This window comes from Jezberella montanilacus (genome assembly GCF_003003055.1).
Classification (GTDB): domain Bacteria; phylum Pseudomonadota; class Gammaproteobacteria; order Burkholderiales; family Burkholderiaceae_B; genus Zwartia; species Zwartia montanilacus.
In genome coordinates, this window is the sequence record NZ_PVTV01000015.1 from 115,344 (window position 1) to 230,686 (window position 115,343).

The window sequence follows — 115,343 nt, forward strand, 5'->3', positions numbered from 1 at the left end:
ATCACCAATACTTTGCAGCGCGGTGTCTTCGACAACATCTGTTCGCAACGACGCCGCGCGTGCGTATAACGCAGGTGTATTGGCCAGTTTAGATACCCCCCAACAGGCGTATTGCAAAGGTCGATGGTCATTTGTGCAATCTTGCGCAATCTGATCAAACGCTGTCCCCGAATTAGCCGGACGACTGGTTCTCAAATCAAAATGCGCATCAAGGTTCAAAACCAGTAAACGACGATTCGGCTGATCGGTTTGCTGTGCGACAAGCCAAGTCTTCAAACCAAGATAGGTACCCCAGGCAACTTCATGCCCCCCACCGAGCACGACCGGGTGGACACCTTGCCGCATGACACCGGCTACTTTGACACCTAAGGCGAGCTGGGCCGACTCAAGATCACCGTTCTCGCAGATTACGTCGCCGCAGTCCCAAATCTCGCTGAAATGATGAGCAGGCAGACCAGCCATTCTTTTTTTAATGGCGAAGGGCCCTTGAGCAGCACCAACTCTTCCCTTGTTACGCTCAACCCCTGCATCAGACGCGAAACCGATCAATGCAGCGGCTCGTTCTGGTAGGCCTTGGGCACCTATTTTGACGATCTGAAAGAGTCGTCTGACATCGCCAGACTCTGCACTGTCATCACGGCCGGACCAGATGCTTAGATCAATTTTCAAATCCGTCATGTTCTTTGTAGTTTTTTTTCGTAGGCTGCCAAAACTGCCGCAGTAGCCGAAGTCAGGGCTAAATAGATCAATGCCACGACGAGATAAACCTCGAGTGATCGGTAACTGACACTGATAATTTTTTGTCCTTCGTGCATCAAATCGTGGATGGTAAGAAGCGAAACCAGCGCAGAGTTCTTTATTAAGGCGATGAACTCGTTACCCAGAGGAGGAATCATCCTGACGAGCGCTTGAGGCAAAATCACTTTACGCATGCTTTGCCAGGGAGAGAGGCCAAGCGCAATAGCGGCCTCGTGCTGGCCGTGATGGATGGAGCTGATGGCACCACGAACGATCTCGGACACGTAGGCGCCGGCATACAGGCCCAGCCCTAAGACGCCGCAGACCATGGCTGGTAACAGCAGCCCAAACTGTGGCAAACCAAAAAACCAAATGAACAATTGCACCAGCAATGGCGTACCCCGGATAAAGGTTACGTAAACGGTACACAAGCCGTATACCAAACGACGATCACGATTCAATCGACCGAGACCAACCAATAATCCAATGAAACAGCCCAATAGCAAAGCCATTGCGGTGACTTCGACGGTAACCAGCGCGCCGTTTAGTAAGGATCTCCAGTCCGCCCAGACTGGTGAGAAATCAAGATTCAATTATTTTGCCTGCGATTCAAACCATTTTTTTACGAGTTGATCGTAAGTACCTTCGGCTTTGACCTTTACAAGCGCAGCGTTAATCGCTTTGGTTGTTTCAGGCTGATTTTGTGGAATCGCCATCCCATAATCTTCGACTGTAATTTGCTCGGGCAACACGATCATATCGGGGTGCGTCTGGGCATACAGTTTTGCCGCTGGTTTGCCAGTCACCGCAGCGTCGGCTCTGCCAATCTGAGCCAAATTGAACATTTCTTGATTTTTCTCAACTTCGACCCGTTCGACTTTAGGGAAGTTGTCTTTTAAAAAATTGACTGATTTGGTGCCAACTTGAACGGCCACCTTCTTGCCATCCATATCTTTAAGTGTCTTGATTGCACCGTCTTTTTTTGTGAGTACCACCAAGCCACCCGCGTAGTAAGCATCACTGAAGTCGACAACCTTGCGCCTCTCATCAGTAATATAAATCGCGGATACAGCCATATCTGCTCGACCTGATTGCAACGCAGGAATCAAACCTTTGAAATCGATATCAATCCATTCTATTTTCCGACCCATCGCCCGACCAAGTGCTTCAACTAGATCGATGTCGAATCCAGTGCGCTGCCCGTCTTTGACGAACTCCATCGGAGGGAAAGTGGCATCAGTGACCACACGAAGCGTGGCGTTGTCGGCATAAGCCAACGACCCCAGTAACGAGCTAGTCAAAAGCACACAGGCAGCGAAAAAACGGCGACGGATTAGCATGACAAGTCCTTTAAAGGTTTAATAATCGAATTCTTATAATGCTCAAAGCTTAACGCAAACGCGATAGAGATACTCAACGCATGCTACCGTAACAGCAAGTAGCGCTGAAAAAAGCAGAAGGATCAGGCATTGATGATAGAAAAATTGGGCCCTATTTTTGCAACTGCGGTTTTTCGGACGGTCGCCGCTTTACCGTTGCCGATTGCGCAGCAAATTGGCCGCTTTGTTGGCTGGTTGCTTTGGTGCTTGCCCGGCAGCTATAAAACACGGGCGGCAGAGAACTTGTCCCGCGCTATCCCTGGGACCACCAGAGCGTCGATCCGCAAAGCCATCATTCCTGTTGGACAGTTGTTTTTTGAAATGCCTTATTGGTGGGTAAGACGTGACGAACAGTCAGTTAACCGTTATGTCGATTGTGACAACTGGACTCAATTCCAAGAGGCCTTGGCGCTTGGCAAAGGGGTGATTCTGTTATCGCCGCATGCGGGCTGCTTTGAGCTACTCGGTCCAGTCTACAGCAGTCGATTTCAATCTACCGTGCTATTTCGGCCGCCACGATTACCGTGGCTGCAAGCCTGGATAGTGAAGATGCGCAGCCGCGAGAAACTGACGATGGCGCCGGCCAATCAATCTGGTGTGAGAACCTTGGTGAAGACGCTCAAGCGGGGCAATACCGTGGGTATCCTGCCCGACCAAGTACCCGTTCTAGGCGAAGGCGTTTGGGCACCCTTCTTTGGTCGACCGGCCTATACGATGACCTTAGTCGAGCGTCTGCAAAGTCTGACAGGAGCAACCATTTTTATTCTTGGGGCCAAACGTCATACAAAAGGCTGCGGCTTCACGATTCTGCACAAACGCATGGACGAGCCACTTTCGAGCGATCCAGTCGAGGCCGCGACACAAATGAATGCCGAAATGGAGGCCATGATCCGTCAAATGCCTGACCAGTATCTGTGGGGATATAACCGGTTTCGTCAGCCCCGGGCCAAGGATGACCGCTAAGCAATCACTCAATCCGTTTGCCAGTTACTGCCCCGAAATGATGGCTATAACCCTCGCGTGGTTTGACTTTGAGGGTCGATCCAAGCGCTGGGTTCAGGTGATCGTCATAGGAACGCAAAATAAGTTGATTCGCGCCCAAGGAGCAATAAATCAAGCGCTCAGCCCCAAGCATTTCAACCGCTTCGACGCTGACGGACCAGCCATCAACGTCGATGTCCAAGTGTTCAGGCCGAATCCCTAAAACTTGTCCCGACGGCACGCCTGCAATGTTCTTAAGCAAGTTCATTGGCGGAGACCCCATGAAACTTGCCACGAAAACAGACGCTGGCCTCTGGTAGACCTCTTTAGGTGTGCCAAACTGCTCAACGACACCAGCGTTGAGCACAATCATCCTTTGTGCGAGCGTCATCGCTTCGACTTGATCATGCGTAACGAATAAAGAGGTAATCCCCAAGTCGCGATGCAGCTTTTGAATTTCTAGCCGTGTGTGTGCCCTGAGCTTCGCATCGAGATTGGACAAAGGCTCATCAAAGAGAAATACCTTTGGCTGTCGGACAATGGCACGCCCCATTGCAACTCGTTGACGTTGTCCTCCCGACAGGGCGCGAGGCTTACGATCCAAGTAAGGGGCTAGCTCGAGAATAGCTGCTACTTTATCAACACGGGCGCGGATTTCAGTTTCTGGCATTTTTGCGATTTTTAATCCATAGGCCATGTTGTCAAACACAGACATATGCGGATAGAGCGCGTAGTTTTGAAACACCATGGCAATATCCCGCTCAGCCGGCTCAAGCCCATTAACGATTTTGTCGCCGATCGCAATCGTCCCATCAGAAATCTCTTCCAGACCCGCCACCATCCTCAATAAAGTCGACTTACCACAACCTGAGGGACCGACGATCACAACAAATTCACCATCTTCAACTTGAGCAGTCAAATCATGAATGACCTGAACACCGGCCCGGGCATTACCGTACTGCTTTTTAACGTGCGTAAAGGTGATGGATGCCATAGGATTATTTCTCTGAGTCGACCAGGCCCTTAACGAACCATTTTTGCATCAACATAATGATGATCATGGGTGGGATCATTGCCAACACGACGTTAGCCATGACGATATTCCAGTCGGGAGTGGATTCTGTCGAAATCAAACGACGAATGCCCATTACCACAGGATACATGTCCTCACTCGTCGTCACTAGCAAGGGCCATAAATACTGATTCCAGCCATAGATAAACTGAATCACAAAAAGTGCGGCGATACTTGTTTTTGACAGCGGAAGCAACACATCCCAAAAAAACCGCATCGGCCCCGCACCATCCATTCTTGCAGCTTCGGTGAGCTCGTCGGGCACGGTAAGAAAAAACTGTCGAAACAAAAACGTTGCCGTAGCCGAGGCGATCAAAGGGATCGTTAGCCCTGCGTAGCTATTAAGAAGGCCCAGTGTTGCGACCACATCATAAGTGGGACCTATCCTTACTTCTACCGGCAACATCAAGGTCACAAAGACCATCCAAAAAACCAGGCCACGCAGCGGAAACCTGAAATAAACAATTGCAAAAGCCGATAAAAGCGAGATGGCGATCTTCCCAATCGAAATAATGAGCGCACTGATCAAGCTGACTTTCATCATCGGCCAGGCGGGTACGATCACACCGCCCTGAAACGATGGCCCCCCAAACAATGCCAGTCGATAAGTGTCCATAAAATGACTACTAGGCATCAACGAAATCGGTGATGCGCGGGCGATTTCTTCGGCTGACTGTGTTGAAGCGATCACCGTGATATAGAGCGGTAAGGCGACCGTCAACACGCCCAGGAGCAGCACGAGGTGCGATAGCCAAGTTAAACCGGATTTGCGCTCAACCATTCAGTGTGCTCACGAATATTGGACTTGACGCTCAACGAAGCGAAACTGAACCACTGTCAGCACGATAACCAGGATCATTAGAATCACAGACTGCGCAGCGGATCCGCCCATATCCATCGCTTTGAAACCATCGTAGTACACCCGATAAACGAGGGTGGAAGTAGCGGTACCCGGACCACCGTGGGTCGTCGCATCAATAATAGAGAAGGTCTCAAAGAAAGCATAAACAACATTAATGACCAACAAAAAAAACGTAGTTGGCGATAACAGTGGGAACGCGATCGTCCAGAACCTACGCCAGGGTGACGCACCATCAATGGCCGCAGCTTCGATTAAAGACTTGGGGATGGATTGCAATCCCGCAAGAAAAAACAAAAAATTGTAGGAAATCTGCTTCCAGACTGCCGCGATAACGATCAGCGTCATGGCGTTGCCCGTGTTTAGCAATTGATTCCAGTTAATACCGATGCTTTTGAGTGCAAAGGCGACAACGCCCATGGGTGACGCGAACATAAACAACCAAAGCACCCCCGCCACTGCTGGAGCGATCGCGTAGGGGCCAATCAGTAGCGTACGATAAAAACCGGTCCCGACAACAATGCTGTTGGCCATTACCGCCAGAAGCAAGGCAAGTGACAAACCAATCGACGCAACCAGAATGGCGAATATCGCAGTGGTGTAAAACGATTCGAGATAGGTCGAATCACTAAAAAGCCGTTCGAAATTCTCAGCACCGACAAACTCCACTGAGGTCCCGAAGGCATCCTGCGACAAGACGCTTTGATAAAGCGCCTGAGCCGCCGGCCAGAAAAAAAAGATCAGTATCACGATCATTTGCGGCGCAATCAGCACCCACGGTAACCATCGTGATTTAAACCGGACTTTTTTTTCCATTGACTTAATTATTTGCTATTGGCTTTTTCGAAACGCTCCAACTGCTCATTACCGCGCTTCACCGCGGTGTCGAGTGCTTCTTTGCTGCTCTTCTTGCCTGACCAGACCTGCTCGAGCTCTTCGTCGATAATGGTTCTAATCTGAACAAAGTTACCCAAACGGATCCCGCGCGACTTGTCGGTAGTCTTGCGAATCATTTGAGTGACCGCAACGTCAGTACCTGGGTTTTCCTTGTAAAAGCCAGACTTGTCAGTCAGCTCATAAGCAGCAATCGTGACGGGCAGATAACCGGTACGCTGGTGGCTTGCAGCAGCAACTTCTGGCTTTGACAAATAAGCGAAGAACTGGGCAACGCCTTTGTAATGATCGGCTGGCTTGCCGGCCATTGTCCATAAGCTCGCACCGCCAATCACAGTATTTTGCGGGGCGCCTTTGACGTCTTGGTAGTAAGGCAATGTGGAAATACCAAAGGCAAATTTGCCGCTGCGCTTGACATCGGCATACGTCGCTGATGACCCTGTGATCATGGCGCAGTCGCCTGACACAAAGCTATTGGTCGCAGCACTCGCGCGACCGTTATATTTGAACAGACCTTCTTTCGACCACTTTTCGAGATTACCAATGTGGCGCTGTTGCAGCGGGGCATTGAAAGCCAGGCGAGTATTGAGCCCTTTCATACCGTTACCCAAGGTGGCGAATTCAGTGTCATGCCAGGCACTGAAACTTTCAAGCTGCACCCAGCTCATCCAACTCGTCGTGTAAGGGCATGTGCTACCTGACGCCTTGAGCTTGGTCATCACGTTTTCCATGTCTGCCCAGGTAACGGGGGGCTTCTCGGGATCCAGTCCTGACGCTTTGAAAGCATCTTTGTTGTAATACAGCACAGTTGTTGAGCTGTTAAAAGGAAAGCTCAATACTTCGCCGTTAGGTGCCGTGTAATAGCCAATCACTGCAGGCACATAGTCGGTGGGCTTGAACGTAATACCAGCCTTTTTCATGACTTCCGTCACGGGCATGATGGTGTTTTTACTTGCCATCATCGTGGCTGTGCCGACTTCAAACACCTGCAAAATGTCAGGCTGGTTGCCCGCACGAAACGCCGCGGCCGCCGCTGTCATGGCTTCGTCGTAGCTGCCTTTAAGCACTGGCACGACTTTATACTCAGTTTGGCTTTCATTGAAGTTTTTGGCGAGATCGTTAACCCAGCCTTCAAGCGCTCCCGACATGGCATGCCACCAGATGATTTCGGTAGCGGCCTGCGAAGTTGTTGGTGCGGCGACAGCTGCGACAGTAAGGCAGGCACTTGCAGCGAAGCGAGAAATATTCAGTTTCATGGTGTCCCCAATGAAGGCAATGTAAAGAAGTGACTTTACCGTTGGTATGTGACATATTTACTTCAATTGTGTCACAAACATGTCACGAATTAATCCCGAATCCGGGTAAACCCGAGAACGACTTCCACAGTAGATTTTGATCAGTGGTAGGTGCTGCTGGATTCATGGGTCGTCGGGAAGTCATCCCCAGAGGGGGCCTCCACCGGATTGACCGAAACAGTGATGGTAATGAACCACTGGGCATGCCCCGCCACTGCGTTAAGAAGGGAGTGCAACCCCAAACCGAGATCCCGAGCGAGCGTCACATTGAACGATTCACGCCCGGTCGGTAAGAAAGTCAAAGTAATTGTTTCCAGGGAGTGCTCACAAGAAGCCTCGTTAACAAGCACTGGGGGAACATCCACCCCTAGCAAATTACCGTCTTGTGACCGCTCTTGGAAGGGCATACCCTGAGTAGCGACCGATGATAACTTTGGCGGTGGCGGAGGATTAACCGAGATTTTGACCCCATCGCCTTGTTCAACTGATGTGTCACCCATCTCGACGGACGATTGATTGCTCGTATTGACGATATGATCATTTGCGGATTCGGGAGGCGGGATTCGGCCAATCGGGCCCTCAATCTTCAGAAAAAGAGAGAGATGTTCAAGCACGAAGCGACAAACGCGCCGTGTTAAAACAAGGCTCAAATGCTTATCTGCGCCCAAATTCATGCGCATCAGCATCCTATCTTCCTGATCAAGGTACATCACCTGAATTTGCGAGATTTCCATTACATCTATTGATTCTGGCACTTGAGTAATGATACTACTCGTTGAATGCTGTCGCAGCTATCAGCTAAAGTGATTATGTTTTTTAATAGTAGCCAAAGCTTAGCCCGCTCAATTTGCTCGTGAGTTTGGAAGTAAGATAGTTGAATAATTGACGAACAAGTAGTGTAGAGGATGATAATGATAAAAAGCCTTATTTGCTCCGCAACCCTGATCTTGACGGCTTTTCTGGCAACCAACGCCATTTCGGCTAGTTCAGACGCGTATCCCTCCCGTCCAATAAAATTGGTGGTGGCGTATCCGCCAGGCGGAACGACTGATGTGTTAGCCCGTCTCATTGCGGCGAACTTGTCTGAAAAACTCGGTCAGCAGGTGATTGTCGAAAACAAACCTGGTGGCGGCAACAATATTGGCACGGAGTATGTGGTCAATTCTCCGGCAGATGGCTACACCATGCTACTGGTTAATCCTGCTAATGGCATTAACACGACGCTCTACCCCAAACTGCATTTCAATTTCGTCAAAGATATCGTGGGCGTCGCTGGCATTGTTCGCACGCCTAACGTAATGGCAATCACGACAGTTAACCTGCCGGTCAACAATGTGGCCGAGTTCATTGCATATTGCAAAGCCAATCCGGGTAAGATCAATATGGCCTCATCGGGGAGCGGCACGTCGGTTCACTTGTCGGGCGAGCTTTTCAAATCGATGTCTGGCTGTGAGATGACACACGTGCCATACAAGGGCGCAGGTCCAGCACTCACCGATCTGATCGCCGGCCAAGTCCAAGTCATATTTGACAATTTACCTTCGTCCGCTCCGCATATTAATAGTGGACGTTTGAAAGCAATTGGCATGACCTCTGCTCAACGCGAACCATCAATGCCCGCTGTGCCCTCAATTGGCGAGACAATCACTGGCTATGAAGCCACTGCTTGGTTTGGCCTTGGCATGCCGAAAGGATCACCGCGTGAAGCGATTGATCGGATCAATGCAGAGGTTAACAAAGCACTGGCCGAGCCCAAGATGAAAGAGCGCCTGTTTGAACTAGGCGGCCTCCCCATCCCTGGCACGCCAGAAGACTTTGGTAAAACAATTGCCGACGAAACGAAGAAGTGGGCAAAGGTAGTGAAAGACTCTGGCGCTACCGCAGATTAAGGCCCGATTAGGGGTCTGCATCGCTCGTTCAAATCATTTGGTGGCGGCAATTAAACCGCCATCGACCACGATATCCTGAGCAGTCACGTAGCGGCTCTCGTCGCTCGCCAAGAACAGGACCGCGTTAGCCACGTCCCAGGCGTCCCCCATGTGACCTGCGGGCACTTGATTATGACGATGCTCGACGAAAGCCTCAAACTGCCCACCCGCGTACTTATCAGCGAGACGCTTAACCAAAGGGGTAAAAACCAGACCGGGGACGACGCAGTTCAACCGTATCCCCTTGTTGGCATATAAAACAGCTGTGGTCTTGGTGAGCTGCATCAAAGCCGCTTTGGCTGCTGCGTAGGCTACCTGAGGTTTGCCAACGTATCGCAATCCAGCCACGGAAGAGATGCTAATGACGGAGCCGCTTCCTTGTTTTTCCATGATCGGCAAGACCGACTTCATCGTCAGAAAAGCAGTTTTGACGTTTAAATCCATTTGCCCATCCCAGGTTGCTTCGCTCATTTCAACAGGACCACCCGGTTCTGACTGACCCACGTTGTTGACCAGAATATCGATACGACCGTACTGATCTAAACACGCTTGCACCATCTTATTGACGTCGTCTGCGCTGGTTACGTCTGCCGTCATGACTACTGCTCTACCACCTTCGTTGTCGATGAGCTGCTTGGTGACTTCGGCTGCACCCAAGTCTCGGTCCACACCAAAGATCGAGGCACCTTGTCGAGCCAGCAAAACGGTAATCGCTTTGCCGTTGCCCCAGCCTTCACCGCGGGTACCGCAACCAGTGACCAAGGCCACTTTGCCCTCTAATCTAAACATGACGTCTCCCTTTGAGCGATGAAGCATTTTTTTATTTCGTCCATCATAAATCAAGGCTGACCTTACCCGTTAGTGCGACAAGCAGGTAATATCGACTCGATTTACCTCAAAAAATTAAAAAAAATGGCTTGTTCATGACGACAAAACCTAAGCTGTTCAATAAAAACCTCGTGATGATGATCATCTGTCAAGGATTATTTCTAACGAACAACGTGACCTTCGCCGCTATTAACGGCCTGGTTGGCTTCTCGCTGACCCCTATTCCCTGGCTGGCCACGCTGCCGCTGATGGGCTATGTCGTGGGTGGCGCGCTGTCCACCAGTCTCGTGGCCAAAACTCAACGTCGATACGGGCGAAAAAAATCATTTCAATTCGGGATTATTGTTGCTGTCTTGTCTGCTTTATTGTGTGCTTTAGCCGTTAGTTTGCACAGCTTTGCACTCCTGATTACAGGCACTGTTGTTGCCGGCTATTACAACGCAAACGGTCAAATTTATCGCTTCGCGGCGCCTGAGCTGACTCATCCCAGCATGCGAGAAAAAGCGGTTTCATGGGTATTAGCGGGCGGCTTGATAGGGGGTGTGTTCGGCCCAGGCATGACCATCCTCACAAAGGACGCACTAAGCGTGCCCTTTATGGGCCCCTACTTAGCGCTATCAGTAATCGGCGTGGTGGCTTATTTGCTGATGCATCAGATTCACTTCCCGGACGACTCAAGAACAGAAGCACCTAAGAAGAGTGGTCGACCGCTTGCTGAGATAATCAGACAACCATTATTTATCGTCAGCGCACTCGGTGCATCCATGGGTTACGGGATCATGAATCTATTGATGGCGGCTACCCCACTAGCGATGGATGTTTGTGGCTTTCCGTTTTCAGATGCAGCGCTGGTCTTGCAGTGGCATGTCATTGGTATGTTTGCACCAGGATTTTTTACAGGATCATTGATCAAAAAATTCGGGGCAATCAAAATCATGACCGTCGGCTTAGGGCTCAACCTCCTCTGCATTGCTATTGCCCTCAGTGGGGTCGAGTTACATCACTTTTTAGCTGCTCTCTTCATGTTGGGGGTTGGTTGGAACTTCCTCTTCATTGGCAGCACGACACTTGTACTCAATGCCTACAAACCAGAAGAAAAAGACAAAGCTCAAGGTGCGATCAATTTTTGTGTCTTCGCCGTCATGGCGGTGACATCAATTAGCTCGGGCGCCCTGCTCACGACCAAGGGCTGGGATTGGATGAACTATGGATCGCTGATCCCTGTTGCACTGATTGGTCTTGGACTTGTCTGGCTTATTAGTCAATCTCGCAGCAACACCAAGTCTGTTTAAACAAATCTTATTCAATTTAAAGAGGTTAAATCATGTTGTCGCACTGGATGCACACCCGCGAAGGGAAAACCACGTTAGAGATGCGTACTGTTGACATCCCAAAACCTGGCCCCAAACAAGTACTCGTGCAACTGAAAGCGGCAAGCTTGAATCGTGGTGAATTTGTGGTCGGACATGGTCTGCACAAAGGCGATCAAGCCACTCAGATAGGGATGGAGGGTGCTGGGGTCATTGCCGCGCTGGGCGAAGACGTGCCGGACTTTGCTATTGGAGATAAAGTAATGGGCCGTTGCCGCGGGGCATTTGCGGAGTTTGCGTGCATGGACGCAAGAGAAGCCATGATCATCCCTGGTCAACTTTCTTTCGAAGAAGCCGCAAGCGCACCGCTGGCATTTTTAGTAGTACACGACATGGTCACGCTTCAGGGTGAACTGAAAGCGGGCGAGTGGCTACTCATCAATGGCGTGTCTTCAGGTGTTGGGGTTTGTGCTCTGCAATATGCAAAAGCGATAGGCGCCAAAGTCATCGGTACTTCGGGATCCCCAGAAAAATTAGCCCGTTTGCGCGATTATGGTTTGGATGTAGCCATCTGCACACGTCAACCGGATTTTGCTCAAGAAGTGATGACAGCAACGAACGGCCACGGAGCTGACCTCGTGATCAATACTGTCGGTGGCACTGTCTTTGCAGAAAGCGTTAGTTGTATGGCGTTTGAAGGACGTCTGGCCATGGTGGGTTATGTCGACAATACACTGACGGCGGCAATTGACCTTCAGGCACTGCATGCCAAGCGCCTGAAATTGTTTGGCGTATCGAACAAATTACGCACCCCCGATCAGAGAGCCCAGTTTCTGCCAGAGTTCAAGCGTGACATTATTCCGTTATTGGGCGATGGTCGGATTAAACCTTTGATCGATGCGGTCTTCCCGTTTGAAGAACTCGAGCACGCCAAACAGATGATGGAGACCAATGTGCACGTTGGAAAAATCATTATTCAAATGCCAAATAGCAATAAATAGTGAATAGAGTAATGATAAAAAAATACCTCATTACTGCGACAGCCCTGGCTTTGTTCAGCATCCAGTTATCAAGTAACGCTGAATCCTTGGTGACGATGTACGGCATTATTGATTCAGGTTTGGTTTACCAGAATCTGACCGGCAACGATACCTACAATGGCACAAGAGCTGGTCTGTCTAGCGGCACTCAAACCACTTCACGCTGGGGCATGAGAGGGACAGAAGATCTCGGTGATGGCTATTCACTTAATTTCGTGCTCGAGAGCAGTTTCGAGACCAATGATGGGGCGCTGCTGTCTGGTGGAAGAATGTTTGGTCTGCAGTCCTGGTTCGGGTTTGGGAAGCAAGACTTGGGGTATCTCAGATTTGGTCGCCAAAGTAGCTTCGCTCTCGAAAACTTTTTACCTATTGATCCGTTTCGAGGCGGATTTGGGCAAGCTCGGATGGCGATGGCCTTTGGATCATCGAACTCGAATACCAAGTACAGTAACTTGCTAAAAGCCATGATTGAGCCGGTCACTGGTTTGAAGTTAGGGGCGGGATATTCTTTCGCACCACAAATGAACACGACTTACTACAACGGGAGCGGGGTAACCTCAGCAACCGCTGCGGATTACAATTTCGACACCATGCACAACACGCGTCTGATCACGCTGGGCGCGAATTACACCAGTGGGCCACTAGTGTTGGCGGCCAGCTACGATCAAGTTATGCCGGATCCGAGCGCACCCGTGCCCGACGCACTCTCGCGGCCACCCAACATAAGAGAATGGATTCTCGGGGGTAAATACGATTTTGACTGGATCGCGTTATCGATCGCTTATGGACAAAACGCGGGCGGCACGATTAACAATCAAGCCGTGTCGGTCACCAGTAATGGCAAGGCCAGTCTCGATTCAGTTTCTTGGGGAGGTGGTCAAGCAACGATGATGTTTGACCCAAACATGAGCTACAACTCCTCTATGTTTGGTGCGACGATTCCGATCAATCAAAGATCCAAAGTTTTTACCTCTTGGACTCAAGCGCATAACACCGGCACCAGTAATGCTGCTGCGGGTGTTACGAGCCAAAACATTTTCAGCTTGGGCTACCAATACGACCTGTCCGCAAGAACTGATCTGTACGCAGCGACCTCATACGCAACCAATGCGGGCTTCGTTAATGGCGTCAACAGTTATATTTTGGTCAGTGGCATTCGCCATCGTTTCTAACTTAGGTTTGTGAGATCCCCGCGGCCCAGGTTGACGTGTTTTTGCCAAACCCACTGCCTGCGCGTTTTTCCAGCCAATAGGAGTAATTCGCCGGAATTGTTTTAAAGGCAGACTCATCGCCGAGTTTGTTTGCTGCATCAAAGGCCCAATGCGGATTGTTTAGCATCTCGCGCCCAATCGCTACCATATCCGCCTGCCCTTGCCGCAAAATCTTCTCTGCTTGATCGGCATGAATAATCAGACCCACCGCTTGTGTCATGATGCCCGCCTCTGCACGGATTTGCTGGGCGTAGGGAACCTGATAACCAAAACCTGGGCGGCTCGCACTTGCCATGACAGAGCCTTCTGACATTCCCCCGCTACTGCAATCAATCATATCGACGCCTTTTAACTTTAGCTCTCGGCAAAGCTTGACGCTGTCCTCAATCGACCAGCCTTGTTCATCCACCGCCGAAATACGATAAAACAGTGGTTTACCTTGTGGCCAAAGGAATCTGACGTGCTCAATCAGCTCCAGCGCAAAGCGCATTCGATTATTGAAAGACCCGCCATAGGCATCGGTTCTTTGATTCGCGTGTTCAGAACAGAACTGATGAACCAGATAGCCGTGCGCCCCGTGCACTTCAACAATATCAAGACCTGCTTTCTCAGCTCTGAGCACCGCCTGACCGAAGGTTTCGATCAACTCGTGAATCTCAGTCACTGACAACTCATGCGGCACTTGTGATTTGACCCCTGCTGCAATTGCGCTCGGCGCGATCAGCTCCCATTCTTCGCCGTGATCAACTCCTTTTTGTTCAGGTCCAAGTGGCAGGCGACCTTCCCATGGGACAGAGTTTCTTGCTTTGCGACCAGAATGTCCGAGCTGAATCCCGACAGTGGCACCTTGCGATTTGGCGAACTGGGCGATCTTGGCGATTGCTGGAATGAAATCATCCTTCCACAAGCCAGGGTCACGCGGCGTGGTGCAACCTCTGGGGTCAGCTTTGGTGGACTCAATCATGATGAGCCCCGCGCCGCCCAAGGCAAATTTTGCATAATGCGCAAAGTGCCAGTCAGACATGAAACCATGCTCAGCGGCATACGTGAGCATTGGGGACAACCCTATCCTGTTCTTAATTGTGACGTCTCTGATTGCTAGAGGAGAGAATAATTTTGTTTTCACTTTGTTTTGCCTCGCACCGATATTTTTTAGGATTCGTCCCATGCTTGAGTATCACAAATGGCGATGATCAAGGCAAGAAAGGTTTGCCAACGAGCCAACTAAGCTGGTTCGCAGATTGAAAAAGCAATAAAAAAACTAGCAGACAACCAGCAGGTTAGTCGTATATATTCGAAACAGGCGGAGCATCTCTAGCAATTAAATACTTAAAAAGCCCCCCAGGAGACGAACATGAGCAACTCATTCAAGCAAGATAACTCTTCTTTCATTGTTAACCGGCGTGACATTTTGCGCGCTGCTAGCGGGATGGCAGGCATACTTGCCTTCAGGCAAGCACCCGTTTTCGCACAAGCGCAGGCGCAGAAAATGGTGATTGCACACATGAATCCGTTACCTGAATCGGGTTCGGTATCGATGGATTTTCTCGCCAAAACATTAACCGAGCGATCCAAAGGTGAACTCGCAGTCGAGTTTCAAGGCGGCACGCTCTTGACCAAAGAAATTGATGTTATGAACGCGGTTAAAGCGGGCAATGTTGCAATCGGATCGCCTGCCGGCGGCGCTGCTACTTTGTTCCCAGAGATGGAGGCTTTCATGGTCTCCTATCTGATCAGCAATTACCAACAAGCCTACTCGATCCTGAACGGCAAAGTCGGTGAGCGTCTGGACAAGCTGTTTCAAGAGAAATACGGCGTCAAAGTCCTTTACTTCTACGACTATGGTTTCAGACACTTTTGGCTGAACAAAATGGCCATCACCCAACCGAAAGATCTTCGTGGGATCAAATTGCGGGTGCAACCGTCAAAGGTTTTTGCGGATTGCGTCAATAGTCTTGGTGCTGTTGCTGTCCCAATGCAGTGGAATGAAGTCATCACAGCTTCTCAACAGGGTGTGATTGACGGGGCCGACTTGCCTGTGGTGAATATGGTTCCGCTTAAAGCGTATGAGGTGTCGAAATACTTTTCGATGACTTACCATAACTACGGTGCGACCTTGGTTGGTATGAATGCTGGCTTATGGAACAAACTTCGCCCTGAGCAGCAAACCATGTTCATGGATGCCTCACGTGAAGCACAAGCGATGGTGAGAAAAAACACTGAAAGTGTAGACACCCTAGAGGCAGCGAAAAGAATACTGGAACCGCACGGCATGAAGGTCAACGCACCTGATCTGGGTCCTTTTAAAGCGGTGGCCCAACAAAAGCTGTGGCCCATGTATCAACAGAAATACGGCGCGCTGTGGGACGAAATCGTCGCCAGCAGTAAGTGATCATGGTCCGCTCAATTGCACTGATCCCCAAGTTCATCTTGGGGTTTCTGGTTCTGTCGGCCATATTCGTCATGCTGTGTGGTGTTTTTTTACGATACATCATGCTCCCCCTCACCGACTGGATGGATGTGGATCCCGTGAATTTCTTCTGGGTCGAAGAAGTCGGTGAACTGGCATTGACTTGGTTAGTCATGATCGGTGCAGCGCTTGGGGTTCGTGAAAATAGTCATTTTTATCTGTCTGTCTTCGTCCACACATTGCCGCCCCGTGTGCAAAAGGGCATGGCTATCTTTAATAACCTTCTGATTGCGGCCTTTGGCGGCTTAATTGCCTGGATCTGTTTTGGCTTAGCCATGATCAACAAAGATCTAGCCTCGCCGGCACTGGAAATGAGCCTGGGCCTTTTTTATATTTCGGCGACGGTGGGTGGAATGCTAATGGCGCTTCAAGCAGGGAGTTGCATCAAAGACGAGCTGTCTTCTGATCACGGCAAAGCAACAACCAACTTAACGCAGGGGCATTGATATGGTTTTGATTGTTATGGGGTTGGTTTTTGTAGCGGCGCTAGTTATTTCTCTGCCGATTGTCTTTTCGCTTGGCGCGTCAGCCATTGTGGGTTTGGTAATGGGCGGATATCCTCTTCAACAGCTTGGTTCAACTATTGTCAGCGCCTCGCAAAGCTGGGTATTGCTGGCCATACCGTCCTTTATTTTTGCTGGCAGCGTGATGGAAAGATGTGGCATGTCAAGTGCCCTGGTCGAGCTCGCCCGGGCGATGGTGGGTTGGTTGAGGGGCGGTCTTGGCATGTCGGTCATTGTGGTGTCTTATTTTTTCTCTGATATCTGCGGCTCAAAAATGGCAGAGGTATCTGCACTCAGCAGCGCCTTAGTTGAGCCGCTTAAAAAATCCGGTTACAGAGCGGAAGATGCGGCATCTCTGATAGCAGCAGGGACTGCAATGGGGATGCTGGTGCCGCCGGCAATCTTCATGATTGTGATCTCTGCAGTGACCAATCAGTCTGCGGTCACCTTGTTCCTGGCTGGATTCATCCCGGCGGCAACGATTGGCCTTTGCTTGTGCATTCTTGTGTTCATTCAAGCACATTTGTTAGGTTGGCCAAAGGATTCAAGGCCAAGTTTCAGCAGGTTATGGGCTTCGTTTAAAAAGGCTGCGGTACCTTTGGTGATCCCGATTGTGATTCTCGGTGGCTTTTACATCGGGGCCTTTACCGCGACCGAGGCAGGGGCAATTGTGGCGCTGTATTCCTTGCTGGCAGCAAAATTTTATTACCGCAACATCACCTGGAAAGAGATCGGTGTCATTGCCTACCAGAGCGGCATCATGACAGCGAGCGTGATCTTTCTTCTCGCAGTTGCCACAGTGTTTCAGTACATTCTCGGCGTGTCTGGGGTGCCTTTATTGTTTGCCAAAATTCTGGCACCGCTGGAGGCCTATCACTGGACTTTTCTCTTGGGCGTTGCTCTGATCACCATGGTCTTTGGGATGGTACTCGAAGGTTTACCCGCTGCTGTTGTATTGATCCCGGTTGTCTACCCCATTGCGGTCAAACTCGGTATCAATCCGATCCACTTTGACATTGTGCAGACTGCTGCCGTGGGTATTGGTCTATTTCTACCACCGATGGGAGTAGGTCTCTTGATGGCGTTGAAATTTGCGAATGTGGGAGTCGGCCAGCATTTCAAATACTACTGGCCTTACCTGCTCGCACTGTTCGCTGGCTTAATGTTGATCATTTGTATCCCTGAATTGACATTGGCGTTACCGAGGAGCGCTGGCTTTATCAAATAGCCTGTGTTTAATCAACAGTTAAGGCGCCGCGTCGGACTTGATCCCTTTCCATTGAGTCGAACAGCGCTTTAAAGTTACCTTCACCAAAGCCTTCATCTTTTTTGCGCTGAATAAATTCGAAGAACACCGGACCCAACAAGGTCTCGGAGAATATCTGCAACAGCAACCTGGGATCACCCTGTTCTGTTGAACCATCCAGCAAAATCCCGCGCGCCTGCAAGGCATCGACGGGTTCGCCATGACCAGGCAAACGCTCAGCCAGCATATCGTAATAGGTTTGCGAAGGTGCCGTCATCAGCGGGATTCCCGCCCGACGTAAGGCATCGACACTTTCAATCAGGTTGTCACAACGCAAGGCAATGTGTTGAATGCCTTCGCCATTAAATTTCATCAAAAACTCTTCGATCTGGCCGCCACCGCCTTTGCTTGATTCTTCGTTGAGCGGGATTCGGATCAGACCGTCGGGTGCGGTCATCGCTTTACTCGTCAACCCGGTGTACTCGCCCTTAATATCAAAATAGCGAATCTCTCTGAAGTTAAAGATTTTTTCATAGAAACCAGCCCAGAAATTCATACGACCGCGATAAACATTGTGCGTCAGATGATCGATCACCTTGAATCCATGCCCTGGCGGATGTCTGTCGACCTCCGGCAAAAACTCAAAATCGATATCGTAAATACTTTTGCCGTCTTCAAAACGATCTATTAAATACAGCGGCGCGCCGCCTATCCCTTTAATTGCCGGAAGCCTGAGCTCCATGGGACCTGTTGGAATTTCAATTGGTTGAGCCCCCAGCTCAAGCGCCCTTGCGTAGGCTCGGTGAGAGTCCTTGACGCGAAACGCTAAGGCGCACGCAGAGCTACCGTGCTCTGCCGAAAAGTAACCAGCAATACTTTTGGGCTCACGGTTAACGATAAAATTGATATCCCCCTGGCGATATAGCACGACATCTTTCGATCTGTGTTTAGCCACAAGTGAGAAGCCCATCAACTCGAAGATCCGTTCAAGTTTGTCTGCTTCAGGGGATGCGAACTCAACGAATTCGAAGCCACACAGGCCCATTGGATTATCGAATAGATCAGTCATCATTATCCTTTCGTATTAAATAACTCTTGCGGGTAAGACTTGCGCGGTGCACTGCCCAAACCCAATCCGAGCAAACCCAGCTCGCTGACACCAACCACGCAGCGTGACAGCGTCACCGTCTTCGAGAAACGTTCGGGTTTCACCGTTTGGCAAGATCACTGGTTTCTTACCCCCTTCCGTTATTTCAATGAGCGCACCCGCTTCGTCCGCAGTTGGTCCGGATAGGGTGCCGGTTCCGAACAAATCACCACCTTGCAGGTTGCAGCCGTTAACGGTGTGCTGCGTCACGAGTTGGGCTGCTGTCCAGTAGGCGTGGCGGTAATTAGACTGCGCTAATTTTGACGGGGCAATGCTTGCGTCTCGCATTGCTTGCGTCTGAATCAGAATGTCCAGTTCTATGTCGAGCGCACCCTGAGAATTGTTGTCTTCCGAGCTCAAGTAAGGCAGTGGCTGAGGGTCAGTCACTGGACGGGGTAGCGCTGCCCGATACGGCGCCAAAGCTTCTAGCGTCACTACCCACGGTGACACAGAAGTACAAAAACTTTTCGCAAGAAAGGGGCCAAGCGGTTGCGACTCCCAAACCTGAATATCGCGCGCTGACCAATCATTGAGCAAGCAAATTCCGAAAATATGATTTTCAGCGTCTTCGAGGGAGATAGCTTGCCCCATCGCATTACCGGTTCCGATGAAAATGCCCAATTCAAGTTCGAGATCGAGACGTTTACAAACCGATAAACTCGGACTCGTTGACCCTGGGGGAGAGGTCTGGCCCACTGGTCGATGAAAATTTTTGCCCGACACCACCACACTGGAAGCACGGCCGTGATAGCCGATGGGCAACCACTTGTAATTGGGCAGAAGCGGATTGTCTGGCCGAAACAGCTTTCCAACATTCGTCGCGTGTTCAATCGAAGTATAAAAATCGGTGTAATCCCCGATCTTGGCTGCAACGGCGTATTCAACCCTTGCTTGTGGGATCAAACAGGCTGCGATGGGCTGCTGATTTGCATAGCTTTGGCGGAGCATTTCTGAAAGTGCGAGTCTAAGCGCGGACCAAGCCGGCCGTCCCAGCCCCATTAGGGAATTCAAACCCTCGTGGCTCGCGGCAAGTAGCGCCTCTTGCACGATACCTGAGCATAAATGAGCTTGGGCTAAGGCAGCGAGATCAACGATCTGATCACCAATCGCCACACCAAGCCTGAAGGATTCGTTGCTCTGCAACCGGCGGAAGTTTGCAAAAGGAAGATTTTGAATCGGGAAGTCAGTGCCAGGGATATTCGCGCTCTCAACCCAACTCTTTAAATCGGCGTGGTGCGTTTCATTGATCGTGTTCATGCGTCAAGTCCTGTATGTACCGTCGTGCATCCAGGAGGCGTGCACGGGCGCCTTTTTTGTTTCTGCCCACTCTTCGAGCATGGTCCATTTAACGTCGTCGAGTTTTTGGTACATCGCACTTGTACCGCAGTCAAAAGCAAGTTCTAGTCGGTGTCCGCTGGGATCAAAAAAATAAATACTTTTAAAAATCGTGTGATCAACTGGACCCAGAACTTTGACACCATCACCTTCCAGTCTCGCCTTAGCCTCAATCAGCGCTTCAAAGGAATCCACCTTAAAAGCGAGGTGCTGTACCCATTCAGGGGTGTTGCGATCGCGATCCATCGGCTTTTGGGTTGGCAATTCGAAAAACGCCAAGATGTTGCCGCCCCCAGCATCGAGAAATACATGCATATAAGGATCAGGGGCTTTTGTCGACGGCACCTGATTTTCAGCAATCGCCAGAACAAACTTCATGTGAAGATGCCGTTCGTACCACTCAACGGTCTGCTTTGCATCGTTACAGCGGTAAGCAACGTGATGAACACCTTGAGTCAACATATTGATGCCTCCCATCTATTCGTCTTCGGGTTTGAGTCCCTGTTCAATCTGCTAAGTTACACCAAGTGCATTGCCTAGCGTTGCTTTTATTATTTAGAAATCTCTGATCGGCTAAATTTAGAACCTTGGTTGCACCTGCAACTAATCATTTATTTTGATAGGTGCGCGCCAATAGCAGCAGCCGCTGTTCGGGTTTCAACACCAAGCTTATCGAAGATATGTTCAAGATGTTTATTCACTGTGCGTGGGCTCATGCCGAGAATATCGGCAATATCCCGATTAGTTTTGCCCTTAGCCAGCCAAGATAGCACTTCGCTTTCCCGTCGAGTCAGGGATGCATTTTGCAAACGAGTCATATCCCCTGAGGGTAAATCGTGTTTGGCTAACAACAGCATGCTCTCGCCCAGACCAACTAAACCAAGATTGCGAAACGATAAATCGGGATAACCAGGCAAACTGAGTTGCTCTGCGTTTGACGCGAGTATTGACAGCCACTGTTCTGATGTGAAATCACGGGTCAACCATTGTTTTGCTTGCGGAGATTGCCAGGCAACCCGGCCTTGAGAATCAATCACAACGACCCCAAAACCAGCAATATCCACCGCGTCGCGGGCAAGCCTCACCTCTTTTGCGTTACGGATATGCGTTTGTAGTCTTGCCAAAGCTTCTTCGACTTTAATGGGTTTGACGACGTAATCGACTCCACCACTTTCAAACGCTTGCACAATATGCTGAGTCTCAGACAGTCCGGTCATGAAGATGACAGGCAAATGAGCTAGTACCGGATTGGCTTTAATCTGAACACAAGTTTCAAACCCGGACAGACCCGGCATGACGGCATCAAGTAAGACTGCATCGACTGATACCAATTTAAGCCGGTCTAAAGCGGTTGCACCATCAAGCGCGACGACGACGCTGTAACCGGCTTGCTCAAGTGCTTCATACAGCATACCAAGACTGCGTGGATCATCATCAACAATCAAGACGACTGAGCGCGACGTTACATTACTCTCATTCATGGCTATCAGCCCTGGTCAATTCAATTAACTGCTGAAACTCAAATTGAGTCACTTTTGTTCTGAGTGTCTCGCAAAGCGCCCGGTGACTAGGATATTGTGTAGCAAATTGTTCTAACTCATCTAATAGCCCTTGCACATGGCCCATATGCAGTAACGAGGAGAGACGTCCGCGCAACGCTTGCGGGATATGTTCGGTGCCAAGTCCAGCGTCTGCCTGATCATGTGCGACAGGCGGGGCTATCCCGCTAAGACCGGCGCTGATCCATTTAATGTCGAGAAATTGTCCCAACACACTTAAGAGCTCAGATTCGAGAACAGGTTTCCCAACGAAGGCTTGACATTGAGCGCTTGCTATTTTGGCCGGTTGGTTATCAAACAAATTTGCGGAAACCAGGATGATCGGCAAATCCAGATAGCCCGCATCTCGGATTGCCCGAGCCGTTTCCCAGCCGTCCATTTCATCCATGGAGATATCCAACAGGACAGCGTTGGGCACCTCTACTTCCAGGCTGTCAAGGCACTCGCTACCACTGGCCGCTTCATTGACAGTAAAGCCTAACGGACGTAGCAAAGCCGCCAACATTTGTCTCTGATCAGGCTGATCGTCAACCGCCAGCAGCGTTAAGCGGCTACCTTCATAGCCAGTGACATGGCCAACCGTTTGCACGAGTGATCCGGGATCATCGACTTTCGGCAGGTAGAGTCGAACACAAAAGGAGCTGCCGAAATCTTGCTTGCTCTCCATGGATAACTCACCACCCATCATGGCAGTGAGTAAACCCGTAATCGTCAGGCCCAAACCAGTACCGGGCTCACCCCTTCTTCTAGCAGCTCCACCGCGCTCAAAAGGCAAAAAGATACGTTGCTGATCTTGAGGAGCCACACCCACGCCTGTATCAATGACATAAAACATCAATACTTCAGCATGTGCATCCACGCGCAGGGTCACGCTGCCTGTATCAGTGAATTTGATTGCGTTACCCAACAAATTGATCAGCACTTGCGTCAAGCGCTTGGCATCGCCTTTTACCCATTCGGGCAAAACGCCTATCACTTCATAATTAAACAGCAGACCTCTGGCAGTAGCCTGCGGCTCAATCATGTGAACAATTTCATCCAAAAGCGATCTCAGTGGCATAGGCGCTGTCTCCAGCCTAAGTCGGCCCGATTCGATATGGGCCAGATCCAGAAGATCGTCGACCAGAGAAGCCATATGCAACCCGCTGCGCTGGATAGTTTTAAGCGCATCCACCTGCTTACGGTCTTTGAGTTCGGTTTTCAAGAGAATCTGCAAATAGCCAAGGATGCTGTTGAGCGGGGTACGCAACTCATGCGTCATACCCGCGACGTATCTGGTTTTAGCTCGATTGGCGTTCTCTGCTGCTTCTTTGGCCACTTGCAAAGCGGCATCAATTCTTCTTAAGGCTTCAACCTCTCGTTGCAGCAAACGACTTTGCGCGTTTGACTCATCTTGAGCTAACTGACGACTTTCGTTAATCAAAACGACCCACCAACTGCATACCGCAATAACCAAAATCATCATCGCGAATATTTTCGTAAACGCGTCGATATGGTCGGCGTAAGGAATCGTGTCAGTACCGCCCTCTTGAGTCAGCGCAATGGCCATCACCGTCGCCAAGACAAACGCAAGTGACAAGAAGACAATTAAAAACCTGCCAGCCCTCGATTTAAAGCGCTCTGAAATGTAAGCTGGCAAGACGAGTGTCATCCAACCCGCAAACTGTTCGTCGATGCGAGAGTTTTCTTTGCACATATCGTGACAACGGGAGTCCAGCGTGCAACAGAGTGAACAAATGGGGGCGCCGTAAGCCGGACAATGTGTCATGTCCGGCGCTTCAAAGTGATTTTCGCAGACACTGCACTGCAGGATCTTTCCCGCGGTTGAAATATCAGAAGCCCGCCTTGCCAGATACCATTTGCCCTTGGTGAGCCAGGCAATCACAGGTGACAGTAAAAACGAGGCACATAAGGCGATAAACGGAGAGAAGGCACGGGCCACATCGCCGAAGAGGCCACCGTACGCAGCCAACGCCACCCCAGCAGAAATAATCGTTGCCCCGAGTCCGACCGGATTGATATCGTATAAATGCGCTCGCTTGAATTCGATCCCTTTGGGCGATAATCCGAGCGGCTTATTCACAACAAGATCAGCGACAATCGCGCCAATCCAGGCGATAGCAATATTGCTGTACAAGCCAAGCACTTGTTCAAGCGCTTTAAACACGCCCAAGGTCATCAGCAAAGTAGCGATCGTTACGTTAAATACTAGCCAAACCACCCTGCCTGGATGGCTGTGCGTGACTCGGGCAAAAAAGTTTGACCAAGCCAGCGAGCCTGCGTAGGCGTTGGTGACGTTAATCTTTACTTGAGACAAAATGACAAAGAGAGCGGTGATTGCAACGACCCAGGCAGGATCTCTAAAGACATAGGCAAAGCCGGCCAAGTACATGCGAGTGGGTTCGCTCGCATATTCGGTTGATAGTTGCTGTTGCAAAACAAGAAACGCCAAAAACCCGCCACCCAACATCTTTGCTGCACCGGGAACAATCCAGCCTGGTCCTGCCAGTGTTACGGCTGCCCACCACCGAAATCGATTTTCTTTGGTTTTTTCGGGCAAAAATCTGAGGTAATCGACCTGTTCGCCGATCTGCACGACTAAAGAACAGGCAACGGTAAAAGCAGAGCCGAACATCAACCAACCAAATTCGCTTGTTCCAGATAGCCGCCCACTCAGCCCCGTAAATTCGATAAATGCCCCGGGATCTTTAATCCCGATCGCCACATAGGGACAGACAAGCAACACCAGCCATAGCAGTTGAGTCCAAAGTTGTAAGCGAGAAATCAAAGTGATGCCTCGCAACACCAGTGGGATAATCACCAAAGCACTTAATACGTAACAAAGCGATATCGGCCAATCAAGATAAAGCTTGAGTGCGAGCGCCATAATCGCCGCCTCTAGCGCAAAGAAAATAAAAGTAAATGCCGCGTATATCAAAGACGTGATGGTGGAACCAACATAGCCAAAACCCGCACCTCGCGTCAGTAAATCGATATCTACGCCGAAACGTGCCGCAAAGTAGCTAATTGGAAAACCTGTAAAAAACGCAACCAGCGCCACGGCAAAAATAGCCCACATGGCGTTTGAAAAACCATAATTAAGCACCATCACGGCGCCAATCGCCTCGAGGGCGAGAAATGAAACGCCTCCCAGCGCTGTATTGGCAACCTTCCATTCGGACCATTTCCGAAAAGAAACCGGTGTGTAGCGCAAAGCAAAATCCTCTAGGGACTCGTCTGCCACCCAACTGTTGTAGTCACGTCTGATGCGAATGATTTTTTGATTCGCGCTAGTCATTGTTCAAACCTTAGTTAAGTCTCGGTATAGCTAAGCACAAAACATGCCAAGTCAATGGTTACGCCTGCATACGTCAATTGACGTATTGGGGTTCTCCCGAGTGTCACGCAGAATTCAGTCCAAGACGGTTATTCGTCTGTCAACCCCAGGAGCCCTCAAATGAAGAAGCATCCTTCAGATTTGTCTGATTTGCCTATCAGCAGTGATCGTCGTCAGGTATTACAAGGTATTGTTGGTTTGGCTTTGGCCGCAGCAACAATGCGTGCTGGCGCACAAAAATTGCCTACCTCGCAAGTAAACACCACAAAATTAGCAGTCACCGACACAGAAGTCATCGTCGGTCAGTTGCATTCAGCAACCGGCACGATGGCGATTTCTGAGACTGGCTCGATTCAAGCAGAACAGCTTGCCATCGACCAGATCAACGCCATGGGTGGCGTGTTGGGTCGTCAGATCAAAGTGATCAAAGAAGACGGCGCATCAGATTGGCCAACCTTCGCTGAAAAAGCCAAGAAATTACTGGTCAATGACCACGTTGCCTCAGTATTCGGTTGCTGGACTTCAGCATCACGTAAGGCTGTATTGCCAATTTTTGAAAAAGAAAATGGCATGCTTTATTACCCAACCTTCTATGAAGGCCTGGAGCAGAGCAAAAACGTTATTTATACCGGTCAAGAAGCGACTCAGCAGATTCTCTGGGGCCTCGATTGGGCGTCAAAAGATTTGGGTACCAAGACATACTTCCTGGTTGGTTCAGACTACATCTGGCCACGTACATCAATGAAGATTGCGCGCAAGCACATTGAGGGACATCTGAACCAGAAAGTCGTGGGCGAAGAGTATTACCCATTGGGCAATACCAACTTCAACTCGTTGATTAACAAGATCAAAGCTGCAAAACCTGATCTGATCTACGCAGCTGTGGTCGGTGGCAGTAACGTTGCCTTCTACAAACAGCTAAAAGCTGCTGGCATCACGTCAGCCAAGCAGAAACTGTTGACCATCTCGGTAACCGAAGACGAATTGCTCGGAATTGGTGGTGAGAACACAGAAGGCTTCTACTCATGCATGAAGTACTTCCAATCTCTGGATAACGAAAACAACAAGAAATTTGTTGCGGCGTTTAAAGAGAAATACGGTGCCAAGTCGGTGATCGGTGACGTGACCCAAGCTGGCTACCTCGGCCCATGGCTCTGGAAATACACCTGCGAAAAAGCAGGCAGCTTCGATGTGGACAAGATTGCAGCCGCTTCGACTGGCATCGAGTTCAAAGGGGCTCCAGAAGGCTATGTGCGCATTGATGACAACCATCATTTGTTCAGTAAAGCACGCATCGGTCAGATGCTGGCAGACGGACAATTCAAGGTGGTTGCAGAGTCGCCCGAGTTGATCAAACCTGATCCATTCCCTAAGGGTTATCAGTAAGCATGAAGTGCAGGGATTGGCTGACGATTGCCAATCCCTGTTCAGTTACAGCTAGTTAGTTATGCGATACAAGGAAGCACCATGGAACTCTCTGAAATTCTAAATATTGCCGTGATGCAGGGCTTCGCAGGTTTGAGCCTGTTTGCTGTTCTTCTCCTAATGGGGTTGGGACTTGCAATCATCTTTGGTCAGATGGGTGTGATCAACATGGCTCACGGTGAATTCATGGCTATTGGTGCCTACACCGTATTTCTGGGTTCGACTTTGACTGAGAAGTATGCGCCAGACTTAGCTCCGGTGTATTTCCCCTTCGCGATTTGTGCCGCTTTTGTTTTCGCCTTTGTCGGCGGTTGGCTTGCCGAGTGGGCCTTAATCCGGCATCTCTATAAACGACCTTTGGATACTTTGTTGGCGACGTGGGGACTTAGTCTCGCCTTGCAGCAAACGTTTCGCACCTTTATTAGCCCTAAAGAAGTGAGTCCTACCCTGCCCGACTGGTTAATGGGTTCGTGGGCACCTCAAGAAGGTTTGGATATTCCGATTAACGGTATGTTCGTGATGATGCTGACCTTATTGGTGACAGGCGGCGTCATGCTGGCCCTGTACCGAAGCCGCTGGGGTTTGCGAGTCCGCGCCACGGTGAGCAATCGTCCCATGGCAAATGCGGTAGGTATCAACACTAAAAAAACTGACCGGCTTACTTTTGCAATTGGTTGTGGCATTGCGGGCATTGCTGGCGCTGCGTTCACGACCATTGGTTCAACAGGCCCTACTTCTGGATCCCTTTATATCGTCGACTCCTTTTTAGTGGTTACCTTTGGCGGGGCAGCCAGTTTGTTAGGCACTGCCGCCTCCGCCTTCGGTATTGCACAGATTCAATCCATTACAGAATTCTTCATGACGGGTTCGATGGCGAAAGTGTTCACGTTGTCCTTCGTTGTAATCGTGTTGATGTTCCGCCCCCAGGGTTTGTTCGCGTCGAAGATTCGGCGTTAAGCCCGGTCGTTAAAGGAGATTTCAACTATGACTTCCATTAAAACTTTCCTGAAACAACCCGGTTTGACTGGGTTCATCATTCTTGCGGGCATTTTGCTCATTGTTTTTCCAGCGTGCTTCGACATCTTCCGTCTCAATTTAATCGGCAAGTACTTAACCTATGCTTTTGTCGCCATTGGCTTAGTCATGCTGTGGGGCTGGGGGGGCGTGCTCAGCTTGGGACAAGGTGTATTTTTTGGTTTGGGTGGCTATTGCATGGCTATGTTCCTGAAGCTCGAAGCTTCAGATCCCATTACGACCAAAATCCAGTCGACTCCCGGAATCCCGGATTTCATGGACTGGAACCAACTTACAGCCTTACCCATCTGGTGGGAGCCGTTCCATAGTCTGACTTTCACTTTCATCGCAGTGATCGGAGTGCCCGTCATTCTGGCCTTCATTGTCAGCTATGCAATGTTCAAACGGAGAGTCGGTGGCGTTTACTTTGCGATCATTACTCAGGCTGTGTCCCTGATTTTGATGACACTGATTATCGGTCTGCAAGGCTATACAGGCGGCGTGAACGGCATGACAGATCTGAAGACAATGGCAGGGTGGGACACGCGCACTGACTCAGCAAAAATAATCCTCTACTACGCCTGCGCTGGCACGCTGTTGCTGTGTGTCCTGATTGGTACCTGGATGCAACGCAGCAAATTTGGCACCTTACTGCTCGCCATGAAAGATAAAGAGGATCGCGTCCGCTTCTCGGGCTATGACGTCTCTATGTTCAAAGTCGCGGTGTTCTGTCTAGCTGCGGGCGTGTCTGGTATTGGCGGCGCCTTCTTTGCGCTACAAGTTGGTTTCATGTCGCCCTCTTTTGTTGGCATTGTGCCTTCAATCGAGCTGGTCATTTTGTGCGCGGTCGGTGGTCGTATGAGCTTAGTCGGCGCGGTCTACGGTTCACTCCTTGTTAATGCAGCCAAGACCTTATTTTCTGAAAGTTTTCCGGACTTATGGCTGTTCTTAATGGCAGCCCTTTTTATTGGTGTGACCATGGCTTTTCCACTGGGCTTGGCGGGCCTCTGGGATGAAAAAATCAAACCCTGGTGGAAGAAGCGGAACGAAGATCGCTTGGCACTTCGAAACCGTCTGAAAGAACTGGAGAATGAACCAGTTGACCCGTCAGCACACACCACGAGCACCGGTATTGAAAGGAGCCCAGTATGAGCAGCAACACTGACTTTGTCCTGGCTGTAGAAGACCTAACGGTTTCGTTTGACGGCTTTAAGGCAATCGACAATCTTAATCTTTACGTCGATCACAACGAACTGCGAGTCATCATCGGACCAAACGGTGCTGGAAAAACGACTTTGCTCGACATGATCTGTGGCAAAACCAAAGCAACGTCTGGCAGCATCAAGTTTCACAATGAGGAAATGACCGCGCTGCCGGAGTTCACCCGTGTTCGCAAGGGTATCGGTAGAAAATTTCAAACGCCTTCGATTTATGAAAACTTATCGGTTTTTCAAAATCTCGAAGTGTCCTTCCCGAAAGGCCGTTCTGTCTTGGGCGCCGTATTCTTCAAATGCACCGCTGAGGTTAAAGACCGGGTGCAAGCTATTGCTGAGGAGATTGGTCTGGCAGACACCCTCAATACGGAAGCTGGCCTGCTCTCTCACGGGCAGAAGCAATGGCTCGAAGTCGGCATGCTGTTAATGCAGGATCCTGAGCTATTGATGCTTGACGAACCGATCGCTGGCATGAGCGTGCGAGAGCGCGAAATCACCGCTGAACTGCTGAAGAAGATTTCTAACAATCGTTCGGTCATTGTCATTGAACACGACATGGAGTTTGTAAAGAAAATCGCGCAGAAAGTAACCGTGATGCATCAGGGAAAAATCCTGGCTGAAGGCTCGATGGACGACGTTCAGAACAACCCGCAAGTTATTGAAGTCTATCTGGGTCACTAGGAGAGCAACATGTTGAGTGTGAAAGATTTATTTGTTGCCTACGGCCAAAGTGAGGCCTTGCACGGTATTTCTCTTGAAGGCGACAAGGAAGAAACCATCGCCATCATGGGGCGAAATGGCATGGGTAAAACCACCTTATTCAAAAGTCTGATGGGGCTGCTACCCGCAAAAAGCGGCACGATTACGGTCAATGGCAATGACATCACAAAAGACGAAAGCTTCCAACGGGTAGCCAAGGGCATCGCCTACGTCCCACAAGGGCGGATGATCTTCCCTACCCTGACCGTTGAAGAAAACATTCAGACTGGCCTGGAGAACGCCAAAGTAAAAACAATTCCTGACGAAATCTACGCATTGTTTCCTGTGCTTTGGGATATGCGTCGGCGCAAAGGTGGCAATCTTTCTGGTGGTCAACAACAGCAGCTTGCCATTGCAAGGGCGTTAGTCACGAATCCGAAGGTGTTGCTGCTGGACGAGCCCACTGAAGGTATCCAACCATCAATTATCAAGGATATCGCCAAAGCCTTGAACGAAATCCGCAAAATGCGCGGCATCACCATCATCGTGTCTGAACAGGTGTTGAGCTTCGCATTGGATGTCGCTGACCGCCTGTTTGTGATCGAAGGTGGCCGGCTGGTCTACGAAACATCGCGCAACGATACCGATGTTGATCGTATCAAGCAGTACCTTTCCGTTTAACCCGATCTGAGGTGCACCATGCCCGAAACCCTAATCTCCGTTGATCTAAAACAATCACCCTACGACAACCCAAAGATTCACAATCGCTGGCACCCTGACATCCCGATGGCTTGTTGGGTCAAACCTGGCGATGACTTCGTCCTCGAGACGTTTGACTGGACCGGCGGTTTCATTAAAAACAATGACAGCGCCGATGATGTTCGTGATATCGATTTGTCAACTGTCCACTTCTTATCTGGCCCAGTCGGTGTCAAAGGTGCTGAGCCAGGTGACCTGCTGGTCGTGGACCTGCTCGATATCGGTGCCAAAGACGACAGCCTCTGGGGCTTTAACGGCTTTTTCAGCAAAAAGAACGGTGGTGGTTTTCTGACTGATCACTTCCCCTTAGCCCAGAAATCAATTTGGGATTTTCACGGCATGTTTACCAGCAGCCGTCACATCCCCAACGTCAAATTCGCTGGCCTCATCCACCCTGGTCTGATTGGTTGCTTGCCAGATCAGAAAATGCTCAATATGTGGAACGAGCGAGAAGTAGAGTTTATCGCGACTCAACCCGATCGTGTGCCACCCTTGGCTAATCCTCCTTTCGCTAAGACCACCCATGCTGGTGCCGCAACGGGCGACGTCAAGACAAAGATTGAGAATGAAGGTGCTCGCACGGTGCCCCCACGCGAACACGGCGGCAACTGTGACATCAAAGACTTGTCACGCGGCTCAAAGATTTATTTCCCCGTCTATGTTGATGGAGCTGGTCTGTCAGTCGGTGACTTGCACTTTAGCCAAGGCGATGGCGAAATTACGTTCTGCGGTGCGATTGAAATGGCTGGCTGGGTTCATATGAAAGTCGAACTCATCAAAGGCGGTATGGCCAAGTATGGCATCAAGAATCCAATTTTCAAGCCAAGCCCCATCACCCCTCAGTACAACGATTATCTGATCTTCGAAGGTATCTCGGTTGACGAGCAGGGCAAACAACATTATCTGGACGTCAATGTTGCGTATCGCCAAGCTTGTTTGAATGCGATCGAATACATGACGAAGTTCGGCTACTCACGTGCACAAGCCTACTCGATTCTTGGTACTGCACCCGTGCAGGGCCATATCAGTGGTGTGGTTGACATACCCAATGCGTGCGCAACCTTGTGGCTGCCTACGGGAATCTTTGACTTCGACATTAATCCGACCGCTGCTGGCCCACAAAAACTGGTGACGCCAGGCTTCGATATGCCGCTGTCGCAAGATCTTTAATGTTGTGATCATTTAGCAGTAAACAGGGAGACCCTTATGCCTACTTATGACTATTCATGCAAAACCTGCGGTAGTTTCGACTCTATCCGTCCGATGAGTCTTCGCAACGAGATGGCAGAGTGTCCTGAGTGCGGGGGTCTCTCTGAACGAATTTTCGCCTTTGGTTCAAACCTTGCCCGGTTGGACAGTGACACGCGGAAGGCTATTGAGGGTAATGAACGCGCTGCCAATTCGCCGATGATGTCACGTGACTATGACACCGGCTATAGCCGTATGCGGCACCCTTCTGGCTGCGGTTGCTGTAAGACTGGCAAGAAGGCCACCACACAGACTTATGCCAATGGCAATAAATCCTTCCTGGGCAAACGTCCCTGGATGATCAGCCATTAAATGACGACCTCAACGTCATACCTTTGAATAATCACCTCTTCAGTATTTATTTAGCACCAGCTAAGGGAGCATCAACATGAGACACGGGGATATCTCCAGCAGTAAAGATTGCGTCGGCGTCGCTGTCGTCAACTATAAAATGCCACGTCTGCACACGAAAGCCGAAGTGCTGGATAACGCCCGTAAGATCGGCGAGATGCTGGTGGGTATGAAGCAAGGCTTGCCAGGCATGGATCTGGTTATATTCCCCGAATACAGCACGCATGGGATTATGTATGACGCGAAAGAAATGTATGAAACAGCGTCGACCATCCCAGGTGACGAGACCGAAATTTTCGCAGCAGCGTGCCGCAAAGCAAATGTCTGGGGCGTATTTTCGTTAACGGGTGAGCGCCATGAGGATCATCCTAACAAAGCGCCTTACAACACGTTGATTTTGATGAACAACGAAGGTGAGATTGTTCAAAAATACCGCAAAATCATGCCTTGGACTCCGATCGAAGGTTGGTATCCGGGCGATTGCACTTATGTATCAGATGGCCCCAAAGGCATGAAGATCAGCTTGATCATTTGTGACGATGGCAATTACCCTGAAATCTGGCGCGATTGTGCCATGCGTGGTGCTGAGCTCATCGTGCGTTGCCAGGGCTATATGTACCCCGCAAAAGAGCAACAAGTGATGGTTGCCAAATGCATGGCCTGGATGAATAACACGTACGTTGCAGTGGCGAACGCAGCTGGCTTTGACGGTGTGTATTCATATTTCGGCCATTCGGCAATCGTTGGATTCGATGGGCGTACCCTAGGCGAATGTGGCGAAGAGGAAATGGGTATTAACTACGCTGAATTGTCACTGAGCTTGATTCGAGACTTCCGTAAAAATGGCCAGTCTCAAAATCATCTCTTCAAACTCGTGCACCGTGGCTACACAGGCAAAATCAATTCGGGCGAAGATGTCAATGGTGTTGCAGCCTGTCCTTATGAGTTTTATGGAAAATGGATCAACGACCCAGAGGGAACTCGAAAAATGGTTGAGTCGTTCACGAGGTCAACTGTTGGGACTGAGGAGTGCCCGATTCCAGGCATCCCTCACGAACCTGCTTCGCACCGATAATCAGGGTCAGAGATCATGGCGCCTGATCTGACAGCCTATCGGCTTATACAGGCGCCTTATTACTGTCCGACTGGACGCGAGATTGACTTATACGAACAAGCCTATGCGCGCAGGCTTCCAATCTTGCTAAAGGGTCCAACGGGATCCGGAAAAACTCGCTTTGTTGAGTACATGGCTTACAAGCTGGGACTGCCACTGATTACGCTAGCTTGTAACGAGGATATGACCGCGTCTGATCTGGTCGGTCGCTTTTTGTTGGATGACACCGGAACCGTCTGGCACGACGGGCCGTTAACGCAGGCCGTTCGATACGGCGCAATTTGCTATCTGGATGAAATAGTCGAAGCACGCCAGGATACGACCGTTGTCATTCACCCCCTTACGGATTCACGTCGAATTTTGCCTCTGGATAAAAAGGGGGAGCTCGTCCAGGCTCATCCCGACTTTCAGTTGGTTGTGTCCTACAACCCTGGCTACCAAAGTCATGCAAAAGACATGAAACCATCAACCAGGCAAAGGTTTGTCTCGCTCGACTTCAATTATCCCGGTGCTGCTATCGAAGCGCAGATTGTGGTCAACGAAGCAGGCACTTCAACAGCTTTGGCCGATAAGCTTGTCGATATTGCCCATCGCAGTCGCGCATTGAAGAGCCACGGTTTGGCTGAAGGCGCCTCGACACGTATGCTGATCTACGCCGCCATGTTGATCGAAGACGGTGTTGCACCAACTGATGCCTGTGAGATGGCACTGGTTCAACCGCTCACCGATGATCCAGACATGACTTCCGCCTTGTTAGCGGTCGTGTCCGCACATTTCTGATGCCCAGTGAAACGCATTCACCGTCCCTTAACGGGCTCGCACTGTTGTTTAGCGCTCTCAATGACAACACAGCTCAAGTCAGCTTGATGACGGCAGCTCAGGGCTTGCCGTTACGAGCCCGCATGATCTTGACCCCTACTCATTGCCTCTTGCCAGCGCACTTAATAGAGCCGTCGACTTCGAATGAATTGAAACTTGCGGCGATCGCGCATGCAGCCGGGCACATCCTGTTCTCAAAACCGGCCCGTCCAGCTACGGGGCTGAAGCCCATGGGCATTGCCGTGGTGTCCGCACTGGAAGACGCTCGGATCGAAGCCTTAATGACTAAGGTTTTCCCCGGGACTGCGCGGTGGTTTAAAAAATCATTGGCTTTCACTGCAGACGAATTGGGCATTAACTTTTCAACTCTGCTTCATCGACTGAGCAGAGCACTTGGAGATGAAGCGTATGAAGACGAGCACTTCTGGGTGCAGAAAGGGCGGCGCCTCTTCAGCGAAACAAGAAATTCGACAGGCCTAGCCGATTATCAAAGTTTTCGGCAAATTGCATCTATTCTTGCTAATGACCTGGGTCAGATGCGTGTTCAATTCAATGCACAGCAGTTCGTTGTACCAGAGCGTTATCGGGACGATCATTCATTCCTTTGGCAATTCGCAGAACAAGGTGCCGCGGCGGACGCTTCAGAAGGACTTACCCTGCCCGATACTCGCCGGCCCAGAGACGCAGCAGAGAGGACCCAAGCTGACAGCAACCAGCCCGTTGAGACAGTCAGACGCTTCGAGTACCCCGAGTGGGACTATCAGCGACATGTACTGAAAACAGACTGGTGTACCGTGCTTGAGACTGCCCCGCACCGCAATCTTGTTGGCAACAAGATCTTGCCAAAGAATCCCGATCTGCAACCAATGCGAGGACGGCCTGCAAAGCGGTTAAACCGGGATCGTCTCTTACGGGGGCAACGAGAAGGTGAACAAATCGATTTAAATGCAGCAGTCGAATTCATGGTGTCGCGTCAAGCAAGGCAGTTCGAAGAGCCCCGCTATTTTATGCGTCCACAGCTAAGCAGACGCACGGGCAGTATTCTATTAATGCTCGACTTGTCTGAATCATCCAATGACCTCCTTAAAAGCGATTCAATGCAGCGCAGTGTGCTGGATGTCGAGAAACAGGCAGCTCTGACCTTTGCAAAATCTGCTCTTGCGCAGGGGGATCGAATCGCCATTCATGGGTTTTCTAGCGATACTCGTCAGTCAACCCGTTACGTGCGAATAGTGGATTTTGGCGAAATACTCACGCCAGACAAAGCACAATTAGTCTTGGCTCAGCGAGCAAGACATTCAACGCGTTTGGGCACGGCAGTCAGACATGGCGTCAACCTTTTAAGCCTTGAGCATACCGACTATCGGGCCATGCTTGTGTTAAGTGATGGGATTCCTGCAGATATTGATGTTTTTGATCCAAAATATCTGGTGGAGGATGCCCGGCAAGCAATCCAATTCGCAAAACAAAATAGCGTTCACTGTTACGGTCTGACCCTCGAACCTCAAGCTGAAGCGTCATCCCGCAGAATCTTTGGTGCCGACAATTATCGTATTGTTGATTACCTCACTGCACTACCTCGTCATTTGGAAAACTGCTATCAAGTCTTGTCGCATCGTCATTCATAATCAATACTGTCAATGTATCCAAACAGGAGCCACTCATGCGCATTTTGACAATCTCAACAGGTAAGGTAGCTAAGATACTTGTCAGTGACGGCGGTCCTGTTCGCACCGTTCACTCTGCAATTAACAAAGCACCTGTCAGCGAGCTGAGTAAACCGCTCGGTGTATTTGCTGGTCACTTAGGACTCGAGCAAGACGAACAAGCCGACCACAATGTTCACGGTGGTCCCGGGATGGCGGTTTACGCCTACCCCGTCGAGCACTACCCTTTCTGGGAAAAGTTGCTCGAAACGCAAAATAGCGATCTTCGCGATCTGCCGCACGGATTTTTTGGCGAAAACCTGACGGTTGAAGGTTTTATTGAAAAGGACGTTTTTGAAGGCGACGTTTGGACGGTTGGTGAAGTTGAGTTCATGGTGGAAAAACTTCGCGAACCTTGCTTTAAATTCGACGCCAAAATCGGCTTTCCTGCTGGCCCTTCAATGATCTTGTCTGCGCGTAGCGGTTGGTACCTGCGTGTATTGACACCTGGCGTTATTCACGCAGGCGATGCGATTGAAGTCAGTCCGGGCGAGCGGCTCGTTAGCATCGCAGATCAAAATGCGGTGACAGCACAAAAACGCAGATTATCAACAGACTGAACACCCATCACTTTTAAAATGAGTGGTTAATGGGTAAAAAAACGAGTAAAACTAGGGGCCGAACCACAAATAAGAAAAAACATGAGACAAGCTAGTGCTGCAGGGTGGAGATCCGCGGGTTTATTCTGTGCGCTTTTGCTCGCGACCTGCTGCACTGCAATTGCCCAGACCTTCCCGGTACGACCAATTAGTATTGTGTGTCCATACGGGGCTGGCAGTGGCAACGATATGATTGCCAGAGAGCTTGCTCAGAAACTGACTGAAATTTTTAAAAGTACGGTCATTGTCGAAAACAAACCTGGTGCAACCGGCAACATCGCAACCGATTATGTGGCGCAGTCGAAGCCTGACGGCTACACCCTGTTTTTGAACAGCACCAGCGGCATCATCTATCAGGCCACCAACCCTGGACTGAAAACAGATATTGCGCGAGATTTGGCGGTGGTGGGCTTCGCAGCAGTGATGCCTTATGTCATCGCCGTGCCACCCAGTTTTGAAGCACACTCGATGAAAGAACTGATCGGGCTTGCTCAAGCAAATCCCGGAAAGATCAACTACAACGGGCCGCCTGGCAGTATGTCGGATTATTTAGCCAATACTTTGAAGACATTCGCGTCGCTTGACATGGTAATGATCCCATATAAAAGCACTTCAGATGCACAAGTCGATGTGCTGGCTAATCGGATTCAAGTCTGGATAACCACAGCAGCCTCTGCAGTCCCTTTTGCGAAGTCGGGAAAAGTCCGCGCCCTTGCTGTGACAGGTGAAAATCGTCTTGCGCTCATCCCAGACGTACCAACCATCGCGGAGGCAGGCATCCCGCAAATGCAAACTGAAGTCACTTTTTATTTAATGGCGCCCAAAGGGGTTTCGCCTGAAATCGTGCAAAAAATCAATGAAGCAGTCAATGACGCCTTGACTGACCCCGCCTTGATAGATCGGTTGGCGCTGATGACGGTACAGCCTAAAACTGGCACCTCAGACGAAGCGACCAAACATGTCAAACAAGAAATTACAAAATGGACCACTGAATTGCAAGGTGTAGTCGGCAAGTAAAAATAGAAAAATAGAAAATAGGGAGACAAAAATGAAGGGAGTCGTATTCGCAGGCGACAGGAAAATCGAGTTTATGAATTTTGCGGATCCCAGCCCAGGCCCTGGCGAAGTGGTTCTGGAAATCAAGGCATCAGGGATGTGTGGCAGTGATCTCAAATTTTATCGGTCGCCAGCCGGCGAGGCGGCGAAGTCCTTAGGCTTAGGTAGTTCGGCGCCAGTCATCAGCGGGCACGAGCCTTGTGGCATCGTGGTTGCCGTGGGTTCTGGCGTCAATCCTAAACAGGCCTACATTGGCCAACGCGCCATGGTTCATCACTACCGGGGTTGTGGTGCCTGCCCTCACTGCACGACAGGTTGGATGCAATTGTGTGACGAAGGGGTTAAAGAGGTCTATGGCGTGACAGGCCACGGCGCGCACGCAAAATATATGAAATGCCCCGCAGCGACAATTGTCGAACTGCCTGATGAATTATCTTTCTCGACTGGTGCTGCGATTGCCTGTGGCACGGGCACTGCTTGGGGGGCGTTAAAACGACTCGATTTGGCGGGCGATCAAACCATCGCCATCTTTGGCCAGGGTCCAGTTGGTTTATCCGCGACCCAACTGGCTAGTGCAATGGGTGCTCGCGTGATTGCTCTGGATATCAGCGACGAGCGTTTAAAGCGTGCCACCGAGCTTGGTGCTGACGCAGTGATCAATCCTTTACAGACGCCCGACATCGTCGGAGCCATCAAAAGTTTGACTCACGGCTTGGGCGCTCACGCGACACTTGACGCCTCTTCATCCGCAGAGGCGCGCAAGCAAGCGGTACAAAGCGTTCGCACTTGGGGCAAGGCCTGTTTTGTCGGTGAAGGCGGTAGCGTCTCTCTGGACGTCAGCCCGGATATGTTGAGAAGGCAGGTGACCGTAATTGGATCTTGGACTTTTTCAACGAAAGGCCAAGCCGAATGTGCTCGCTTCATTGCGGATCGCAACGTGCAAGTAGACGAGCTATTTACTCACAGATGGTCACTAGACGACGCAGATCAAGCGTACAAATTATTCGATCACCAAACCTCCGGGAAAGGTGTGTTTTTGATGTAAGTCAACTAAAACACACCCACAGTCAGCAATGCTATCGATTTCTATCCAAAAATTCGAGCAGCAACCGGCTGACTGCCTCGGGCTGTTCTTGCTGCACCCAGTGCCCTGCTCTATCGACTAAGTGGGTGCCTTGATAATTGGTCGTCAACTCGTTCTCGACGTATTGAAGGCCGCCTGGGGTTTGATAAACACCCCAGTCGCTTCTGCCGCCCATGAACATTGACGGCACGGTGATTTTTACACCTGCAAAGATCTGCAACTCCTGATCCACAGGACCAATGCGATAGCCTTGCAGTCCGCCTTGAAAGCCGGTACGTCCATACTCGCCGCTATACACCTGCAGTTCAGCATCAGGCAACCACTCGCACCGAGCAATCGCCTCTGATGAAGGCATCTCGGGGCCAACTGACTCCGCCATCCCTTTGTCGAGATCCATCACGTAATAACGGGGCAGCTTCTCCCATTCACTGGCGATCAGCGAGCTAAGTGGGAACGGCTTGTTCTGCACCCAGTCTGCACTTTTCATGTGATAGTAAGCGCGCAAGAAATTGTGTAGTCCTTGTTTAGCGTGCCACATATTGTCGTTGGCAGGGGGCGTTGTGTAATAACGCATGTAGTACTTACGAGGCGGAGTGAGGTGAGTCAAGGCCTCATGGATATCGTCCGCGGCACTGCTGGCTGGTGCACTGGCGACAGGTTGATTGGCCGTGTTGAACGGGAACGCTCCGGGTGCCCCTCGAAAGGGAGAACTCATCAACACCACAGACTTGAACACGTCAGGTCTTGTCAGCGCACACCATCCCGCAATGGGTGAACCTTGGTCATGGCCGATCACCGCATCAACAGAGCGATAACCCAATGCGGCCACTAAAGCCAAATTATCGATGACCTTATTGCGGGTGCCGAAAGGACGTAAATCATCTTCGTGTTTAACATCTGAACCAGAGCTTCGGCCATACCCTCGGGCGTCGGGCGCAATCACATGGTAGCCAGCGCGAGCCAAAGGCAACATTACCTTACGCCAGCTATACGCCAGTTCGGGAAAACCATGCAACAACAGTACCGCTGGTCGACCAGGCGTTTCAAAGCCAGCCTCGAGTAGGTGAATGGTGATGTCGTTGACGTTGCGAATCAGTCGTGAACGAATCCCTACGGGTAGTACAGAAGCATCAAGTGGGGACATGGCGCCAGCCTAAATATGAATGAAAGGTCTAATTGATTTTTTGTGTATTTACTATACATTAGGGACTAGCACTATAAAAATGCGGACAAGAGACAACACCATGCCAAACACAATAGACAGCAAACAACTGCTCATGGGTCAAATGATGACTCAGCCGCTCATGATCTCTAGTTTATTGACCCATGCCAGCAACGCCTATGGGTCGACTGAGGTCGTTTCGCAGCGAGTGGAAGGTGACCGACATCGTTACACCTACTCCGATTGTGAGCGTCGCGCTAAAAAAGCTGCACAAATGCTGGCCAAACTGGCATTACAGCCTGGTGAACGTGTCGCCACCATCGCTTGGAACGGCTATCGCCATCTCGAGCTGTATTACGCAATTTCTGGTGGAGGTTTGGTTTGCCACACCATCAACCCACGCTTGTTCGAAGAGCAAATTCATTACATCATCAACCATGCAGAAGATGCAGCGATCTGTTTCGATTTGACTTTTCTGCCTCTTGTTGAAAAGCTTCAGCCCAGCTGCAGTTCGGTGCGTCACTGGATCTGCCTGATTGACGAAGACAAAATGCCGCAAAGCAGCATTCCAAATCTGCTCTGCTACGAGACGCTGATTGAAGCCGAAGACGGCGATTACGAATGGCCTAGCTTTGATGAGAATGCTGCTTCAGCCCTTTGCTATACGTCTGGCACGACCGGTCGTCCAAAAGGTGCTTTGTACACACACCGTTCGACGGTCTTGCACTCTTATGCCTCAGCGTTACCAGATTCACTCGATGCATCGACACGAGATGTCATCATGCCTGTCGTCCCTATGTTTCATGTAAATGCCTGGGGGCTCCCTTACACCTGCCCGATGGTTGGCGCAAAACTTGTTTTTCCGGGTGCGAAACTCGACGGTGCCTCGCTGTACGAGTTGATTGAAAGTGAGGGGGTGACTATGTCGGCAGGAGTTCCCACCATCTGGGCGGGCCTCTTGCAGCATTGCAAGGATCACAAGCTTGCGTTTACTAAATTCAAACGAACAATTATTGGTGGATCCGCGTGTCCGCCTGCGATGATGCAAACCTTTCAGTCCTTGGGTGTTCAAGTGATTCACGCCTGGGGCATGACAGAGCTTTCGCCTTTGGGCACTGTCGCTAAATTGAAAGCCACGGATCTGAATAAGCCCAAAGTAGAACAGGACGCCATTCTGCAAAAGCAAGGTCGAGTGATCTACGGCATCAGCATGAAGATCGTTAATGGCGAAGGTGACTCACTAGCTCACGACGGTAAAGCTTTTGGCGATCTGTTGGTCAAAGGCTCCTGGGTAGTAGATCGATATTTCCGTGGCGACGAGTCGCCACTGATAGATGGCTGGTTTCCAACGGGTGATGTTGCAACCATCGATCAAGATGGCAATATGCAAATAACCGATCGAAGCAAAGACGTGATCAAATCCGGCGGTGAATGGATCTCGTCGATTGACATCGAGAACGTAGCCGCAGCCCACCCCGATGTGCATCTTGCTGCATGCGTGGCCGTCGATCACCCAAAATGGGATGAACGACCTTTGTTAGTCGTTGTAAAAAAGCCCGACAGCACTCGAACTGACGAGGATCTGAAACAAGACCTACTGCAATCTTTCGAAGGTAAGGTTGCGAAATGGTGGATTCCCGACGACGTAGCTTTTATCGAAAAGATGCCGCTTACTGCGACGGGTAAATTACTTAAACTGGAATTGAGAAATCAGTTTCGCAGCAGAAATATGTTGGCACCACAGCAACGTTAGGCTTAACTCACTCAACTCAAGCACCGAATAAACAGGAGGAGCAATAAAAAATGATCATTGACGCGCAAGTTCATGCTTACGAGAAAGACCACCCAGGCCGCCCCTGGGCAGCTGTACTGGTTGGGCCCAGCGAAGTCACCGGTGCTCAGATGTGCGCCGCGATGGATAGTGTTGGCGTTGATGCCGCGATCCTGGTTTCAGTCTTCACCATGTATCGCTGGGACGATAGTTACGCACGTGAAGTCTACGCGGCCTACCCCAAGCGGTTTCGTTTAATCAAGCCAGTCAACCCAAATGATCCCAAGGTGACGGACACGATTGCAGCTTGGGCAAAAACGCCTGGCGCGATCGCAATTCGAATCATGATGAATGACGAGATCTCTAGTGACCCTGCCGACCCGGCCGTCAATCAGGTGCTGGCAACAGCGGCTAAACACAATCTGCCGGTCAACTTGTTTTGCTGGGGACGAATTGAGCAAGTCAAACAGCTTGCCCTGCGTAATCCCGATACCCAGATAGTCGTCGATCACGTTGGTTTGCAACAACCTTACGAGCCACCTTTACTCGACGACCCTTTTAAAAATTTACCGGCTGTCTTAGCCTTAGCGGCCTGCCCGAATGTCGCGATCAAGATCAGTGGTGCTGGCACGCTCTCAAAACTGCCCTATCCTTACCCTGACATTTGGGATCCGATCAAACGCATTTTGGATGCATACTCGCTTGATCGGTGCATGTGGGGCACTGACTGGACTCGCACCAGCAAGATACTCACTTACAAGCAAGGGGTTGACGCATTTACGCTGAACGATCGACTGAGCGACTCAGATCGCAAGAAACTGATGGGTGAAAGTCTGCTGAAAGTCTATCGTTGCGATTTCAACTAACCCGATCTAAGGTTAGTCATTTGCAACGCGATTAAAACGGCGACTGACTATCTGTTGCAATACCCAGGCGAATTGCCCGGTTGCCGTTCAGCCAGACCATATTTTCGGTCGGATTACCTTCATCTGTTTTAACGATCCAGGCAACCGCTGCGGCGGGCAACATCTCTTTTAAGTAAGGGATGATATTCTGCTCGTAAAACATGTCTTTGCTATCTCTTGCCCCATTCGCATTGGGCAAGTGATACCCGAGCCCTCGTCTCGAGCTGACATTTTTACCTGTCATTATGTTGTCAGCTCTTGAATAAACTCGTTTTAATCCGCCTGCGAAAACTCGATTGCACCCACTAGAGCAAACATCTTGTTTACCGTCAGTCCAGGTTGTTAATTTATTGGCTCGCAAATAGCGCCCCATTTTAATAGCGTCTAATCCCAAACCACCCATGTTGTTCAGTCGAAGGACTTTGTAAGGCTGTCCCTTGCCCTGCATAAATTGAATAAATTTATCGCTATCCCCTTCGCAGATTCCACCGGTCATATAGACGTATGAATCCTTGATCGCGAGTTTCATTGGCACTGTGCAAGCCGTGTCAGCCAAAACGGCTGTGTGACCGAGACTCAAGAGGAATGTATAGGCTAGCAAACGAGCCGCCACGAAAACGCGACGACTGGTCTTAACAAAAGTGAACATAAGCTAAATCTCAAACCCGCCAGACGCGATGGCTCTGAACGCCGGAACTATAGCACCTCATCCTTCCCAACAAAATTACCTCCTCCCTCTAAGGGTTTTCCTTGAGAAACGCCGTTGCCTTAAGCTTGCCTAAAAGCGATACTTGCACATTGAAATTAGGCAGCCAGGCTTTGACTGTCTGTTCTACACCTGAGTTGGAAACACGCTCGAAGGATCCTAAATGAATACGACAACGACTCGCCGTAAATTTATTTTAAGCACGGCCGCCCTTGCAACCACTTCTTTCATGAGTAGCTCAACGCGCGCCGCTGATGAGCCCTTGCTGATCCGTTGCTCGCTCGACACGGCTCCTTCACACGGAAGAAACAAGGCTTTCCAGGACTATTTGGCTAAGCTTGAAGCGCAATCAGGTGGCCGTATCAAGACAAAGCTTTATGAAAGCGGTCAACTTTTCAAAGATTTAGAAGTCGCCAAAGCCATGTTGCAAAATCAGGTCGAAATGGCCTGTCCTGGTAGTTGGGTGATAACGGGCATCGTGCCCGACGCTGATGCCTTCCAGCTGCCAGTCTTATATGGCCGCACGGCTGATGAAGTGCACAAAATATTTGATAACGAAGCTGGCAAACTGATTAACGCAAAGATCGCTGAAAAGTTACGTGGCCAAGTGCTAGGCCCCTGGATAGATTTGGGTTACGAGAACTGGTACAGCACGAAGACGCCACTGACGAGTCTTGATTCAGTCAAGGGACTAAAGGTTCGTAATTCAGGTGGTCCAGGCCAAGCCTGGCGCGCCAAATTTGTAGGCGCGATACCGAACACCACGGCTTGGCCTAGTGTCCCGCTTTCGCTGTCTCAAGGTGTGTTTGATACCTTGGTCAGCACCAATGAAAGCTTGGTCACCGCTCAATTATGGGATGCCGGCGTGAAATACGCCTACGAAGACCATCAGTTCTTTGCTATGTATATCCCCATGATCAGCACGACTTTCTGGTCTAAGCTGACACCGGATCTTCAAAAACTAGTCACTGGTATCTGGGCAGAAAATATTCCTACCTACCGCGCACACATGGCCGAAGCCCAGACAAAAGCAAGGACGACGCTCGAAGCTCACAACATCAAATTTGTCGATCCGAGCGCTGAGCAGCTGGCTGCTGATCGCAAACGTATGATGCCAGAGCAAGAGTCCCTCGCGAAAGAGCTCAAGCTATCGCCTGATGTCGTCAAACTCATTAACGCAGGTTTTCCAAGTGCTTAATCGTTCGAAGCTTCAATCGTTTATGAAATTTTGGGATTCCATTGAGCAAAAGCTCGTTGGATTCCTTGGAATCTTTGCACTCGCTGTTGCACTTTGGCAAGTGATTGGGCGCTATGCAACGCCCGACCATGCTATCAGCTTCGCTGAGGAAATTATCGTTTATCTGATGATCTGGGCAGTCATGATTGTGTCGAGTCAGCTGGTCAAACGAGATGGCCATGTACGCCCTGATTTGGTGCTACGAATACTGCCTATTCAAGTAGCGCGATGGGTAGAGGTCTTCAATTGTTTGGTTGCCATCATTTTTTGCGGGGGTATGGTGTGGTACGGCAGCAGCATCGTGGAAACTGCCATCATGATCGATGAGGTTAGCTCTAGCGATTTGCAGTTTCCCATGTGGATCTATTATCTAGCGCTGCCTGTCGGCACTGGCTTGATGACCGTTCGCTATATTGCAAAACTTATTGACTACATCGCGTTCTACGACGCTGGAACCATGAAGCCCGGACACGTTCTGCACGATAACGTCGACGGTCTTGAAACACCCAAACTGAATTAATCGACACATCATGGGCTATTTATTTTTTGCATTATTCTTTGGCTTGCTTGCTGCAGGCATGCCAATATTTTTGGTTTTGGGCACGTGTGCGGCGGCGTTATTTTTTGCCTCAGGGCACGAATTAGTCGGGGTTGCTCAGACGATTTGCAATGACATGAACTCCAGCACGCTGATGGCTTTGCCACTCTTTGTGATGGCGAGCGCTTTTATGCGATCTGGTGGGATTGCTACAGCATTGGTCAACTTGGCGGGTGTCTGGTTGGGCGGTGTCAGAGGATCGCTGGGACTGATCACTGTCGTATCCTGTACCTTGTTTGCGGCGATTTGCGGCTCGAGTGTCGCGACTGCATTAGCAATGGGGTCTATCCTGGTGCCAGCAATGATTGAGCGTGGCTATCCACGATCGTTTGCGCTGGGTGTCGTCGGTGCTTCAGGCACGATTGGCATCGTCGTCCCGCCTAGCCTGGCACTTTTGCTCTACGGGATCGTGACCGAGCAGTCGGTTCCTCGCTTATTTCTCGCAGGCATTTTGCCTGGTCTCTTGCAGGCAGTTGTCTTCTTCCTTTGGGTCATGTACTACGCACGCAAACATAACTTCCCGATCGAACCCAAACGTCCTGTGGCTGAACGAGTGCAAATGACAATACGTGGTCTGCCATCTTTGATCGTGCCGGTTGTGGTGCTGGTCGGCATTTACGGCGGCTTTGTGACAGTCACCGAGGCGGCAGCCTTGGCTGCGATTACTTCTCTGTTGGTCTCTTTGCTGTTTTATAAAGGCTTTCGGTGGACTAAAACCCTGGATGTCGTTGCTGACGGGATACGCAGTGCTGCGGCCATTATGTTGATTGTTGCGACGGCATTGGCATTAGGGCACTGGGTAACTGAATCAGGCATTCCCGAGAAACTTGTCCAGTTCACGGTTGATCACGAATTTAGTCGTTGGCAATTTTTGCTTGCAATCAACGTGTTACTGCTGGTGATTGGCTGCTTTTTGGAAGTGATTGCGACCTTGCTGTTGATCATGCCCTTGCTTGCGCCAGTGCTCAAACCACTGGGGATTGACCCAGTGCACTTCTCAATCATCTTTACGCACAACATGGAAATTGGTCTGATTCATCCACCGGTTGGTCTAAACCTGTTTGTACTGTCGACGATTGTGGCTGCGCCCATCAGCGAGGTAATCAAAGGCGTTTTCCCTTTCTTGGTATTACTGATCATTTGCCTGGGCATCATTACTTACGTCCCAGAACTAACCATGTGGCTGCCAAACTATGTGTTCGGACCAGCCACGCATTGATCAAAGTCAGGTCGGCGACATAATGTGGATAACACGGCTTGCGATGAACTCTTTCGTCTTCGCTGCGTAGGCTGCCATATGTGGTGCCGCACCGTGGGCCTTTAAAGCTTCAATGGTCTCCCACTTTTCAACTACAACAAAGGTATCCGGACCCCAGGGCGTTTGAATCGCCGGGGCACCTTCCGTATCAATGGCTGCCCCATATTCGATGCAACCTTGTTCAGCCCGAACAGCAGGGACATTGGCTCTAAAGTGCCCAAGTATCGTCTCGCGTTGACCTGGTTTTGCGGTAATCACTGCAATGACGTGAATCATATTTTTTTCCTTTTTCATTGAAGGGTCTGCCACCTATCGCACTAGCCATAGGCCTTGCGGCTTATACGGTAACATGAGTGCTTAAGTTTGCTGCACTGGCAGTCTCGATCATTTTCGCTAACCATGTCCACTCTCTTTATTTTTGTTTTTCTAGGTGCCTTTGCAGGTGGTTTGGTAAATGGCCTATCGGGTTTTGGCACGGGCTTAACCGCGCTCCCCTTCTGGTTAATCGTGTTGCCGCCTCAATTAGCATCGCCACTGGCGGTAGTCTGCTCAGTGGTCTCACAAGCAGGCACCTTGCCTCAAGTCTGGCGCATCATTGACTTTAAAAAAGTAAAACCTCTCGTTATCGGTGGTCTTCTCGGCGTACCAGTCGGGACATTTTTTTTACCGCTGGTTTCGTTGAATGTTTGTAAAGCTGGGGTTGGTATTTTGTTAGTTAGCTATTGCAGCTTTCAACTCATCAGTCGAACTCAGTTCCAGGTCACCTGGGGTGGACGAATCGCTGATGGTTTTGTTGGCCTGGCAGGTGGAGTGCTAGGGGGCTTAGTCGGATTATCCGGGCCCCTGCCCACGATCTGGGCCAATATCCGAGGATGGGGAAAAGATACTAAACGCGGAGTCTTTCAAGCCTACAACGGCAGTATTCTGCTCTTTGCCTTCATCTCCCAATGTGTCACAGGTATCATTACCGTTGAAAAAATGGGCCATCTGTTTCTGCTCGCTTTACCCGGCACCCTAATAGGGGTCTGGTGCGGTCGTCAGCTGTACTCCCGTCTGAGCGACCAGCGATTCGATCATATATTGATGGTCATGTTGTTGATTTCCGGCTGTTCCCTCCTTATCTCAGTCTTTGGTTAAAGGTGTTTCCTGATGACACGTCAAAGCATCAAATACTTGATCGTCGCGTTAGCTGCTTTGCTATCAGCAGGGGCGACAGCAAAAAACACGAAGGGCGAAATCAAAGGGCACGCGCTTCAACACACAGAGGCATCTCGAGTCTCGGTTGTTTCAGAGGCAAGCGTCTTTTTGCCAGCACAAGTCGTCGGCAAGGAAGTCTTCAACGGCAAGTTCAACACAATCCCCGCGCACATCATTTCAAAAAAAGTGCCAGTGATCATTTTTTTACACGGATCCTCGGGACTAGGGCTAAAAGCAATCTCTGAGTGGCAATCCTGGTTGGCCGATAATGGTCTCGCCAGCGTGGCGCCTGACTCGTTCGCTCTGCCTGATCGCGTTAGCTACACGTCTCCGATCGACAAAGATACTTATGAAAAAATTCACGCCTTAAGGCAATCAGAGATTGCCTTCGCGCTCACCGCATTGCGTCAAACTCAATGGGCAGACATGGATAAAATCATTTTGGCTGGTGCTAGTGAAGGGGGAGTGCCGGTCGCGCGCAACGATCAGAAATGGCTAGGACGAATGATCTTCAGCTGGAGCTGCGAGAACAATTATTTCGTTACGGATCATCAAACATACAACATAGAAGAGCCGGTCTTAAATGTAATCAGCTCGACCGACCCCTTCTTTTCGACCGAAAATCCCTGGTTAGGCAACCCCGCAGCCACTGGTAACTGCGCCAAAACCTTGAAACAGAACAAATCGACAACCGTCGTGCTAATCCCTGGCGCTCCTCACACGCTGTTAAACCTCAGCTCGGTTCGAGTGGTTACCAAGGCTTGGCTAACGAGTGTCTTAGGCTCGAAAGAGTGAGGCTAAACTGTTGAATTAGCCTCGTAAAGCTGTAGAATCGGTTTTAATAAACGAATAGATCGACACAAAATTTACATACTAACGGCAAGATAAGCCGGCAATTGTTTACAACAATACACACGGGAGACAAGTCGTGCATTTAACCCCTGAGCAACTAGAGCAATTCGACCGCGATGGATACCTTTTCTTTCCAGGCTTATTTACACCTGAAGAAACTCGCGGATTAAACGCTGCCGTACCAGAGCTTTACAGCCGTCGAGAAGCCTACAACATCCGCGAAAAAGATAGTGATGCTGTTCGTACGAACTTTGCTGCCCATATGTATAGCGATCCGTTCGCTCGTCTCGCCCGCCACCCCCGCATGATCAAGCCGGTAGAAGAGTTATTTGGCGAAGAAGTCTACATGCACCAATTTAAGATTAACGGCAAGATGGCCTTTGAAGGCGATGTCTGGCAATGGCATCAAGACTATGGAACATGGATGAACGATGACATGATGCCCACTGAGCGCGCCATGAACGTTGCCATCTTTCTGGACGACGTCAATCCTTATAACGGTCCGCTCATGTTTATCCCTGGAAGCCACAAAAAAGGGGTAATTGACGCTAAACACGATTTGACTACCACGAGCTATCCACTGTGGACGATAGACAATGATTTGATTAAACAGCTTGTTGAGCGCGCTGGCGACAAAGACGGTGGCATCGTTAGCCCGACTGGGCCAGCAGGCTCAATGATTCTGTTTCATAGTTGCTTGATTCATGCCTCGGCAAGCAACCTGTCGCCCTGGAATCGTGTCAGCGTCTACTTGAGTCTTTGCGCTGTGTCGAATCATATCCGTCGTCACAAACGTCCCGAGTTCATTACACACCGTGATTTCACACCCATAGAATGCCTACCTGATGACTGTTTGACGAAAAACTATCCTGTCGACACGCCCTGGAAACAGGGTATGCCAGCAAGTGCGTTACAAACTTCATTGGAAGAAATCTCGGTCAGCGTTTAAAGCACCGCTTGAACCTTGGCACTTAGCAGCGTGAATCGGTACTCGAATCACGCATCATTTAAGTGGCAGGCTGCCCAATGACCGTCCCCGAGATCGCGCAGCACCGGACTCTCTTGCTTGCACCGATCTTCTGCACGCGGGCAGCGCGTATGAAAATGGCAACCGCTAGGCCGGTTGACCGGGTTTGGGATATCACCCTTTAACACGATGCGTTTACGCTTTAACGTGGGTTCAGGGATTGGCACAGCCGATAGCAACGCTTCGGTATAAGGGTGTTTAGGATTGAGGTAAAGTTCACGCGACGGGGCGATCTCGACAACACGCCCAAGATACATGACAGCTACCCGATCGCTGATATGCTCAACGACTGAGAGATCATGCGCAATAAACAAATAGGTCAGACCGAGATCGCGCTGTAAATCTGACAGCAAATTGATGACCTGAGCCTGAATTGATACGTCCAGTGCTGAGACCGGTTCGTCACACACAATAATCTTGGGCGAGACTGCCAAGGCGCGAGCAATACCAACACGTTGCCTCTGTCCACCAGAAAACTCATGCGGAAAACGACGGAGATGGCCAGCATTTAAGCCTACTGTCTCAAGCAAATGGACGATACGGTCTTCATACTCTTGCGCTGTCTTAGTCAACCCGTGGATGATGAGCGGCTCGCCAATGATTTCACGCACCGACATACGAGGATTCAGAGAAGCAAACGGATCTTGAAAAATGATCTGCATATCACGTCGAGCTGCCTGGAGCGACTTGGCATCCATACGGGTTACGTCTTGACCATTAAAGCGAACCTCGCCGGCAGTCGGTTCGATCAAGCGCAACACACAACGACCGGTTGTCGATTTGCCACAACCCGACTCACCCACCATGCCAAGCGTTTCGCCGGCAGCGATATCGAAACTAATCCCGTCTACAGCATGCAGGGTTTCGGTGACGCGACCAAAGAAATCCCGTTTTACCGGAAACTGTTTAACCAGATTTTTTACTTCAAGAAGAGGAACAGGCTGTGTCATAACAATCACGCAATAAGGTGGCAGGCGACTCGATGCCCTGGTGCAGTTTCGCGCGAGACCGGATCGGCTTCTTTACACACCGGCATGGCATGTGGACAGCGTGGAGCAAACCGACAACCCGCGCCCAGACCAATCAACTTTGGTACCGAGCCCGTAATCGTAGACAAACGCGTTTTCTCCGACGCATCCAGATCGATACGAGGAATTGAGCGGATCAAACCTTGTGTGTAAGGATGCTGGGGGTTAGCAAACAGGTCTTGAACATTTGCCTCTTCGACGACTCGCCCGGCATACATGACGACTACGCGCTGAGTCGATTCTGCAACCACACCCATCGCGTGCGTAATCAACATGATGGCCATATTGAATTTGCTTTTGAGACTATCCAACAAATCCAAAATTTGTGCCTGAATCGTCACGTCCAAAGCAGTCGTTGGTTCGTCTGCAATCAACAGTTTAGGATTGCACGATAGCGCCATCGCAATCATGACGCGCTGCCGCATACCACCTGAGAACTGATGGGGATAATCATGAATCCTGGTTTCGGGACGAGGAATATTGACAAGGCTCAGCATCTCCATCGCTCGCTGATAAGCTTGTTTCCTGGTTAAACCCTCATGCAGGCGACAGGCTTCAGATACTTGATCACCAACCGTTAAGACGGGGTTGAGTGATGTCATGGGCTCTTGAAATACCATGCCGATCTCACGGCTACGGATTTTGCACATTTGTGCCTCATCCGTCTTCACCAAGTCACGACCCTCGAAATGGATAGAACCGCTCGCAATCCGACCTGGCGGCATAGCAAGGAGCTTCATGATGGACATGGCTGTGACACTTTTACCGCAACCCGATTCACCTACCACCCCAAGTGTTTCACCGCGATGGATAGAGAAGCTAACACCGTCAACAGATTGAACAGTGCCCTCATCCGTATCGAAATAGACCCTCAGGTCGCGAATATCCAGCAAGGGATCAGTCATGTTATTTTCGAACCCAGAGTGATCCATACGATGACACCTCAGATAACACGTCGCGGATCGTAGGCATCACGCAGCCCATCCCCAATGTAGTTGATGGTCAGGACGGTGATGAAAATCAGCAAGCCCGGCGCTAGCGCCCAATGAGGAGCCACATCCATTTGATCTTTAGCGTCATACAGAATCCGTCCCCAGGTGGGGACATCGGGCGGGAACCCCAGACCCAAAAAGGACAAAGTAGATTCAGCAATAATCGCCGCGGCCACATCGATCGTCGCGGCAACAATCACGGGGCCTATCGCATTGGGCAAAATGTGCTTGACCACTTGCCGCCAACGGCTGGCGCCCAAGGCTCGCGCTGCCTCGACAAACTCTTTCTCGCGCAAGGTCAAAAACTGAGCGCGTACCAAACGAGCGACCGGCATCCAGCGCAACCCTCCGATCACGGACACCACCAAGATGAAGATACCCATCTCAATGCCAACAAGCTTTTTCAAGGTGTCGTTAAAAAGATAAAAGATCAAGAGTAATAAGGGCAATTGAGGTAACGATAAAAACAGGTCAGTGAGCCACATCAGGCAAGTATCCAATAAACCCCTCGACATGCCAGCCAGCGCACCCACCAACACCCCAAACGTCATGGCGATCAACATGGCGACCAGGCCCACTGCCAGCGAGATACGGCCGCCATAAAGAATCCTGGCCAACAAGTCTTGCCCTAAATCATCGGTACCAAGCGGGTGCTTCAAGGACGGTGGGGACAGCGACGCACTGAAATCAATTTCATTGATAGGCACTCGCCACAACCAGGGGCCGAGTATGACCGCACCCACAATGATAGAGAGTACTCCCAGGCATATCAGGGCGAGCCTATGCTTTCTGAAACGACGCCAGGCCTCCTGGCCGGGGGTAACGGGTGCAGCTGGGGGCTTAGTTTTAAGCTCAGCTAAACGAGATGCGGGGGTCGAGCCAGCCATAAATCAAATCTGCTAAAAGGTTGCAAGCAATGACAAGCGCCGAAAAAACGAAGGTGACGGCCATAATGACTGGCGTATCGTTGGCAAGCATTGAACTGATTAATAAGGAACCAATACCCGGGATTCTGAAGATTTGCTCAGTGACGATCGCCCCACCAAAAATAGCCGGCATTTGCAAAGCAACGAGCGTCACCACTGGGATCAGAGCATTGCGAAGCACGTGCTTAGTCATCACAATTTTTTTAGGTAATCCCTTTGATCGTGCTGTCGTGACGTAGTCGAGTCTAATCACATCGAGCACGGCAGATCTGACGTAGCGAGTCCAGGACCCTGCCTGAAACAGTCCAAGGACTGCAACTGGCATGATCATCTGCTTGATTTGATCCCATACTAACTGCCACCCTGTTGACGTGAGATTTGCTTGATAAACGAAGGGCAACCAGTTTAGGTAAACGCTGAAGAACAAAATAAACAAAATGCCTGTAAAGAAAGTAGGCAAGGAAAAACCAATGAAAGCCAAGGTATTAGCTAATTGATCAAAAATTGAATAAGGCCGCGAGGCTGCAATGACACCAATCGGGATTGCAATCGCTAAAGCCAGTAACTGGGATGATCCGATCACAAGCAGCGACGTACCTACGCGCTGCCGGATCAAGACATCAACATCCATGCGACTGATGAAAGAAAAGCCCCAGTCGCCCTGCAACATTGCCAGCAACCAATGCCAATAACGCACCATAATGGGATCATTCAAACCGAACTTCTCACGCAAGGCCTCAGCGACCTCGCGTGGGATATTCGGATTGCTGGTCATTTCACTAAACGGATCCCCAGGCGCAAGCGCCAGGATAGTGAATAAGACCAAACTGATCCCAAGCAAGCTCGGGATCGCGATCAAAATACGGCGTAAGAGATACCGAGACATAGCTTTGCTGCTCTAAATAAAACCAAGCGGCGATTATGCCACGCGATACCAATCTTTCAGAATAGCCAGATCGTTATCCCAACCTGTTGGGGTCACGCGCAGGTTGGAGGCAATACCTGACACCATCGGGCGATGCAAGATAGGGATGATGCAATGTGAGTTACACACCATATCGTTCATCTGGATGTACAGCGCAGCGCGTTTGAAGGGATCCAGCTCATGCTGAGCCAGCGCATACAAACGATCGTACTCAGGATTGACGTAACGAACCGTATTGCGGCCTTGCCATTTATTGGCTTTAGAACCGGCATTCGTCGAGACATACTGATCCATAAAGCGCTCTGGATCAGGTTGCTGCTGAGTGGTCGTGTACATCTGCATATCGCAGTAAAACTTGATGTAAATGTCATCGTTACCAGGGTCGCTTGAGAAAAACACCGACGATGTGACCTGTTTGAGATCGATATCCACGCCAGCTTTCTGGCAAGCCCCTTTGATGATTTGCTGACACTTCTGACGCGGGCCGTTGATTGAAGTCTGAAATTGCAACTTGAGCGGCTTGCCGTCTTTCATGCGGATGCCGTCGGCACCGGGTTTCCAGCCTGCCTCGTCAAGCAGCTTTTTAGCTTTCTCGATATCGAACTCGGACTTGGTATTTTTCGATGCAAACTGAGCTGGGCCATTTTCGTAGTTGGAGGTCGCCCTCGCGGTTCGGCCGTAGATGAACTTCTGCATGCTGTCTTTGTCAACCAGCAGAGCAAGTGCGTCCCGGACTTTGGGATCGGTGAGGATTGGATGAGGCGCCTTGAGGCTTGACCTTTCGCCATCCACTTCTTTCAGCGGATCTGTCTGGTTGAGCTGAATGAACTCTAGATTGCCACCCCAGCTCAAATGCAGCGCGCCTTTACCGCCTTGTTCGAAGCGCTTAAGCACTTCGTCCTCGACTTGCAAATTCCAGGCGTAGTCGTACTCACCAGTTTGCAAGACTGCCCGAGCGGCTGATGGCGCATCGCCGCCGCCTTTCATCTCGATAGTGTCAAAATGCGGACGATTGTCTTCATGGTAATCCATGTTAATCGCGCCTTTCACCATATCGCCTGGTTTGAACTCGACAAATTTGTATGGACCTGTGCCAACTGGCGCGAGGTTGACCGGTGCTTCACGCGATTTTTCGCCTGCGAAGGCCTCAAACAAGTGCTTGGGAATAATGCAACCATAGATGCCGCAATAGGGATCGGCCCAGAATGGTGTTGGTTCAGGGAACTCAACCCGCACCGTGTAATCATCAACTTTGATGAATTTGCGATCTTTATAGCTGCCAATTGACACGGAGCTCGTGGCAGGATTGGCAGCATAGGCAGCAGTAAACACGACATCATCAGCACTGAAAGGCTTACCATCATGCCATTTCACGCCTTTTTTCAGCTTCCAAGTAACCGATTTACCATCAGCGGCAACGCCGCCATTGGCCACGCTTGGGATCTCAGCTGCCAAAATAGGCACTAAACCGCCGTCAGAGTCATACGCGGCAAGCGGTTCGTAGAAAATGCGCGAGCCTTCCATGTCTTTGGTACCCACGGCAAAGTGGGGATTCAACAGCGTAGCACCTTGCCACCAGAGCAATTTAAGCGCACCGCCGCCGCCGCGCTTAGTGGGCGCATAGTCAGGCTTACCAGCAGCCTGCGCAACGCCAGCATGGGTTAACAACTGAGACGCAATCGGTGCTGTGAGACCAACCCCAACCATCAGTCGAATAAAGTCCTTGCGGGACATTTTGTGGCTTTTTACACCGTCAATCAACTGACGAATATTGGATTCATTCATTTATTGCTCCAAATTTGAACCGGCAAACCGTAAACGTAATATAAAGTCACGATTAGGGCAATGCTATTTTGATTAATTTATAAGCACAATACGCTATTTACAAAAAGGCACTTTTGATATGGCTATCAAGAAACACGCGATCAAACTCCCCATGATGACCCCGGGAACCGAGCGAGAAATCGCTGTTTTTCGTTACGGCAAAAAGGGCGCACGGCCCAAGGTATACATCCAAGCGGCCATTCATGCCAACGAAATGCCAGGCACGATGGCCTTGCATTATTTGCTGCCGATGTTGACTGAAGCGGACAGCAAAGGTCTGATTCAAGGTGAAATCATTGTGGTGCCCACGGTCAATCCGATCGGGCAGGCGCAATTGGTAGGCAATGGCCATGCTGGTCGATATCACTTGCTCAGCTACGATAACTTCAATCGCAACTGGCTTGAGTTATCTACGGCTGTTGCAGACAAGGTTGGCAAAAAACTGGGTCAAGATGGCGACAAGAATATCGAGTTGATCCGCAAAGCTGCCCTCGACGCTTTGAACAAAATGAAGCCTGTCAACGAGTTGCAAACCTTGCGGGTCGAAATACAGAAGCTTTCGACTGACGCCGATTTTGTCTTGGACTTGCATTGCGACATCCAAGCAGCCATGCACATCTTTTCGGGCGCCCGTGACTGGGCTCACGAACCCATCAAGTCGCTGACCGCCGATTTAGGCGCCGTAGCCAGTGTTTATAACGAGCCTTACCCTCGCGTGCAGACCTTCTCTGGTGTCAATGGGGCCTTGTGGGCCCGTTTGGCAGAGAAGTTCCCAGAAGCGAATATCCCTCAGGCGTGTATGTCAGTCACCGTTGAAATGCGCAGCCAGCATGACGTTAGTCACGACATGGGTCAAGCAGATGCGGGCAACTTATACAACTGGTTAACTCGCCAAGGCGTATTGGCTGGCAAAGCTCCAACGCTGCCTCGTGCAAAAGCACCAGGCACCCCGATGAGCGGCGTCGATGTCGGTTATAGCCAGGGAACCGGATTTTTGGTTTATCACCTCAAGGCTGGCAGCAAAGTCAAAAAGGGCGACGCCATTTGTGATGTGATTAATCCCTCTGATCCCCGGGGCCCGAAAGCTCGCACCACTTATCACTGCCAAACAGATGGCGTTTTGTTCTCACGACGCCTTGACGGTTACTTGTCCTGGCCTGGCCAGGTGTTGTGGCGCATTGCTGGCGCTGAGCCACTGGCACATCGCATAGGCGCAACGGGCCTGGATGACTAATACGCTGGCCCCAGACAGCCACGAAGCCGCTGGTCAACGACTTTTCGCGTTGGTCGGCGTCTGGCAGTTTTTCAGAGTGGTTTCAGGGTCATCTGCTGCAACGGTCAGCGGCGAGGCGACACTCTCGTTGGCTGAGCCTGATCTCATGCGTTATGACGAAAAAGGATCAGTTCTCCTGGTAGATGGTCAATCCCTTGTTGCCACACAGTCGTATCTGTATCAGCCAACTCGACAGGGCATGATCGTGCATTTCGCCAGCGAACCAAGACGCGTGTTTCATGAAGTTTTACTGCAAGAACATACCGATTGTTTGCGGGCGAATGGCCATCATCTTTGCGGTCACGATAGCTACGCGACTGACTACGTTTTTGATGCAGCGATGCGCACTTTTCAAATCATTCATCAAGTGGCAGGTCCCCACAAAAACTACAAGAGCGATACAACCTACATCAGAAGCACCTGAGCCTGGTCGAACCAGATCGGCTGTAGCAATTCAGGATTAACGTTTGCCGTTCGCCAAACGGGAAGCCTCTGGCAAACAACGTAAGCGATACATGGCGACACAACCCAGCGCAGGCCCGATTGCCAGCATCGCAAAACCCATCCGCCAACCAGACCACGTCACTACTTCAGGCACCAAATGAATACTGATAAGCGTTAACAAAAATCCTGCACACGTTTGCACGGTGAGCATGGTCCCCGTAATCGATGGCTCGCTCAGTTCAGCGATACTGGCAGAGAACTGAGCAGAGTCGGCCACCACAGATATCCCCCAGATTAACGCCAACACAATTACCAACCAAGGCGTCAAACCAAACGAGAAAGCGATCAGCAGCGCGCACAGTGAACTCGTGGCCATCGCCAAGATCGTAAGCGTCGTGCGACCAATTCGATCCGCAAACCAACCGCCCGCAATCGCGCCAAGAGACCCTGCCGAGATCGCCGCAAAGGTAACCACGCTGGCGACGCGATTAGCATTCAACAGACCAGATGCTGTAAAACTGGCGGCCAAGAAGACGGCTAGCCAAGACCACATGGCATAGAGCTCCCACATATGACCCAGATAACCAAGATTGACTAATCGAAGCGAGCGATTACGCCAGGCTTGCATCATGAAACCAAGGTCGATGCGGCTGCTACGTGCCATGTTGGGACCAAGGCTGCAAAAAGAGATGCCCAAACCAGCCAAGAGTGCGCAAGAAGCCGCTAAGCCATAGATCAGTCGCCAATCAAGCGCATCAAAGGCAGCGAGCAGATGTGGGCTAGCGGATCCCAGGGTAAGCCCGCCAACTAACAACCCGATGAGTAAACCCATATCTCGCTGCGCCCAAGTAACCGCAAGACGCATCCCCACAGGATAGACGCCTGCCATGCACATACCTGTCAAAAAGCGCAGCGCAAAGACCGCCACGCCCACGGGTGGCAGCAAAGCCAGAGACCCAGTGGCAACGCCAGCCGTCAAGGCACTCAACATGAATAGCCGACGCGGATCATAGCGATCGGCGAGTGACAAGGCCGCACTGACAATCGTCCCAACGACAAAACCACATTGCACTGAGCTGGTTAGCAAGGCTTGGTCAAGCGGCAATATCTGATACGTTCGTTTGATCGTTGCGACGGCTGACGCAGACGAGAACCAAACCGCCATGGCGCCGATCTCGCATAAAAGCAAGAACAGCAGTGACCTGAACTTGCCCGGCAAGCCTATCTCGCCATTTGTGGCGGCGATCATTCAGTACGCCTCATTGTGTAGCAATCATTGCTTTTGGTTCAGCCTACCGAGTTCGCACGAAAACGATTGGCAGCATGGCTTGTTGGCAAGCGATCAGTGCCAAATAACTTGCTGCGCAGGGCACCGGAGCGATAAGCGGTTTTATACACGCCCCGCTCCTGCAAAATCGGGATCACATGTTCGATGATGTCATCAAAGCACTCGGGCACCACCGTACGGGATAAGTTGAAGCCGTCAACACCAGCCTCTTGCGTCCAGGCAATCAAAGCATCAGCAACCTGCTCGGCTGATCCAACCAAAGGTGGCTGACGACTGCCCAGAGTCATTTGTTCGAGCAATTTCCGTTTGGTCCATTGCGGACCAGCAGCGCGCTTCATTGCCTCGATATTGGAGACGATCGCTTGACTCTTTTCATCGACAATTGGCTCGTCGAGCTCGTATTTTTCAAAATCAATCCCCATTGAGGCAGCTGCATGAACGAGTGCCGCCTCTGAACTGACGTATTTTCTGTAGTCTTCAAACTTCTCCTTTGCGTCAGCCTCAGTTTTACCGGTCACGATCGTCGCGCCGAGAAATACCTTAATGTCGCTAGCAGCACGACCAAGACCCACTGCCTGCGCTCTGATATCGCTGACAATGGACTGCACCCCTTCTTTGCTCTGACCGTTAACAAAAACGCACTCCGCATGGGTAGCCGCAAAAAGACGTCCTCGGGTAGATGAACCCGCCTGATACAAAACAGGTGTTCGTTGAGGCGATGGCTCTGACAGGTGCATAGCATCCACCTGATATTGGTGACCATGATGATGGATGACATGAACCTTGGCTGGGTCAGCGTAAACGCCAGTGTCTTGATTCCTGTTTACGGCATCGTCCTCCCAACTGCCTTCCCATAGCTTGTAGACCAGCTCCATGTACTCTTCTGCGAGGTCATAACGATCGTCATGCGCCATTTGGCCTGACAATCCAATCGCGCGGGCTGCGCTGTCGAGATAACCGGTGACGATGTTCCAACCAATCCGTCCGCCCGTCAAATGATCAAGTGTCGACATCCTGCGTGCAAACTGAAAAGGCGATTCGTACACCAAGTTGCTGGTAACACCGAAACCCAAGTGTTGTGTCACAGCAGCCATTGCAGGGATCAATAGGGTTGGGTCGTTTACCGGCACCTGTACCGCGCCGCGCAAGGCTGCATCCGGACTGGCACCGTAGACATCGTAAACACCCAAGACATCTGCAAAGAAAATGCCATCAAAGAGCCCTTTCTCAAGCTTCCGAGCGTATTCAGTCCAGTATTGGATATTTTTGTATTCAGTAGAACGATCTCGGGGATGACGCCACAAACCCTGCTGGATATGGCCAACGCAATTCATGTCGAAGGCGTTGAAATGGATTTCTTTGGACATTGTTTCTCTATTTTAATTGTTGAGTCTTGACGGATTACACCAGCTCACCGGTCAGCGGCAGCCATTCATCAAGCATCGACCCTTATTATCTGATCATTGCGCTGAACGAAGTATAAACGTCGAGCCAACTGAACCGATCCTGACTAGTCTGCAAACATGCAAGTCAGGGAAAACACTTAAGCGCAAACCCACCTTCTTTAAGTTAAGTTGACCAGAGACAATTTAAGCCTTAAGGTCACGCCTACAAAACAAAAATCAAAATAAAAAAATTTAAAAAAAATGGAGCAAGCTTTTGTCGAATCAACCTGCATCAGCCTTACTCAGTGTCAGGGATATCACTGTTCGCTTCGGCGGAATTGTGGCGCTCGACTGCGTCAGTTTCGACGTTCCTCGCAATAAAGTTTGCGGGTTAATCGGGCCTAACGGCGCAGGAAAAACAACGCTTTTTAATTGTCTAAGCAGGCTCTACTCATACCAGTCCGGAGACCTGCAGTTTGATGGTCAATCGATCACCAACACGCCTGTGCATGAAATGCCCCGCATTGGCGTTGGTAGAACCTTCCAGAACTTGGCGATGTTTAAAACCATGACTGTGCGTCAAAATGTGATGGTCGGTGCGCACAGCTGTTCGAACAAAGGTTTTATTGGCAACATGTTGAAGACGCCCTCCTCGCGCTTAGAAGAAAAGCGCTTGACCGACGATGCCAACGCCCTGATGGATTACCTGAAGCTATCTGAATACGCTGACAACATCGTTGGTGATCTCCCTTTTGGTATTCAGAAACGTGTTGAGTTTGCGCGTGCGTTAGCCGCCAAGCCAAAAATGTTGTTACTGGATGAGCCTGCGGCGGGCCTAAACCATACTGAAATGAACGACTTGGGCACTTTTATCCGCTCAGTGAGAGACGACATGGGTATCACTGTCTTGCTTGTCGAACATCATATGAATCTGGTCATGGCTGTATCGGACTGGATTGTTGTTTTGAATTTTGGAAAAAAGATTGCCGAAGGAACGCCGGAAGAAATCCAGCAGCATCCGGAAGTGATCCGTGCCTATCTTGGAGACGGCGACCGTGAAGCTGCTTGATGCCGACAACCTAAATGCCGGGTATGGCCCGAACCAAGTTCTCTTTGATTTGACGTTCAACCTCGAAGTCGGAGGGATCACCACCATTCTGGGAGCCAATGGCGCAGGCAAAACCACCACGCTTCGCGCGGTATGCCAAACCGTCAAGACCTCGGGGAGCTTGACGTTTCTGGGTAATCGGATCGACGGTCGACCTACCGAAGAGATCGTCAAAGTGGGCATTGCCCATGTGCCGGATGGCAGGGGAACCTTCACTCAATTAACGGTAGAAGAGAACTTGCGTCTGGGTGCTTACACGCGCAAAGACAGAAATGAGGTCGCGGCCGATATCGAACAGATGTATCGGAGGTTTCCGCGGTTAAAAGAGCGATATCGACAACAGGCTGGCACGCTCTCTGGGGGCGAGCAGCAAATGCTGGCGATCAGTCGTGCCTTGATGTTGCGGCCACGTTTACTTTTGCTTGACGAGCCCTCGTTCGGCCTGGCACCACTGATCGTCCGTGAAATCTTCGACATCATGCGTCAGATCAATCAAGAAGACAAAGTGAGCATGCTACTGGTTGAGCAAAACGCGACGTTAGCGCTGAGCTTGGCTAATCATGCTTACCTACTTGAGACCGGCAAAATCGTCCTGTCAGGATCATCAGCGGACATCAAAGCGGACGAATCGATTCGTCGCATCTATTTAGGTTATTGATCCACTCGTTGGATTGCGGAGCACGCATGGATTCTCTACTACAACAAATATCTGCAGGCCTCGCAAATGGCGGCATCTATGCAGCGATCGGTCTGGCTCTGGTGATGATCCACCAATCGACCCATCACATCAATTTTGCACAGGGTGAAATGGCGACGTTTTCCACCTTTATCGCCTGGGCGTTGATTCAACACGGCGTGCCTTACTGGATCGCCTTTGTCATAACGGTGGTTGTCTCCTTTGTCATCGGTGTATTAATCCAGCGGATTTTTCTGAAACCAGTTGAAAAAGCACCCGTGCTAACCAATGTGATCGTGTTTATTGGACTACTCGTTATCCTTAACTCAGTTGCTGGCTGGATATTTGATTACACGATCAAATCCTTCCCGAGTCCTTTCCCGCTCGAAGGGATGTTTCTACCGAAGTATTTCTCAGGCCATCAGATCGGTTCGATCGCGGTCACACTGGTTGTCCTGTTAGCAGTTTTTTCGTTCTTTCGCTTTACGCCCTTAGGTCTGGCAATGAGAGCCGCAGCATTTAACCCAGAGTCTGCGCGTCTAGTCGGGATCAAAGTATCCTGGATGCTGGCACTCGGCTGGGGGATGGCCGCACTCATCGGCGCTGTCGCGGGCATGATGATTGCGCCTGTTGTGTTTCTGGATCCGAACATGATGGCGGGTATTTTGCTTTATGGCTTCGCCGCTGCGCTGCTGGGTGGCATCGACAATCCGTGGGGTGCGGTCTTGGGTGGCGTGATTTTGGGTGTGCTTGAAAACCTGCTAGGCGCGTACGTTATTGGCAGCGATCTGAAACTAACAATGGCACTCGTTCTGATCGTCACCATCCTGATATTTCGGCCCTATGGTTTGTTTGGCAAGCCGATTTTTTCACGAGTTTAAGAGAGCAGACATGCAAATCACATCTAAAAAGCTCGCTTATCCTTTTGGGTTACTTCTGCTGATCTTGCTGCCTTTTTTCGTTGAAGACTTTCGCGTCTCGCAGTTCAGCCAAGTATTGATTTATGCCATTGCAATCTTGGGCCTCAATATTCTGACAGGCTTTGGTGGGCAGATTTCTCTGGGCCACGGTGCGTTTTATGCTGTTGGTGCCTATACCAGCGCAATCCTGATCACGCAATTCGATATGTCGCCGTATCTAACCTTGCCGATTGCAGGCGTCGTCTGTCTGGTTATGGGGGTGCTGATGGGCTTCCCTGCCCTCAGGCTGGCAGGTCACTATCTCGCGCTGGCTACCTTTGCACTGGCGATTGCGACCCCGCAACTGCTCAAACACAAGGCCATCGAAAAATGGACAGGTGGCGTTCAGGGACTGATTCTTGACAAGCCACAATCACCCTTGAAATTCAGCGTTTTCGGTAACGAGTTCAGCGAAGACCGCTGGCTCTACTTTGTAATTTTGCTGATTGCAATTTTACTGTTTTGGCTAGCGAGCAATCTGTTAAACGGCCGTATTGGACGAGCGATAGTTGCTGTTCGTGATCAACCCGTTGCAGCCGCCGCACTTGGGGTGAACTTAACAGTTTTAAAAACTGCTACTTTTGGCGTCTCGGCCGCCTACACGGGTATCGCCGGTGCGCTCAGCGCACTCGCTGTCTCCTTTGTTGCACCTGATAGCTTCCCCTCATTCTTATCCATCAGCCTGCTTGTCGGGACTGTTGTAGGTGGTTTAGGTTCAATTTACGGCGCAATTTTTGGTGCACTGTTTATTCAGTTTGTGCCAAACATCGCTGATCAACTTTCGAAATCTGCGCCATGGGCTGTCTATGGCGCTATTTTGTTAGCGTTTGCCTACGCTGCACCAAATGGTGTGATGGGCATAGTCAAAAAAATCACAAAAAGGAGATAACTGTGACACTAAGATTGAAGAGCTTATCCTCGATCGCCCTGACAGCCGCATTGGCGCTTGGCGGTTCACTGGCCATGGGACAACCGTATGATCCAGGTGCGACCGATAAAGAAATCAAAATTGGCAATATCGAACCTTACTCAGGCCCAGCCTCTGCTTATGCCTCTTACGGCAAAGCCCAAGCGGCCTGGTTCAATAAAATCAATGACGAAGGTGGGATCAATGGTCGAAAAATTAACTTCATCTCGCTAGATGATGGCTATTCGCCACCAAAAACACTTGAACAAGCTCGTAAGCTCGTCGAACAGGACAAAGTCTTGTTCTTGTTTGCAACACTTGGTACACCGACCAACAGCGCGATTCAAAAGTACATGAATCAGAAGAAAGTGCCACAGCTGTTTGTGCAGACTGGTGCCTCTAAGTGGGGTGACCCAAAGAATTTCCCCTGGACAATGGGTTGGCAGACCAACTACTTCAGCGAAGGTAAGGTTTTTGCGCAAGCGATCCTCGATAATCAGCCAAACGCCAAGATCGCGGTGATTTACCAGAATGATGACTTTGGCAAAGATTACCTGGCAGGCCTCGAAGCCGGTTTAGGTGACAAGAAAAGCATGATCATTGCCCGCGAAACCTATGAGGTAACTGACCCAACGGTTGATAGCCAAATTGTCAAGCTAAAGTCCACTGGCGCTGACGTATTAATGAACTTATCGACACCCAAATTCGCAGCTCAGATCATCAAAAAGGTTGCGGAACTTGGTTGGAAACCAGTTCACTATTTATGTCAAGTATCGAGTTCACCAGGTGCCACGCTCGTGCCTGCAGGTCTGGAGAACTCCGTAGGGCTGATTACGACTGGCTTCTTCAAAGATCCAAGTGATCCACAATGGAAAGAAGACAAAGCGATGCTCGAGTACCACGCTTGGTTCAAGAAATACTTGCCTAATGCCGACCCGCTTGATACTTATTATCTTCAGGGTATGCTGAATGCCCAAACGATGGAGTACGTGCTCAGGCAAGCTGGCAACAATTTGACGCGTGAAAACATCATGAAACAAGCGGCCAGCATCAAAGATCTACAACTGCCCTTGCTCTTGCCCGGCATCAATGTGCAAACCGGACCAGAGGATTTCTATCCTATTGAACGTTTGCAACTCGCCAAGTTCAACGGTAAAGAGTGGGTCCTGTACGGCAAGATTTACGGCAATTAAAATAGCTAGCTAGAGTTTGCGGATGGGATTCGTCCCATCCCAACTCACCGAAGCCTGATGAATCGTCGCTAAGAACTTCTCTTGCGCGTCGGTGAACTCGATGAGTTCAAGCATGCCAGGCAAATCTTTGGTGGTGTCAAAGTAGGCAAATCTTATCCCTCGAACTGACTTGCCAGAGAACGCCAACTCGTACCCCAGCTTGAGATATTTTTCTACATCGCGTTCGAAATCTCTGGTGGCCATGCCAAGATGGTGAAAACCAAAACCTCGTTGCCGGACAACATCGTGATAAACCGAAGGACGGTCATCGATACTTTGTATTAACTCAAAACACATGTGACCTGAGAAACCGAGAGCCAACGCCATCTGTATGTCGGTCGGCTGCCCGCGGTAGGTACCCTCAGTGAATGTGTATGCATCCGTGTAATACCAAGGACCCACATTAAACTTGGCAGCGAACTCTGCCATCGATTGATGTAGATCTTCAACCACATAAGCGACTTGAATAATGCCGCCAACGGGTTGCCCAAAACTCGTTTCCATCACGGCAAAGCCCCCTTCTCAAGTATTTAAATTAACAGAGACTTGTTTGACTTCGGTGTAGCTCTCGAGCATGCCCTCCAGAGAGAATTCGCGCCCTGCGCCGCTTTGCTTCATCCCGCCGTACGACTGGCCAAGTTGCTGTCCACCGCCCTGATTGACCATTACCCAGCCAGCTTCGAGTTCGTGAGCGATACGCAAGGCCGGCCCGCCGGCTTTCGCCCAAACAAAAGCAGCCAATCCATAAATTGAATCATTGGCGCGGGCGATTACATCCGCCTCATCGCGCCAAGTCGAGATGGACAGCACCGGACCAAAAACCTCTTCACGTGTCAGGCGGACGTCCTCAGGTAAGTTTAAAAATACAGTCGGTTCGAAAAAATAACCTTCGGACAATGGCCCAGCTGTGGGTGGCAGTCCACCCATGATCAGCGAACTGGGCTTGGCCTCCATGGCCTCTTGCACATACGAACAAACTCGAGAAAACTGCTTAGCATTGACCAAGGAACCGGTATCGGTTTCTTCGCTAAGCGGATCTCCAACTCGCATTTTTTTGAGCTTGTCAGTCAGCGTTGCTAAGAATGAATCAGCAATGGACTCGTGTAAGAACAGTCTTGAGCCTGCGGTACATGACTGGCTCTGTCGAGTGAAACGCATCGCAGTTATCACACCATCAGCGGTAAAGTTTTGATCCACATCCGGCAAAATTATTTGTGCGCTTTTGCCACCAAGTTCGAGCGACACTGCCGCAATGCGGCTACTGGCCGCGGCAAGAATCGAACGCCCCACCGCCGTTGACCCCGTAAACGACACTTTAGGGATACCTGGATGCTCTGCGATTGCAGCACCACACTCGATGCCATAGCCTGTCAAAACATTAAGCACGCCAGCGGGTAAGAATTCCGAACAGATACGTGCCATCTCAAGCACAGCCAAGGGTGCTTCTTCAGATGCTTTGAGCACCATGGTGTTGCCTGTCATGATGGCGGGCGCAATCTTCAAAGCAGAAAGCATTAAAGGAGCGTTCCAGGGGACGATCGCGCCGACCACACCATAGGGCTCACGACGGGTGTAATCGAGATTATCAGGGCTCAAATAGGTCGTTTTACCTTTGATTTCACGTGCCAACCCAGCCACATAGCGAAATATTTGAGCAGTGACGCCCGCTTCGCCACGACTTTGAGTGCGCAGTGCATTGCCGTTTTCGGTACTGATCAGTCTGGCCAGATTCTCTTGGTTTGCCTCGAGGCTGTCGGCAATCTGATGCAGAATCTTGCCACGCTCCGCTGCCGTCGCTCGTTTCCACGATTTAAATGCCTGCTTTGCCGCGTCGACGGCGATAGCGACGTCGCGGGCACCTGCTCGCGGCACTTTGGCAAAGACGGTTTTCTTGGAGGGGTTTTCGACATTGATCCAGTCACCGTCAGCGCTATCCACCCACTGACCATTAATCAACATCTGTTGCAACTTTACCTGCGAATCCATGTTTCAACCTTCTTCAAAAAAACTTCCGCAAACTAAACCAGTGATCTGAGAAAATTTACTTAACCAAAGAAATACCGCGATACCCCTCTGCAGCAACTTCGTTGCAGATCACTCTGTACTTGTCCAGGCCAGCCACATAAGGCATGAAGACTCTTGGTTTGCCAGGGATATTGGCCCCGACATACCAAGAATTAGCCAAAGGGTAAAGCGTTGAGTCAGCAACCTCGTTGACATGCTTGACCCAGCTTTCTTCCGCCTCAAGTTCAGCCTCAACACGTTTGTATTGACTCTCTTTGACGCATTTGAGCAAATCAAAGATCCAGTCAACATGCTGCTCGATAGCAGAGATCATATTGGTCTTTACTGAGGGGCTGCCCGGTCCAGTGATAATCAACATATTGGGGAAACCAGCTGTCATGATACCTAAATAGGTCTTGGGGCCTTCGGACCATTTTTGACGCAGTTCGTGACCATCGCTGACTTGAATGTCTATGTCCATGATCGCACCAGTCATGGCATCGAAGCCCGTCGCAAAAATGATGGCATCAAATTCGTACTCAGCGTCTGTTGTCTTGATGCCCTTTTCAGTGATTTCTACAATCGGTGCGTTTTTAATATTGACCAAAGATACGTTGTCGCGGTTATAAGTCTCAAAATAACCAATATCAAGCGGCAGTCGCTTGGTACCGATATAGTGGTCGTTCGGGCAAAGAATCTCAGCAACCTTAGCGTCTTTAACAATACCGCGGATTTTTCTACGAACGAAGTCAGACAGTTGCTCGTTGGCTTCTTTGTTCGTCAAAACATCTTTGTAGCCATAAAGAAAACTGATATTGCCGCCTGTGTTCCATTTCTTTTCGAAAATTTCTTCACGTGCCTCAGCGCTATCTTCAAGCAGAGATTTTGTTGGAGGTGGATAACCCGAGATCCCGAATGGTGTCCTATCAGCTTCTGCTCGTGCTTGTTTGTAATTCTCTTTGTGTTTTTTAACAACCTCGGGCGGCAGAACATAATTAACTGACGGCACAGAGAAATTAGCGCTGCGCTGAAACACCGTCAGATGTTTGGCCTCTTTGGCGACCACTGGAATAGTCTGAATCCCCGAGGCGCCGGTTCCAATGATGCCAACACGCTGGCCAGTGAAATCAACTTTTTCATGAGGCCATTGACCCGTGTGATACCACTTGCCCTTGAAGTTCTCGAGACCTTTGAAGTCAGGCACGCGAGGCAGCGAAAGATTGCCCGAAGCCATGATGCAGAACTGTGCTTGGATAATTTCTCCTTTTGTCGTGGTCAGCGTCCAAAGATTGGTTTGACGATCGAATACCGCTGACTTCACGCGGGTATTGAACTGAATGTCTCGACGAAGATCGAAACGATCGGCAACGTGATTCGCGTATTTGAGAATATCAGGCTGTGCTGCGAAGCGCTCTGGCCATTCCCATTCTTGCTGCAGCTCATCCGAAAATGAATACGAGTATTCGAGACTCTCAACGTCGCAGCGAGCACCCGGATAGCGATTCCAATACCACGTACCACCGACGTTGTCGCCAGCCTCGACGACCTTTATGTTGAGATTGAGTGCACGAAGTTTGTGCAAGGTGTACATACCAGCAAAACCAGCACCGATTACTACCACGTCGTATTGCGACGAAGCATTTGCAGCTGCAGTCATTTTTTGTCTCCGTTGAAGCTGTATTAAAACTGCTATCTTTTAGCCTTGATCGGCTATTTTTTATTTAACTGATCATAGTCTAAAACGATTTCGCTCTGAGTTGAAGCCTGACTTGATATCATGCTCATTATTAGTCCGGCTAAGCCGGCCAAGATTGGCTTTGGGAGACAAAAATGCTTAGAACCATAGGATTTCCGGGTCGATATCTTCAAGGACCCAACGCGATTGAACAGTTACCAGTGCTGTTAAGTGAGTTTGCCGTCCAGTCGCCCGTCATTGTCATGGACGACATTGTGCAGGCTGCCGCCGGTGAACTCATCCTGACACCCATGCGCCGGGCTGGGATCAACGCGAAGGTATTAAGATTTCCGGGCGAATGCTCGGCGCGCGCCATCGCTGATATGAGCAAAGCAATCGACCCGACGATAGACAATGTCATCATTGGTTTCGGCGGTGGCAAAACAATCGATGCAGCCAAAGGCGTTTCAAAAGCACATGGTTTGCGACTAATTATCGCGCCAACGATTGCCTCAAACGACTCGCCGACAAGCCGACTGATTGTGTTGTACGACGCCAATCACCGCGTCGCTGCTGTCGATATCCTCACCCGCAATCCTGATGTTGTTTTGGTCGATAGCAACATCATCGCTAAGGCGCCCGTGCGTTTCTTTGCGGCTGGCATGGGCGACGCCTTAAGCAAAAAGTTTGAGGCAACACAGTGCCATCTAGCTGGGGGTAACAACTTCTTCGGTACGCCCTCACTTTCGACGGCTCGTTTGTTGGCTGAAAAATGCTACGAAACAATTTTGGAATTCGGGATAGCAGCACTCGATCGCATTCAGTCGATGGGCAGACCAGACGAAAGCGTTGAGCGTGTTATTGAAGCCACGGTGTTATTAAGCGGTCTTGGGTTCGAGAGTGGCGGTTTATCCATCTCTCACGCCTTGACCAGAGGTTTCACCGCCCACCCGCGGATGAGTCAGATGCTGCATGGCGAGCTCGTTGCTTTTGGCTCTATTGTGCAGTTGATTGCAGAAGATCGATCTACACCAGAGATCGTCGCTCATGCGCGGTTCTGTCACCAGGCACAATTACCTGTTACGCTGGCTCAACTGGGAGCGGCCAATGCTACTGCAGCTGATCTTTTAGTCATGGGAACACTAACGATGGCTGCGCCTTATATCGGTAATATCTACCCAGCAGCCGATGCAGATAGACTCGCGGACTGCATCCGGCGCGCCGATACAATCGGTCAACGACTACTCAGCGCCAGTTAAACAAGGATAACAAATGAAAGCAGCCTGGTATGAAAACAATGGTGAAGCGCGTGACGTGATGGTGGTTGGCGATATGCCTTGCCCCGACGTTGGCCCCGGTGAAGTAAAAGTCAAAATTCACGTCTCAGGCGTCAACCCATCTGATGTTAAATCGCGCCGCGCCAGACCACTGGGCACGAATCGCGTGATCCCGAACAGTGATGCTGCGGGCACCATCGAAGCGGTAGGGGCAGGAGTACCTGAGACCCGTGTCGGTCAGCGAGTCTGGATCTGGAACGGTCAATTCGGCCGAGCACTGGGTACTAGTGCGCAATACATCGTTCTACCAACGGCTCAAGCCGTTGTATTGCCAGACAACACAGATTTTGATGCAGGCGCTTGCATGGGCATCCCCGGGCTAACCGCACTTGAAGCTGTACATCGATGTGGCGATCTTGCTGGCAAAACCGTTTTAATTATTGGTGCAGCCTCGTCGGTTAGTCACTATGCCGCACAAATGGCGGTTCAGAAAGGCGCTCATGTCATTGGTACGGTCAGTTCAGTCGTCAAGGCCGCTCACGCTTCGGCTGCGGGCGTCTCTGACATCATCAACTACAAAACTGAGGATGTCGCGGAGCGTATCAAGCAGCTAACCCATGGGCAAGGCGTTGACGCCATCATTGATATGGATTTTTCTGCTACGTCGCAGCTGATTCATAAAGGAGCACTCAAAGCGCACGGCACAGTAGTATGTTTTGGATCGAACCAGTTAGGCGACCATGCCATTCCTTTCAGGATCAGCCTATTCGGTTCCTTGAGTTACCAATTTTTTCTGGTGTATGACTTGTCACCTGCCCGCCGGTTAGACGCACTGGAAGAACTAAACGAATTACTGGCGGCTGGAAAGCTCAAGCATACGATTGGTGCCCGCTACCCCTTGTCGGACATTGTTGCGGCCCATGAGGCCGTAGAGCAAGGTAGCATCATGGGCAACATCGTGATTGATCTCGACTAACTCTTGGCATGCTCGGTACGTGAACAACTAGTCGGCGGATCCCGTGAACGCATCGCTGGGTGCGCCCCAACTGGTATATCCGCCATCCACTGGCACGGTTACACCCGTCATGTATGAGGCTTGGTCGGATGCAAGAAACAGCATCACCTTGGCGATGTCTTCTGGTGCACCCAGCCTGCCCATGGGGGTATGCCGTTCGATTTCACGACGGTCCAGCTTTCCTTGATCAATCACGGTTTGAACCAACGGCGTCAGAATGTAGCCGGGCGCAATGGCATTGACACGTACTCCGGCAGCAGCCCATTCGCAACCCATCGTGCGCGTGATCATTGAAATCCCCGCTTTAGCGGCACTGTAACCATTGCGCAAGGTCAAACCAGACACCCCAGCGATTGAACTGATGTTAATTACACTTCCCTTGCCTTGCGCCAGCATGTGCTTGGCGCAGGCTTTTGTCATCATATAAGTGCCAGTCAGATGTATATCAAGCAGCCGGCGAAACACTGCGACATCCTGTTCAATGGTTGGTCTGGCCTGATCAGCAATGCCCGCGCAGTTCACCAGAACGTCGATATGGCCGTATTGCTCCATTACTGTATCTACAACATGGTTAACTTGACCTTCTTCGGCTACATCGCAACCGATGCCTAAGTGCTGAGTGCCTAGTTGATTAGCGATAGTGATTGCTGTTGCCTGATTTAGGTCAGCAACGACCACAATGGCTCCTTCTTTTGCGAACGCAATGGCACCTGCTAACCCCAGACCGCTGGCTCCTCCGGTGATCAAAATAACTTTGGATGCGAGTTCTGAATACAAGATTGTCCCCAATTTGATTTATTGTGAGGTCATCATATCAAAGCAAGACAAGGTAGGCGCAAGGTCACAACAGCTAGCCCGTTCGGCCCACTGAAATCCTGCTCGAAAGTGCCAGCATGCCCGTTGACCACTTGTTGCACAAACGCTAAGCCAAGACCAAAGCCCTTCTGTTCGATCTCTTTCGGACCTTGTTGTGCCTCGTCATTGATAACGTTTTCTATCCGACACACTAAATATGGCCGATCCGTCTCATCTGCATCGACCGTTACCCGCACCGTTATCGTGGTGTTCATCAAGGAATACCGGATTGCATTAACAAATAGATTGACCAATACCCGCAGATGGTTTTGTGAGTGACCGGCTCAACCGCCGACCTAGCAAGCCTTCGATCGATAGCGTGGATGCGTGCCAGGAGTTCTTTCCATTTGACAGGTTTCACGCAGTAGTCATCTGCGCCGCTATTTAAAGCGCGGACAATTTCAGGCTCAGACGAGGCACTGGTCAGGAAAATTACGGGTTCAGTCATGGACAGGGTTTGACGGATGTGAATCAACACATCGAGCCCCGTGGCTTTCGGCACATTCCAGTCCAGCACATAGAGGTCAAATAAACCTCGCTTCAGCAGTCGCAAAAGCGCATCACCTTGTTTGAAGATATGAGACTGGTGACCCGCTTCAATGAGAAGCTTGTGCAAACCCTGTGCCAACGTTGCGTCATCTTCTAAAATCGCAATCTTCAATCGTCATCCCAATTCTGCCCTCGCCACAAAGGATAGTTCTGGTCACCCACCACATGATTACAACAGCAGCGAGGATTTAGTGCAAACAACTTGCATGGTGATCGCATTTACTGCAAGCATCAACGACCACTCGGTTGAGCATTTACTTTACAGAGAGCGTATCCAGTCATTTGTTAACAATTGTTAACTCGAGAGAAATACATCACACTATTATTACAAGTAAGTTACTGTGGAATGAGGGCAATTTGACTTGATGGCAAGCTAGCAATGGTTTTTTTTAAGATTTTATAGATATCCAGGTCAAAATCGACCTCTGCCCGCCTGACAAGAGATCGCAACTCATCCTCGTCACCAGCGACACCCAGATAACACCAGTTGTGAACCACATGAAAATGCAAGCCTTCTCTGATCGCAATCGGTCCGTCGTAAGGCCAAACCTTAATTTTCAGTGCCTCGAAGGCGATTTTTAGTCTCAGGTTGTGATGCGTCGAAGATTCAAGACCTACACACGCCCCATTGCATTGTTTAAGCTGAAAACCAAAACACGGTTTACCCAAACTCGTTTTCTCAATACCTAAGACGGCCTCACACAAGCTATTTTTTTTGGCAAGTGCGCGCAGGCAAGTGTTGGCCTCACGTTTACTGTGAAACAAGCCGTAAAGATTGTCCTGAATACCCGGTTGTAATTCTGCGTGAGTCACCAACTCGGGCAGACATACGCCATTTACGTTTTCCTTAATCCGCCATGCACACAGATCCTTCGAGCGCCTGAGTTTGACATTCATCACAGGCAAATGTTGTTTGATCAGGGTTGACTCGAGCAATAACGCACCAATCTCACCAGAGGTTTCAATCCAGCTGATATCTCTGACCTGAAGGGCAAGTTTCATCTCTTTGCGAACGGTCAACGCAGCCTGGAAATGACTCATCACGCGAGTTCGCATGTGTATGCTTTTACCAATATAGAGTGGCACCCGATCCTCGGCATATAAGATATATACACCTGGACTATCTGGGACTTCATTGATCAGCGCCTTGTCAATATGCGGGGGGACGCTAGCCTCGCCGATCAGCTCGCTGACTTCTTTCAATAAGCGTTCCCGGCCAAACCGAGCCTCGCAAATCTGCCAGAACTGCCACAGCAAATCAGCGTCTCCGAGTGCACGATGCCTCGAACTGACCTTAAGGTCGTGCGTCTCGATCAAGGTATCGAGGTTATGTCTTGTCTGAGTTGGAAAAAGACGACGCGATAGTTTGACCGTACAAAGCACTTTGGGCTTGAAATCAATATCGACGCGCTTGAAGGCGGCTTTGAGAAACCCATAATCAAAGCGTGCGTTGTGTGCAACAAAGATTTTGTTTTCTAAGTTGCGGTAGAGTTGATTGGCAATATCGTCAAAGCTGGGTGCGGTTATCAGCATCGCGGGGGTAATGCCCGTGATGCGCTGAATATGATCCGGGATAGAGGTTTGAGGATTGATCAACTCGCTCCAGATCTCGATATCCTGGTTGTCATGCAAGGTTTTGACGGCCACCTCCGTGATGCGATCTCTGTCGAAATGCGATCCAGTGGTTTCAATATCAACAAAGGCGAAGGTGAACAAGATTTTGACGACGCTGAGAAATACCAGGCAATGGCCCGAGCACATGCCCAGGCCACTCTACCCTCAGTTTAAGGGTAAATCCCGCGTTGATTGCGCGCATCAAGTACGCGAATGCAAGCAATTACAAAAGTCGACTCGCGCAGAGTGAGTTGTTTCTCTTGGGAATGCTTGTATACCGCGTCAAAAGCCCCAACCATGATCTTCTCTAGCCGGGCATTGATTTCTTCTTCAGTCCAAAAGAAACTCGAAAAATCCTGCACCCACTCGAAGTAACTCACCGTCACCCCACCAGCGTTAGCCAGCACATCAGGCACGACAGTGATCTTTCTGTCCCGCAAAATAAGGTCGGCGGTTGGTATAGTCGGACCGTTGGCGCCTTCGACGACAAATTTTGTGCTGAGGTTTCGCGCCCTTTCGTCAGTTATCTGAGACTCGAGGGCTGCCGGCACCAGGAACTCAGACTCAACCAACCAAAAATCGGCAGTACTGATGTGGGTGGCGCCTTCAAATCCAGCTAAGCTTTTGTGACTATTGCAATAAGCTTGTGCGGCTGCGATATTGATCCCTTCGGAATTAAAGATGCTAGTCTCATGATCTTGAATCGCGACCACTTTGGCACCTGCGTCAGCAAACATTTTCCCGCTAATCGAACCGACATTGCCAAAACCCTGAATCGCAACGCGAGCGCCCTTTATGCTGACCCCTGCTCGCTTTGCTGCTTCTCTGGCGCAGATAAAGACACCGCGCCCAGTCGCTTCACGACGACCCAGTGACCCCCCAAGCGAGATTGGTTTCCCTGTTACGACACCTGAGGTTGTTTGACCTGCCCCTTGCGAGAAGGTGTCCATCATGATGGCCATCGTGTGCTCATTGGTACCAACGTCTGGCGCTGGGATGTCTTTTTGTGGCCCGATCAAAATACTGATCTCACTGGTGTAGCGACGCGTCACGCGGTCAATTTCCGCAGAACTATATTGACGGGGGTCAATTCGAACGCCACCTTTAGCGCCACCAAAAGGCAGGCCTACCGCTGCGTTTTTAATTGTCATCCAGCCGCTCAGCGCCATGACCTCATTAAGGGTGACATCCTGATGAAAGCGCACGCCACCTTTGCCCGGCCCGCGCGAGATGTTGTGCTGAACTCGATAACCCTCGAAGTGAGCCACAGAGCCGTCATCTCGAATAATAGGCACGTCAACAATCAAAATTCTTTTGGGGTGCAATAAGCTCTCAACCCAACGCTCAAGGTCGCCAAGATGGTGCTTGATGGACTCGACTTGTGAGACAAAGTTACTCCAGGGTGCGGGGCTCTCTGCATCCAAATAGCTAGGAAAAACTAACGGATCAATGTTGCTCATCTTGTTACCCTTTTAATTTGCTTGGCCTGTCAAAAAAACGCTGTTTATCGCTATTTGATAGGTTTTAATTTCTAGTCAGGCTAAATTTTACTTTTAAACAGCTAGCACCAATCTAAGTACCAACCCGACATCCCCTTCTAAAGCCCTTAGGGTATTCACCCATCGTTGTCGGTACAAACCCTATATAGAATGAAGCACATATAAAAATATTCGGAGACAATTGTGAATAATCATTTTTTTAGTCGAGTCATCTCGATACTGGCTATCAGCCTGTTTAGCACCTTCACCAACGCACAAGGGGTCACAAAGGACGAAATTCTGATTGGCGGTGTTGGCCCAATCACTGGGCCCGCCGCCTATATTGGTCTTGGCGGTCGCGATGGGTTGGCCATGGCAATCAAAGAGATCAATGCTCAGGGTGGTATCAATGGCCGCAAAATCAAGCTAAGTTTTGAGGATGATGGTCACTCGCCCAGCAAAGCCCTCGGTGCAGTGAAAAAGCTCATTGACCAAGACAAAGCTTTCATGATCTTCGCAGCAGGCGGATCCAACTCCACCGTGGGATTCATTGATTACGTTAAAGAACAGCAAAGGATTGCCTACGTTTCGTTTGCTTCTGCACCCGCGGTTACCTATCCATTCAATGCGTACATGTTTAGGGGTGCCACAACTGAAGTAGCTCGCTACGGTGAACTGTATTCCGAATTCATTGCAGACGGTTTGAAGGCCAAAAAAGTCGCCATCATGAACGGCCGCGAAGAATATCCAAAGAATGAAGGTAACGCTCTGGCTAAGACGCTTCAGGACGTTTACAAGGTCGAGGTGGTCGCGCGTGTTGAATTTAATATTGGCGACAAAGACTTTACGCCTCAACTATTAGATGTGAAAAAATCTGGCGCACAGGTTGTTGCTTTTTTTGGCAATCCAGCCGAAGCAGCGATCGCCATGCGCCAAGCCCGTGAACTCGGGATTGAACAGAAATTCTTTGTCGGGGCAACGATGGTAGACAAAGGATTCACCAATGTAGCGAAAGAGAATGCTGAGGGCGCGACGGGGTTCTCTTTGGTACCTTTCTTGCCCGGCACACAGAATGCAGCGCTACAAGCCTGGGAGAGCAAGTGGAAAGCAGAATATCCGAATCTGCCCGCAGGCCGACCCAATGTCTTTGACATCATGGCCTACACCGACATGTACGTTCTAGCCGAAGCAATGAAAAATGCTGGTGCGGATCTCAATACACAGACACTGATCGCTAGTCTCGAAAAGATCAAAGACTTTACGCCTTCACCGCTTGCATCGCCCATTACATTCAGCACGAAGCATCACATCGGAAACCTCAACCTGACGGTAATGGAAGTCAAAAATGGGGAATGGCAACCCATTGGTTGGAAGCCAACTCGTCCGAGTGAAATTCTCAAACGCTACGAGTGACCGGTCGACACAAACCAATCAAAATATGACGATTGCTATCGCGCTGCAGTTACTGATTTCAGGTTTATCAGTCGGTAGCATTTATGCTCTGGTTGCGCTGGCTTTGGTGATCCCATTCAAAGCGTCTGGAATACTTAATTTCGCTCAAGGCGAATTCGTCACGGTGGGCGCCTACTCGGCGCTCATTCTAAGCGCATTTGGGCTGCCCTATTGGGTAGTTTTGCCATGCACGATTTTTGTCGGTTTACTCACCGGTCTCTTGATCGAGCGAACAATCATCAGACGCATCATGGACGCTCCAGAGTTTACGCTGGTCATCGCAACTTTTGCTGTCGGTCTCATCATCAAAAGCGCGATCCGGCTTTATTGGCAAGACAATCTATTCACGATCGATAATCCAATCCCCTTCAAAACCTTCAAATTGTCAGGCGTTGTCTTGAACCCTCAATATCTGTGGGTGATCGGTTGCACCACCGCGCTAGTTTGTTGCATTGCCTGGTTTTTCAAGTTCAGCCCCATGGGAAAAGCAATGCGGGCTGTCTCTCAGAGTCAAGAGGGTGCTCGGTTGATGGGTATCAATGTTGAAGGGATTTTGATGGCATCGTGGGGGATTTCTACTGCGATCGGCGCACTCGGGGGTATTCTGCTAGCGCCCATTATCGGCATTAATCCCGAAATCGGCGGCCTGATACTCAAGGCACTAGTCGCAGCGGTCATTGGGGGCTTTACCTCGTTGCCTGGCGCTTTTGTCGGCGGCTTACTGTTGGGTTTGCTAGAAACCTATTCCGGTGCATTTTTCGGTAGTACGCTGAAAAATCTCATCCCATTTGTCGTGCTCGTCGTTTTCTTGCTCGTTAAGCCTTACGGATTATTTGGTAAAGCGCCCCTGGTGAGAATTTGATGCAGATGACGCGCTTGCAGGTTTTGATAGCCTTGACCGTTGCCTTGTGTGGCATCGCGGCACCATGGGTATTACCGACCTACTACCTGTATTTACTCAATCTAGTACTTATCAACATCATCCTGGCACTTGGCTTAAATATCGTTACTGGGAACACAGGTCAGATTTCACTGTGCCACTCATCTTTCATGGCGATCGCTGCATACGCCTACACCATTCTTAACAACGAGATGCACTGGCCGCTGCTGCTTTGCGCCCTCGCAGCGGTGATGTTGGCGAGCCTCGGTGGAGCACTGGTTGGTTACCCAGCACGACGGTTAGGCGGCATCTATTTAGCTTTGGCAACGCTTGCGTTTTTATCTTTAACTCAAATTCTGATCGAGGAATTCCCTGATCTGACCGGAGGCATCCGCGGACTCAAGATCGAAAAAACAACACTTTTTGGGATATCAACAAGCAACGAACCATTGCTGTTCTATCTGGTTGGTATTACTTGCGCCTTTTGTCTTTATGTCACGATCAATATTTTACGGTTTCCTATCGGTCGAGCTTTTGACGCCATCCGCACGAGTCCGCAAGCTGCGCAGTCTTTGGGTATACCAGTCGCTAAAATCAAGTTACTCGCGTTCACCATATCCGCCGCCTATGCTGGATTGGCTGGAGTGCTCTTCGCCATGGTTGTCGGGTTTATAGACCCTGTTGAGTTCGGAGTTGGGGCATCGTTGCGTTACATCACCTTCATTGTCGTCGGCGGGCTGGGCAGCATTGCCGGCTCAATCGTTGGCTCGGTCATTTTCACGTTGTTGCCCGAGGGCTTGCGTGGGATCAAAGAATATAGCGATTTGGTTTACGCCGTCATTTTGCTGCTAAGTTTAGTTTTTTTACCAAATGGTTTGATCAGCCTTTATCAAAGACTCGTGCAACGCAGAAAAAGAGCGAACTTGAGCTAGAGCGATGCAAAATAAACAGATGATCTCGACGCAAGGCCTGTCGCTTCAGTTTGGCGGCCTTCAAGCTCTGCAGCAAATCAGCCTGCAAGTACCAGCTGGCGAGTTTCGCGGACTAATCGGACCAAACGGGGCGGGAAAAACAACTTTAATTAATTGTTTGAGCGGTGCCATTAAACCCAGTTCTGGTTCAATTATTTTCGACAATATTGACGTGAGCAGCATGCCACCTCATCTGATTAGTCACTTAGGGATGAGCAGAAGCTTTCAGCACGTGCAACTGTTTGGCAATCGCAACGTCCGCGATAACATTCTGATCGGCATGCATAGGCAGATTAAACAAAGTATTGCTGGTCAAATACTGGGTCTACCAACAAGTCGTCGGGCAGAGAGAGAAGCTGGCGTCATTGCAGACGAGCTACTGACCCGGTTTGATTTGCACGATGTAGCTCATTTGTCTGCCAGGCAATTACCTTACGGTGTTTTGAAAAGACTAGACCTGGCAAGAGCGCTCAGTGCCAGGCCAAAACTACTGTTGCTCGATGAGCCGACTTCTGGGATGTCTGAACAAGAGGCAACCGACTCAATCGCTTTACTTAAAGAGCTAGCTAGAAAAGACGGTATGACGTTGATTGTGATTGAACACAACATGAGAATCATGATGAATTTGGCCGATCGGATTACCGTCTTGCATTTAGGTCGAATCATCGCCGAAGGTAGCCCTCAAGAGGTTACTCGCGATCCTGCTGCAATCGAAGCCTATCTGGGTGAAGAGTCAACCGATGCTTAAGATCGAGAACTTGCATACTAGCTACGGGCCCGTTGAGGCCTTGCACGGTATCGATATCAATATTGAGGACGGAGCTATTGTTGGCGTGCTCGGTGCTAATGGTGCTGGCAAAACAACTCTCCTGAAGTCAATTGCCGGGTTGCTTCGTGTGAGCAAAGGTCATACCGTTTATGCTGGAAAGGATATAACGAATCTGTCAGCTCAACGCATTGTGAAATTAGGCATATCGCTGGTGCCGCAAGGACGTCTGCTGTTCACAGAGATGAGCGTTCGGGAAAATTTGGAAATGGGTGCGTACTTATTGCAAGACCGCACTGAATTCAACAAGCGGCTGGATGACGTACACGCGATGTTTCCGATTTTGAAGGCAAGAGCCCAGCAAATGGTGGCACTCATGTCAGGCGGGGAGCAGCAAATGCTTGCCGTTGCTCGAGCCTTAATGACAAAACCTGACCTTATCTTGTTGGACGAGCCTTCGATTGGTTTGGCACCAAAAATATTTGATCAGATCCTCGACACAATTAAAGACCTTAATACCGTTCGTCAGACCACTATTGTCATAGCCGAACAAAACGTCAAAAAGATACTCAAAATCGTCGATCACGCCTATGTTCTTGAATCAGGCAAAGTGGTGATCGAAGGAACCTCAGAACAACTGTCCAATAACGAAGCCATCCGGCAAGCTTATCTCGGGCTATAAGCATTGCGTTGCGAACATATCAGGAGAATCACACATGAAATTAATCGATACGCATTCCCATTGGGGAACCCAAAGGGGCTACGTTTTGCGAACCGAAGCAGAACTTGCCCAGCAAAAAAAAACTTGGAACTCTGAAGCAAAGTATTCCACCGAAGAGGAAATGGCAAATTACTTTCGTGCGAGTGAGGCGCAGGTAATATTGGATCTGGGGTTCACTAAATTCGCTCCGCTTGACGAAATCAAGCCGTTGCATGACTACTCTTTCGCGACGCAAAGACTCTATCCGGATGCGATCATTGGGAACTGGTTTCATATTGACCCCGTTTTTCACGGCAAGGACGCAGGCTTAAAAGAACTGCGCCGCTGTATCGACGCCCAAGCGGGTTTCACCGGCTTAGCAGTAAACGGCTCGGGCTCAGTTCCAGCAAGCGACCCACTTTACGACCCTTACTATAAGTTGTGCATTGAAGCTGCTATCCCGGTTCTCATCTTTGTGGGGACAACCGGCCTCGGCGCAGGATTACCAGGCGGCAACGGGATATTGCTTGATAGTTGTCACCCTCGTCATCTCGATATGGTCGCCGCCAGAAACCCCTTGCTGCGTATTGTTGCAGCTAGACCAGGCTGGCCTTGGCAAACAGAAACGATCGCTGTTTTGATGCACAAGCGCAATATCTGGTATGAATTGCATGGCTGGTCCCCCAAATACTTTGCCCCTGATCTCAAGCACGACATCGCGAGACGACTGCAAGACCGCATCATGTTTGGCGGCGATTATCCGCTATACACATACGAGAGACTAACGTCTGAGTGGCGAGCAGAGGGCTACTCTGAAACGATCCTTAATAAAGTCTTCTATCAAAACGCAGAAGCCTTTCTTGCCGGAGTAGACCGCTGATGGATCTCGGACTGAAAGGCAAAGTTGCTATTGTCGGTGGCGGCAGCATGGGTATCGGTTTCGGTATTGCCAGTCGACTGGCCAGTGAGGGTACTGATCTTGTTATTTTTGCACGCCGTATTGCCAAACTTGAAGCCGCAGCGGCTGAATTAACGAGTAAATTTGGCGTACGAGTCATACCAGTTGCAGCGGATATCAGGGATCAGGATGAAAGCGGTCGCATCGTGCAAACAGCGATCGATCATTTTGGCAAGCTTGATATCCTAGTCAACAACGATGGGGCACCGCCGCTTGGTCCGATTGATTCGTTTGACGACGTAGCCTGGCAAAAAGCAGTCGAGCAGAACCTGTTCAGCGTCATTCGTATGGTCAGATCCGCCTTGCCTCATTTAAGAGCATCTGGCTCAGGCAGTGTGCTCAACATCTCAGCCATTTCAGCCATCCAACCGATCGCTGGTTTCGGCTTATCAGTCGCAACATGGGCTGGTTTGATAGGCTACGCCAAAACCCTATCCATGGAGCTTGCTTGCGATGGTATCAACGTCAACACGATCTGCCCTGGCTACATTGATACGGATAGACTGCAAAAGGTATTTGCTGCCGGAACAGAGAGTCCGGAAAGCGTACGGGCAAAACTCGTTTCAGAAATCCCATTAGGTCGAATCGGCTCACCGGCGGATATTGCAAATCTTGTTGCACTGCTTGTCTCACCTGCCGGATCCTACATCACAGGCTGCACGATTCCTGTCGATGGAGGGCTTCTGCGCGCACTAAGGTAATCGAAACCATGACTGCACTAACTGTGAATGCGCAAGGTATTAACTTGCTTACAACGCCGCAATATAAGACAAGACTAACCGCTTCCCTGCGCAAGCGATTTGCTGATAGCCACGCCTGGCATGACGTGACTTTTTATCACTACATAGAGAAAGGCGCTGCTGAGTATCCAGACCGAATTGTATTTACTGACGAAAGGCGCAGCCTGACTTACAGACAACTGAAAGAACAAGTCGATCGTTGCGCATCTTTTTTTCGAAGTTTAGGGATTGGTGCTGGTGATGTCGTCACAATGCAGTTCCCCAACCGAGTCGAGTTTCCGATTGTTTTCTTTTGTCTTGAATTGATTGGGGCCATTGCAAATAAGATCAGCCCTGATTTCAGACGTCGAGAAGTGGAATATATCCTTCGATTTTCAAATAGCAAGGCGTTTGTATGCGCAGCCAACTTCAAAGGCTTTGACTATGCAGCAATGATTGACGAGTTGCGTCCGGAGTTGCCAAATCTAAAAACTGTGGTGGTGGCGGGAGAGACCACTATTCAAAATGTAAGCTCACTTGAGGCTGGCTTAGCATCAGCGACCCCAATCGACCCTTCTACTCGTGTTCATACCAGCCCAGACGCGGTAATGCGAATGGCGTTTACTTCTGGTACGACAGGTGACCCTAAGGGGGTTATGCACAGCTTCAACACGACTTTATACGCCGTTGAAGTGATCAATCGCGAGATGAATGTGACCAGAGATGAGGTGTTTCTCATCTGGTTGCCAGTCGGTTTGAATTGGGGCTACATCACTTTAATGCAGGCCGTGATGGCGGGCGCGCAAGCCGTTTTGATGGAACGCTTTCAAGCAGCTCGGGCGCTCGAATTAATTGAGAAATACCGTGCGACCTTCATCCCGACCGCGCCAGCTTCTATTTTGGCGATTTTGAATGTGCCCGATTTCAAGAAATACGACTGCAGTTCATTACGTGTCGTGGTAACTGGTGGAGCATCCGCCGCCATTGAAACAATTCGTGCTTACCAAAAACGGATGAAGGGGCATCTGCTTGAGTTATACGGCATGCTTGAAACGGGGTTTCATACTTTCACAAGGTTTGAAGACGACCCGGAAAAAGTAAACGGGACGATTGGTCGAATTGTTGGGCAAATGACCTTGCGAATCATTGACGAAGCAGGCAATGATTTACCTTACGGCGAAGAAGGCGAGATAGCAGCCTATGGCCCCTCTGTCCACTTAGGATATTTCAACAATCCCACTGCGAACGAGGAATTATTTACGGCTGACGATTGGTTCAGGACTGGCGATTTAGGCAAATATGTAGACGATGCTGGTAACGTCATGATTGTTGGGCGTCGCAAAGAAATGATCAATCGTGGTGGAAAAAAATATTTCCCCCGCGAAATTGAGGAGATACTCTATGGACATCCAGCCATTTTGCATGCGGCGGTGGTGGGCGTAAGCGATCTCAGACTTGGCGAAAAAAACTGTCTGTGCGTGGTGCTAAAACCAGGTACCGAGATGACCCTGGACGACGCCATTGGCATGCTTAAAGGACAAGTAGCCGATTATAAATTGCCTGAAATGCTTGAGTTCTATGATGAACTTCCTTTCACGCCAACGGGAAAAATCCGCCGTCACGTCTTGACTGCCGATGTCATTGGGCGGATTAAAACCAGAGAGTAGATGACTGTTAAGATGACCGCAAGATCTGTATGCTGTTCCAAGTCAATCTTAACGAGGCTCTGTCGTGAAATCTATTCGCATTGATCGTAACCGTCGCCTGCGCGATGATCCGGGCACTGGCCATAATCGCTGGCACCCGGACATTGAGCCACTGATTGAAGTCGCACCAGGTGAAGAGGTTCTGCTTGAGACGCGCGATGCAGCGGACGGTCAAGTCAAGCCTCACATGACGTTTGCCGATCTGGCCAAAAATGACAAAAAGGTGGGTCATCCGCTGACAGGACCCGTCTTTGTCAAAGGGGCTGAACCTGGCGATATTCTGGAAGTCGAGTTTGTTGACATGACTCCACAACCTTATGGCTGGACAGTAATCCGCCCAGGGGTTGGATTTCTTCGTGAAGTGTTCGATGCTGAGTTTCTTGCTCACTGGCATGTCGACGGCAAGTTTGCACGATCGCCTCAAATACCTGGCGTGAGAATCCCCGAGGGGATTTTCATGGGTACGGCTGGCGTAGCACCATCTCATGAACAAATGCGCTCATGGAATGCACGTGAAACTGAACTGGTCAGCAGAGGCGGGCTTGCACTGCTACCTGATCCGCAAGACGCGATCCCTGCTTCTCAACCAATTGCCAGTGAGGGCTTGCGCACCATGCCACCTCGCGAAAACGGCGGCAATGCAGACATCAAACAGCTGACTCGTGGCTCAAAACTGCAACTGCCGGTCAGCGTATCGGGTGCGCTCTTTTCGACAGGTGACGCCCACTATGCACAGGGTGATTCAGAGTGTTGTATCACTGCCATCGAAATGGGGGCCACGGCGGTTGTGCGCTTTAATCTTTTGAAAGGTGAAGCGGTTCGTCGAAAAACTCGTTTTCCGCGATTTTCACATCCTGGCTACTTTGCAGCACCTGAATGGGCCGCGCCCCACAACTTCGTGGCCACGACAGGATTCCCTATTCGTGAAGATGGCACTCAAGAGTGTGAAGATTTGACCTTAGCTGCCCGCAACGCAGTACTCGAAATGATTGCCTTGCTCGGCGAACGTGGTTTTAGCCGAGAACAGGCTTACGTCATCTGCTCGCTCGCGGTTGACCTCAGGATTAGTAACGTAGTGGATCTTCCTAATGTTTGCGTCAGCGCACTTCTGCCAGAGGCGATTTTCGAGCGCTAACCCAAATCTTGCGGCCGGAGGTCCTTGTGAAACAGTATCTGAGACGTGATTTTTTAAAAGCTAGCGCCTCGACGTTAATTACCGCTTCACTGGCTGATGCATTGATTCCGTCTGCCCACGCCTGGTCCGCTCAGCCCGAGCTAGATTGGGATGCCGGGCGAGTTACCCATCTCTTACCAAGTGTGAATGATAGAAACCTGTTGCTCAAGGTTTCGCTTACAGAGGCTCAAACAGCCGCACCCTATCTTTTAGTGGGTGGTAATAAAGTAAGCGGTCGCATGACCGATACCGAGGGCAAATACTGGGAGTTTTTCGCAACAGATCTTGTGCCAGCCAAGACTTATCCGCTCAGTCTGCAAGCCCACACAGGCAAAACACTCTGCCAGCCTTGGGCGATTGATACTTTTCCGGCGCGTCAAGCTAATCCCGATCACTTCAGGCTGATGCTTTACAGTTGTGCCGGTGGTCATGAACAGCAAACATTTTTACCACTCTCGACCCGTCAGAGACTATTTAAACGAGCGCTATCATTTGCTCCGCACGCTGCGATAGCAAACGGCGATCAAATCTATTGGGATTTGCTGGCTCCGGTCAGCTCGAAAGCAAGTGCTAATAAAGCCGGCGCAGAACAGCTCGCTGGCAAATTTGATCGCGCAGACGTTATTTTTGGCGGAACAAACGAAGCAGTGCTCAAACAAGTCGCAAACGCACAAATTGCCTCCTTGTACGGCACAACGTTTCGGTCAACACCGATTTTTTTCATTCAAGACGATCATGATTACTTCGATAACGATGAAGCGACTGATGACATCATTACGTTTCCGCCTTCACATTTCATGTTGCAAATGGCTCGTGCCACCCAGCACATGTATTATCCCGAGCACTTGTTTGATCCCACACGGCCAAGAGGGCTGCCAGGGTCAGGCGCTGCAGACAGACAGCAAGGGATATCAGAAAGTTTTGGTACTTTGCGCTATGGCAGGCTGGCCGAAGTCCTGATGTATGACGTAAGACGTTCGCAAACACTGGCCGGCCCCTCAGCGGTCTTTGTTGATCCAGAAGTCGAACGTTGGTTGAAAAGTCGGAGTGAAAATAGCGATGCCATCCATCTGGTTCACTCACCATCTAACCCGCCTGGATGGACTGCGGGAAAATGGGGCGAGTGGTATCCGGATATGCTCGATAAAAATGGCAAGCTGAGCACTGCTGTTGCTAAACCTTACTGGCAGGCTGGTTGGTTGGCTCAACACGATCGTATTCTCTCAGCTCTGTCAGCGGATACAAAACGAATCCCTCTCGTCGTAAGCGGGGATCTGCATGCGATTGGCTTCGGTCAAATCTCCCGCAGTGGCAAGCAAAACTTCAATAACAACCCGGTCAATGTTGCCTTAACGGGCCCGATTGGTACAAGACCCGGAGGCTGGCCCTCAGGCCGCCGAGGCATCGGCTCAACCCCATCCCTGCACCTGGACATGCACGAGGAAATCAAACCGCTTGAGCAACACGGCTTCACCATCGCCGATTTTTATCAAGACAAAATCACGATGCGATTTTTTAAATGGGATGTGAACAATCAGACAACGCAAGCCATTGATACGCTAGAGCCATTCTTCGTAACTGAGTTAAAGCGGCCCGGCTGACGATGTTAGGTGCCGTCTTGCTTGCTGCAGGCTCAGCGACGCGAATGGGACGTCGCCCAAAGTGCTTACTTGAACTTGATCGTGTCTCGCTTATTAAGCGTGTGGTCTTGGCCTTGACACAAGCGGGTGTCGATGAGCTCGTGGTCGTGTCCGGACATTACTATGATCAGGTTGAGCCAGAGATTGCAAATTTGGCTGTAACGCTCATCAGAAATTCATGCCCCGATGAGGGACACACGTCATCTTTGAGATTGGGCCTCGCCGCGCTATCTAGCGCAGTAGACCGGGTGATTGTGGCCCTGTCGGATCAACCGCTTATTGATCGAGCAGATATTCGTGAGCTACTTAACGCCTACGACACATGTCAGAATGAAAAAGCGTTCGTCGTACCCATCGTTCAACATCAGCCGGGGAATCCCGTGATTTTCAACGTGCGTGTAAAAGACGAAATACTTGCCAAGGGAGCAGACTTTGGTGGCAAACAATGGCGGATAGCGAATCCGGAGAAAGTATACCGCTGGCCTTCTGCCAATGAACATTTCATAATCGATGTTGATAGCCCTGAAGATATTCAGACCGTGCTCGCAAAAACCGGACTACAGTTGAGGTGGCCTCATCCTTCTTCAAAGCCCGAGTAGAGAATACTCAATATGAAAACTCTGGACGCGCTCGACTACATTGGCAAGCTCGCCCGCAAACCCGATGCGCACAAGGGCAATACTGGCAAGGCTTTGCTGATAGGCGGGGCTCCCACAATGGCTGGGGCTTTAATCCTCGCTGGCAAGAGCGCCCTACATAGCGGAGCGGGTCTAACACTGCTCATGATGCTGGATCCGCGCAGCTTGGGTGTGGTGACGAATCAACCCGAATTAATGATGCATGATGCGAACCAGCAGCAACCTGACGAGGCTTTAAGCATCATCAAGCCAACGATCATCGCCATTGGCCCTGGTATTGGTATCAGTGAACTGGCAAGAGCTTGGTTGCACGCAGCCCTGAACCGGCTCGGCCCTCTCATTATCGATGCTGATGCACTCAATTTAGTAGCGACCCATCCTGATCTACTCGAATTATTGCGGCAGAGAACGAGTCCAACCACGTTAACCCCGCACCCCGGCGAAGCCGCTCGTCTGTTGAGTTGTCATACCGATCAAGTACAGGAAGATCGTGAAGGTGCCATCCACGCCCTGGTTCGATTAACTCACGCCGTGGTTGTGCTCAAAGGGCATCACACGTTAATCGCTGGTCCGGGATACGAAACGGTTATCTGTATGCAAGGCAACCCGGGAATGGCTGTTGGTGGCATGGGGGATACCTTGACAGGTTGTATCGCAGGCATCGCTGCGCAGGGTTTGACGCGTGAGATGAATTTATTTGATGCGACTTGTCTGGCGGTGCAATTGCACGCCATGGGCGGCGACCAATTAGTCAAAAAACAATCCGGTCCCATCGGTCTGACCCCCAGCGAACTAAGCTTAGAGATTCGCAGCCTGATCAATCATTGGTTGAGTCAGCACATTTGAACTAGGTTACCCCGGGCTCGCATTGAGCCAGGCTTGCGGGGCTTTCCAAGTTCGACACCAGTCAAAAACCTCGCTAGCAGGCATGGGTTTGGCGATTGCAAAGCCTTGCCCATTGGGACAACCCATTTCAATTAAGGTTGTGCCCGCCTCTATTGTTTCGATACCTTCAGCGATAACTTGCCTTTTAAAAATTCGCGCGAGCTCAATAATCGCTCGAACAATATCTGCGTTTTTTTCACTCAGTCCATCGTTCAAGACAAAATCTTGATCAATCTTTATCGTGTCGAAGGGGATTTTCCTTAAGTAGGTCAACGAAGAGTAGCCTGAACCAAAGTCATCCACAGAGAATGTAAAGCCCATCTCGCGCAATGACTCGATCACTGTTACGGTATCGTTGATCTTAAGCAGTTCGTCCGTCTCTAATAATTCAAACTCGATATTGCAAGGTTTCACCTCTGGAACCCTTGCGAGCTCTTGACCGATAAACTGATAAAAACTGTCGTGCAGCTGATTGATGTAAACGTTGAGACTGACCAAAGGCCTGAAACCCTCTTTAGCCCACAGAACGCTTTGGGCGAAGACCATTTTTATCAAATGTTCTGTGAATGCAGTCTTGGCTGAACTTTCTGTCAGTGCAGGCAGAAACTCCAGCGGTTGCAATAAACCTCTAGTAGGGTGTTGCCATCTCGCCAGTGCTTCCAGTCCGATCAATTTGCCGGTCTTGAGGTTGACTTTAGGTTGATACTCAACGTGAAACTCTTCTCGCACCAGGCCACTGACGATATCTTCCAACGCACCAAGCCGCATTTTTATTGCTCGATCGCGGTCTGGATTAAAAATCTTATACCTGCCCTTGCCACTCTGTTTAGCCTCAATCATGGCTTGATGGGCTTGGCGAATCAACATCTCGGAATTCTTGGGTTGATCACTCGTGTAAAAACGAACGCCAATGCTTGCCGTTACTTGAATGCTGCGCTCGCCCAGTTGTACAGGTATGGAGATATTTTGAAGGATGCGATCAATGATCTCAGAACAAAGGGAACCACTCGACCCAGTTGAAAGAAACCCAATGAAATTGTCGCTTTCCAGTCGAGCGACACAATCGATATCTCCGACCGAGGCACTGAGTGTCGCGGCCACCGACGTAATAAGCTGGTCGCCAATTTCTTGCCCGTAAACTTGATTAATGTTCGAGAAATCGTCCAGATCAATATAGAGAATCACTGTCCCAAGTGACGAACGATCGCAGTGGATGATCTCTTGATTTAAGCGTTCAGTAAATAGTAAGCGATTAGGTAAGTTGGTCAAGGCGTCGTAGTGCATCATTTTGACCAACTGATTTTCTGTCACCTTAAGCGCCGTGATATCGGTAAAGATGCCAGCAAAATACGTTGCGCCTGACAACTGCACTCTACAGATCGAGAGAAAGCTCGCCAAAGTGGTACCGTCTTTTTTTCGCGTCCAGACTTCACCTTGAAAATAGCCGGTCGAGCGCAAATCCTTTTCAATCTGAATCAGAATTTTTCGATTTTGCTTACCCGCATGCAAAGTCAGGGGACTCTGTCCAATGACTTCCTCAGGGCGATAACCCATGATCTGATTAAATGCGGCATTAACCTCAGATATCTTGCCCTGCTCGTTTACGATCACGACCGCTTGTTGCGATCTTAAATAAATCTGACTGATCAACCGAAGCCGATTGGTCAACGCCCATTCAATGGTGACGTCTCGCGATATGGAAGATATCCCCAACAACTGCCCATCACCACTACGAATTGGTGAAAACGACGCAGAGATATAGAGTGGCTCACCGTTCTTGTGTTGACGGATGGACCTGAAGTGGCTGACTGTCTTGCCATCAGCAATCTTTTTTAGAATTTCATTTTCTTCTGCCACCCTATCAGATGGATACAAGGCAAGCATATTTGCACCGATCATTTCATGAGCCGTGTAGCCGAATATTTTTTCAGCACCTTGATTCCATGTCAGGATCACACCAGTTAAGGTCTTGGTGATAATGGCGTCGTCTGAATGATCAATCACGCTCTGGTAATAAGCGACGTTAGCCGCTAACGTATCCGCCTGAAACGTAGCAAGTCCAACTGCCATCTTGCCACTGGTGTCATCTGACATCGAACGCCTTCTACATTATGTGAATGCTGAGTGCTTGTAGCTGCCGTGTTACCGACAGGACTTGCCTGCATCGCTAATTACCAGTGCTTGGCTTGAATATACATCGTCAAGGTGTATTCGCGGCTGTTTATCTGTTTACGAACAGACAAATGAAAAATAGACGAGTAGCGTTAGATCAAACGCGACGTTTGACGCGCAAAAGTATCTTTGATAAGTCTGAAAGGACAAGCCTGCTATGCGAACGCTTTCAAAGCTAGGGCTCACACGAAATGTCCGCTTAATTTTAAGCGGTGGCTTTGTGATCGGCATCGTCTTGCTGATGAATGCCACGTTTCTGATTTACGTCTTGAGAGAAAGTGCAATCCGCGACAGATCACAACAAGTCGTCAACTTAGCAACATTGCTGGCTCAGCAAGCTTCGCAGTCAATGCTCTCAACCAATACGGTTCTGGACAGAATCGTCGATGTCCTTCAGTCTGAGAAGATTGATACAGACGAAAAATTCAGAGATTACGGAAAAAAAGAGTCCACTTTCAAACTCTTGTATGAGAGAGCCCAATCCAATCCACTGATCGATGTTGTCAGTCTTTTGGACAACACTGGCAACGTCCTCAACTTCTCGCGGTCCTTCCCTGCCCCCATGATCAACCTCAAAGATCGTGATTATTTCGAGTGGATGTTGTCGACAGATAGCAAAGCAACGTATTACGGTGCTCCGGTCCAAAACAAAGGTAACGGCAATTGGGTTTTCTATTTCGCGAGACGACTCAACGATCAGAATAATCATTTTATGGGCGCCCTGCTGGTAGGCGTATCGGTGCAGGTTTTCTCTGGTTTTTACGAAAGCACCGGGAAAAATCTCGGTCCAGGTTCCTCTTTAAGCTTATACCGAGAAGATCACACACTCTTCACCCGCTGGCCGTTGGATCCTGAATTGATTGGGCAACACAACACCGGTGACATTATCCGTCAATCGCTTGAACACGTGCAGCTAGACGGAGGAGCTCTGCTCACTAAAGAACGAGCTTTTAATTTCAATGATGAGATGATTGATCGTATGGTGTCGTTTAAAAGGGTGGATGGATTCCCTTTCGTCGTCGGTGTGACACTCACCAAGTCACTATATTTAAAAAGCTGGACAGAGACCTACTGGACAGTTTTGTCTTCTTCTATAGTCAGTCTCGTACTGCTACTCGGTGGCATGATATTACTCATTCAAGCTCAACAAAGAAACAGAAGAGCTCAGCTCGCAATCAATCGAGACAGTTTGACCGAGTTGCCTAATCGAGTCATCTTTGTTGAAGAACTTCAAGAGGCTATGGTCAACGCCCGTCAGAGTAAAACAGTTGTAGCGGTCGCATTTATCGATATCGATTTTTTTAAAGGTACAAACGATACCTATGGTCATGAGACGGGCGATTTACTGTTAATCGAAATCGCTAAACGGATTAAGCAATGCCTTCGCGACACTGATTTCGTTGGGCGAATAGGTGGCGACGAGTTTGTCGTGCTTATCCAAAATATCTCAAATATCGACGCCGCCAGACATCTTTGCGAAAAGATCAGGCTCGCTATCAACCAACCCTTTTACGCTGACGATAAGATATTGTTGCCAGCCGTCAGCATCGGGCTTGCTGTCTACCCAGATCATGGAGAAGATGAAGCTAAGCTTCTCGGGAAAGCCGATCGGGCAATGTACATGGCTAAAAAGGCTGGTCGCAACCGTGTCGTGGTGTCAGTGTTGCCATCAGTTTAATCGCCCTGAAACGCACCTGCCCTGCATGTCAGGACCAGGGTATCGCGATAGCCGCCTTGTGCTGTAGGTTGTATGGGGGTCGTCTCATGAATGACTTTAGCATCGTCCAATAGCAATAATGACCACGGCTCTGTGAGCGTAAACCGCTGACCAGAGCTGCCATGAGCATCGAATACTCGGGTCTCACCCCCTTTGATATTTTGCCGATCAACCATAAACACACCGACTAAATCTACCCCATCTCGATGGGCACCTTCAGGCGTAGGCCTACCGATACCATTTTGTGTGTCAATTCGAAATTGATGTGCCTCAATACACCAGGGAACGTCAAGCTGTTTGGACGGATCAACCAAACACAGGTCCGAAGCTGTTTGCGCAAAGGCGGACAGCAAATCGACCCAGACCTGCTGTTCGATCGTTTGGCTGGTAATCGGGTCGAACCATCGTTTCATGCCACCATGCAAAGCGTTGTAATCCAAAGACTGCCAGTGCGCTCTTGCTGGAGCCAGGCGCAGCTGACCCTGATCAAAAATAAAACACGAGTGTCTCCGCGACCGATAATGGCCTCCATCTTTTAAGTATGCGTCCTTAGGCATACCGACCCAATCGGCAGACAGCGCGTGCAAATGTTCAGACGAGCATCCTGCCCACTGGACCACCGTTTTAGCGCTGAGAACCGCATACCCTTGGTTGCGAAGTTGAGGTAAAAGATCCTCTAGCGAGGTAGTCGAAGGTAAATAGTCAAGCATGTTTTCATCCCTTATGCCTCGATAATAACCTTGAGTGCATTGGTTTTCGCTGCTTGACCAAACGTCTCATAGGCTTCGACGATCTGATCCAACTTAAAATGATGGGTGATTAGCCGCTTGGGATCAACTTTTTCAGCCTGTACGGCTTTTAGTAACATCGGGGTCGTCACGGTATCTACCAGCCGAGTCGTAATCGTGACGTTTCTGTCCCAGAGCTTTTCGAGATGCAAATCGACTTTGGTGCCGTGGACGCCGATATTTGCAAGATGACCACCCACCGCCACAATCTCTTGGCACTGCAAGAAACTTGCTGGGACACCGACAGCTTCAATGGCTGTATCCACTCCGCGACCGTCCGTAAGTTTCATTACCTTCTCTGTCGCTGTGCCATCCGTACTATTAATGACGTCGGTTGCGCCAAAGCGCTTAGCAGTTGCCAGCCGATAGTCATTTAAGTCGATCATGATTATTTTTGCTGGTGAATAAAACTGGGCGGTGAGTAAAGCAGCTAATCCAATTGGACCAGAGCCAACGATAGCGACAGTGGACCCAGGCTGAACTTTGCCATTCAGCACCCCCGCCTCAAAGCCTGTAGGCAAAATATCGCTCAGCATGACCAATGCTTCTTCATCTGTCCCCACAGGGATGTGATAAAGACTTGTATCTGCATAAGGAATTCGCACGTATTCCGCCTGCGTGCCATCGATCGTATTGCCCAGAATCCAGCCACCTGTCGTGCAATGTGAATACATGCCTTTTCGACAGTGTTCACATTTCCCGCAAGATGAGATACAAGAAATGATGACATGATCACCTGGCTGAAAAGCTAAGACTGCTGTGCCCACTTGCTCAATGACTCCAACGCCTTCGTGCCCCAAGATACAACCAGGCGTGCAGGTTGGAACGTCGCCTTTAAGAATGTGCAAATCTGAGCCGCAGATAGTGGTCTTTAATATTTTCACGACGGCGTCAGTTGCTGCGGCGATGACCGGTTTAGGGTGTTCTTCAAGCGCCATTTTTCCGGGCCCTTTGTAAACGAGTGCTTTCATGATTTCATCCTCGAGATGGTTCTGCACGAAGGTATAAAGAACTTGTGCTTAAGCACTCAATGTAGCTAGCTGCGCTAGCTGCGTCGGTATGGCAGCGCACATTCGCCATTATTTTTTATGTGCGCTACCAGACTGATGACCTGAGAAAGACGCCATAAAGTGAGGTGTCGGCTGTTTTCCGCTCTCAACCCAAGAGGTCACCTTATGAGCATTCAACTAAAAAAATCAGTAAAAAAGTATGTCAGCACATTGATTATTTTGTCGTGCAGCGCCGCTCTGTTGAGCGCTAGCTGTTTTGCCGAGGAAAAAAAAGAAAAAGGAACTGTTGCCTCTGAGGGGGTTAGCAAAGAAATTGTGCAGCTCAATAAAAATAATCTGGAGGATCTGCACAAAAAGCTCAATCTTCAGCCAACACAAACCGATGCCTGGAAAAGATGGTCAGATAAATTAACGGTTGATGTCAAAGAGCAGTTTAGTGATGACGTCAAATTAAATAAGCATTGGTCAGACAGAGTCTCTACAGAATTAACGACACCTGAAAAGATTGCCCATCAACAAACTCATTTGAAGTTTCATGTTGCCCGGATGCAACGTCAGCTCGACAGGCTTGAAGAGGCAAGAGTAAACACGTTGGCGTTTTATGGAACCTTGTCCAAGGATCAACAGACCATTTTTGACCTGTTTTGGAGCAATACGGCCTTTGTCCATGAACACATGCACGGATCTGACGACTTTGGTCAATAACCTAAAGGGCTAATCATGAACGCGATAAAAACAAATGAAGTGACGATTCTTGCGATTGCTGTCATCGCAATCGGTCTCACTTTCTCTACCATCGCTCAGGGGCGAGACTCTGGCGGCGATGGACGTGGCAATGCCGTAAACCACAATTCTGGCGTCAATCACAGTGGCGGGGAGGCACGCAACGGCGGCGTTAACCGTGGGGGCAATGAATACCGTGGGGGTAACGACTACCGCGGTGGCAACTATCGTGGAGGCTATCAACGCGGTGGTAATCAACACGGCGGCTACGGCGATGGAGTTGGTGTTGGCCTAGGCATCGGCATTGTCACTGGGGCTGTTCTGGGGGCAGCAATTGCCGAGCCTTACTACCCTTACTATTACAACAATCCTTACTACTACAACAATCCGGTCTACTACAACGCTCCTTACTACTGCCCACCAGGTGCGATTCCCTCACCTGGATGTCTACCTGGGCCCGGTGGTTAGTGCTGGTTGCCAGACTTTGTCGTTTGATTAAACGCCTGCCTTCTCAATCTCGGCGTATGCATGACTCAGCCACATCTTTACCCGCTGACGATCCATCAAACCTAGCCCGGTTTCGCTGGCGGCTGAGTGTTGTGCTGACCAAAAACTGCTGTTATATCGATCGATTTTTTGTGCGGCAGCGTCATGTAAATGCTTGATTGTCATGACTTTCGCTCCGAACGCTTTAGCTCGCTCTAACTCGCCCGATTTTTCAAGGGTACTGAAATCGTCACCGCGCAATTGATTCAAAACCAAGACATGATTAATGCGATTACTGAAGCGATCCAACAAGCGTGTCAGCAAGTCCACTGAATCCCGACCTGAATCCATGACGTGCCAGTAATTAAGCGAAAACCCACCTTCGTCCGCCATCGCCAGCACACCCGACTCTTCCATCCAATCGACTAGTGGCTGATGGGTCTGCGCGGCTAAGTCAACCAGAACCCGCCAGCCTGGATGTTCGACAGCCGCTTCAATGATGTGATCGAGCGCCTCATAACGATCAATCAAAACAGGCGATGCATAATCACTGTAAAAACGCAGCAGGGCTCCGTGAGACCGATCGGTATCAAACCCGACAAACGGCATTCTGCGATCAATCAGAAACTGCGAAAGCAGTCGGGCTACCATCGACTTACCGACCCCGCCTTTTTCGCCGCCGATAAAGTGGATTTTTGACTTAGCGAGCTGACTTTGAGGCATATTCATTTTTTGAAGAATCGATCAGTTAGGTTGAGCGGATTGTACGTGCTAGCGCTCGATCTCAGGATGTTTTTTTGAGTCGCCACTTGTTAACAATTAGCTCAAACCAAGCTTAAACTCCCTCAACTTTACGCTGCAATAGGGGTTCGGATTAAATAATCGAAGGCGCTTAAGGCTGCCTTCGAGCCCTCGCCTGCAGCAATAACGATTTGCTTGTAAGGGACAGTTGTGCAATCCCCTGCAGCAAAAACACCCGGCTGATTAGTATGACCTTTTGCGTCAATCACGATCTCGCCAAACTTACTGAGTTCGATTGTTCCTTTCAGAAACTCAGTGTTAGGGATCAAACCAATCTGAACAAATACCCCGGCGAGGTCAATGTGGTGCTCAAAGCCGGTTGCGCGGTCTTTGAAGCTGATCCCATTTACTTTGCTACCGTCACCAGTGATTTCTGTCGTCTGCGCATTGGTGTGCACCGTCACGTTAGGCAAACTGTGTAATTTGTTCACCAACACCGCATCAGCTTTGAGTTGTTCTGCAAACTCAATTACTGTGACGTGCTCGACAAGACCGGCTAAGTCGATCGCCGCCTCAACACCTGAATTACCACCACCGATCACCGCCGTGCGTTTGCCCTTAAACAAAGGCCCATCGCAATGGGGGCAGTAAGCCACGCCTTTATTTTTATATTGTTGCTCACCCGGTACGTTCACATTGCGCCAGCGTGCTCCAGTAGATAAGAGCACTGTCCGCGCTTTTAATCTGCCGCCGTTTTCCATCTGAACCTCGATTAAATCACCGGGTTCGGCAGCCGGGATCACCTTAGTGGCAATCTGCAGATTCATGATGTCTACGTTGTAATGACGAACCTGTGCTTCGAGCGCGGCTGCGAACTTAGGCCCATCTGTCTCGAGCACTGAAATGTAGTTTTCAATTGCCATCGTATCGTTAGTCTGGCCGCCGAAGCGCTCCGCAGCGACACCAACCCGAATTCCCTTACGGGCAGCATAGACAGCCGCCGCAGCACCAGCAGGTCCACCACCCACGATCAAGACATCAAAGGGTTCTTTTGCATCAAGCTTGCTGGCTTCCCGGGCGCTTGCGTTCGTATCTAATTTGGCTACTATTTCTTCGACATTCATCCGGCCAGAGCCGAACACTTGTCCATTCAGAAATACCATGGGCACTGCCATAATTTCGCGGTCATTAACTTCTTGCTGAAAGGCACCGCCTTCAATGACTACGGTTTTTACCTTGGGATTGAAGATGGCCATCAAGGAAAGCGCTTGCACAACATCCGGGCAGTTGTGGCAACTGAGCGACATGTAAACCTCGAAATTAAAGTCACCGTCGAGCGCCTTGATTGCCTCAAGCACATCCTGTTCTACTTTCGGCGGATGTCCACCGGTCCAAAGCAGGGCCAAAACCAGAGACGTGAATTCATGTCCGAGCGGCAAGCCTGCAAAACGAACCCCTGTGGTTTCGCCGTCGCGTGCGACGACAAAGGAAGGTTTGCGGCTATCGGTACCCGTTGTATCGAGCCCTACCTTGTCTGACAAGCTAACGATAGTCTCTAACAAACTGCGCATCTCTGTGCCCGTTTCACTGTTGTCAAGCGTAGCGATCAGACGAATAGGCTGGCGCAGCATGGCCAGATAAGTCTGTAACTGGGATTTGAGGGTGTCGTCGAGCATGATGGTTCCTTAGTAAAGGTGCAATTGTCCAGGGCTGAGCGCAATTGCGTTCAGCCGTCGCAGTCAGTTTTAGAGTGGGATTGTTGTTTGAGGGAAAAGCACACGGTCGCAGATAGCTGCCAGATGCTTTTCGCTCAAAGCCCTGCCGAGCAGGGCATCGAACCAAAACTTAGATCTTGCCGACCAGATCAAGCGAAGGTGTCAGCGTTTTGGCGCCTTCGTTCCACTTAGCTGGGCACACTTCGCCTGGATGAGCCGCGGTGTATTGAGCAGCCTTCAGCTTACGCACTGTTTCTTTGACATCACGTGCGATTTCATTCGAATGGATTTCGAGCGTCTTGATCATCAGCTCAGGATTAATGATGAAAGTACCGCGATAGGCAAGGCCTTCTTCAGGGATGTACACGCCGAAAGCGTTCGACAACGCATGCGTTGGATCACCGACTAATGGAAACTTGGCTTTGCCGACGGCTGGAGAAGTTTCGTGCCAGACTTTATGCGAAAAATGCGTGTCAGTCGTGACGATGTAAACCTCTGCACCCGCTTTTTGAAACTCAGCGTAGTTTTCAGCTGCATCTTCGATTTCAGTCGGACAATTGAAGGTGAAAGCTGCAGGCATGAATATCAGGACGGACCACTTGCCTTTCAGGTTAGCTTCGGTCACTTCAATGAATTTGCCGTTATGGAAAGCTTGAGCTTTGAATGGCTGGACTTGGGTATTGATCAGGGACATGCTGTTTCCTTGGGGGGTTGATAAAAAAAAACAATCGGTACAACGAAACTGGTAGATGTAATCATAATCGTTATCGGTATTAACGCTAATTGTTTGTTTTAATCAATGCGATTGAACAAACCTATCTTAAGTGCACAAAGTGAGTAGCAATGTTGTTGCTTACTTGGATAACCGTGTACGATTTACGCAAATATAACTGGCAGGCATATGACAATGAACTCCTTAAATCCTCATGATTCAGACACTTTGGCTCTGTCAGTCAGTCAAGCAAGTCTCGATAAAACTTTTGAGCAATATCCTCACGACGTCACGATCGCTTTCCAGACAGCAGCCAAATTGCGAGCAACCAGTCAGTTATCTTGCGACCCACTAACCGAATTTTGGCCCCCGATGAAGGTGAAGAGATAGATCATGCACTGGATGACTGCTGCTGAAATCGCAAAAGGCTATCGCAACAAAACATTTTCACCTGTTGAACTAACGAAAAGCCTTCTCGACAGAGTCGATGCCCTAAACCCCGCCTGCAACGCGTTTATCAGCGTCGATCACGAGGGCGCCATCGAATCAGCGCGCCAAGCGGAGCAAGCAATCTATGGGGGGCGCGCTTTGGGACCCCTGCATGGCGTCCCGTTGGGCATCAAAGACATCATTGACGTTGCAGGGCAAGCAACAACCTGCCACTCAAAGATACGCCTGGATCACTGTGCACACCAAGATGCGCAGGTGATTAGCAAACTTCGGGCAGCAGGTATGATTTTCATGGGAAAGCTGGCACTGCACGAGTTCGCGATTGGCGGACCAGCCTTTGATCTGCCATTCCCACCCGCCCGCAATCCATGGAACCTTGGGCATCATCCTGGCGGATCCTCTTCTGGCTCTGGTGCAGCCGTCGCAGCTGGTTTGTTGCCCCTGGCGCTCGGCACTGACACAGGCGGATCGATACGCAATCCAGCCGCTTGCTGCGGTATCGTAGGATTAAAAGCCACCTACGAATTAGTTTCACGACGAGGTGTGTTTACGTTATCGTCATCCATGGATCACGTTGGTCCCATGGCGCGTACTGTTGAAGACGCTGCCCTTCTGCTTAACGCGATGGCTGAGCCGCACGGTGATCAACAGCCGGTCGACTACGCCGCTGATTTAAGCCGCAGCATCAAGGGTCTTCGTGTTGGCTATGTCAGGCATTTTCACGAAACCGACGAAATTGCGCATCCTGAGGTGAGTTCGGCACTTGACGAGGCAGCCAAGGTTTTAAGCCACTTGGGTGCAACGGTCAGCGACGCTCGGCTACCAGCCTTAAGTCAATTTCTGACGGCACAGAAGTTTTTGATGCTGGCTGAATGCTGGTCAGTTCATGCTCAATGGCTGCGTGAGCGCCCTCAGGACTACGCACAAACGACGCGGCGCAAGTTGCTCCCTGGCGCCTTCTTGACCGCTGGCGAGTATGTGCAAGCCATGCAGATGAGACATCTTCTGATTGACGCGGTTGATCAGGCGTTTAAAGACTACGATGTTTTGCTGGTAGCAAATTCAATGGATCCCGCGTGCCGGATTGATGATGAGCCTGAAATCGTCCGCACCTACACACGCCAGGCTCGTATGCCTTTTAATCTGACAGGTCACCCAGCCATTGCACTGATGGCCGGGCAAGCATCAAATGGCTTACCGCTCTCCCTGCAACTCGTGGGCAAATGCTATGACGAGTCGAGCTTGCTTCGGGTCGCTGCCGCTTACGAGCGAGCCACGCCCTGGCACCTGCTGCATCCGGAATTGTGAATCATTTCCTGACAAGAGTGTGCTCTCCTTGCTAACGAGCCTGACACAGGATCTATAGCAAAGTGAGTCTGTGAACCTTCGAGATCAGTAGGGCTTGTCGCCTGCAACGGTTACACGATGGCCGCTACGGGTGTTGGGCCAGTAATCCCACATCGCCCTGTGTTGTACGCATCGATTATCCCAAAATGCAATGGAGTTTTTTCGCCAGCGAAAGCGGCATTGAAACAAGGGATTTTCAATGTGCTCAAATAAGTAGCGTAAAACCCCTGCACTCTCATCTCTAGGTACGCCAATCAAGTGGCTCGTAAAGCCGCGATTGACATAAAGCGCCTTTCGTCCGGTAACAGGATGCGTTCTCACCACCGGGTGTTCGGCATGCGGATAGACTGGTTTATCGGCAACACCAAAATTTTTATAAGTCCCCCGATAGACTGGTTCGCCATCATGGAGCGCCTTCAAGCCCTCCAGGTAGCCCTTCATACGATCAGACAATGAGTCGTAAGCAGCATACATACTCGCAAAGAGCGTATCGCCACCGTGGGGTGGGCAAGTATGAATATGCAAAATACTGCCCATGGGTGGTATTTCATCGCAACTGACGTCGGTATGCCAGCCTTCGCCGTTCGCCCTACTTGAGTGCTCGTCAGCATGGATTTTCATGAGGGCTGGCAAGCCTTCAACGTGAGGCGCTGCCGGATGCAGGTGTAACTCGCCAAACAATTGACCAAACGCCAAGTGCTGTTCTTTTGATATGGTTTGGTCTCTGAAAAAAATGACCTGATTTTCAGCTAACGCACGATGAATCTCTTGCTGCTGTTGCTCCGAAAGTGGCTGGCTTAAATCCACATCTGATATCTCAGCGCCAATAACAGGCGTGAGTTTCTCAACGCGGAGTGTCTGATACGGACCGTGATCGATTTCGGTATGCCGATATCGTGGGCCATTGTTGCCTCTTAGTGACGTCGCATGCATGATTTGTCCCTGACTTAATTTTTATACTGTTTATTGCTACGTAAAGCCTTATTTTATGCAACTGTAGGGAAGTGCGGACAGGAAAGCAAACAGTTTAGACCTGGTACACATTTAGGTAAAATTTGACTGAGCATATGATGGTGCAATTAAAAATGTCCACGTCTTTTAGCTAGGTTGCCACTTAGATGAATGAAATCAAGCAGAATCCTCCGCTCACGCAAGCCTGTCTTGGTCAAGTTTTTTTGGTTGAAGACGACACAGACCTGCGCGATAGCATCCGCGAGATGCTTACTTTTGTAGGCTATCACGTGAGTGCCTATCCGAGCGCCAGCGTCTTTCTAGATGATTTTCATGCTGATTCACCAGCCGTTTTAGTAACCGATGTCCGAATGCCCGAAATGACCGGAGTCGAGCTGCAAGCTGAATTGATCCAACGGGGTATCAACATGCCGATCATTTTTATCAGTGGGCAGAGCACTATTAACCAATCCATTACCGCGATGAAACAAGGCGCTTTTGATTTTTTGACGAAACCCTTCCGTCGAGAGCAGTTACTCAGCGTCATTGCAAAAGCTATCGCCTATGAAAATGAGCGAATAACGGCAAGCCGTATACAAGCAGAGCTTGAAGTGAAGTTAGCAAGCCTCTCACCCAGAGAGCGACAGGTATTTAGCCTATTGGCAAAAGGCTACAGCAACTCAGAGCTGTCAGAAACGCTCGGCATTGCAATATCAACCGCAAAAGAATACAAAGCAGACATGATGTCCAAGCTAGGTTTGACCGGCTTGTCAGAGCTGATGGCGTTGAACGCCGTCATCGCCCAGGGATCAGGCAAACACGACGTTTGACTCAGCTACCCGTCAGACCTTAAGAGGCTCCGGGGAGAGTAAGCGATCCATAAACCCCAACCTAGTCAGACGGTAAAAGCTGCGCGATCATCTCTATCTCCAAACGTAAGATGAGATGAAGATGAAAATTAGCAAAGGCGTGCAGTTTTGGACCGAGCATTTAGCCGGTGTTAAGCGAGAAGGTCTGTCGTTGATGGCGTATGCAGGCAAACACGGCCTACGACTCAAAACGCTGTATCACTGGAGCAGTAAGTTAAAAAGGGCTGGCGGCGTCAAGCCCGGTTCAACCGATAGTCAGTTTGTGGCGCTGCGCGTGAGTCAAACGCCGCGAGTCAAGTCAGAGTCTGACTGTGTGCTGGTGGTGAACTCAACACTCAGACTCGAACTGCAATCGTTGCCCAGTACGCAATGGCTCGCGGCGCTTGCGCACAGTCTTCGGGGTGCGGGCTGATGCACCCGGGCGCGCAAATCGAGTTGGTGTATTTATGCCGCCAACCAGTCGACTTCAGAAAGTCGATTGATGGCCTAAGCGCTTTGGTTGAGCGAGAGTTATTGCTCAACCCGTTTGCTGGTGCGCTCTACGTGTTTGTGAATCGCACGCGTACGCGTATCAAAGTACTTTACTGGCATCGTAATGGTTTTTGCTTGTGGCTTAAGCGCCTTGAGGCAGAGAGATTTGCCTGGCCACAAGACTTGGCGAGTGATACGCTAACGCTCAGTTTGCAAGAGTTTGAGTGGCTGCTTGAGGGCTTTGATTTATGGAAAAATAAACCTCATAAATCATTGATTTTTACCTCTGTTTCATAGGAGGATTTGCTATAATAAGGCATGCAAATAACAGTCAAAAAGAGGTTCGATTTTAAAGAAGAAATCACTCTTCCTGAAGTAGTCTTACCGACTGTTTTACCTACCGATACAGCCTCACTCGTTGCACTCTTACACTCGGTTGTTGCGTCGCACAGAAGCGCCAACGAGATGCTGCATGGCTATCTCAATCAAGCTCAGGTGTGGGTCGCAGAAAGTAAAGCTCAGGTCGCTCAGGCTCAGGGCCGCGTTGACCGCCTGTTAGAACAAATCGCCTTAGCGCGTCGCCGTATGTTTGGCGCAAGCTCTGAGCAATCAGACGGTCAAGGTCACTTGTTTAACGAGGCTGAGGCCTTAGCGCTAGGTAGCACCGAAGAGCAAGACCTTGCTGTGATCCCCGAGGTTAAAGATCCCGCAACACCCAAAACCCCCGCAGACCGCACACCCCCTCGCGGCAAGCGCGCGCCGCTGCCGACTGAGCTCGAGCGCGTTGAGGTCTTGCACGACGTGCCCGAGTCAGAGCGCCTTTGCCCCTGTGGCACACCGATGGTAGTCATTGGCCAAGACGTCAGCGAACAGCTCGATATCGTCCCGATGCAGATCCGCGTTCTGCGCCACGTTCGTATGCGTTATGGCTGCCCCGATAGTGCACACCCACCCGTTACCGCTAAGCTGCCCCCGCAGCCCTTGCCTAAAAGTAACGCCAGTGCTGACTTCTTGGCCATGATGCTCACAGTCAAGTACGTGGATGGCTTACCGCTGACGCGCTTCTCAAAAGTGCTTGATCGTCATAACGCGCCAGTGCCACCTCAGACGCTTGCGCGTTGGGCGATTGGCGCCGGCCAATTGATCCTACCCCTGCTGAATCTGGCGCGCGACGCCTTGTTTGAGGGCAGCTTGCTTCACATTGATGAAACCGTCGTGCAGGTTCTTAAAGAAAAAGACAAGGCGCCCACGTCTACAAGTTATATGTGGGTGCAGACCGGGGGGCCACCGGGCAAGCCCGTCGTGATCTTTGATTACGATCCGAGCCGCAGTGCAGAGGTACCCGTGCGCCTGTTGCACGACTATCGTGGTTATTTAATGGCCGATGGCTATACGGGCTACAACAAACTGGCCAAGACCGATGGCATTGAGCGCATGGCTTGCTGGGCGCATGCGAGGCGTAGGTTTGTTGAAGCCTCGCGCGTGCAGCCAAAAGGCAAGCGTGGCTTGGCTAATGAAGCCATAGGTCTGATCGGTGTGCTTTATGGCATTGAGCGGGACTGTAAGAAAGAGAAAGCGACTGACCAAGAACGGTACTTGGCGCGCCAAGAGCGAAGCGTGCCAGCGCTCGCTGCGCTTTACGCTTGGATGCAAAGAACGCTGCCTCAGGTCACACCTAAAAGTGCGCTAGGCACAGCGCTCTCCTATATGCGTGATCAATGGAGCATGCTCGTGCGTTACCCTGAGCGGGGAGATCTGCCCATCGACAACAACCGTTGCGAGAATGCGATCAGGCCCTTCGTGCTCGGGCGCAAAGCGTGGCTCTTTAGCGATACGGTTGCGGGTGCCAAAGCCAGTGCGGTGATTTATTCGTTAATTGAAACAGCTAAAGCCAATGGGCTTGAACCCTATCACTGGTTACGTCAGGTGTTGCGTGAGTTGCCCGCGGCTAAAACCGTTGAGGCGATCGAGGCACTCTTACCTTGGAATGTGAAAGCGGCATTATCAACGAAACCAATGACCGAAACGATAGTCGAACTCGAAGCTCAGGTTTGATGCGTCATCGCCGTTAAGTGCCGCTGATGTAAAACCCTGGCGAAAGACCGACCTCTGGGGTTTATGGATCGCTTACCGGGGAGACTCTTCGCGGTAGCGACATCAGTCACACCCAGCGATCGTCGGGTATACAACGATGAAGATTTGCCCCAAACTATCACCAAGCGTTTTATATTTTTCTTTAGATTGACTGAAAATATTCAGGTTGGTTCGGCTGTTTATTTGCTTGTCTGCACTGATCCTACATGTTGCGTTTTTTGAATATCGTTGTTCTTGCACCAGAACTAATCGGTTCTCAAATCATTGAGCTGCTTAAAAAATGTAACAGCGAGCTCAATTATTACAGCGCCCCATCCCTCGTCGCTCTAGAAAAATACGATGCTACTTTTTTAAAAAAGAGCAGATTAATCGCATGCGCCTCAGCCGAAATCGTCCCGAAAAACATACTTGATAAATTTGGATTCGGATGCATCAATGTGCACCTAGGTCCTCCCAGCCTGCCAGGCTGGCAACCAGCTGCGTTTGCTTTATATGATGCCGTATTGAAGTACGGGATCACCATGCACTACATGGTAGAAAAGGTTGATGCTGGAGAAATCATTGCTATAGAAAGTTTTCAACTTCATAAAGACCACGACTACGAGTCGCTTGTGAGTTGCTTGTCTGCGTGTGCCATGCGGTTGCTAGCCCGTATGGCTCACGATTTGACTCAGGCAGACAGGATGGCTCCTTTGCCTATCGCTTGGGGCCCGAGAAAGACTACTCGCGAGCTGTTCCGACAGTACTGTCAAATAGATCTATTAATAGAGAAAAATGAGCTCGAGCGGCGCGTGCTCGCCTTTGGTCAAGGTGATGGTGATTCGAAACTTACCCTCATTGCAGATGAACAAAAATATTTTCTTGCTAAAAATCAAAAAGCACGAATTGGCAAATACTATAAAAAAATTCACGGCGTACTGTTTTACAGAGCTCAGACATAAATACTAGTTGCTTGGCTTCAGGTTGCCTAACACGACCTTAAAAGTTGCCCCGCCGAGCTCATTTCTGCTGAGACTGATGGTCCCATCGTGCCGATCAACAATATGCTTGGACAGCCAAAGTCCAATACCACTTTTGTTAGTTTTGGTTGTTTCAAAAATATCAAAGATTTTGTGCGATTGTGATTGATCAACGCCTGGCCCATTGTCCGATATGGTTACTGCGCAATGTTCTTTTTCTGAGCCAGATTCAATAATTATTTTTTTGTCGACTTTATCTGATCTTTCTAGTGCTTCTATTGCGTTCACCAGTAGATTTGAAAATACTTGCTGGATCAGACTCGCTTGCACGCTAATCTCTTCACCAAACTCTAGTTTGCACTCAAGTTCAATATTGGCCTGTTTTAGTCGCTTTTGGTAAAGCTCAACTGACGAAAAAATAATTTTATCGATCATTACCGAGTTCATTGTTTCGTCAGAGCTCATAAATAGCCCTTTTAAACTAGCGATCAATTCAGCTGCACTTTGATTGACTTTAATGATCCGATTGAGATTGTCGGCCACTGACTCCGGCTGGTGATGAGTTGCCAGCACCGCATTGGCTTGCTCAGCGTTAACTTGAATAACAGCTAAAAACTGATTTAATTCGTGTGCAAGGGCGGCAGATAGCGCTCCGCTATGAATTAATGTGGTGGTTTTGATCAGATGTTCAATTAGCGCTTCTTTCTCAATCAAGAGTTTAGCTAATTGTTGTTTGCTTTCTTCAGCCAAGATTGCGTGGCTCGAGTAGGTTTCCAACCAAAACATGCAAACGAGCGCATCGACAATAATACCGAGGCAAAGGCGACTCAAAGCGATCGTATCGCCGAGTTTCGTGTCTAACACGGTCAATTCGTGGGTGTGATACAGCTCGAGAAGCACTTGCAAGCCTAGGACAAAAACAATCAAACTGAAACAAAGTTGCAATCCCACGTAGGATATCAAGACATTCCTTAAATAAACGAGAAAATGACTCTTCTGTTTTTTTTGAAAATCAATAATTTCAAGACATACCCAAAGTGCGAAAAGGGTTGCAGATATATGCCTTAAGAACGTGGCCCAGGGCAAGAAGGAAGGTGCCGCTGTCGTCTCATAGACAAGAATCGTAAATCCCAGCACCACCGCCACGGCAATATGAGGCAAGTACTTTGTCTTGCCATTCAAAATTCTGAAAAATAATGCTTTAACAATCCACGCGAAGGTGATTGAGATTGCGCCATAGATAATTCCGGCTTGTACCCAAGGATGGCCAACTCGGTATGGCAGCGTCAGATCGGGGTATAGCCAGATACCTACGCATCTAAACCCGTAGAACAACGCTTGCGCGAGAAAACCAGCACCAAATAAATAAAACGGAAGTGTTCTGTGCTCTCGGTTCGTGCTGCTGAGCAAGATCCATAAAAAACTAAGCTGGATGAGTACGACCAGTAAGAAAAACTGTACGGTAAGGTTGGTCGAAAACATATTTTTTTGAAAGCACCGATGCTCAAAGTTGTATCGTGTCGTATCGTATCGTATCGTATCGTTAACTATAGATTAATCTTCAAAGTACAGGAACCAGAAATGAGAGAAACGTTTAACTTTCCAGCTGACTCTGGGGTGCCGCCACAAGTTGGCCCCTTTTCACACGCGACGCGTTGGGGAGACATGTTATTTGTGACGGGTCAGATGCCTACCGATCCCAGAACCGGCAAAATTGTTGCAGGCGGCTTGATCGAGCAATCATTGCAAGTCAAGAAAAACCTCGAGGCGGTAATCGCGCACTTTGGGTTGACGCTGGATGATTCGCTCATGGTAAGGGTATATCTGGAATCCTTCGACGACTACGACAAATTCAACGCCTGTTATCGCACCTGGTTCACCAAAGCCTTACCGAGCCGAACATGTGTTGGCGTGCATGGCCTGGCTGTTGGTGCCTTAGTTGAAATTGATTTGATTCTTGGCATACCGAAATAACGAAGTGTCACTGCTGGAGGCAACATGAGACAACAGACGATCAGAAAAGTACTCGCTATATCGATTTATTCTTTGGCATCTTGGCTTTTGAGTCCTTGCGTTGCTCAAGGTCAGGATTTTCCAACAAAACCGATTCGAATTATTGCTTCACAAAATCCAGGTGGCACTACTGACGCAACTGCACGTGCCTTCGCGGAGTATCTGACTCAAAAACTCGGCGTGTCTGTAACGGTCGAGAATCGACCTGGCGCAGGTGGCATGATTGCCGCTGAAGCTGTGGCGCACGCACCAGCAGATGGCTACACCTTGTTTGTTGGTTTGCATAGCCAGTTGGCTCAAGCCTCTGTCCTGTTTAAAAAACCTTTGATCAATCCAGATGCAGATCTAGTACCCGTCGCTGCAGTCACAGCTGGGGGCTTGCCAGCGGCTGTGCACACTGGGCTATGGGTAAAAAACGCGAAAGAGTTGGTTGAACTTTCTCGCCAGCGGCCTGTGAACGCGGGCAACTATAGTTTGGGATCGGGTTGGCATCTATTGCTCTCGCAACTTGCTAAAGAAACCGGCGGGCAATTTGTCGTGGTGAGCTACAAAGGCACACCTGCCATGTTTACGGACCTAGTGGGTAAGCAGACCGATGTCGCGACGGGTTCAGTGATCAGTATTGATCCCTTCATGCAGCGCGACGGTCTTCGAATGATCGCAATTATGTCGGATCGACGCAGTACTAAATATCCTGATGTACCGACTTGGGCTGAACAAGGTTTCACGAGCCCTGCTTTTACCAAACTACTCGAATACAACATGCTCTTGGCACCCGCCAGCACACCCAAAGAAATCGTCGACAAGATTTCCAGTACTGTAGCCGACGCGGCGAGTCAATCCAGAAGAATGATGGCCTTGTTGGAGATGATAGGATCAGATGATAACGTCTTGGTCGGCGAGCCACTAACAAAGATGATTAGCGAGGTCTGGCCCGTGTATCGACAGTTAACGACTGAACTAAAGTTGACACCCGAGTAACTTGTGACTGAATCCATCAGTGTTGAACAAAGCTTTGCATCCCATCAAGGCCTGAGCTCACAACAAAGCAGCCGTAGGTTGAAAGAAAAAGCCGACCCGGGAACAACATATGCCTTGGCATACTAATTGCTTGTCCGAAGAGAGATTGCAGTAAGCAAGTACACCCGGCATGGAGAAGGAAAAAGCAATGAATTTTGCAGCAAAACGGATCGAAACATTGTTATTCATCGGCTTACTCACGCTACTTGGTGGATCGGTGGCTTATGGTGAGGAGATATACCCCAGTAAACCGATCAAAGTAGTGGTGCCTTTTCCGCCCGGGGGTGCGACGGACATCCTCACTCGGGCCGTGACAGAGAAGCTGGCCGTAAGACTCGGACAACCTGTTGTGATCGAGAATAAGCCTGGTGGGGGTGCCAATATTGGAGCCTCAGCTGTTGCGCACGCGACGCCCGATGGTTACACCATACTAATGGGATCAATGGGTTCGCACTCGGCGGCGATCAGCTATTACAAAACGCTTACTTACAACTTACGAGCTGACCTCACGCCGATCTCCCGGGTGGGCACAATTGGCATTACCGTTTTGGTTAGCGCAGACAATCCAGCCAAGAATCTGGCTGAATTGATAAGCAACGTTCGCGCGCATCCTGGTGACTTCACCTGTGGGTCCTCTGGAACAGGCGGTCAGATTCACTTGACCTGTGAAATGTTTAAAACCGCCGCGAATCTCAACATTTTGCATATTCCCTATAAAGGCACGGCAATGTTGATCCCAGACCTGATCACAGGTCGAGTCAGCATGACGCTGGATAATATCCCGCCCTATTTACAACTCATCCAAACAGGCAAAGTGAAAGCGCTGGCTGTAACGATGCTTGAGCGCTCTCCTCTCTTGCCCGATGTGCCTACCTTGGCTGAGTCTGGGTTTCCCGGCTTTGATTCAGTAGCAGCCTATTCATTTTTTGTCCCAACGGGAACACCCAAACCAATTATTGATCGGCTGAATAAAGAAGTGAACGCGGTGCTGTTAGATCCCGAGCTTAAGTTAAAGATGCGAGAGCAAGGGATTGAGATCCAAGGATCCACGCCAGAGGCTGTTTCAGCGTATCTGGATAACGAAATCACTAAATGGGCAAAAGTGATTAAAGAGGGGAAGATTGCTCAAGAATGATCGAGCAATTAGATCTTCTTGCGCGGGGGTAGCCCTGTATGCTGGGTTAACACTCGGCCCGGCTTGACTGTACGCTTGCCCGCAGCCTCAGTGCTGTTTTTACGCCGAGTACTGGTGTAACTGCCATCGGTTTGCGGTTGATGAAAAGGGATTAGGTGTTTTTTACCATTACCGATGAGATCCGCGCGCCCCATTGCTTTCAGCGCCTCACGCAACAACGGCCAGTTGTTTGCATCGTGGTAGCGCAAAAACGCTTTATGCAGCCGACGACGCCGATCGCCGCGAACAATATCGACGGTCTCGCTTGTTCGAGTCACTCGACCGAGCGGGTTGCGCCCTGAGTGATACATTGCTGTGGCAGTGGCCATCGGGCTTGGGTAGAAAGTTTGCACTTGATCTGCTCTAAAGCCGTGGCTCTTGAGCCATACAGCCAAGTGCATCATGTCCTCATCACTGGTACCAGGATGAGCCGCAATAAAGTACGGCACCAAAAACTGCTTTTTACCGGCCTCTAAACTGAACTTATCAAACATCTGTTTGAACTTGTCGTAGCTGCCGATCCCGGGCTTCATCATCTTAGATAGTGGCCCCATCTCGGTGTGCTCGGGGGCGATCTTGAGATAACCGCCCACATGATGGGTGACGAGCTCGCGAATATATTCGGGCGACTTCACTGCCAGGTCATAGCGTAAGCCCGAGCCAATCAGAATCTTCTTCACACCTTTGAGCGCACGAGCCCGTCGATACATATGAATCAAAGAACTGTGATCGGTATTTAGGTTCTGGCAAACATCGGGGTACACGCAACTGGGCTTGCGACAGGCCGACTCAATTGCAGGTGTTTTGCAGCCGATGCGGTACATGTTGGCGGTGGGGCCGCCCAAATCTGAAATCACGCCTGTGAAACCAGGTACTTTGTCTCGGATGTCTTCGATTTCACGGATAACGGAGTCTTCGCTGCGACTTTGAATAATCCGCCCTTCGTGCTCAGTGATCGAGCAAAAGGTGCAGCCGCCAAAACAGCCTCGCATGATGTTGACGCTAAAACGAATCATCTCCCAGGCAGGGATCTTGGTCGTGCCGTCGTGGCCACCCTTTTCATCCGCGTAAGCGGGATGTGGACTGCGAGCATAAGGCAAATCAAAAACCAAATCCATCTCTGGGGTGGTGAGGGGAATCGGGGGTGGGTTAATCCACACATCTCGTGCTGTTCGTCCTTCACCATGCGCCTGCACGAGCGCGCGAGCGTTGCCGGGATTCGTTTCTAAATGAAGCACTCGGCTGGCATGAGCATATAAAACAGGGTCTGATTTCACTTGTTCGTAAGCAGGCAAGCGGATCACGCTTCGCTCGCGTGGAGGCACTTTAAGCTTGCCCTTTAACTGCAAAGCTGGATTAGGCGTAAAGACCAGAGGCGATTCGCCGGCTATTGCCTTGCGCTTTTTATCGCTCTTTTTGTTCGCGTCAGCGGCTACTTCGCGCGCCTCATCATTACGCGCACAGGTTTCACCGTTTTCGAGCGCTTGCTCGCTGATCATCAGATAAGGATTAACGTGAGCCTCTACCCTACCCGGTTCGTCAATACTCGTCGACGTTATCTCAAACCAGCCTTCGGGTGTCTCGCGACGCATGAAGGCAGTACCTCGAACGTCAGTGATTTGATGCACGGGCTCTTTAGCAGCCAGCCGGTGAGCAATTTCAACAACAGCCCTCTCGGCGTTGCCATACAACAGCAAATCACATTTGCTATCAATCACCACTGAGCGGCGAACCTTATCAGACCAGTAATCGTAATGCGCAATCCGTCTCAGTGACCCTTCGATTCCACCAAGCACAACCGGAACGTCTTTATAGGCTTCTTTGCAGCGTTGGGTATAGACAATTGCGGCTCGATCGGGTCGCCGACCACCGATATCCCCAGCGGTATAGGCATCATCACTACGCATTTTTCGATCGGCCGTATAACGGTTGATCATTGAATCCATATTGCCAGCCGTCACCCCAAAAAACAGATTCGGCTTACCCAAGACCTTGAAGGGATCAGCGCTTTGCCATTCTGGCTGCGCAATAATCCCGACTCGAAACCCTTGATTTTCAAGCATACGACCGATCACAGCCATGCCGAAGCTGGGGTGATCCACATAGGCGTCACCCGTCACAATAATGATGTCGCAACTATCCCAGCCAAGCTGAGTCATTTCGTCGCGACTCATCGGTAAGAAAGGTGCCACGCCAAAGCGCTCTGCCCAGAACTTGCGATAACTGCTCAGGGGTTTTGCGTTACGGGGGAAGAAGGAAACGTCGGTGTAGGTGGTCATAGCAGTCCGTAGACAGTATTGTACGGTACGTATTAACCACGAACAAACCTCGCAGGCTTGCGCGGCGGCTAATTGATCCATTAAAGTGCAGAATAATTTTCAATATGAGCGATTAAGCCCACATGGTCATCGGCAATGAGTGAACTCGCCCGAGCGGTATTCGGCTACGCCACGCTGATGGGCCTTGCCTGGTTGATCTCAGAAAACCGTAAAGCCATCCCTTGGCGTACGGTAATTGGAGGTGTCGTCTTACAGACCATACTCACCGTCATGTTTTTCAAGATTTCATTTTTGAAAACCACGATTGCCGGGCTAAATGATGTGATGCAAGGCCTGTTGATGGCCACTAAAAGTGGCACGAGTGCCGTGTTTGGCTATCTTGGTGGTGCACCCTCCCCGTTTGCATCGTCGGGTTCGGGATCTTCGTTCATTCTGGCGTTTCAGGCGCTCCCCATTGTTTTGCTGATGAGTGTGATCTCAGCGCTGTTATTTCACTGGGGTGTTCTGCCCCGACTCGTTAAACTATTTTCAGTTTTGCTTGAGAAGATCATGAACGTCAGTGGTAGCGTCGGCCTATCAACCGCAGCTAATGTTTTTCTTGGCATGGTCGAAGCGCCACTCCTTATCAAACCTTATCTCGACAAACTTTCTCGTGGTGAATTGTTTGCAGTCATGTCCGTAGGGATGTCCGGTGTCGCCGGTTCAGTGATGGCGCTCTACGCCGGTATCTTGTCAGAACAAGTCCCAGATGCGCTCGGGCACATTCTCATTGCCTCTTTTGTCAGTGCACCAGCCGCCTTGGCGTTCTCAGCACTGATGGTGCCGTCAGAGAAGGGCTCAAGCGAGTTGCCTGTCAATATCCAACAGGTCGACACGAATAGTTTCGACGCTATCGTCAGAGCGACCTCAGAGGGCTTGCAAACCATTTTGCAAATCGGCGCGACGCTGATTGTCTTTATCTCCCTCGTCACACTAGTCAACGAACTATTGAGTTGGTTAACAGTGGAAGAACATCCCGTCACCCTGCAAGGTATTTTGGGATACCTGATGGCCCCGCTTGCTTGGCTCATCGGCATCCCTTGGGATGAGTCGGTTATGGCTGGTTCCTTATTGGGAACCAAAACAGTTTTGAATGAGTTAGTGGCCTATATCGATATGGCCAATCTGCCCAGTGGTGCGCTTTCTGCGAAAAGCCAACTTATTTTGACTTATGCGATGTGTGGCTTTGCCAACTTGGGAAGCCTTGGAATTTTAATTGGCGGAATGACTGCGATGACACCCGTTCACCGTAAAAACATTCTGGATCTGGGCTTACGCACTATTGTCGCGGGGACGCTGGCCACGCTATCGTGTGGCTGCATTGTCAGTTATCTAATCCACTAAGTCGCAACGTCGAAAAGCAGCAATTGCATAAAATACTCAGCCCAGCAAAAGGCCTAGGTCTCAAAAAAGTCAAAGATTAATTTCAAAAATTCTTTGTACTTGATCGGCTTCGCCACTTAGCCATTGCAACCGGCATCCATGATTTTTTCTCGATCGCCAGCCATGACAAGCGCAGTCATCGCGATGATATGTATTTGCTTGGTCAAGGGGTTTTCCTTGAGGACTCGTGTTGCCTGCAAGCCATCCACCCCTGGCAGTTGAACATCCATCAAAATCAAGTCAGGCTGCTCTTTGATCGCAAGCTCAATACCCAATTCTGCATCAGTCGCTTTCAAAACGAGATAGCCGGCGTTTTCTAGCAAAAACGATGCTAACTTCATATTTGACTCGTTATCCTCAATGACCAAAATTTTACGCATGATCGACCTTATCTTTGAGCATTGCCCGGTCGACTTCACGAATAAACAAACCATGCCTGAGATCAGATTTCTCTAGAATTTCTTTGGCATCTTTGCCTAATCTGTCGCGATCGGCCTGAGTAATTTGTTTCGCTGTGACAACAATAATGGGTATATCTCGAGTCGTGACATCGTTCTTCAGTGCATCAATCACATCAAAGCCACTTAGCTCTGGCATCATCAGGTCAAGCAAGATCAAGTCAGGTTTGCTTTCTCTCGCGATATTAATGCCCTGCCTGCCGTTAAAAGCCGACAAGACTTTGTAGCCTGCAACGTCAAGATGTGTACCAAGCAATTGAACTGCCTTTGGGTCATCGTCGATAACCAGTACGACCCCATGACGTTCAGCAAACCGGCGACCGAAACCCTCTGCCCCCAGGGCTCGGCTCAATTGATCACGGCTTACTGGTTTTTGTAACACCTGGTTCGCACCTAGAGACAAGCCACGTGCCCGATCAGCCACAATCGAAATAATCACCACTGGTATGGATGCAACATCAGTATTCTTTTTTAAGCGCTCCAAGCACTGCCACCCATCCATTCCTGGCAAATGAATGTCAAGCGTGATGAGGTCGGGTCGTTGCTGCACGGCGAGCTCAATGCCACGCTCAGCTGTCTCAGCCACGATTACTCGAAAACCAATCGCGACTAATTGCACCCTTAAGATTTCGGCTGCGGCGTGATCGTCTTCGATCACCAAGGTAACCGCTCCCATCCCATCGCTCATGATGGTTGAGTGCGATTTCAGCTCCCATGCGCACATAGGGTGATGTCCCTGTCGATAGAATTATTGCCCCTGCAGCGCAATGGGTTTTCATAATGACCCATTCCTCATCGCTTAATTGACCAACTTTAAGCAAGACACTATCCGGAACGCCGATTTTGCCAATATCGTGCATGGGACTTGCATGAAAAATTGCTTCACAGGTTTGAACTGATAGTTCCATCGCAACCGCTATCAGTTTGCAATAGAAACTCACTCTTTGAATATGTTTTCCAGTTTCGGCGTCTTTTCCCTCCGCTGCACGAACAAGCGTCAAGACGGTGTTGCGGTAAGACGCCTCAAGTTCAGCCGTACGGATACGGACTTGCTCTTCCAGTATTGTTTTTTGATTATTTAACAGATCCCCATATTTCTTTAAGCGAAGCAGGTTGCGTACTCTGACAACGAGGTCGACTCGAACCACTGGCTTAGTCAGAAACTCTTCAGCGCCCGCTTGGAGTGCTTTGATTTTTGTCTCTTGATCATCTAAAGCAGTCACCATGATGACTGGTATATTTTGCGTGAGCAGATCCGCTTTCAGCTATTTGACCGTTTCGAAGCCGTCCATACCTGGCATCATGATATCCAGCAAAATCAAATCAGGCTTTTCCACAACAGCCATCGCCAGCGCCACACGGCCGTTGCTCGCTGAAACGGTCGAATATCCCTCAGATTGCAACAAAGTTTCCATCAGCCTGACGTTGAGATCCTGATCATCGACGATCAGAATTTTGCTGGGGCCTAAGTCGGTAAATTCCATAGTCTGTCCAATCCCAATATTGTTGGGATTAGGCTAATGAATTGCAATTCCGCGGTCTGTGCGATGGCGCACAACGACAACACAGTTTCAGCCGGGTGGACAGGGACAAACGCGAACGTTCAGCTCCAACACTAAGTCTTTCACTGTACGTCCCGTTTATAGTGACAAGGTTCGCCTGATTGCGTATGCTAATTAAATCTTTTAAAACTCACTCAAGAATGATCGCGTTTGATCTGCTCACTGGATTTTTAGGCAGTGGAAAAACCACCTTGCTTAACGCTTTCCTGCAATTAGAAGCAGGGTCTGATACTGCCGTTATCGTTAATGAATTCGGCGCGATAGGCTTAGATCAGCTGGTCTATCAAGAATTTTCAGACGACGTCTATTTATTGGACAACGGATGTTTGTGTTGCACCGTGACACACTCGCTACGCGAGACCCTACTAGAAATCAAAAACGTAGCCGGTCGACTAGATCGTCCACCCCTGCGTCGTGTCGTCATAGAAACGACAGGTTTGGCGGACCCTCTGCCTGTGCTTCATGCGCTGCTCGGCGACAAGTTGCTCATGCAACATTTCAGTCTTGGTCAAGTGATAACCACCGTTGACGCAGTGCAAGGTGCTGAACAGTTATCTCTACACTTGGAATCACGGCGACAAGTCAGCCTAGCAGAGCACTTGGTCCTCACTAAAATAGACATGGCAGCGCCAGAACAGTTAGCTGAACTGCGCCGGCACCTGCAACACATCAATCCCTATGCTCAAGTCACGCTGTCTGCCATAGGCCAAGCCGCCCGATCTGTTTTTACGTCACCTAGCAGCGAGCACAGACCTCTGGGGTTACCTCGCACTGAACAAAGTATTGACCAATACCCGCTGCAACATACACGGCATCAAACAGCGCATACTCACGCCGATGATATCAGTACATGGAGTGCCTACCTTAACACCCGCCCCACCTGGGTCGGAGTCTCGGCTTGGTGGCACTTGCTGGTACAGCACTTTGATAGTCGGTTACTGCGATGCAAAGGTCTGATCCATATGGACGACCAGCGCCCGTTTGCAATGATTCAGGGGGTAGGTAAAGTGTTTCATTCCCCCACTTTTTTGCAAGTCTGGCCAGATGAGGATCCGCGCGGCCGTATCATTTGCATTGGCATGGGGCTTGATCCTGTCTGGCTGCAAGAGAGTCTCAGGGCGCTCACACTGACTGAGGCATCATACCGACCACGCACTCTAAATGAATTAGATAAATGTTTTTAAACAGAGGCACTATGAATACACCCGAATTTTTTTTACGGGGCGGCATACTCGTTGATGCGAGCTCAGACGGCACCCCCATGGACCTGCTGATCAAGGACGGAAAAATTGCGGCTCACCTGACACCTGGCACACCAGTCGATACATCCATCCCCGTCAAGTCAGCGACAGGT

The 115,343-nt window shown here is 50.0% G+C and carries 110 protein-coding genes and 1 pseudogene (2 of these 111 cut by a window edge); 65 read left to right on the forward strand and 46 right to left on the reverse strand.

The features are described 5' to 3' along the window. The 3 genes in view from hutG to BCM14_RS11230 are tightly spaced (each overlapping or abutting the next) and all read right to left on the reverse strand, a layout consistent with a single transcriptional unit that may run on beyond the window. Positions 1–678: the 5' portion of a formimidoylglutamase gene (gene hutG, locus BCM14_RS11220; protein ID WP_106228123.1), read on the reverse strand. Its footprint begins 297 nt before the window's first position; the window shows 678 of its 975 coding nt (coding positions 1–678); its start codon is at positions 676–678; its stop codon lies off the left edge, out of view. Beyond that, the gene (locus BCM14_RS11225; RefSeq protein WP_106228124.1) at positions 675–1,331 is read right to left on the reverse strand and encodes an amino acid ABC transporter permease; all 657 of its coding nucleotides are present in this window, start codon (positions 1,329–1,331) and stop codon (positions 675–677) included. Before BCM14_RS11225 ends, hutG begins: the two co-directional genes overlap by 4 nt. Beyond that, on the reverse strand, positions 1,332–2,078 hold the full coding sequence (locus tag BCM14_RS11230; RefSeq protein WP_106228125.1) for a transporter substrate-binding domain-containing protein: 747 nt from the start codon (positions 2,076–2,078) through the stop codon (positions 1,332–1,334). A 132-nt stretch (positions 2,079–2,210) separates the two neighbouring features. Between BCM14_RS11230 and BCM14_RS11235 the strand changes: the two genes are divergently transcribed. Then, positions 2,211–3,080 (forward strand): lysophospholipid acyltransferase family protein, encoded by an 870-nt coding sequence (locus tag BCM14_RS11235; protein WP_106228126.1) that lies wholly within the window; start codon positions 2,211–2,213, stop codon positions 3,078–3,080. Positions 3,081–3,084: 4 nt separating this feature from the next. On the opposite strand, the gene ugpC is transcribed toward BCM14_RS11235, so the two are convergent. The 5 genes from ugpC to BCM14_RS11260 all read right to left on the reverse strand — a co-directional run bounded on the left by ugpC (position 3,085) and on the right by BCM14_RS11260 (position 7,952). After that, positions 3,085–4,092, reverse strand: a complete 1,008-nt coding sequence (ugpC, locus tag BCM14_RS11240) for a sn-glycerol-3-phosphate ABC transporter ATP-binding protein UgpC (RefSeq protein WP_106228127.1) — start codon at positions 4,090–4,092, stop codon at positions 3,085–3,087. Positions 4,093–4,096: 4 nt separating this feature from the next. Beyond that, on the reverse strand, positions 4,097–4,951 hold the full coding sequence (gene ugpE / locus BCM14_RS11245) for a sn-glycerol-3-phosphate ABC transporter permease UgpE (protein WP_106228128.1): 855 nt from the start codon (positions 4,949–4,951) through the stop codon (positions 4,097–4,099). Positions 4,952–4,960: 9 nt separating this feature from the next. Further along, positions 4,961–5,845: a sn-glycerol-3-phosphate ABC transporter permease UgpA gene (gene ugpA, locus BCM14_RS11250; RefSeq protein WP_106228129.1), complete on the reverse strand. Its 885-nt coding sequence runs from the start codon at positions 5,843–5,845 to the stop codon at positions 4,961–4,963. An 8-nt stretch (positions 5,846–5,853) separates the two neighbouring features. After that, entirely contained in the window at positions 5,854–7,179 is a 1,326-nt protein-coding gene (ugpB, locus tag BCM14_RS11255) for a sn-glycerol-3-phosphate ABC transporter substrate-binding protein UgpB (protein WP_106228130.1), read from the reverse strand. 140 nt (positions 7,180–7,319) lie between these two features. Then, positions 7,320–7,952, reverse strand: coding sequence for a hypothetical protein (locus tag BCM14_RS11260; protein ID WP_106228131.1), 633 nt, complete (start codon positions 7,950–7,952; stop codon positions 7,320–7,322). A 177-nt stretch (positions 7,953–8,129) separates the two neighbouring features. Here BCM14_RS11260 and BCM14_RS11265 point away from each other — a divergent pair, with 177 nt between their 5' ends. Next, positions 8,130–9,107, forward strand: coding sequence for a Bug family tripartite tricarboxylate transporter substrate binding protein (locus BCM14_RS11265; RefSeq protein ID WP_106228132.1), 978 nt, complete (start codon positions 8,130–8,132; stop codon positions 9,105–9,107). Positions 9,108–9,140: 33 nt separating this feature from the next. On the opposite strand, the gene BCM14_RS11270 is transcribed toward BCM14_RS11265, so the two are convergent. Then, complete coding sequence (locus BCM14_RS11270; RefSeq protein ID WP_106228292.1) at positions 9,141–9,935, reverse strand: SDR family NAD(P)-dependent oxidoreductase; 795 nt, start codon at positions 9,933–9,935, stop codon at positions 9,141–9,143. A gap of 134 nt (positions 9,936–10,069) precedes the next feature. Between BCM14_RS11270 and BCM14_RS11275 the strand changes: the two genes are divergently transcribed. The 3 genes from BCM14_RS11275 to BCM14_RS11285 are packed head-to-tail and all read left to right on the forward strand — an operon-like array spanning position 10,070 to position 13,496. Next, on the forward strand, positions 10,070–11,266 hold the full coding sequence (locus tag BCM14_RS11275; protein WP_106228133.1) for an MFS transporter: 1,197 nt from the start codon (positions 10,070–10,072) through the stop codon (positions 11,264–11,266). Positions 11,267–11,298: 32 nt separating this feature from the next. Next, positions 11,299–12,285 carry a quinone oxidoreductase family protein gene (locus tag BCM14_RS11280; RefSeq protein WP_259673569.1) on the forward strand — a complete coding sequence of 329 codons (987 nt, stop codon included), beginning with the start codon at positions 11,299–11,301 and terminating at the stop codon, positions 12,283–12,285. Positions 12,286–12,296: 11 nt separating this feature from the next. Continuing rightward, positions 12,297–13,496, forward strand: a complete 1,200-nt coding sequence (locus BCM14_RS11285; RefSeq protein ID WP_106228134.1) for a porin — start codon at positions 12,297–12,299, stop codon at positions 13,494–13,496. Between the two features lies 1 nt (position 13,497). Here the strand turns inward: BCM14_RS11285 and BCM14_RS11290 are convergent, their stop codons facing one another. Further along, positions 13,498–14,703 carry an NADH:flavin oxidoreductase/NADH oxidase gene (locus tag BCM14_RS11290; protein ID WP_106228135.1) on the reverse strand — a complete coding sequence of 402 codons (1,206 nt, stop codon included), beginning with the start codon at positions 14,701–14,703 and terminating at the stop codon, positions 13,498–13,500. Between the two features lie 186 nt (positions 14,704–14,889). On the opposite strand from BCM14_RS11290, the gene BCM14_RS11295 reads away from it, so the two are divergent. The 3 genes from BCM14_RS11295 to BCM14_RS11305 are packed head-to-tail and all read left to right on the forward strand — an operon-like array spanning position 14,890 to position 17,736. Then, the gene (locus tag BCM14_RS11295) at positions 14,890–15,927 is read left to right on the forward strand and encodes a TRAP transporter substrate-binding protein (RefSeq protein ID WP_106228136.1); all 1,038 of its coding nucleotides are present in this window, start codon (positions 14,890–14,892) and stop codon (positions 15,925–15,927) included. 2 nt (positions 15,928–15,929) lie between these two features. Then, on the forward strand, positions 15,930–16,451 hold the full coding sequence (locus BCM14_RS11300) for a TRAP transporter small permease (protein ID WP_106228137.1): 522 nt from the start codon (positions 15,930–15,932) through the stop codon (positions 16,449–16,451). A 1-nt stretch (position 16,452) separates the two neighbouring features. Further along, positions 16,453–17,736, forward strand: coding sequence for a TRAP transporter large permease (locus BCM14_RS11305; RefSeq protein ID WP_106228138.1), 1,284 nt, complete (start codon positions 16,453–16,455; stop codon positions 17,734–17,736). 7 nt (positions 17,737–17,743) lie between these two features. Here BCM14_RS11305 and hppD read toward each other — a convergent pair whose 3' ends face one another. From hppD to BCM14_RS11330, 5 genes are all read right to left on the reverse strand, one after another. Further along, complete coding sequence (gene hppD / locus BCM14_RS11310) at positions 17,744–18,823, reverse strand: 4-hydroxyphenylpyruvate dioxygenase (RefSeq protein ID WP_106228294.1); 1,080 nt, start codon at positions 18,821–18,823, stop codon at positions 17,744–17,746. A 15-nt stretch (positions 18,824–18,838) separates the two neighbouring features. Next, positions 18,839–20,158 (reverse strand): fumarylacetoacetase, encoded by a 1,320-nt coding sequence (fahA, locus tag BCM14_RS11315; protein WP_106228139.1) that lies wholly within the window; start codon positions 20,156–20,158, stop codon positions 18,839–18,841. 3 nt (positions 20,159–20,161) lie between these two features. Beyond that, positions 20,162–20,698 (reverse strand): VOC family protein, encoded by a 537-nt coding sequence (locus BCM14_RS11320; RefSeq protein ID WP_106228295.1) that lies wholly within the window; start codon positions 20,696–20,698, stop codon positions 20,162–20,164. Positions 20,699–20,847: 149 nt separating this feature from the next. Next, positions 20,848–21,717, reverse strand: coding sequence for a response regulator transcription factor (locus BCM14_RS11325; RefSeq protein WP_106228140.1), 870 nt, complete (start codon positions 21,715–21,717; stop codon positions 20,848–20,850). After that, positions 21,710–25,093, reverse strand: coding sequence for a hybrid sensor histidine kinase/response regulator (locus BCM14_RS11330; protein ID WP_106228141.1), 3,384 nt, complete (start codon positions 25,091–25,093; stop codon positions 21,710–21,712). Before BCM14_RS11330 ends, BCM14_RS11325 begins: the two co-directional genes overlap by 8 nt. 159 nt (positions 25,094–25,252) lie before the next feature. Here BCM14_RS11330 and urtA point away from each other — a divergent pair, with 159 nt between their 5' ends. The 13 genes from urtA (at position 25,253) to BCM14_RS11395 (ending at position 38,181) form a co-directional block, all read left to right on the forward strand. Next, positions 25,253–26,518: an urea ABC transporter substrate-binding protein gene (urtA, locus tag BCM14_RS11335; protein ID WP_106228142.1), complete on the forward strand. Its 1,266-nt coding sequence runs from the start codon at positions 25,253–25,255 to the stop codon at positions 26,516–26,518. A gap of 81 nt (positions 26,519–26,599) precedes the next feature. Beyond that, positions 26,600–27,514 carry an urea ABC transporter permease subunit UrtB gene (urtB, locus tag BCM14_RS11340; protein WP_106228143.1) on the forward strand — a complete coding sequence of 305 codons (915 nt, stop codon included), beginning with the start codon at positions 26,600–26,602 and terminating at the stop codon, positions 27,512–27,514. Positions 27,515–27,541: 27 nt separating this feature from the next. Next, positions 27,542–28,723 carry an urea ABC transporter permease subunit UrtC gene (gene urtC, locus BCM14_RS11345; protein WP_106228144.1) on the forward strand — a complete coding sequence of 394 codons (1,182 nt, stop codon included), beginning with the start codon at positions 27,542–27,544 and terminating at the stop codon, positions 28,721–28,723. Next, entirely contained in the window at positions 28,720–29,466 is a 747-nt protein-coding gene (gene urtD, locus BCM14_RS11350) for an urea ABC transporter ATP-binding protein UrtD (RefSeq protein WP_106228145.1), read from the forward strand. Before urtC ends, urtD begins: the two co-directional genes overlap by 4 nt. 9 nt (positions 29,467–29,475) lie before the next feature. Then, positions 29,476–30,165: an urea ABC transporter ATP-binding subunit UrtE gene (urtE, locus tag BCM14_RS11355; RefSeq protein ID WP_106228146.1), complete on the forward strand. Its 690-nt coding sequence runs from the start codon at positions 29,476–29,478 to the stop codon at positions 30,163–30,165. Between the two features lie 18 nt (positions 30,166–30,183). Then, complete coding sequence (fmdA, locus tag BCM14_RS11360) at positions 30,184–31,413, forward strand: formamidase (RefSeq protein ID WP_106228147.1); 1,230 nt, start codon at positions 30,184–30,186, stop codon at positions 31,411–31,413. 36 nt (positions 31,414–31,449) lie between these two features. Beyond that, the gene (locus tag BCM14_RS11365; protein WP_106228148.1) at positions 31,450–31,803 is read left to right on the forward strand and encodes a zinc ribbon domain-containing protein; all 354 of its coding nucleotides are present in this window, start codon (positions 31,450–31,452) and stop codon (positions 31,801–31,803) included. Positions 31,804–31,879: 76 nt separating this feature from the next. Then, entirely contained in the window at positions 31,880–32,917 is a 1,038-nt protein-coding gene (locus BCM14_RS11370) for an aliphatic amidase (protein ID WP_106228149.1), read from the forward strand. A gap of 15 nt (positions 32,918–32,932) precedes the next feature. Continuing rightward, positions 32,933–33,736, forward strand: a complete 804-nt coding sequence (locus BCM14_RS11375) for a CbbQ/NirQ/NorQ/GpvN family protein (RefSeq protein ID WP_106228150.1) — start codon at positions 32,933–32,935, stop codon at positions 33,734–33,736. Beyond that, positions 33,736–35,403, forward strand: coding sequence for a nitric oxide reductase activation protein NorD (locus BCM14_RS11380; RefSeq protein ID WP_106228151.1), 1,668 nt, complete (start codon positions 33,736–33,738; stop codon positions 35,401–35,403). Before BCM14_RS11375 ends, BCM14_RS11380 begins: the two co-directional genes overlap by 1 nt. A gap of 35 nt (positions 35,404–35,438) precedes the next feature. Next, a complete protein-coding gene (locus BCM14_RS11385; protein ID WP_106228152.1) occupies positions 35,439–36,041 on the forward strand; it encodes an MOSC domain-containing protein in 603 nt (200 codons plus the stop codon). An 81-nt stretch (positions 36,042–36,122) separates the two neighbouring features. After that, the gene (locus tag BCM14_RS11390; protein ID WP_106228153.1) at positions 36,123–37,097 is read left to right on the forward strand and encodes a Bug family tripartite tricarboxylate transporter substrate binding protein; all 975 of its coding nucleotides are present in this window, start codon (positions 36,123–36,125) and stop codon (positions 37,095–37,097) included. A 31-nt stretch (positions 37,098–37,128) separates the two neighbouring features. Continuing rightward, a complete protein-coding gene (locus tag BCM14_RS11395) occupies positions 37,129–38,181 on the forward strand; it encodes a zinc-dependent alcohol dehydrogenase family protein (RefSeq protein WP_106228154.1) in 1,053 nt (350 codons plus the stop codon). Positions 38,182–38,212: 31 nt separating this feature from the next. Here the strand turns inward: BCM14_RS11395 and BCM14_RS11400 are convergent, their stop codons facing one another. After that, entirely contained in the window at positions 38,213–39,364 is a 1,152-nt protein-coding gene (locus tag BCM14_RS11400; RefSeq protein ID WP_106228155.1) for an alpha/beta fold hydrolase, read from the reverse strand. A gap of 100 nt (positions 39,365–39,464) precedes the next feature. On the opposite strand from BCM14_RS11400, the gene BCM14_RS11405 reads away from it, so the two are divergent. Together BCM14_RS11405 and BCM14_RS11410 are read left to right on the forward strand one after the other, a co-directional pair. Then, the gene (locus BCM14_RS11405) at positions 39,465–41,135 is read left to right on the forward strand and encodes a 3-(methylthio)propionyl-CoA ligase (protein WP_259673570.1); all 1,671 of its coding nucleotides are present in this window, start codon (positions 39,465–39,467) and stop codon (positions 41,133–41,135) included. A gap of 50 nt (positions 41,136–41,185) precedes the next feature. After that, complete coding sequence (locus BCM14_RS11410; protein WP_106228156.1) at positions 41,186–42,019, forward strand: amidohydrolase family protein; 834 nt, start codon at positions 41,186–41,188, stop codon at positions 42,017–42,019. Positions 42,020–42,050: 31 nt separating this feature from the next. Here the strand turns inward: BCM14_RS11410 and BCM14_RS11415 are convergent, their stop codons facing one another. Then, complete coding sequence (locus tag BCM14_RS11415; RefSeq protein ID WP_106228157.1) at positions 42,051–42,707, reverse strand: hypothetical protein; 657 nt, start codon at positions 42,705–42,707, stop codon at positions 42,051–42,053. A 220-nt stretch (positions 42,708–42,927) separates the two neighbouring features. Here BCM14_RS11415 and dctP point away from each other — a divergent pair, with 220 nt between their 5' ends. From dctP to BCM14_RS11430, 3 genes are read left to right on the forward strand one after another with little or no spacing between them, the layout of a single operon-like run. Next, the gene (dctP, locus tag BCM14_RS11420) at positions 42,928–43,962 is read left to right on the forward strand and encodes a TRAP transporter substrate-binding protein DctP (RefSeq protein WP_106228158.1); all 1,035 of its coding nucleotides are present in this window, start codon (positions 42,928–42,930) and stop codon (positions 43,960–43,962) included. A 22-nt stretch (positions 43,963–43,984) separates the two neighbouring features. Then, positions 43,985–44,521 carry a TRAP transporter small permease gene (locus BCM14_RS11425; protein WP_259673571.1) on the forward strand — a complete coding sequence of 179 codons (537 nt, stop codon included), beginning with the start codon at positions 43,985–43,987 and terminating at the stop codon, positions 44,519–44,521. A gap of 10 nt (positions 44,522–44,531) precedes the next feature. Then, complete coding sequence (locus BCM14_RS11430; RefSeq protein WP_259673572.1) at positions 44,532–45,818, forward strand: TRAP transporter large permease; 1,287 nt, start codon at positions 44,532–44,534, stop codon at positions 45,816–45,818. Between the two features lie 6 nt (positions 45,819–45,824). Here BCM14_RS11430 and BCM14_RS11435 read toward each other — a convergent pair whose 3' ends face one another. Continuing rightward, the gene (locus BCM14_RS11435) at positions 45,825–46,133 is read right to left on the reverse strand and encodes a putative quinol monooxygenase (protein WP_106228297.1); all 309 of its coding nucleotides are present in this window, start codon (positions 46,131–46,133) and stop codon (positions 45,825–45,827) included. 123 nt (positions 46,134–46,256) lie between these two features. Here BCM14_RS11435 and BCM14_RS11440 point away from each other — a divergent pair, with 123 nt between their 5' ends. The 3 genes from BCM14_RS11440 (at position 46,257) to BCM14_RS11450 (ending at position 48,855) form a co-directional block, all read left to right on the forward strand. Then, positions 46,257–46,994 carry a sulfite exporter TauE/SafE family protein gene (locus BCM14_RS11440; RefSeq protein ID WP_106228161.1) on the forward strand — a complete coding sequence of 246 codons (738 nt, stop codon included), beginning with the start codon at positions 46,257–46,259 and terminating at the stop codon, positions 46,992–46,994. 12 nt (positions 46,995–47,006) lie between these two features. Then, a complete protein-coding gene (locus BCM14_RS11445; RefSeq protein ID WP_106228162.1) occupies positions 47,007–47,849 on the forward strand; it encodes a dienelactone hydrolase family protein in 843 nt (280 codons plus the stop codon). A 133-nt stretch (positions 47,850–47,982) separates the two neighbouring features. Then, the gene (locus BCM14_RS11450; RefSeq protein WP_106228163.1) at positions 47,983–48,855 is read left to right on the forward strand and encodes a phytanoyl-CoA dioxygenase family protein; all 873 of its coding nucleotides are present in this window, start codon (positions 47,983–47,985) and stop codon (positions 48,853–48,855) included. Between the two features lie 47 nt (positions 48,856–48,902). Here the strand turns inward: BCM14_RS11450 and BCM14_RS11455 are convergent, their stop codons facing one another. Genes BCM14_RS11455 through BCM14_RS11475 form a run of 5 tightly spaced genes read right to left on the reverse strand, consistent with a single transcriptional unit; the run spans position 48,903 to position 54,589 of the window. Then, positions 48,903–49,883, reverse strand: a complete 981-nt coding sequence (locus BCM14_RS11455) for an ABC transporter ATP-binding protein (RefSeq protein WP_106228164.1) — start codon at positions 49,881–49,883, stop codon at positions 48,903–48,905. A 5-nt stretch (positions 49,884–49,888) separates the two neighbouring features. Next, a complete protein-coding gene (locus tag BCM14_RS11460; protein ID WP_106228298.1) occupies positions 49,889–50,866 on the reverse strand; it encodes an ABC transporter ATP-binding protein in 978 nt (325 codons plus the stop codon). Positions 50,867–50,904: 38 nt separating this feature from the next. Then, positions 50,905–51,840 (reverse strand): ABC transporter permease, encoded by a 936-nt coding sequence (locus BCM14_RS11465; RefSeq protein ID WP_106228165.1) that lies wholly within the window; start codon positions 51,838–51,840, stop codon positions 50,905–50,907. Continuing rightward, positions 51,806–52,765 carry an ABC transporter permease gene (locus BCM14_RS11470; protein WP_106228166.1) on the reverse strand — a complete coding sequence of 320 codons (960 nt, stop codon included), beginning with the start codon at positions 52,763–52,765 and terminating at the stop codon, positions 51,806–51,808. The genes BCM14_RS11465 and BCM14_RS11470 overlap by 35 nt, the downstream gene beginning before the upstream one ends. Positions 52,766–52,798: 33 nt before the next feature. Further along, positions 52,799–54,589 (reverse strand): peptide ABC transporter substrate-binding protein, encoded by a 1,791-nt coding sequence (locus BCM14_RS11475; RefSeq protein ID WP_106228167.1) that lies wholly within the window; start codon positions 54,587–54,589, stop codon positions 52,799–52,801. A gap of 118 nt (positions 54,590–54,707) precedes the next feature. Here BCM14_RS11475 and BCM14_RS11480 point away from each other — a divergent pair, with 118 nt between their 5' ends. Together BCM14_RS11480 and BCM14_RS11485 are read left to right on the forward strand one after the other, a co-directional pair. Further along, positions 54,708–55,862 carry a succinylglutamate desuccinylase/aspartoacylase family protein gene (locus BCM14_RS11480; RefSeq protein WP_106228168.1) on the forward strand — a complete coding sequence of 385 codons (1,155 nt, stop codon included), beginning with the start codon at positions 54,708–54,710 and terminating at the stop codon, positions 55,860–55,862. Continuing rightward, a complete protein-coding gene (locus tag BCM14_RS11485; protein ID WP_106228169.1) occupies positions 55,855–56,325 on the forward strand; it encodes a DUF6314 family protein in 471 nt (156 codons plus the stop codon). Before BCM14_RS11480 ends, BCM14_RS11485 begins: the two co-directional genes overlap by 8 nt. Before the next feature lie 36 nt (positions 56,326–56,361). On the opposite strand, the gene BCM14_RS11490 is transcribed toward BCM14_RS11485, so the two are convergent. Further along, positions 56,362–57,594, reverse strand: a complete 1,233-nt coding sequence (locus tag BCM14_RS11490; protein WP_106228170.1) for an MFS transporter — start codon at positions 57,592–57,594, stop codon at positions 56,362–56,364. A gap of 38 nt (positions 57,595–57,632) precedes the next feature. Continuing rightward, positions 57,633–59,000, reverse strand: coding sequence for an LLM class flavin-dependent oxidoreductase (locus tag BCM14_RS11495; protein ID WP_106228171.1), 1,368 nt, complete (start codon positions 58,998–59,000; stop codon positions 57,633–57,635). Positions 59,001–59,292: 292 nt separating this feature from the next. Between BCM14_RS11495 and BCM14_RS11500 the strand changes: the two genes are divergently transcribed. The 5 genes from BCM14_RS11500 to BCM14_RS11520 are packed head-to-tail and all read left to right on the forward strand — an operon-like array spanning position 59,293 to position 63,861. Then, complete coding sequence (locus tag BCM14_RS11500; RefSeq protein ID WP_106228172.1) at positions 59,293–60,087, forward strand: ABC transporter ATP-binding protein; 795 nt, start codon at positions 59,293–59,295, stop codon at positions 60,085–60,087. Continuing rightward, positions 60,074–60,784, forward strand: a complete 711-nt coding sequence (locus tag BCM14_RS11505; RefSeq protein ID WP_259673573.1) for an ABC transporter ATP-binding protein — start codon at positions 60,074–60,076, stop codon at positions 60,782–60,784. The genes BCM14_RS11500 and BCM14_RS11505 overlap by 14 nt, the downstream gene beginning before the upstream one ends. A gap of 26 nt (positions 60,785–60,810) precedes the next feature. Continuing rightward, positions 60,811–61,683: a branched-chain amino acid ABC transporter permease gene (locus BCM14_RS11510; RefSeq protein WP_106228173.1), complete on the forward strand. Its 873-nt coding sequence runs from the start codon at positions 60,811–60,813 to the stop codon at positions 61,681–61,683. A 10-nt stretch (positions 61,684–61,693) separates the two neighbouring features. Then, positions 61,694–62,650, forward strand: coding sequence for a branched-chain amino acid ABC transporter permease (locus BCM14_RS11515; protein WP_106228300.1), 957 nt, complete (start codon positions 61,694–61,696; stop codon positions 62,648–62,650). Between the two features lie 2 nt (positions 62,651–62,652). Beyond that, the gene (locus BCM14_RS11520) at positions 62,653–63,861 is read left to right on the forward strand and encodes an ABC transporter substrate-binding protein (protein WP_259673574.1); all 1,209 of its coding nucleotides are present in this window, start codon (positions 62,653–62,655) and stop codon (positions 63,859–63,861) included. A gap of 9 nt (positions 63,862–63,870) precedes the next feature. Here BCM14_RS11520 and BCM14_RS11525 read toward each other — a convergent pair whose 3' ends face one another. The 3 genes from BCM14_RS11525 to BCM14_RS11535 are packed head-to-tail and all read right to left on the reverse strand — an operon-like array spanning position 63,871 to position 67,561. Continuing rightward, entirely contained in the window at positions 63,871–64,404 is a 534-nt protein-coding gene (locus tag BCM14_RS11525) for a VOC family protein (RefSeq protein ID WP_106228175.1), read from the reverse strand. An 18-nt stretch (positions 64,405–64,422) separates the two neighbouring features. Further along, positions 64,423–65,886 (reverse strand): aldehyde dehydrogenase family protein, encoded by a 1,464-nt coding sequence (locus BCM14_RS11530; protein WP_106228176.1) that lies wholly within the window; start codon positions 65,884–65,886, stop codon positions 64,423–64,425. A gap of 55 nt (positions 65,887–65,941) precedes the next feature. After that, positions 65,942–67,561 carry a flavin-containing monooxygenase gene (locus BCM14_RS11535; RefSeq protein WP_106228177.1) on the reverse strand — a complete coding sequence of 540 codons (1,620 nt, stop codon included), beginning with the start codon at positions 67,559–67,561 and terminating at the stop codon, positions 65,942–65,944. 173 nt (positions 67,562–67,734) lie between these two features. On the opposite strand from BCM14_RS11535, the gene BCM14_RS11540 reads away from it, so the two are divergent. Then, on the forward strand, positions 67,735–68,838 hold the full coding sequence (locus BCM14_RS11540; RefSeq protein ID WP_106228178.1) for a glycerol dehydrogenase: 1,104 nt from the start codon (positions 67,735–67,737) through the stop codon (positions 68,836–68,838). Between the two features lie 13 nt (positions 68,839–68,851). Continuing rightward, positions 68,852–69,832, forward strand: coding sequence for an NADPH:quinone reductase (locus tag BCM14_RS11545; protein ID WP_106228179.1), 981 nt, complete (start codon positions 68,852–68,854; stop codon positions 69,830–69,832). A gap of 27 nt (positions 69,833–69,859) precedes the next feature. Here BCM14_RS11545 and BCM14_RS11550 read toward each other — a convergent pair whose 3' ends face one another. The 5 genes from BCM14_RS11550 to BCM14_RS11570 all read right to left on the reverse strand — a co-directional run bounded on the left by BCM14_RS11550 (position 69,860) and on the right by BCM14_RS11570 (position 74,349). Next, the gene (locus tag BCM14_RS11550) at positions 69,860–70,648 is read right to left on the reverse strand and encodes an SDR family NAD(P)-dependent oxidoreductase (protein WP_106228301.1); all 789 of its coding nucleotides are present in this window, start codon (positions 70,646–70,648) and stop codon (positions 69,860–69,862) included. Positions 70,649–70,680: 32 nt separating this feature from the next. Continuing rightward, a complete protein-coding gene (locus tag BCM14_RS11555; protein WP_106228180.1) occupies positions 70,681–70,941 on the reverse strand; it encodes an ATP-binding protein in 261 nt (86 codons plus the stop codon). Beyond that, the gene (locus tag BCM14_RS11560) at positions 70,941–71,387 is read right to left on the reverse strand and encodes a response regulator transcription factor (RefSeq protein ID WP_106228181.1); all 447 of its coding nucleotides are present in this window, start codon (positions 71,385–71,387) and stop codon (positions 70,941–70,943) included. The genes BCM14_RS11555 and BCM14_RS11560 overlap by 1 nt, the downstream gene beginning before the upstream one ends. A 224-nt stretch (positions 71,388–71,611) precedes the next feature. Then, positions 71,612–73,036, reverse strand: coding sequence for a 3'-5' exonuclease family protein (locus BCM14_RS11565; protein ID WP_106228182.1), 1,425 nt, complete (start codon positions 73,034–73,036; stop codon positions 71,612–71,614). 23 nt (positions 73,037–73,059) lie between these two features. Continuing rightward, positions 73,060–74,349 carry a Glu/Leu/Phe/Val family dehydrogenase gene (locus BCM14_RS11570; RefSeq protein WP_106228183.1) on the reverse strand — a complete coding sequence of 430 codons (1,290 nt, stop codon included), beginning with the start codon at positions 74,347–74,349 and terminating at the stop codon, positions 73,060–73,062. 222 nt (positions 74,350–74,571) lie between these two features. Here BCM14_RS11570 and BCM14_RS11575 point away from each other — a divergent pair, with 222 nt between their 5' ends. The 12 genes from BCM14_RS11575 (at position 74,572) to BCM14_RS11630 (ending at position 86,817) form a co-directional block, all read left to right on the forward strand. Then, positions 74,572–75,780, forward strand: a complete 1,209-nt coding sequence (locus BCM14_RS11575) for an ABC transporter substrate-binding protein (protein WP_259673575.1) — start codon at positions 74,572–74,574, stop codon at positions 75,778–75,780. 25 nt (positions 75,781–75,805) lie between these two features. Further along, the gene (locus BCM14_RS11580; RefSeq protein ID WP_259673576.1) at positions 75,806–76,681 is read left to right on the forward strand and encodes a branched-chain amino acid ABC transporter permease; all 876 of its coding nucleotides are present in this window, start codon (positions 75,806–75,808) and stop codon (positions 76,679–76,681) included. Continuing rightward, positions 76,681–77,631, forward strand: a complete 951-nt coding sequence (locus tag BCM14_RS11585; protein ID WP_106228186.1) for a branched-chain amino acid ABC transporter permease — start codon at positions 76,681–76,683, stop codon at positions 77,629–77,631. The genes BCM14_RS11580 and BCM14_RS11585 overlap by 1 nt, the downstream gene beginning before the upstream one ends. 4 nt (positions 77,632–77,635) lie before the next feature. Further along, a complete protein-coding gene (locus BCM14_RS11590; protein WP_106228187.1) occupies positions 77,636–78,418 on the forward strand; it encodes an ABC transporter ATP-binding protein in 783 nt (260 codons plus the stop codon). Then, a complete protein-coding gene (locus tag BCM14_RS11595) occupies positions 78,411–79,118 on the forward strand; it encodes an ABC transporter ATP-binding protein (protein ID WP_106228188.1) in 708 nt (235 codons plus the stop codon). Before BCM14_RS11590 ends, BCM14_RS11595 begins: the two co-directional genes overlap by 8 nt. A gap of 34 nt (positions 79,119–79,152) precedes the next feature. Further along, a complete protein-coding gene (locus BCM14_RS11600) occupies positions 79,153–80,016 on the forward strand; it encodes an amidohydrolase family protein (RefSeq protein ID WP_106228189.1) in 864 nt (287 codons plus the stop codon). Continuing rightward, positions 80,016–80,795, forward strand: a complete 780-nt coding sequence (locus BCM14_RS11605) for an SDR family oxidoreductase (protein ID WP_106228190.1) — start codon at positions 80,016–80,018, stop codon at positions 80,793–80,795. Before BCM14_RS11600 ends, BCM14_RS11605 begins: the two co-directional genes overlap by 1 nt. Positions 80,796–80,803: 8 nt before the next feature. Beyond that, positions 80,804–82,480: a class I adenylate-forming enzyme family protein gene (locus BCM14_RS11610; protein WP_106228191.1), complete on the forward strand. Its 1,677-nt coding sequence runs from the start codon at positions 80,804–80,806 to the stop codon at positions 82,478–82,480. Positions 82,481–82,544: 64 nt separating this feature from the next. After that, a complete protein-coding gene (locus BCM14_RS11615; RefSeq protein ID WP_106228192.1) occupies positions 82,545–83,654 on the forward strand; it encodes an acetamidase/formamidase family protein in 1,110 nt (369 codons plus the stop codon). A gap of 26 nt (positions 83,655–83,680) precedes the next feature. After that, the gene (locus tag BCM14_RS11620; RefSeq protein ID WP_106228193.1) at positions 83,681–85,294 is read left to right on the forward strand and encodes a metallophosphoesterase family protein; all 1,614 of its coding nucleotides are present in this window, start codon (positions 83,681–83,683) and stop codon (positions 85,292–85,294) included. A 2-nt stretch (positions 85,295–85,296) separates the two neighbouring features. After that, a complete protein-coding gene (locus BCM14_RS11625) occupies positions 85,297–85,932 on the forward strand; it encodes a nucleotidyltransferase family protein (RefSeq protein ID WP_106228194.1) in 636 nt (211 codons plus the stop codon). Between the two features lie 12 nt (positions 85,933–85,944). Further along, positions 85,945–86,817, forward strand: coding sequence for an NAD(P)H-hydrate dehydratase (locus BCM14_RS11630; RefSeq protein ID WP_106228195.1), 873 nt, complete (start codon positions 85,945–85,947; stop codon positions 86,815–86,817). Between the two features lie 6 nt (positions 86,818–86,823). On the opposite strand, the gene BCM14_RS11635 is transcribed toward BCM14_RS11630, so the two are convergent. Beyond that, positions 86,824–88,950: a putative bifunctional diguanylate cyclase/phosphodiesterase gene (locus BCM14_RS11635; RefSeq protein ID WP_106228196.1), complete on the reverse strand. Its 2,127-nt coding sequence runs from the start codon at positions 88,948–88,950 to the stop codon at positions 86,824–86,826. A gap of 235 nt (positions 88,951–89,185) precedes the next feature. Between BCM14_RS11635 and BCM14_RS11640 the strand changes: the two genes are divergently transcribed. After that, positions 89,186–90,706: a sensor domain-containing diguanylate cyclase gene (locus tag BCM14_RS11640; protein ID WP_106228197.1), complete on the forward strand. Its 1,521-nt coding sequence runs from the start codon at positions 89,186–89,188 to the stop codon at positions 90,704–90,706. Here BCM14_RS11640 and BCM14_RS11645 read toward each other — a convergent pair. Next, positions 90,703–91,455 carry a 2OG-Fe dioxygenase family protein gene (locus tag BCM14_RS11645; protein WP_106228198.1) on the reverse strand — a complete coding sequence of 251 codons (753 nt, stop codon included), beginning with the start codon at positions 91,453–91,455 and terminating at the stop codon, positions 90,703–90,705. The two genes, BCM14_RS11640 and BCM14_RS11645, sit on opposite strands and share 4 nt — an antisense overlap. 11 nt (positions 91,456–91,466) lie before the next feature. Next, the gene (locus BCM14_RS11650; protein WP_106228199.1) at positions 91,467–92,504 is read right to left on the reverse strand and encodes a zinc-dependent alcohol dehydrogenase family protein; all 1,038 of its coding nucleotides are present in this window, start codon (positions 92,502–92,504) and stop codon (positions 91,467–91,469) included. A 204-nt stretch (positions 92,505–92,708) separates the two neighbouring features. On the opposite strand from BCM14_RS11650, the gene BCM14_RS11655 reads away from it, so the two are divergent. Together BCM14_RS11655 and BCM14_RS11660 are read left to right on the forward strand one after the other, a co-directional pair. Next, positions 92,709–93,248 (forward strand): Spy/CpxP family protein refolding chaperone, encoded by a 540-nt coding sequence (locus tag BCM14_RS11655; RefSeq protein WP_106228200.1) that lies wholly within the window; start codon positions 92,709–92,711, stop codon positions 93,246–93,248. Positions 93,249–93,263: 15 nt separating this feature from the next. Continuing rightward, a complete protein-coding gene (locus BCM14_RS11660; protein ID WP_106228201.1) occupies positions 93,264–93,734 on the forward strand; it encodes a hypothetical protein in 471 nt (156 codons plus the stop codon). Positions 93,735–93,761: 27 nt separating this feature from the next. Here BCM14_RS11660 and BCM14_RS11665 read toward each other — a convergent pair whose 3' ends face one another. The 3 genes from BCM14_RS11665 to ahpC all read right to left on the reverse strand — a co-directional run bounded on the left by BCM14_RS11665 (position 93,762) and on the right by ahpC (position 96,902). Continuing rightward, on the reverse strand, positions 93,762–94,481 hold the full coding sequence (locus tag BCM14_RS11665; protein WP_259673577.1) for a P-loop NTPase family protein: 720 nt from the start codon (positions 94,479–94,481) through the stop codon (positions 93,762–93,764). Between the two features lie 122 nt (positions 94,482–94,603). After that, positions 94,604–96,169, reverse strand: a complete 1,566-nt coding sequence (gene ahpF / locus BCM14_RS11670; RefSeq protein WP_106228202.1) for an alkyl hydroperoxide reductase subunit F — start codon at positions 96,167–96,169, stop codon at positions 94,604–94,606. A gap of 169 nt (positions 96,170–96,338) precedes the next feature. Next, the gene (gene ahpC / locus BCM14_RS11675) at positions 96,339–96,902 is read right to left on the reverse strand and encodes an alkyl hydroperoxide reductase subunit C (RefSeq protein WP_106228203.1); all 564 of its coding nucleotides are present in this window, start codon (positions 96,900–96,902) and stop codon (positions 96,339–96,341) included. A 411-nt stretch (positions 96,903–97,313) separates the two neighbouring features. Here ahpC and BCM14_RS11685 point away from each other — a divergent pair, with 411 nt between their 5' ends. Beyond that, entirely contained in the window at positions 97,314–98,678 is a 1,365-nt protein-coding gene (locus BCM14_RS11685; protein WP_106228205.1) for an amidase, read from the forward strand. 84 nt (positions 98,679–98,762) lie between these two features. Here BCM14_RS11685 and BCM14_RS11690 read toward each other — a convergent pair whose 3' ends face one another. Beyond that, on the reverse strand, positions 98,763–99,650 hold the full coding sequence (locus BCM14_RS11690) for a TauD/TfdA dioxygenase family protein (RefSeq protein ID WP_106228206.1): 888 nt from the start codon (positions 99,648–99,650) through the stop codon (positions 98,763–98,765). Between the two features lie 185 nt (positions 99,651–99,835). On the opposite strand from BCM14_RS11690, the gene BCM14_RS11695 reads away from it, so the two are divergent. The 5 genes from BCM14_RS11695 (at position 99,836) to BCM14_RS11715 (ending at position 104,043) form a co-directional block, all read left to right on the forward strand. Further along, positions 99,836–100,498: a response regulator transcription factor gene (locus tag BCM14_RS11695; protein WP_106228207.1), complete on the forward strand. Its 663-nt coding sequence runs from the start codon at positions 99,836–99,838 to the stop codon at positions 100,496–100,498. A 121-nt stretch (positions 100,499–100,619) separates the two neighbouring features. Next, positions 100,620–100,949 (forward strand): IS66 family insertion sequence element accessory protein TnpA, encoded by a 330-nt coding sequence (gene tnpA, locus BCM14_RS11700; RefSeq protein ID WP_146129765.1) that lies wholly within the window; start codon positions 100,620–100,622, stop codon positions 100,947–100,949. After that, entirely contained in the window at positions 100,949–101,305 is a 357-nt protein-coding gene (gene tnpB, locus BCM14_RS11705; protein WP_106228209.1) for an IS66 family insertion sequence element accessory protein TnpB, read from the forward strand. The genes tnpA and tnpB overlap by 1 nt, the downstream gene beginning before the upstream one ends. A gap of 168 nt (positions 101,306–101,473) precedes the next feature. Beyond that, a complete protein-coding gene (gene tnpC / locus BCM14_RS11710) occupies positions 101,474–103,063 on the forward strand; it encodes an IS66 family transposase (RefSeq protein ID WP_259673595.1) in 1,590 nt (529 codons plus the stop codon). Positions 103,064–103,308: 245 nt separating this feature from the next. Continuing rightward, positions 103,309–104,043 (forward strand): formyltransferase family protein, encoded by a 735-nt coding sequence (locus tag BCM14_RS11715; protein WP_106228210.1) that lies wholly within the window; start codon positions 103,309–103,311, stop codon positions 104,041–104,043. 3 nt (positions 104,044–104,046) lie between these two features. Here BCM14_RS11715 and BCM14_RS15330 read toward each other — a convergent pair whose 3' ends face one another. After that, complete coding sequence (locus tag BCM14_RS15330; protein ID WP_259673578.1) at positions 104,047–104,811, reverse strand: sensor histidine kinase; 765 nt, start codon at positions 104,809–104,811, stop codon at positions 104,047–104,049. 831 nt (positions 104,812–105,642) lie between these two features. Here BCM14_RS15330 and BCM14_RS11725 point away from each other — a divergent pair. From BCM14_RS11725 to BCM14_RS11735, 3 genes are all read left to right on the forward strand, one after another. Then, the gene (locus BCM14_RS11725) at positions 105,643–106,035 is read left to right on the forward strand and encodes a RidA family protein (RefSeq protein WP_106228304.1); all 393 of its coding nucleotides are present in this window, start codon (positions 105,643–105,645) and stop codon (positions 106,033–106,035) included. A 24-nt stretch (positions 106,036–106,059) separates the two neighbouring features. Beyond that, positions 106,060–107,055, forward strand: a complete 996-nt coding sequence (locus BCM14_RS11730) for a Bug family tripartite tricarboxylate transporter substrate binding protein (protein ID WP_106228212.1) — start codon at positions 106,060–106,062, stop codon at positions 107,053–107,055. A gap of 187 nt (positions 107,056–107,242) precedes the next feature. Further along, positions 107,243–108,229 carry a Bug family tripartite tricarboxylate transporter substrate binding protein gene (locus BCM14_RS11735; RefSeq protein WP_259673579.1) on the forward strand — a complete coding sequence of 329 codons (987 nt, stop codon included), beginning with the start codon at positions 107,243–107,245 and terminating at the stop codon, positions 108,227–108,229. Between the two features lie 8 nt (positions 108,230–108,237). On the opposite strand, the gene BCM14_RS11740 is transcribed toward BCM14_RS11735, so the two are convergent. Beyond that, positions 108,238–110,547 carry a YgiQ family radical SAM protein gene (locus tag BCM14_RS11740; protein WP_106228214.1) on the reverse strand — a complete coding sequence of 770 codons (2,310 nt, stop codon included), beginning with the start codon at positions 110,545–110,547 and terminating at the stop codon, positions 108,238–108,240. A gap of 135 nt (positions 110,548–110,682) precedes the next feature. Between BCM14_RS11740 and BCM14_RS11745 the strand changes: the two genes are divergently transcribed. After that, positions 110,683–111,930, forward strand: a complete 1,248-nt coding sequence (locus BCM14_RS11745; protein WP_106228215.1) for a NupC/NupG family nucleoside CNT transporter — start codon at positions 110,683–110,685, stop codon at positions 111,928–111,930. A gap of 116 nt (positions 111,931–112,046) precedes the next feature. Here BCM14_RS11745 and BCM14_RS11750 read toward each other — a convergent pair whose 3' ends face one another. The 4 genes and pseudogenes from BCM14_RS11750 to BCM14_RS15340 form a co-directional block, all read right to left on the reverse strand. Continuing rightward, positions 112,047–112,349: a response regulator gene (locus tag BCM14_RS11750; protein WP_106228216.1), complete on the reverse strand. Its 303-nt coding sequence runs from the start codon at positions 112,347–112,349 to the stop codon at positions 112,047–112,049. Continuing rightward, positions 112,342–113,103 carry a response regulator gene (locus BCM14_RS11755; RefSeq protein WP_259673580.1) on the reverse strand — a complete coding sequence of 254 codons (762 nt, stop codon included), beginning with the start codon at positions 113,101–113,103 and terminating at the stop codon, positions 112,342–112,344. Before BCM14_RS11755 ends, BCM14_RS11750 begins: the two co-directional genes overlap by 8 nt. Further along, positions 113,006–113,575, reverse strand: coding sequence for an HD-GYP domain-containing protein (locus BCM14_RS15435; protein ID WP_375318482.1), 570 nt, complete (start codon positions 113,573–113,575; stop codon positions 113,006–113,008). Before BCM14_RS15435 ends, BCM14_RS11755 begins: the two co-directional genes overlap by 98 nt. Beyond that, a pseudogene (locus BCM14_RS15340) lies at positions 113,558–113,911 on the reverse strand (response regulator); the annotation flags it as partial. The gene BCM14_RS15435 and the pseudogene BCM14_RS15340, both read right to left, overlap by 18 nt. Positions 113,912–114,096: 185 nt before the next feature. On the opposite strand from BCM14_RS15340, the gene BCM14_RS11770 reads away from it, so the two are divergent. Then, a complete protein-coding gene (locus BCM14_RS11770; RefSeq protein ID WP_106228220.1) occupies positions 114,097–115,173 on the forward strand; it encodes a CobW family GTP-binding protein in 1,077 nt (358 codons plus the stop codon). Positions 115,174–115,184: 11 nt separating this feature from the next. Continuing rightward, positions 115,185–115,343, forward strand: the 5' portion of a protein-coding gene (locus BCM14_RS11775; RefSeq protein ID WP_259673581.1) for a dihydroorotase. Its footprint extends 1,233 nt past the window's final position; the window shows 159 of its 1,392 coding nt (coding positions 1–159); the start codon lies at positions 115,185–115,187; its stop codon lies off the right edge, out of view.

Bases quoted from the DNA above. Each gene is read 5' to 3' on its own strand.
- hppD (WP_106228294.1), bottom strand. From the start codon at position 18,823: ATGACTGATCTATTCGATAATCCAATGGGCCTGTGTGGCTTCGAATTC.
- BCM14_RS11695 (WP_106228207.1), top strand. From the start codon at position 99,836: ATGAATGAAATCAAGCAGAATCCTCCGCTCACGCAAGCCTGTCTTGGT.
- BCM14_RS11290 (WP_106228135.1), bottom strand. From the start codon at position 14,703: ATGGGACGAATCCTAAAAAATATCGGTGCGAGGCAAAACAAAGTGAAA.
- BCM14_RS11600 (WP_106228189.1), top strand. From the start codon at position 79,153: ATGAAATTAATCGATACGCATTCCCATTGGGGAACCCAAAGGGGCTAC.
- BCM14_RS11480 (WP_106228168.1), top strand. From the start codon at position 54,708: ATGGCTATCAAGAAACACGCGATCAAACTCCCCATGATGACCCCGGGA.
- tnpA (WP_146129765.1), top strand. From the start codon at position 100,620: ATGAAAATTAGCAAAGGCGTGCAGTTTTGGACCGAGCATTTAGCCGGT.
- BCM14_RS11585 (WP_106228186.1), top strand. From the start codon at position 76,681: ATGCAGATGACGCGCTTGCAGGTTTTGATAGCCTTGACCGTTGCCTTG.
- BCM14_RS11465 (WP_106228165.1), bottom strand. From the start codon at position 51,840: ATGGCTGGCTCGACCCCCGCATCTCGTTTAGCTGAGCTTAAAACTAAG.
- BCM14_RS11745 (WP_106228215.1), top strand. From the start codon at position 110,683: ATGAGTGAACTCGCCCGAGCGGTATTCGGCTACGCCACGCTGATGGGC.
- urtA (WP_106228142.1), top strand. From the start codon at position 25,253: ATGAAGAAGCATCCTTCAGATTTGTCTGATTTGCCTATCAGCAGTGAT.
- BCM14_RS11725 (WP_106228304.1), top strand. From the start codon at position 105,643: ATGAGAGAAACGTTTAACTTTCCAGCTGACTCTGGGGTGCCGCCACAA.
- urtC (WP_106228144.1), top strand. From the start codon at position 27,542: ATGACTTCCATTAAAACTTTCCTGAAACAACCCGGTTTGACTGGGTTC.
- BCM14_RS11555 (WP_106228180.1), bottom strand. From the start codon at position 70,941: ATGAACACCACGATAACGGTGCGGGTAACGGTCGATGCAGATGAGACG.
- BCM14_RS11650 (WP_106228199.1), bottom strand. From the start codon at position 92,504: ATGAAAGCACTCGTTTACAAAGGGCCCGGAAAAATGGCGCTTGAAGAA.
- BCM14_RS11690 (WP_106228206.1), bottom strand. From the start codon at position 99,650: ATGCATGCGACGTCACTAAGAGGCAACAATGGCCCACGATATCGGCAT.
- BCM14_RS11490 (WP_106228170.1), bottom strand. From the start codon at position 57,594: ATGATCGCCGCCACAAATGGCGAGATAGGCTTGCCGGGCAAGTTCAGG.
- BCM14_RS11295 (WP_106228136.1), top strand. From the start codon at position 14,890: ATGAGCAACTCATTCAAGCAAGATAACTCTTCTTTCATTGTTAACCGG.
- fmdA (WP_106228147.1), top strand. From the start codon at position 30,184: ATGCCCGAAACCCTAATCTCCGTTGATCTAAAACAATCACCCTACGAC.
- BCM14_RS11635 (WP_106228196.1), bottom strand. From the start codon at position 88,950: ATGTCAGATGACACCAGTGGCAAGATGGCAGTTGGACTTGCTACGTTT.
- ugpA (WP_106228129.1), bottom strand. From the start codon at position 5,845: ATGGAAAAAAAAGTCCGGTTTAAATCACGATGGTTACCGTGGGTGCTG.
- BCM14_RS11540 (WP_106228178.1), top strand. From the start codon at position 67,735: ATGCTTAGAACCATAGGATTTCCGGGTCGATATCTTCAAGGACCCAAC.
- dctP (WP_106228158.1), top strand. From the start codon at position 42,928: ATGAATACGACAACGACTCGCCGTAAATTTATTTTAAGCACGGCCGCC.
- tnpC (WP_259673595.1), top strand. From the start codon at position 101,474: ATGCTGCATGGCTATCTCAATCAAGCTCAGGTGTGGGTCGCAGAAAGT.
- BCM14_RS11770 (WP_106228220.1), top strand. From the start codon at position 114,097: ATGCTAATTAAATCTTTTAAAACTCACTCAAGAATGATCGCGTTTGAT.
- BCM14_RS11325 (WP_106228140.1), bottom strand. From the start codon at position 21,717: ATGAATGAGAGTAATGTAACGTCGCGCTCAGTCGTCTTGATTGTTGAT.
- BCM14_RS11605 (WP_106228190.1), top strand. From the start codon at position 80,016: ATGGATCTCGGACTGAAAGGCAAAGTTGCTATTGTCGGTGGCGGCAGC.
- fahA (WP_106228139.1), bottom strand. From the start codon at position 20,158: ATGAACACGATCAATGAAACGCACCACGCCGATTTAAAGAGTTGGGTT.
- BCM14_RS11470 (WP_106228166.1), bottom strand. From the start codon at position 52,765: ATGTCTCGGTATCTCTTACGCCGTATTTTGATCGCGATCCCGAGCTTG.
- BCM14_RS11410 (WP_106228156.1), top strand. From the start codon at position 41,186: ATGATCATTGACGCGCAAGTTCATGCTTACGAGAAAGACCACCCAGGC.
- BCM14_RS11630 (WP_106228195.1), top strand. From the start codon at position 85,945: ATGAAAACTCTGGACGCGCTCGACTACATTGGCAAGCTCGCCCGCAAA.
- BCM14_RS11475 (WP_106228167.1), bottom strand. From the start codon at position 54,589: ATGAATGAATCCAATATTCGTCAGTTGATTGACGGTGTAAAAAGCCAC.
- BCM14_RS11610 (WP_106228191.1), top strand. From the start codon at position 80,804: ATGACTGCACTAACTGTGAATGCGCAAGGTATTAACTTGCTTACAACG.
- BCM14_RS11570 (WP_106228183.1), bottom strand. From the start codon at position 74,349: ATGAGCAACATTGATCCGTTAGTTTTTCCTAGCTATTTGGATGCAGAG.
- urtB (WP_106228143.1), top strand. From the start codon at position 26,600: ATGGAACTCTCTGAAATTCTAAATATTGCCGTGATGCAGGGCTTCGCA.
- BCM14_RS11655 (WP_106228200.1), top strand. From the start codon at position 92,709: ATGAGCATTCAACTAAAAAAATCAGTAAAAAAGTATGTCAGCACATTG.
- BCM14_RS11235 (WP_106228126.1), top strand. From the start codon at position 2,211: ATGATAGAAAAATTGGGCCCTATTTTTGCAACTGCGGTTTTTCGGACG.
- ugpE (WP_106228128.1), bottom strand. From the start codon at position 4,951: ATGGTTGAGCGCAAATCCGGTTTAACTTGGCTATCGCACCTCGTGCTG.
- BCM14_RS11445 (WP_106228162.1), top strand. From the start codon at position 47,007: ATGACACGTCAAAGCATCAAATACTTGATCGTCGCGTTAGCTGCTTTG.
- BCM14_RS11300 (WP_106228137.1), top strand. From the start codon at position 15,930: ATGGTCCGCTCAATTGCACTGATCCCCAAGTTCATCTTGGGGTTTCTG.
- BCM14_RS11275 (WP_106228133.1), top strand. From the start codon at position 10,070: ATGACGACAAAACCTAAGCTGTTCAATAAAAACCTCGTGATGATGATC.
- BCM14_RS11510 (WP_106228173.1), top strand. From the start codon at position 60,811: ATGGATTCTCTACTACAACAAATATCTGCAGGCCTCGCAAATGGCGGC.
- BCM14_RS11400 (WP_106228155.1), bottom strand. From the start codon at position 39,364: ATGTCCCCACTTGATGCTTCTGTACTACCCGTAGGGATTCGTTCACGA.
- BCM14_RS11285 (WP_106228134.1), top strand. From the start codon at position 12,297: ATGATAAAAAAATACCTCATTACTGCGACAGCCCTGGCTTTGTTCAGC.
- BCM14_RS11735 (WP_259673579.1), top strand. From the start codon at position 107,243: ATGAATTTTGCAGCAAAACGGATCGAAACATTGTTATTCATCGGCTTA.
- BCM14_RS11330 (WP_106228141.1), bottom strand. From the start codon at position 25,093: ATGACTAGCGCGAATCAAAAAATCATTCGCATCAGACGTGACTACAAC.
- BCM14_RS11375 (WP_106228150.1), top strand. From the start codon at position 32,933: ATGGCGCCTGATCTGACAGCCTATCGGCTTATACAGGCGCCTTATTAC.
- BCM14_RS11260 (WP_106228131.1), bottom strand. From the start codon at position 7,952: ATGGAAATCTCGCAAATTCAGGTGATGTACCTTGATCAGGAAGATAGG.
- BCM14_RS11740 (WP_106228214.1), bottom strand. From the start codon at position 110,547: ATGACCACCTACACCGACGTTTCCTTCTTCCCCCGTAACGCAAAACCC.
- urtD (WP_106228145.1), top strand. From the start codon at position 28,720: ATGAGCAGCAACACTGACTTTGTCCTGGCTGTAGAAGACCTAACGGTT.
- urtE (WP_106228146.1), top strand. From the start codon at position 29,476: ATGTTGAGTGTGAAAGATTTATTTGTTGCCTACGGCCAAAGTGAGGCC.
- BCM14_RS11405 (WP_259673570.1), top strand. From the start codon at position 39,465: ATGCCAAACACAATAGACAGCAAACAACTGCTCATGGGTCAAATGATG.
- BCM14_RS11590 (WP_106228187.1), top strand. From the start codon at position 77,636: ATGCAAAATAAACAGATGATCTCGACGCAAGGCCTGTCGCTTCAGTTT.
- BCM14_RS11390 (WP_106228153.1), top strand. From the start codon at position 36,123: ATGAGACAAGCTAGTGCTGCAGGGTGGAGATCCGCGGGTTTATTCTGT.
- BCM14_RS11715 (WP_106228210.1), top strand. From the start codon at position 103,309: ATGTTGCGTTTTTTGAATATCGTTGTTCTTGCACCAGAACTAATCGGT.
- BCM14_RS11545 (WP_106228179.1), top strand. From the start codon at position 68,852: ATGAAAGCAGCCTGGTATGAAAACAATGGTGAAGCGCGTGACGTGATG.
- BCM14_RS11525 (WP_106228175.1), bottom strand. From the start codon at position 64,404: ATGGAAACGAGTTTTGGGCAACCCGTTGGCGGCATTATTCAAGTCGCT.
- BCM14_RS11495 (WP_106228171.1), bottom strand. From the start codon at position 59,000: ATGTCCAAAGAAATCCATTTCAACGCCTTCGACATGAATTGCGTTGGC.
- BCM14_RS11265 (WP_106228132.1), top strand. From the start codon at position 8,130: ATGATAAAAAGCCTTATTTGCTCCGCAACCCTGATCTTGACGGCTTTT.
- BCM14_RS11665 (WP_259673577.1), bottom strand. From the start codon at position 94,481: ATGAATATGCCTCAAAGTCAGCTCGCTAAGTCAAAAATCCACTTTATC.
- BCM14_RS11485 (WP_106228169.1), top strand. From the start codon at position 55,855: ATGACTAATACGCTGGCCCCAGACAGCCACGAAGCCGCTGGTCAACGA.
- BCM14_RS11515 (WP_106228300.1), top strand. From the start codon at position 61,694: ATGCAAATCACATCTAAAAAGCTCGCTTATCCTTTTGGGTTACTTCTG.
- BCM14_RS11415 (WP_106228157.1), bottom strand. From the start codon at position 42,707: ATGTTCACTTTTGTTAAGACCAGTCGTCGCGTTTTCGTGGCGGCTCGT.
- BCM14_RS11305 (WP_106228138.1), top strand. From the start codon at position 16,453: ATGGTTTTGATTGTTATGGGGTTGGTTTTTGTAGCGGCGCTAGTTATT.
- BCM14_RS11640 (WP_106228197.1), top strand. From the start codon at position 89,186: ATGCGAACGCTTTCAAAGCTAGGGCTCACACGAAATGTCCGCTTAATT.
- BCM14_RS11395 (WP_106228154.1), top strand. From the start codon at position 37,129: ATGAAGGGAGTCGTATTCGCAGGCGACAGGAAAATCGAGTTTATGAAT.
- BCM14_RS11645 (WP_106228198.1), bottom strand. From the start codon at position 91,455: ATGCTTGACTATTTACCTTCGACTACCTCGCTAGAGGATCTTTTACCT.
- ahpC (WP_106228203.1), bottom strand. From the start codon at position 96,902: ATGTCCCTGATCAATACCCAAGTCCAGCCATTCAAAGCTCAAGCTTTC.
- ugpC (WP_106228127.1), bottom strand. From the start codon at position 4,092: ATGGCATCCATCACCTTTACGCACGTTAAAAAGCAGTACGGTAATGCC.
- BCM14_RS11425 (WP_259673571.1), top strand. From the start codon at position 43,985: ATGAAATTTTGGGATTCCATTGAGCAAAAGCTCGTTGGATTCCTTGGA.
- BCM14_RS11535 (WP_106228177.1), bottom strand. From the start codon at position 67,561: ATGACTGCAGCTGCAAATGCTTCGTCGCAATACGACGTGGTAGTAATC.
- BCM14_RS11580 (WP_259673576.1), top strand. From the start codon at position 75,806: ATGACGATTGCTATCGCGCTGCAGTTACTGATTTCAGGTTTATCAGTC.
- BCM14_RS11440 (WP_106228161.1), top strand. From the start codon at position 46,257: ATGTCCACTCTCTTTATTTTTGTTTTTCTAGGTGCCTTTGCAGGTGGT.
- BCM14_RS11270 (WP_106228292.1), bottom strand. From the start codon at position 9,935: ATGTTTAGATTAGAGGGCAAAGTGGCCTTGGTCACTGGTTGCGGTACC.
- BCM14_RS11365 (WP_106228148.1), top strand. From the start codon at position 31,450: ATGCCTACTTATGACTATTCATGCAAAACCTGCGGTAGTTTCGACTCT.
- BCM14_RS11370 (WP_106228149.1), top strand. From the start codon at position 31,880: ATGAGACACGGGGATATCTCCAGCAGTAAAGATTGCGTCGGCGTCGCT.
- BCM14_RS11685 (WP_106228205.1), top strand. From the start codon at position 97,314: ATGCACTGGATGACTGCTGCTGAAATCGCAAAAGGCTATCGCAACAAA.
- BCM14_RS11750 (WP_106228216.1), bottom strand. From the start codon at position 112,349: ATGCGTAAAATTTTGGTCATTGAGGATAACGAGTCAAATATGAAGTTA.
- BCM14_RS11730 (WP_106228212.1), top strand. From the start codon at position 106,060: ATGAGACAACAGACGATCAGAAAAGTACTCGCTATATCGATTTATTCT.
- BCM14_RS11385 (WP_106228152.1), top strand. From the start codon at position 35,439: ATGCGCATTTTGACAATCTCAACAGGTAAGGTAGCTAAGATACTTGTC.
- BCM14_RS11455 (WP_106228164.1), bottom strand. From the start codon at position 49,883: ATGACACAGCCTGTTCCTCTTCTTGAAGTAAAAAATCTGGTTAAACAG.
- BCM14_RS11595 (WP_106228188.1), top strand. From the start codon at position 78,411: ATGCTTAAGATCGAGAACTTGCATACTAGCTACGGGCCCGTTGAGGCC.
- BCM14_RS11320 (WP_106228295.1), bottom strand. From the start codon at position 20,698: ATGTTGACTCAAGGTGTTCATCACGTTGCTTACCGCTGTAACGATGCA.
- BCM14_RS11230 (WP_106228125.1), bottom strand. From the start codon at position 2,078: ATGCTAATCCGTCGCCGTTTTTTCGCTGCCTGTGTGCTTTTGACTAGC.
- ugpB (WP_106228130.1), bottom strand. From the start codon at position 7,179: ATGAAACTGAATATTTCTCGCTTCGCTGCAAGTGCCTGCCTTACTGTC.
- BCM14_RS11430 (WP_259673572.1), top strand. From the start codon at position 44,532: ATGGGCTATTTATTTTTTGCATTATTCTTTGGCTTGCTTGCTGCAGGC.
- BCM14_RS11625 (WP_106228194.1), top strand. From the start codon at position 85,297: ATGTTAGGTGCCGTCTTGCTTGCTGCAGGCTCAGCGACGCGAATGGGA.
- ahpF (WP_106228202.1), bottom strand. From the start codon at position 96,169: ATGCTCGACGACACCCTCAAATCCCAGTTACAGACTTATCTGGCCATG.
- BCM14_RS11660 (WP_106228201.1), top strand. From the start codon at position 93,264: ATGAACGCGATAAAAACAAATGAAGTGACGATTCTTGCGATTGCTGTC.
- BCM14_RS11460 (WP_106228298.1), bottom strand. From the start codon at position 50,866: ATGACTGATCCCTTGCTGGATATTCGCGACCTGAGGGTCTATTTCGAT.
- BCM14_RS11435 (WP_106228297.1), bottom strand. From the start codon at position 46,133: ATGATTCACGTCATTGCAGTGATTACCGCAAAACCAGGTCAACGCGAG.
- tnpB (WP_106228209.1), top strand. From the start codon at position 100,949: ATGCACCCGGGCGCGCAAATCGAGTTGGTGTATTTATGCCGCCAACCA.
- BCM14_RS11565 (WP_106228182.1), bottom strand. From the start codon at position 73,036: ATGTGCTCGGGCCATTGCCTGGTATTTCTCAGCGTCGTCAAAATCTTG.
- BCM14_RS11530 (WP_106228176.1), bottom strand. From the start codon at position 65,886: ATGGATTCGCAGGTAAAGTTGCAACAGATGTTGATTAATGGTCAGTGG.
- BCM14_RS11380 (WP_106228151.1), top strand. From the start codon at position 33,736: ATGCCCAGTGAAACGCATTCACCGTCCCTTAACGGGCTCGCACTGTTG.
- BCM14_RS11755 (WP_259673580.1), bottom strand. From the start codon at position 113,103: ATGGGAGCGGTTACCTTGGTGATCGAAGACGATCACGCCGCAGCCGAA.
- BCM14_RS11280 (WP_259673569.1), top strand. From the start codon at position 11,299: ATGTTGTCGCACTGGATGCACACCCGCGAAGGGAAAACCACGTTAGAG.